This window comes from Streptomyces sp. NPDC001781 (assembly GCF_053596035.1).
In genome coordinates this window covers 1-110490 of sequence record NZ_JBSFFI010000021.1, presented here as the reverse complement: position 1 = coordinate 110490, position 110490 = coordinate 1, and the positions used below count along the sequence as shown (strand labels likewise).

Sequence of the window (110490 nt, the reverse complement as noted above, 5' to 3'; positions counted from 1 at the left end):
GTCCGGCACGGCACCTCGCCGCGTTGTCGCGTCGCCCGAGTACATCCAGTACGCGGGCGATGCTCCGCCTTGCGATGCACCGCACCGGACGCCGCCAGCTTTCCGGCGAACCTTTCCGGTCACAGCACTAGTGTGACCCGGACCACACCTGAAACGGTGTTCGGCAATCGGTGGAGCGGCGGATGCAGGACGGGAGGAATCCGTACGCTCCTACCCCACCCCCGCCGCCGCCCTCGCCCCCTCCCGTTCCCGGAACCCGTCCGCCTCCCACGTCCCCCACAGGCGGGGGGACAGCCAGGCCGGGGCCTGGTGGCGGAAGTCCGCCGGGGGAAGGGTCCCCGTGCCCTGGGGGAGAGCGCCGAGGAGGGGGGCTCCGGCGACCTCCGGGAGGTCGGTGACGTTGCAGCGGGTGGCGAGGTCGGGGGAGGCGGGCCAGGAGCCGATGACCACGCCGGTCAACTCCAGCTCGCGGCGCTTCAGTTCGCGGGCCGTCAGTTCCGCCGCGTTCAGGGTGCCCAGGCCCGCCGGGGCCACCAGGAGTACGGGGGCGTTCAGGAGGCTCGCGGCATCGGCGAGGGTGCCGCCCGCGGGGTCGAAGCGGACCAGGAGGCCGCCCGCGCCCTCGACCAGGACGAGGTCGTGATCGGTGGCGAGCTCGGCGGCGGCCTCGGCCACGTCCTGCGGGTGTACCGGGGGGATGCCGGAACGGCGGGCGGCCGTGGCGGGAGCCAACGGGTCCGGATAGCGCGCCAGTTCGCGGGCCGTGACCGGGCCCGCGAGGCGGGCCACCTCGTCGGCGTCACCGCGCTCGTCGGGACGCACGCCCGTCTGCGCGGGCTTCAGGACGGCCACCGAGCGGCCGGCCGCCAGGGCGGAGGCCGCCACGGCGGCCGTCACCATCGTCTTCCCGATCTCCGTGCCCGTGCCCGTGATCACCAGTACCGGCATGTCATCCCTCCCGCGCCGCGGCGCACACCGCGCGCGCGATCCGTGCCACGTCCGCGTCGTTAGCGACGTACGGCGGCATCGTGTAGACCAGATCGCGGAAGGGGCGCAGCCACACGCCCTCCCGCACGGCGGCCCGCGTCGCGGCCGCCATGTCCACCTCGTGATCGAGCTGGACCACCCCGATGGCACCCAGCACGCGCACGTCCCGGACACCGGGCAGCTCCGAGGCCTCGGCGAGCCCCTCCCGCAGACCGGCCTCGATCCGCCTGACCTCGCCCCGCCAGTCCTGCCCGAGCAGCAGCCCGAGGGAGGCGCACGCCACGTTCGCGGCCAGCGGATTGCCCATGAAGGTCGGCCCGTGCGCGAGCACCGGCACCTCGCCGCGCGAGATGCCGTCGGCCACCCGCGCGGTGCACAGGGTCGCCGCCAGCGTCAGATATCCGCCGGTCAGTGCCTTGCCCACGCACATCACGTCGGGCGAGACCGCCGCGTGCTCCGCCGCGAACAGCTCGCCCGTACGCCCGAAGCCGGTGGCGATCTCGTCGAACACCAGCAGCACGTCGTGCGCGTCGCACGCCTCGCGCAGCACCCGCAGATACGCGGGGGAGTGGAACCGCATCCCGCCCGCGCCCTGCACCACCGGCTCCACGATCACCGCGGCCAGCTCGTCCGCGTGCCGCTCGACCATGGACCGCAGATGCTCCGCGTACGCCTCCTCGTAACCGGCGGGCGGCGCGTCCGCGAAGACCTGCCGGGGCAGCGCGCCGGACCACAGTCCGTGCATGCCGCCCTCCGGGTCGCACACCGACATGGGGTGCCAGGTGTCGCCGTGGTAGCCGCCACGCCAGGTCAGCAGGCGCCGCTTGCCCGGGCGGCCGAGCGAACGCCAGTACTGGAGGCACATCTTGACGGCCACCTCGACGGACACCGAACCGGAGTCCGCGAGGAAGACGTGCTCCAGACCCTCGGGCGAGATGTCGGCAAGGAGCTTCGCCAGCCGTACGGCGGGCTCGTGGGTGAGCCCGCCGAACATCACATGGCTCATCCGCCCCAACTGCTCGCGCGCCGCCTCGTCCAGCACCGGGTGCCGGTACCCGTGGATCGCCGACCACCAGGACGACATCCCGTCGACCAGCTCCGCGCCGTCCGCCAGCCGGAGCCGGACCCCGCTCGCCGACTCCACGACGAGCGGTTCGCTCCGGCCCGGCATCGGACCGTACGGATGCCACACGTGCCGCCGGTCCAGTTCCAGCAGCTCGGCCGTGCCCGGGTCAGGCATTGGGCGCGAGGTCCGTCCCGGCACCCCGGCGGCGCACGGCGACCAGATCCGTACGCGGCTCGGCGGAGGCGGGCGCCTCGGCGACGGCCGGGGCCGTACCGCAGACACCACCCCCGGCGTGCGATCCGCACCCGGCCGGCTCCGCGTCCGGACCGCAGCCGCCCGCCCCCGCGTGTGACCCGCAGCCACCCCCGCCCGCCGCCCGGTGCGCGGGCAGCGTCACCTCGTCCGCGCCCTCGACCTCGAAGCCGGCGTCCGCGATCATCTCCAGGTCGGTCTTGCCCGCCTGGCCCTCGCTGGTCAGGTAGTCCCCGAGGAAGATCGAGTTGGCCAGGTGCAGCGCGAGCGGCTGGAGCGAGCGCAGGTGCACCTCCCGGCCGCCCGCGATCCGCACCTCCACGTCCGGGCAGACGAAGCGGACCATCGCCAGGATGCGCAGACACCGCTGGGGGGTGAGGTTCCACTCCTTGGCCAGCGGGGTGCCCTCGAAGGGGATCAGGAAGTTCACCGGAACGGAGTCCGGGTCCAGCTCGCGCAGCGCGAACACCACGTCCACCAGGTCCTCGTCGCGCTCACCCATGCCCGCGATCAGCCCCGAGCAGGCGGACAGGCCGGCCGCGTGCGCCTTGTGCACCGTGTCCACCCGGTCGGCGTACGTGTGGGTGGTGGTGATGTCGCCGTAGGTCGCCTCGGAGGTGTTGAGGTTGTGGTTGTAGGCGTCGGCGCCCGCCGCCCGCAGCCGTTCCGCCTGGCCGTCGGAGAGCAGGCCCAGGCAGGCGCACACCTCGACGTCCTCGTGCCGTTCCTTGATGGCCTTGATGGTGTCGGAGACCCGGTCCACGTCCCGGTCGGTGGGTCCGCGCCCGGACGCCACCAGGCACACCCGCTTGGCGCCCCCGGCGAGCCCGGCAGCCGCCGCCTCGGACGCCTGGTCCGGCCCCAGCCAGGTGTACTTGAGGATGCCCGCCGTGGAGCCCAGCCGCTGCGAGCAGTAGGAGCAGTCCTCCGGGCACAGGCCCGACTTGAGATTGACCAGGTAGTTGAGTTTCACCCTGCGGCCGAACCAGTGCCGCCGCACCTTGCCGGCCGCGGCCACCACATCGAGCAGGTCGTCGTCGGAGGTGGCGAGCACCGCGAGCGCTTCCTCGCGGGTCGGCGTCTCGCGCCGCAGTCCCTTGTCCACCAGCGTGTTCAGCAGGTCCATGAGGCCTGATCCTGTCCTACCCGACCGCTCGGGGCCAAGGAGACTTCGCACAACGACCGCGGTTCACCATGTGGGTATGGCCACATCATGGGCGGCTCTCCGCGCCGCTAGTGTCTGTCTGTTGTCTACAAAAGCGTCCACCAGAGCAACGACGGAGGAGCCATGGCGTTCGGCTGGATCGACGAGCAGGCCGAGGCGCGCCGCCGCGCCGGACTCCTGCGGACCCTGCGTCCCCGCCCAGCCGACTCGCCCCTGCTGGACCTGGCGAGCAACGACTACCTGGGCCTGGCCCGCCACCCCGAGGTCGTCGGGGGTGCGGCCGGGGCGGCCCGGACCTGGGGCGGCGGAGCAACCGGCTCCCGGCTGGTCACCGGCACCACCGAACTGCACGCCCGCCTGGAGGCCGAACTCGCCGCGTTCTGCGGCTTCGAGGCGGCCCTGGTGCTGTCCTCCGGCTACGCGGCGAACCTCGCCGCCGTCACCGCGCTCGCCCCGCACGGCTCGCTGATCGTCTCCGACGCGGGCAACCACGCCTCCCTTATCGACGGCTGCCGCCTGGCGCGCGGTACCACCCAGGTGGTCGGGCACGCCGATCCGGAGGCGGTGGCCAAGGCCCTGGCGGCCCATCAGGGGCAGGCCGTCGTCGTCTCCGACACGGTGTTCTCGGTCGACGGCGACGCGGCCCCCCTCGGCCTGCTGGCCGACGCCTGCCGGGAACACGGCGGCGGACTGGTGGTGGACGACGCCCACGGCCTCGGCGTCCTGGGGGACGGCGGCCGGGGTCCGGTCCACGCGGCGGGGCTCGCGGGCGCGGCCGACGTGGTGGCCACGGCCACGCTGTCCAAGTCCCTGGGCAGCCAGGGCGGGGTGGTGCTCGGCCCTGCGCGGGTGATCGGCCACCTGGTCAACACCGCGCGCACGTTCATCTTCGACACCGGCCTCGCCCCCGCGGCCGCGGGAGCCGCGCTCGCCGCGCTGCGCCTGCTCCGGCGCGAGCCTAAGCGCCCGGCGCGCGTCCGCGAGGTCGCCGCCGAACTGCACGCCCGGCTGACCGCCGAGGGCCTCGCGGCGGTACGCCCGGACGCGGCCGTGGTCTCCGTACGGGCGCCGTCCCCCGACGCCGCCGTGCGCTGGGCCGCCGACTGCCGTGCCGAGGGGCTGTCGGTGGGCTGCTTCCGGCCGCCCTCCGTCCCGGACGGTGTCTCGCGGCTGCGGCTGACCGCCCGCGCGGACCTGTCGGAGGCGGACATCGAACGGGCCGTCAGGGTCATCACCGCCGTTCGGCCCTGCTGAGGGGCGGGAAAAACCCCGTCAAATACGGTCTCGCGTCGCAGAGTTCACCCCGTTGAGCGACAGATGTCCGCGTATCTGGGGGGTTGGTTCACCGGACCGCTCCCGTGATGGCAGGCTGACGGGCAGGCACCAGAGCGGGACCGTGCCCGAAGCCTCCGCCCCGCGTCCTCGCGCGGCCCGCGGGAGGACGGCGGCCGCCCGTGGGAAAGGGACGACTTCGCCATGGCAGACCATCTGGAAGCATCCGTCACTCTGCCGAGCGATCCCGCCTCGGTCCGCACGGCCAGGTCCTACGTGGTGGGCACCCTGGCGAGCTGGGGGCTCCCCGCGGACGACGAGGTCACCGACACCGTCCGCCTCATCGTCTCCGAACTGGCCACCAATGCCGTCCAGCACACCCTGGGCCAGTCGCCCACCTTCACCGTGGACGTCGTACTGGCCCGGGACGAGGTGCTGCTCATCGGAGTGACGGACAGCCATCCGAGGATGCCGAAGAGACTGCCGGCCGCCGTCGCCCAGGACAACGGGCGGGGCATGGCCATCATCCGGTGCCTCACCGTCCAGTGCGGCGGCAAGCTGCGGGTCCGCCCGACCCGCGAGGGCGGCAAGACGGTCTTCGTCGAGCTGCCCTGGTGCGTGCCGAGCCGGTCGAGTCCCGCCGCTGCCCGCCCGGAGCCCTCTCCGGCCCGCTGAGCCCGGGAACGGCCCCGGAGGCGCGGACGCAGCCGTGACCGTTCCCCGCCGCCGGGGCCTGTCGTCAGGGTCACGCCGGGCTCACGGCGGCCGGCATGATCCAGACGAGAGAACCTAGTTGACCCGGCCGTACCAGACGCTCTTGGTCCAGATCTTCTGGAGCCGCACCACGTCCCCGCTCTTCGGCGCGTGCCAGATCCTGCCCTTACCGGCGTAGATGCCGACGTGGTAGACGCTGGAACCGGAGTGGAAGAACACCAGGTCACCGGCCTTGCGGTGATGCGAGGAGATGTGGTGGGTCTTGTTGTACTGCTGCGCGGCCGTGCGCGGCAGCTTCTTGCCCGCCTTCTTGAACGAGTACAGCGTCAGGCCCGAGCAGTCGAACCGGCCCGGCCCGGTGGCTCCGTAGCGGTAGGGGGCGCCCTTCTTGGACGCCGCGACCTTCAGTGCCTTCGACGCGGTGGTCGCGGCGGAGGCGTCGGTGGCGAGCCCCGGGACCATGATGGAGCCGCCCACGGCGGCGAGGGTGAGGGCCGAGGCGGTGCCGGCCCGGGCCATCAGCGACGGGACACGATTGAGCGCAGTCATGCGCAACCCTTCGTCAGCCGCCTGTGAAGGATGACCTGTCGGATTCGGGCTGGCGAAGTTGCCCGGCCGTGTCACCACGGCTTCACCCCAAGGGTTGCTCGGCACGATCGTCCGCGTCTCGCGGACATCCGCCCCGGCGACCCGGCTTGCTCGGGTCCTCCACTCCTGCCGATGCACTTCTGTCGACCGGTCATCCGGGTGGCGGCAGGACTCGGCGTCCGCCCGGATGCGCCCCGCCGTTGTGGCGGGGTCTTGTCGTCAGTCAGGGATCTTGGCCCACTCCTGTCCGAAAATCCCAATGGAACCGAGGGTTTGTGGTGTTACTCACCACTCGCCCGTTCGGGTGGACAGGGGTGTGTCCGAGTTGCCGTCAACTCCCCTGCACAGCTTCGGACCTGGGCTTCGATCGCCGTACGGAGGCCCGCCGGGCGCGTCGCGCGCAACTCGGCGGGCCCGGAAACGGGTCCGGAGATACACCGGTCGGCGGTAGCACGTTCGGCCCGTTTCGGCGCGGCGGACGGCACGCCGGGCCCCGTCCGGCCGACGGCGGTGTCCAGTTCAGCCCACGGCATCGGACGGGAGCGCGACGCGCGCGGTGCGGCGTTCACCGTCCAGCACCCGCAGAGCGCGGGCCAGCGTGCCCCCGTACAGCTCCGGTTCGCCGCGTGCGTGCATCACCGCGAGGGCGTCGCGGAGCGCGGTCGTCGTGCGCACCAGCGCCTGCGCCGCCCTCAGCGCCCGGTAGGTGTCCCCGTGCCGTGCCGGGTTGATCCGGCCCAGCAGGTCGGCGGCCTCCAGGTAACGGTCGATCAGCTCGCCCTCGGCCCGGGTCAGCGCGGGCAGTGGTGGCAGCTCCTCCGGCAGCACGGGCGGCTCACCGCGCCCCGGGGACGTTCTTGCGGGCGCCCACGATCCCGTCGACCAGGCCGTACTCCAGGGCGCCGGCGGCGTCCAGCACCCGCTCCCGCTCGAGCCCTGCATGGACGGTGGCGGCGTCCCGGCCGGTGTGCCGGACGAGCAGCTCCTCCATCAGCTCACGCGCCCGGACCAGTTCTGCCGCCTTGATCGCCAGGTCGCTGGGCTGCCCCCGCACCGGCTCGGCCAGCTCTGGCTGGCGCAGCACCACCCGCGAGCCGGGCAGGGCGAACCGCTTGCCGGGCGCCCCGGCGGCGAGCAGCACGGCGGCCACCGTGACGGCCTGGCCCAGGCAGTACGTCGCCACGTCGCACCCGACGTAGCGCATGGTGTCGTACACCGCCGTCATGGCGTGGAAGTCACCTCCCGGGCAGTTCAGGTACAGCGTGATGTCCCGGTCCGGGGCGGCGTGTTCGAGCTGCATGAGCTGGGCGATCACATCCGTGGCCGACGTGTCGTCAAGGGGCGCGCCCAGCAGCACGATCCGGTGCTCGAACAGCTTGGCGTACGGGTCGAGCGTGCGGTGGACGCCGCCGGCGCGTTCGGTGAACTCGGGCAGGACATGTCGGGCGTTCGATCGGGTCATGGCACACCCCTCCTGAGCGGCGGGACCACCGACGGCCCCGCTTCTGTAAAAAATGTACAGGACGTACGTGACGTTAGAATGGGGTCATGGCCTACGAGATTCCGGTGACGCAAGCCAGGGCTGAGCTCGCCGACCTGATCAACCGGGTGGTCTACGGCGGTGAGCGCGTTGTGGTGACCCGGCACGGCAGAGCACTCGTCGCGCTGGTCTCGGCCGCCGACCTGGAGCGGCTCGAAGCGCTGGACGCGCAGGAGGCTGAGCGGGACGAGCAGGTGATCAGCTCCGTCTCCGGCGTCCGCGAGGTCTCCGCCTCCCCGCAGGAGCGCCAGCGCTTCGGCATCGCCGCCGAGCACCGCAGGCCCGGCACGAGCTGAAGGCGCGCCGCGAGCCCGCCGGTTAACGTCTCCGAAACGCCGGCGCACTAGCCTTCGTTCCCACGCCACCAGGGGTTTCACTTCACGAGCCGGCCCCGGGCCGTGGCTGCGGCAACCGGGCCCCGCGCGGTCCGGAGCGAGGACTGTGAGGTGGGACGTGCAACTGACCCCGCACGAGCAAGAGCGACTGCTGATCCATGTGGCGGCCGACGTGGCCGAGCGGCGCCGGGCCCGCGGTGTGAAGCTCAACCACCCGGAGGCGGTCGCGCTCATCACGTCGCACGTCCTGGAGGGTGCACGCGACGGCCGGACCGTGGCCGAGCTGATGTCCTCCGGCCGCGAGGTGCTCACCCGCGACGACGTGATGGAGGGCATCCCCGAGATGATCCACGACGTCCAGGTGGAGGCCACCTTCCCGGACGGCACCAAGCTGGTCACCGTCCACGACCCGATCGTGTGAGGGGGACCGCGATGATTCCCGGAGAGGTGCTGTTCGCGGACGGCCCGGTCGTCTGCAACCAGGGGCGTGCGTCCGTCCGGCTCACCGTCCTCAACGCCGCCGACCGGCCTGTCCAGGTCGGCTCGCACTACCACTTCGCCGAGGCCAACCCCGGCCTGGAATTCGACCGGACCGCCGCGCACGGCAGGCGGCTGAACATCGCCGCCGGTACGGCCGTCCGTTTCGAGCCCGGCATCCCCGTCGAGGTCGAACTCGTCCCCCTCGGCGGCGCCCGGATCGTGCCCGGACTGCGCGGCGAGACCGGAGGCGCGCTCGATGCCTGAGATCTCCCGCGCCGCCTACGCGGACCTGTTCGGGCCCACCACCGGCGACCGCATCCGGCTCGCCGACACCGACCTGCTTGTCGAGATCGAGGAGGACCGCTCCGGCGGCCCCGGCGTCTGCGGTGACGAGGCGGTGTTCGGCGGCGGCAAGGTCATCCGCGAGTCCATGGGCCAGTCCCGCGCCACCCGCGCCGAGGGCACCCCGGACACCGTGATCACCGGTGCGGTCGTCGTGGACCACTGGGGCGTGATCAAGGCCGACGTCGGCATCCGCGACGGCCGGATCACCGGTATCGGCAAGGCAGGCAACCCCGACACCATGGACGGCGTCCACCCCGACCTCGTCATCGGCCCCGAGACCGAGGTCATCGCGGGCAACGGCCGCATCCTCACGGCGGGGGCGGTCGACGCCCATGTGCACTTCATCTGCCCGCAGATCGCCGAGGAGGCGCTGTCCTCGGGGGTCACCACCCTGGTCGGCGGCGGCACCGGCCCGGCCGAGGGCTCCAAGGCCACCACCGTCACGCCGGGTCCCTGGCATCTCGCCCGGATGCTGGAGGCCATGGAGGCGTACCCGGTCAACGTCGGTTTCCTCGGCAAGGGCAACACCGTCTCCGAGGACGCGATGCTGTCCCAGATCAGGGGCGGCGCCGTCGGGCTGAAGCTGCACGAGGACTGGGGATCCACGCCGGCCGTCATCGACGCGGCCCTGACCGTCGCCGACCGCACCGGCATCCAGGTCGCCATCCACACCGACACGCTCAACGAGGCCGGTTTCGTCGGCGACACCCTGGCCGCCATCGCCGGGCGGGGCATCCACTCGTACCACACCGAGGGTGCCGGGGGCGGGCACGCGCCTGACATCATGACGGTCGTCTCGCAGCCCAACGTGCTGCCCAGCTCGACCAATCCGACCCGGCCGTTCACCGTCAACACCGCCGAGGAACACCTCGACATGCTGATGGTCTGCCACCACCTGAACCCGGCCGTCCCCGAGGACCTCGCCTTCGCGGAGTCGCGCATCCGGCCGTCCACCATCGGCGCTGAGGACATCCTCCACGACCTCGGCGCGATCTCGATCATCTCCTCCGACTCCCAGGCCATGGGCCGCGTCGGCGAGGTCGTCCTGCGCACCTGGCAGACCGCCCACGTGATGAAGGGCCGTCGCGGCGCCCTCCCGGGAGACGGGCGCGCCGACAACCACCGGGTACGTCGCTATGTCGCCAAGTACACGATCAACCCCGCGATCGCCCAGGGCCTCGCCGCCGAGATCGGCTCGGTGGAGACCGGCAAGCTGGCCGACCTGGTGCTCTGGGAGCCCGCGTTCTTCGGCGTGAAGCCGCTGCTCGTGCTCAAGGGCGGCCAGATCGCCTACGCGCAGATGGGCGACGCCAACGCCTCCATCCCCACTCCGCAACCTGTCCTGCCCCGCCCGATGTTCGGCGCGATCGGCCGGGCGCCGGCCGCCAACTCGTACAACTTCGTCTCCCCGTTGGCGATCGAGGACGGTCTGCCCGAACGGCTGGGTCTGGGCAAGAAGTTCGTCGCGATCCAGTCCACCCGCGCGGTCACCAAGGCCGATCTGCGGGAGAACGACGCCATGCCGGACGTACGGATCGACCCGGACAGCTTCGCCGTGCGCATCGACGGCAGTCTGGTCGAGGCGGTACCGGCGGCGGAACTGCCCATGGCCCAGCGCTACTTCCTCTTCTGAGCCGCTGATGTCAAGAGCCGCCCTGCTCGTCCTGGCCGACGGCCGCCTCCCCGCCGGAGGGCACGCCCACTCCGGCGGGGCGGAGGCCGCCGTCAAGGCGGGCCGCGTCACCGACGCCGCGACCCTGGAGCACTTCTGCCGGGGCCGCCTGCACACCAGCGGCCTGGTCGCCGCCTCCCTCGCGGCCGCGGCCGTACTGGGCATCCCCGCGCGGGAGCTGGATGCGGCCGCCGACGCCCGCACCCCGTCCCCCGCCCTGCGCACCGCAGCCCGGCGGCTGGGCCGGCAGCTGGTACGGGCTGCCCGCGCCGCCTGGCCGTCGCCCGAACTGGAGTCACTGACAAGGGAGTTCCCCAAGGGCGCCCACCAGCCCGTCGTGCTGGGCCTCACCGCCCGCGCGGCCGGCCTCGAACCCCTGGACGCCGCGTACTGCGCGCTGTACGAGAGCGTGAGCGCCCCCGCGACCGCCACCGTACGGCTGCTCAGCCTCGACCCGTTCGACGCCACCGGCGTCCTCGCCCGGCTGGCACCCGAGCTGGACCGGGTGGCGGACCGTGCCGTGGAAGCCGCCCGGCGTGCGCTGACCGAGGGCGCGGACGCGCTGCCCGCCGCGTCCGCACCCCTGCTGGAGATCGGCGCACAGGCGCACGCTGCCTGGCCGGTGCGCCTCTTCGCCTCCTAGTGCTGTGACCGGCAAGGTTCACCGGCTCGCGGCGTCCGGCACGGCACCTCGCCGCGTTGTCGCATCGCCCGCGTACATCCCGTACGCGGACGATCCTCCGCCTCGCGATGCACCGCACCGGACGCCGCGAGCTTTGCGGCAGACCTTTCCGGTCACAGCACTAGAGACCCCTTAAGACCCGCACTTGGAGCTTCCCATGCATCTCGACCACACCCACACCGGCCCGGAGGCCGTGAGCGCCGACGCGCACCGCCCCGACGGCGACCGGCGGGCCCTGCGCATCGGGCTCGGCGGTCCGGTCGGCTCGGGAAAGACCGCGACCGTCGCCGCGCTGTGCCGGGCGCTGCGCGACGAACTCTCCCTCGCCGTCGTCACCAACGACATCTACACCCGTGAGGACGCCGAGTTCCTGCTGCGCGAAGCCGTGCTGCCACCTGAGCGGATCACGGCCGTGGAGACCGGTGCCTGCCCGCACACCGCGATCCGTGACGACATCTCCGCCAACCTCGAAGCCGTGGAGGACCTGGAGGACGCCGTCGGGCCGCTCGACCTGATCCTCGTGGAGTCCGGTGGCGACAACCTCACCGCGACGTTCTCCAGGGGCCTGGTGGACGCCCAGATCTTCGTGATCGACGTGGCCGGCGGCGACGACATCCCCCGCAAGGGCGGACCCGGCGTCACCACGGCCGACCTGCTGGTGGTCAACAAGACCGACCTCGCCCCCTACGTCGGCTCCGACCTCGCCCGGATGGCCGCCGACGCCGAGGCGCAGCGGGCCGGGCTCCCCGTCGTCCTCCAGACGCTGCGCGTCGAGAACGGGGTCGGCGAGGTGGCGGCCTGGGTGCGCGGGCGACTCGCCGCGTGGACGGCGTGAGCGCGACCGGCGTCCGCGCCCGCGCCCGGATCGAGGCCCGGGCGGACGGCCGTGGCGGCACCGCGCTCCCGGTGCTGGAGGGTGACGGCCCGCTGGCCCCGCGCCGCACCCGCGCCCACGGCACCGAGGCCCGCGTGCTGCTGGTCGGCGCGATGAGCGGCCCGCTCGGCGGCGACCGCTTCTCCGTCGAGGCCCGGGTGGGGGAGCGTGCCCGGCTGCACCTCGGCTCGGCCGCGGCCACCCTCGCACTGCCCGGCCAGGCCAAGGGCGAGGCACGCTACGAGGTACGGCTCGACGTGGCCGCCGGGGGTGAGCTGCACTGGCTGCCCGAGCAGCTCATCTCGGCCCGGGGCAGCGACCTGCACGTCACCACCCGTGCCGACGTGGCGCCGGGAGGCCGGCTGCTGCTGCGTGAGGAGCAGGTGCTCGGGCGGGCCGGCGAGGAGCCGGGGCGGCTCACCAGCAGGATCACGGTCCGCTTCGCGGGTGCCACCCTGCTCGGCCAGGAGCTGGCGTGCGGCCCCGGAGCGCCGGGCGGCTGGGACGGTCCGGCCGTGCTCGGAGGGCAGCGGGCGGTCGGGCAACTGGTGCTCGTCGCATCCGAGCTGTCGGCCCACCCGGCCGAGGCCCGGATGCTGGGGGAGGGTACCGCCCTGATGCCGCTCGCCGGGCCGGGGGTCCTCGTCAGTGCGGTGGCGCCCGACGCGCTCGTCCTGCGGCGCCGTCTGGACGAGGCGTTGGCACTCCTGACCGCCGGTCGGAACTGACCATCCGTTTATCGGATTGGTAAAGAAGGTCGACCACCCCTGTTCCCGGACGGCTCACAGCCGAGAGGATTCCCCGCCTGACAACTCATAGTGAAGTCACGGGGAGGGGACCCCTTGAGGGAGAACAAGCCGAAGAGCCGTCTGCTGGCACTGGGTTCGGCCGGCGCGCTCGTCACCGCCACGCTGATAGCCGGCGCGGTGTCCGCGCCCGCGGCCAGCGCCGACAGCCGTCACGGCCAGGACCGCGAGGCCCTGGGTGCCGCCATGGCCGCCGCCCGCGCCGCCAAGGCCGGCATCGACTGGCAAGACTGCCCCGCCGACTGGGGGATCGAGAAGCCCATCCAGTGCGGCTGGGTCTCCGTGCCGCTGGACTACGCCAAGCCGAACGGCAAGAAGATCAAGCTCGCCGTCGACCGGATCGGCAACACCGGCACCAAGCAGGAGCGCCAGGGCGCCCTCATCTACAACCCCGGCGGCCCCGGTGGCTCCGGCCTGCGCTTCCCGCGCCGGGTCACCACCAAGAGCGCGCTGTGGACCAACACCGCCAAGGCGTACGACTTCGTGGGCTTCGACCCGCGCGGCGTCGGCCACTCCGCCCCCATCTCCTGCATCGACCCGCAGGAGTTCGTCAAGGCGCCCAAGGCCGACCCGGTACCCCGCGACGAGGCCGACAAGCGAGCCCAGCGCAAGCTCGCCCGCGAGTACGCCGAGGGCTGCGCCGAGCGCAGCGGCGCCATGCTGCCGCACATGACCACGCCGAACACCGCCCGCGACCTGGACGTCATCCGGGCCGCGCTCGGCGAGAAGAAGCTCAACTACCTGGGCGTCTCATACGGCACCTACCTCGGCGCCGTCTACGGCACGCTCTTCCCGGGCCACATCCGCCGGATGATCGTGGACAGCGTCGTCGACCCGGCGCGCGAGAACATCTGGTACGAGGCCAACCTGAACCAGGACATCGCCTTCGAGCGCCGCTGGAAGGACTGGCAGTACTGGGTCGCCGCCAACGACGCCGCCTTCCACCTCGGCACCACCCGTGCCGCCGTGCAGGAGCAGTGGCTCAAGCTGCGCGCCACCGCCGCGAAGAGCCCGCTCGGCGGAGTGGTCGGCCCGGCCGAGCTGATCTCCTTCTTCCAGAGCGCCCCGTACTACGACTCCTCGTGGGTGCCGGTCGCCACGGTGTTCAGCAAGTACGTCGCCGGTGACACCCAGGCCCTCGTCGACGCCGCCGCGCCCGACCTGTCGGACACGGCGGGCAACATCTCCTCGGAGAACAGCAACGCGGTCTACACCGCCGTCGAGTGCGCCGACGCCAAGTGGCCCACGAGCTGGCAGAAGTGGGACCGGGACAACACCCGGCTCAACAAGGACTACCCGTTCATGACATGGGCGAACGCCTGGATGAACCTGCCGTGTGCCACCTGGCCCGCCAAGCAGCAGAACCCGGTCGAGGTCGGCACCCACAAGGGCCTGCCGCCCGTGCTGATCGTGCAGTCCACCCGCGACGCGGCCACCCCCTACGAGGGCGCCGTCTCGCTGCACCAGCGGTTCAAGGGCTCGCGTCTGATCACCGAGGAGGGCGCCGGCTCCCACGGCGTGACCGGCCTGGTCAACCCGTGCGTCAACGAGCGGGTCGACGCCTACCTGCTCACCGGCGAGCTGGACGGCTCCGACGTCACCTGCGCACCGCACGCCACGCCCAGGCCGTAACGGCCCGGAGCAGGAGGCACGACAAGGAAGGGGCGGCCGGAGATCTCCGGCCGCCCCTTCCCGCGTGTCCGCGTCAGTGCCGCCGGACGAACCGGCGGGTCCTGGCCTCCTCCGCCTCCGCCTTCACCTCGGCGGCGTAGCGGTCCACGTACTCCTGGCCCGACAGAGCCAGCACGGCGTACATGATCTCGTCGGTGACGGCCCGCAGGACCGCCTTCTCGTCCTCCATCCCCGCGTAGCGGGAGAACTCCAGCGGCTCACCGAAGCGGATCGTGATCGGGCGCAGCCTCGGGATCCTGCGGCCGGGCGGCTGGGCCTCGAAGGTGCCGATCATGGCGCAGGGCACGACCGGCACCCCGGCCTTCAGCGCCATCACCGCGACCCCGACCTTCCCCTTGTACAGCCGACCGTCGTGCGAGCGCGTGCCCTCGGGGTAGATCCCCAGCAGCTCGCCCCGGTCCAGCACCCTCAGACCCTCGCGGACGGCCGCCTGCCCTGCCTCCTTGCCCGAGCGGTCCACCGGGATCTGGCCCGCGCTGCGGAAGAAGAACGCCGTCAGCCTGCCCTTGAGCCCCGGCCCGGTGAAGTACTCCGCCTTGGCGAGGAAGGTGATCCGCCGCTTCAGGATGGCGGGCATCAGGAAGTGGTCGGAGAATGAGAGGTGATTACCGGCGATGATCGCCGCGCCCGACTCCGGCACATGGTCCAGGCCCTCGATGCGGGGGCGGAAGACCAGTCTGAGCACCGGGCCCAGCAGCACGTACTTCAGCAAGTGGTAGAACAACGGCTCCCCCTCGCTAGCAGCGGACTGTGCAGACACCTGTTACCGCCGGACACCCGGCTCATGCCCGCCGGGCGGCGAATTCGCGGAAGCGGCCCTGTCCGGCGGCTCTTTCCACCGGCGGGAACGCGCTGCATCCGCGGCCGTCACATCGGGCGAAATAGTGGCAAACCAGTCCGAGGGCGGCTGAACCTGCGAAGAGGAGGGCCCGTCCATGCTGACGGTCGACCTGGCCAGGTATCCCATGCTCCTGGCCGCCGCGGCGGAGCCGGACCAGCTCCTGCCCGCCAGAGAACAGATGGCCTTCACCCTGGGCTTCCACATCATCCTGGTGCCCTTCGGCGTGGCGCTGACCTCCCTGATGCTCGTCGCCAACCACCGAGGGCTGCGCAGGGGCGACGAGGCCGCGCTGATGCTCGCCCGGCGCTGGTCGAAGGTGGCCGCCGTGCTCTTCGCGGTCGGCGCCATCACCGGAACGGTCCTGTCCTTCGAACTGGGCCTGCTGTGGCCGGGTCTGATGGGGACCTACGGCGCCGCGTTCGGCTTCCCCTTCGCCATCGAGGGCCTGTTCTTCTTCCTCGAGGCCATCTTCGTGGCCATCTACATCTACGGCTGGGACCGGATGCGCCCCTGGGCGCACTTCTGGTCGGGTGTGCCGGTGGCGCTGGCCAGCATCGGGGGAGCGGGCGCCGTCATCGCCGCCAACAGCTGGATGAACCAGCCCGGCGGCATCACCATGCGCGACGGCAAGGTCGTCGGCGTCCGGCCGGGAGAGGTCTTCTTCAACAACGCCTTCTGGCTCCAGTTCTGGCACATGCTGCTCGCCGCCTACATCGTGGCCGGGTTCGTGGTGGCCAGCGTCTACGCGGTCGGCATGATCCGGGGCCGGCGTGGCCACTACCAGAAGCTCGGCTTCCTGATCAGCTTCGTCACCGCAGCCGTCGCCCTGCCGGTGCAGATCCTCGTCGGGGACACCATCGCCCGCCAGGTCTTCGACAGCGAGCCCGCCAAGTTCGCCGCCATCGAGCTGCTGCCCACCACCGGCACCCACGTCCCGGAGAACCTGGGCGGCGTACTCGTCGACGGCGAGGTGCGCTACGGCATCCCGTTGCCCTCGGTGGCCTCCATCCTGGCCGGATTCAGACCCTCGACCCGTATCCAGGGGCTCGACGCCGTCCCAGCCGACATCAGACCCACCACCGCACAGGTCAACATCGTGCACTGGGCGTTCGACATCATGGTCGGCACCTCCATGCTGATGCTGGCCGTCGCCGCCTGGTTCGTGTGGCTGTGGTGGAAGCGCCGGAACACCCTCCAGACCAACCGCTGGTTCCTGGGCGCCGCCTCGCTGTGCGGCGTCGTCTCGATCCTCAGCCTGGAGAGCGGCTGGGTGGTCACCGAGGTCGGGCGGCAGCCGTGGATCGTCGTCGGGCTCCTGCGCACCAGGGACGCGGTGACCACCCAGGGCAACCTCTGGCCCACCTTCGCCGGGATCCTGGTGCTCTACGCGGCGGTCGGCACCGGTGCCATCTGGGTCCTGCTGTCGATGAAGCGACGCTGGCAGAAACAGGGCGACGAGAACGTCCAGGTGCCCTACGGTCCCGACTCCACCTCCGGGTCCCGGCCGGAGCGTTCCGAGGGAAAGGTGCGGTAGATGGCCGGTCTGGCCGCGGCATTCCTCTTCATCGGCGTCGTCGCCTACGCGGTGCTCGGCGGTGCGGACTTCGGTGCGGGCTTCTGGGACCTGATCGCGGGCGGCGCCAGACGCGGCCGCGAGGCACGCCACCTGATCGACGTCTCCCTCGCCCCCGTCTGGGAGGCCAACCACACCTGGCTCATCTACTGCCTCGTCGTGCTGTGGACCAGCTTCCCCTCCGCCTTCGCCGCCATCACGACCACCCTCTACATCCCACTGGTCCTCGCCCTGTTCGGCATCGTGCTGCGCGGCGCCGGATTCGCCTTCCGCAAGGCCACCGTCCGCACCGAGGAGCAGCGCCTGTACGGCGCCGCCTTCGCGCTGTCCTCGGTTCTGACGCCCTACTGCTTCGGCGCCATCGCGGGCGGCCTGGCCTCGGGCCGCGTGCCCACGGCGGGCGACGGCGACGCGGTGTCGAGCTGGGTCAACCCCTCCAGCGTCCTCGGCGGCGTCCTCGCCGTCCTGGCCTGCTCCTACCTCGCGGCCACCTATCTGACCGTGGAGGCGCTGCACCGCGACGACCGGAAGCTCTACCGTTACTACCGCGACCGGGCGATGGCCGCCGGCGCGGTCACCGGCGCGGTCAGCATCGCCGGCATCTTCGTCCTCCGGGCCGACTCACCCCGCCTCTTCGACCGCCTGAGCGGCCCGGCGCTGCCCCTGGTGGTCCTCGCGGCCGTCGGCGGACTGGTCGGGCTGGCGCTGCTGTGGGCCAGACGGACCATCGGGACCCGGGTGGCGGCGGCGGGCGCGGTCGCGCTCGTCATCGTCGGCTGGGGCGTGGCCCAGACGCCGTACCTCCTGGGCACCCACCTGTCCATCACCGAGGCCGCGGCGCCGAACGCCACCCTGGCCGTCGTCGTCGGAGTCGCCGTCGTCGCCGGGCTGCTGATCGTGCCCTCCCTGGTGCTGCTGTTCCGGCTCAGCAGCCGGGGCGACGTGGGCGTGGGCGACCGGCCCTTTCGGGGCGGCGTGACTGCGGGGGACCGGGGTAACGGGGAGGGCATGACCGAGGGTGAGAGCAACACCGAGAGCAGGGCCGACCGGGGTGACGCGGCGGGTTCGGCCAAGGGGGCCCGGGACGGAACCGAGGCCGACCGTACCGCCGTGCCGCTCGACCCCACCGCCGTCCAGGGCCGTACCCGCCACCGCTGGCTGCCCTACGCCCTGTGCGCCGGAGCCGTCACGGCGACCGCGGTCGCGGGCGCGCGGGCCACCCGGCCGGACGACCGCTGGTACAGCCAGCTGAACACCCCCGACTGGCAGCCGCCGCCCTGGGCGTTCGGGGCGGTCTGGACCCCGCTGTACGCCTCCATCGCCGTGGCGGGCGGCCGGGCCCTGAACGCGGCTCGCGGTCCCCAGCGAAAGGCGCTGGCCGGTGAGTTCGCCGCCAACCTGGCCCTGAACGCCGGGTGGAGCAACCTCTTCTTCCGGCTCCGCAGTCCCCTCGCCGGCCTCGCGGGCACCCTGCTGCTGGACGCGAGCAACATCCGCCTCCTCACCCGCGTCGCCCGCACGGACCGCAAGGCCGCCGCCACCCTGCTGCCGTACGCCGTCTGGTGCGTGTACGCCACCTGCCTGAACGCCTCGATCGTCGCGCGCAACCACGAACCCCGGCACCGCGGGCCCGCCAGGAGCTGAAGGGCGAGTCGCGCCGCGGCGGGCGCGGGAGGCGCTCGTAGGATGACCGGCATGCCCGGCACCGCGCACCGCCCCTCGCGACCGCCCCGGCGGCGCTCGCCCGGGCCGCTCGTGCTCGCGGTGCTGATCGGGCTGCTCGGCATGCACGCCCTGGCGCCGATCGGCGGCACGGGGCGCCCGGCGCACACCCACGCGGGCTCCGTCGTCGACGCACCCGGTGACTGCCCCGACGGCCACTGCGGCGGCCACCAGCTCCACCACGCCGACCCGGCCTGCTCCTCCGGAGCCGTCAGCGACGGGCCACGGCTGCCGAATCCCCTCGCCGGCCCGGTGCGCGAACCCGAACCGTGCGGCGACCCCCGCGGTTACGCCGCCACCGCCCCGGACGGCGCCCGCGCACCGCCCTCCCTGGCCGAACTCCAGCTCCTGCGGATCTAGAGGCACCCCGACCGCGCGCCCTTGTCGCGGCCGCTCCAGATGTGCCCACATTCCCCTTCGTTCCCAGGAGTTCCAGCATGACCACCTCCCACACGATCCGCCGTGCCGCGCTCGGGGCCGCCACCGTCTCCGCCGTCGTCCTCCTCGCCGCGTGCGGCGGGGAGAAGCAGGGCGGACCCCACGGCGCCCCGGCGGCACCGGCCACGACCGGTGCCCACAACGCCCAGGACGTCGCCTTCGCCCAGGGCATGATCCCGCACCACCAGCAGGCCGTGGAGATGGCCCGGCTCGCCCCCGGCCATGCCGCCTCCGCAGAGGTGAAGGCGCTGGCCGCCCGGATCGAGAAGGCCCAGGACCCCGAGATCCGCACCATGACCGGATGGCTGAGGTCCTGGGGCGAGGAGCCCCCGATGGCCGGCATGGACCACTCGCGCCACGGCGGTACGGCGGACATGTCCGGGATGATGAGCGCCGGCGACATGACCGCGCTGGAGAACAGCACCGGCGCCGACTTCGACAAGCGGTTCCTGACCCTGATGGTCGTCCACCACCAGGGCGCCGTGCGGATGGCGCACACCGAGAAGGCCGAGGGCCGGGACGGCCGGGCCACGAGGACGGCGGACGACGTGATCGCCGCGCAGAGCGCCGAGATCAAGGAGATGAAGGGCCTGCTCGCCGGAAAGTGACGAAACGGGCGGGGCCGGTGTGCTCACCGGCCCCGCCCCCGCCTGCTCAGCCCGCCTGCCCCAGCACCTTCTCCAGCGTGCCCAGCGCGGAGCGCAGCTCGTCCGCCGTCACCGTCAGCGGGGGAGCGAGCCTGATCGTGGAGCCGTGGGTGTCCTTGACCAGGATTCCCTCACGCATCAGCCGCTCGCTGATCTCCCGGCCCGTGCCCAGCGCCGGGTCCACGTCCACACCGGCCCACAGACCCCGCGCCCGGAAGCCGGTCACGCCGTGCCCGCGCAGCGATTCGAGCCCCTCCCGCAGGACCGGACCCAGCTCGTCCGCCCGGCGCTGGAACTCACCCGTCTCCAGCAGCCCGACCACCGCCGTGCCGACCGCGGCCGCCAGCGGGTTGCCGCCGAAGGTGGAGCCGTGCTCGCCCGGACCCAGTACGCCCATCACCTCGCGCCGGGCCACCACCGCCGACACCGGCACGATCCCGCCGCCCAGCGCCTTGCCCAGCAGCAGCACGTCCGGCACGACCGACTCGTGCTCCACCGCCAGGGTGCGCCCGGTGCGGCCCAGCCCGGACTGGATCTCGTCCGCGACGAACAGACACCCCTTGCGCCGGGTCAGCTCCCGGACGCCGGTCAGATAGCCCGCGTCCGGGATGATCACGCCGGCCTCGCCCTGGATCGGCTCGATCAGCACCGCGGCCGTGGTCTCGTCGACCGCCTCCTCCAACGCGGCCAGGTCGTTGTACGGCACGATCCTGAAGCCGGGCGTGAAGGGGCCGAAGCCCGCCCGTGCCGACTCGTCCGTGGAGAAGCCGACGATGGTCGTCGTACGGCCGTGGAAGTTGTCCGCCGCGACCACGATCGTGGCCTGCCCGTCGGGCACGCCCTTGACGTCGTACGCCCACTTGCGGGCCACCTTGATGCCGCTCTCCACCGCCTCCGCGCCGGTGTTCATGGGCAGCACCATGTCCAGACCGGTCAGCGCCGCGAGCCGCTCGGCGAACTCCGCCAGCCGGTCGTTGTGGAAGGCGCGGGAGGTCAGGGTCAGCCGGTCGAGCTGGTCGTGCGCGGCCCGGACGAGCGCCGGATGGCGGTGGCCGAAGTTGAGGGCCGAGTAGCCGGCCAGCATGTCGAGGTACCGGCGGCCCTCGACGTCCTCGACCCAGGCGCCCTCGGCCCGTGCGACGACGACGGGCAGCGGGTGGTAGTTGTGCGCGAGCACCGGCTCCTCCGCCCGGATCAGGCCGGCGGATGTGCGCGCGTGCGCGGGTGCGGTCATCAGCGGATCTCCTGAGTGCAGCACTTGATGCCGCCGCCTGCCTTGTGCAGCTCCGACAGATCGACGGGCACGGGGTCGTAGCCATGCGTGGCCAGGCGCTCGGCGAGCACCTCGGCCTGGGGGGCGATGAAGACGTGCCGGCCGTCGGAGACGGAGTTCAGGCCGAAGGCCATGGCGTCGTCACGGGTGGCGAGCACCGCGTCCGGGTACAGCCGCTGGAGCACCTCGCGGCTGCCCGCCGAGAAGGCTTCCGGGTAGTAGGCGATGTTGTCGTCGTCCAGCACGAACAGCGCCGTGTCCAGGTGGTAGAAGTACGGGTCCACCAGGGTCAGCGTGATCACGGGATGGCCGAAGAACTCCTGCGCCTCCCGGTGGGCGTCGCGGGTGGTGCGGAACCCGGTGCCGGCCAGCACGTACCGGCCGGTCCACACGAGGTCGCCCTCGCCCTCGGTCACCGCCAGCGGGCGGTACACGTCGTACCCCGCCGTCCTGAACCAGGAGTCGTAGTGGAGGGACTCCGGGCGGCGCTCCGGGGCGTGGAACAGCGAGCCGAAGACACGGCCGCCGACCACGAAGGCGGCGTTGGCCGCGAAGACCATGTCGGGCAGACCCGGCACCGGGTCGACGGCGTCCACCGTGTGCCCGTGGGCGCGGTAGGCGTCGATCAGCGCCTGCCACTGGGACCGGGCGCGGTCGATGTCCACGGGGGTGTCCGGACGCATCCAGGGGTTGATCGCGTACTGCACGGTGAAGTGCCTGGGTTCGCAGACCAGGAAGCGCCTGGGGCGCTGCACACGGGTGTCGGCCACAGAGGGTTTCCTCCGCTCTCCAGTGTGTTACTCACGAGGGTGACACCACGGTAGGAACTCCGGTCCAGGCACGACAAGCGACGAAAGCTGCGTGATCGCGCAGGATCGCTGCGCATCCACCGCCGTGGACGCACGAGATCTGCGCGCTCGACAGGTTTGGCCGGCCGTCACTCGGGAGCGGGCTGCGTCGCGCCCGCCTCCGGGCTCTCCGGGAGGAGATGGGACAGCACCATCACGCTGATCGTCTTCCGGATGAACGGCTCGGCGCGGATGCGCTCCAGCACCTCCTCGAAGTGCTCCACGTCCCGCGCCCGTACGTGCAGCAGGGCGTCCGCACCCCCGGTCACCGTCATCGCGGCGGTGATCTCCGGATGGTTGCTGACCACCTCCGCGAGCCGCCGGGGCGGGGCGGCGCCCTCGCAGTAGACCTCGACGTACGCCTCCGTGCGCCAGCCGAGCGCGGAGGGCCGCACGGTCGCCGTGAACCCGGTGATCACTCCGGTCTCCCGCAGCCGGTCGACGCGCCGCTTGACCGCCGTGGCCGAGAGCCCGACGGCAGCGCCGATCTCGGCGAAGCTGCTGCGGGCGTTCGCCATCAGCGCGGTGATGATCTTACGGTCGAGGTCGTCGAAGGACGCGGCCCTGCTGTTCACCCGGCCACTGTAATCACGACTGCGTGACCGCCAGCGCGACTGTCAGCAGCCCCAGCACCACCCAGCCGAACCACAGCCAGCCGTTGCCACCGAGCGCGACCGTGTACGCCGTGACGACGACCAGGCCGCCCACGGTCAGCGCCCCCATCGCCCTGGTGGAACCATCCGCCTTGCTGGAACCTCGCATGGAACCCGGCATCGCGGCACCCTCCTCGTGGTCCGTCCACCACCATCGTGCCCCGGTTCCGCCGCCACCGGCACTCGGACGGCCGAGCGGTTCCGTGCTGAATCAGCCCTCGCGCGTGCTCAGCGAGGCCAGGTAGGCGTTGTACGCCTCCAACTCCTGGTCGCCGTCCCGGTCCGCCGCCCGGTCCTTGCGGCGGGCCTGCCGCTGCTCGGAGCCGTACCACTGGAACAGCAGGGCGATCAGCACCAGCACCGACGGGATCTCGCTGAAGGCCCACGCGATACCGCCGGCCGCGCCCTGGTCGGAGAGGGCGTCGATGCCGAGCGAGGCGGGCGGGTTCTGGAAGGTCTCCACCATCGGCTCGGACGCCATCATCAGCGCGATGCCGAAGAAGGCGTGGAAGGGCATGCCCGCGAACAGCTCCAGCATCCGCATCAGGTGGTTCGGCCGGTGCGGGCCCGGGTCGACCCCGATGATCGGCCAGAAGAACACCACACCCACCGCCAGGAAGTGCACCATCATGGCGATGTGCCCGGCCCTGGACCCCATCAGGAAGTCGAACAGGGGCGAGAAGTACAGCGCGTACAGGCTGGCGATGAACAGCGGGATGGTGAACGCGGCATGCGTGATGAACCGCATGTACCGGCTGTGCAGCACCGCCAGCAGCAGTTCGCGCGGACCGGTCCGGCCCCGCCCCGCCGTGGGCATCGCCCTGAGCGCCAGCGTCACCGGCGCGCCCAGCAGGATCAGGATCGGCGACAGCATGCTGATCACCATGTGCTGGACCATGTGCACGCTGAACATGACCATGCCGTAGTCGTTCAGCCGGGTGCACATCACCAGTGCGACGGTCAGCACACCGACGACGTACGACAGGGTGCGGGAGACCGGCCATGCGTCACCGCGCCGCCGCAGCCGCAGCACGCCCCAGCCGTACAGGGCGAGCCCGGCCAGGCAGGCGGTCAGGAAGAAGGGGTCCGCCGACCACTCGAGCCCCCGTCCCAGCGTGAACGGCGGCAGATCCGGCATCATGCCGTGCCCGCTGTGGTCCATCCGGCGGCTCCTGGTTCGTGTGGGTTGAGCGGTTTCTGTCCGCACTCAGGGTACGGGCGCCTCCGCGCCCACCCGTGAGCGGGGTCCGCCCGGCCCCGAGAGCCGCTACAGGACGCACTCCGCCTCGGCGTACCGCTCCGGCGGCACCGTCTTCAGGGTGCTGACCGCCTCGGCCAGCGGAACCGTCACGATGTCCGTGCCGTGCAGCGCCGTCATCCGGCCGAACTCCTCCCGGTGCACCGCCTCCACCGCGTGCCAGCCGAAGCGGGTGGCCAGCACCCTGTCGTACGCCGTCGGGGTGCCGCCGCGCTGCACATGCCCGAGGATCACCGGCCGGGCCTCCTTGCCGAGCCGCTGCTCCAGCTCGGTGGAGAGCTGGCGGGCGATCCCGGCGAAGCGCTCGTGGCCGTAGATGTCCCTACCGCCCTCGTCGAACTCCATGGAACCGGCGCGCGGCTTGGCGCCCTCGGCGGCCACCACGATGGCGAACCGCTTCCCGGCCTCGAACCGGGCACCGACGCGACGGGTCAACTCTTCGATGTCGAAGGGTCGTTCCGGCACCACGATGGCGTGCGCACCGGCCGCCGTGCCCGAGTTCAGCGCTATCCAGCCGGTGTGGCGGCCCATGACCTCCACGATCAGCACCCGCTGGTGGGACTCGGCGGTCGTCTTCAGCCGGTCCAGCGCCTCGGTGGCGACGCCCACTGCCGTGTCGAAGCCGAAAGTGACGTCTGTCGCCGCGATGTCGTTGTCGATGGTCTTGGGCACGCCCACGATGGGCAGCCCGCTGTCCGACAGCAGCCGGGCCGCCTTCAGCGTGCCCTCACCGCCGATCGGGATGATCGCGTCCAGTCCGAGTTCCTCGACATGGCCCCTGACCCGCTCCACCCCGCCGCGCAGGTGCTCCGGACGGACACGGGAGGAGCCGAGGATCGTGCCGCCGCGGGCCAGGATGCCGCTGACGGCGTCCAGGTCGAGCTTCAAGTAGTCGCACTCCAGCAGGCCCTTCCAGCCGTCGCGGAAGCCGATGACCTCGTCGCCGTGGTCGACGACGGCTCGGTGCACGACCGACCGGATGACGGCGTTCAGGCCGGGGCAGTCGCCGCCGGAGGTGAGGACACCAATGCGCATAGCCCGAATTACCTTCTCGACGTGGGCCGGGAGGCCGGACCACGTTGTCCGGCGGGTTCGCGGCCAGACTACCGGCGGCAGGGGCCCCTCACCCAGCGGGCGTCCGCCTGCTGGACGCACCCGCACAGGTGAGCGGACGACGCGTCAGGCGGGCCCGCGAAAGCTCACGGGCCCGCCTGACGGGTGTACTGATATGCGGTGGTGCGTGTCGGTTACGCCGGCTGCTGCGCCGCCGCGATGCGCTCGTCGCGCAGCGCCTCGTACCAGCGGTCGTCGATCGGCGGCAGCGCGTTCACGTCCAGCGCCAGCTTCAGCAGCAGGTCCGCGATCAGCGGGTTGCGGGCCAGCACGGGACCGTGCATGTACGTGCCGAAAACCGTGCCGTTGTACGCGCCCTCGGTGCCGTCGCCGGTGCCGTTGCCGCGGCCCATGGTGACCTGGGCGAAGGCGCGGGCGCTCGGGCCCAGATGGGTGACGCCCTGGTGGTTCTCGAACCCGGTCAGCGGAGGCAGACCGAGGCGCGGGTCGATGTCACCGAGCACGTCGCCCACGCACCGCTCGCCCTCACCGCGCGTCGACATCACGTCGAGCAGACCGAGGCCCGGCTCGCGCTGGCCGAGGTCGTTGATGAACTCGTGGCCGAGGATCTGGTAGCCGGCGCACACGGAGAAGACGATCGCGCCGTTCTCCACCGCACGCTGGAGGTGCCCGTCGCGGCGCAGCCGCTCGGCCGCCAGCCGCTGCGGACGGTCCTCACCGCCGCCGATCAGGTAGATGTCGCCCGAGGTCGGGATCGGCTGGTCGCTGCGCACGTCGAGACGGGCCACGTCCAGGCCGCGCTGACGCGCCCGGCGCTCCACGACGAGGGCGTTGCCCTGGTCGCCGTAGGTGCTCAGCAGGTCGGGATAGATCCACACCAGCCGCAGTTGGTTGTCGCTCATGAGGAGGTGTTCGCCCTTCTGGCTCAGTTGCCGACGCGGCGGCGCAGGTCCTGGAACGCGGTGTAGTTGGCGATGACCTCGATACGGCCCGGCGGGGCCGCGGCGACGGCCTCGTCGAGGTTCTCGCACACCTGGAAGTGCTGGTTCGCCACTTCCAGACGGACGGCGAGGTCCAGCTTCCGGTCGCCGACGACGAAGATCGGGTGACCCGTGAGCCGGGTGTAGTCCACGTCCCACAGCCAGGAGGTGTCGGTTCCGTCCGCCCCGCGCGCGTTCACGGAGAGGATCACCGGGGTGGGCGGCGGGTCGATCAGGGAGAAGGTCTCCAGCCAGCCGGCCGGATTCTTCGCCAGCAGCAGACGCAGGTCGCGGTTCTGGAACTGGACCACGTCGTAGCGCCCGGCGACCGCCTGCACCTGGTACATGCGCTCCAGCGCCACCTGCGGCGGCACCCCGAACACGGCGGCGACGGCGGCCGAGCTGGCCGCGTTCGCCTTGTTGGCGCGGCCCGGCAGCTGGAGGTGGATCGGCCAGGCCGAGCCGTGCGGGTCGAGGACGTGGTCGCCGGAGAGCGCCCAGGTCGGCGTCGGACGGCGGAAGCCGCACTCGCCGCAGAACCAGTCGTCGCCGGGGCGCTGCATCACACCGCCGCAGGACGGGCAGGACCAGGCGTCGTCCTTCCACATCTGGCCGGCCGCGACCCAGACCACGTTGGGGGAGGACGAGGCCGCCCACACCACCAGCGGGTCGTCGCAGTTGGCGACGACGACGGCCTTGGAGCCGGACAGGCCCTCGCGCCAGTTCTCCGCGAGCATCCGGGTCTCGGCCGCGCGGTCCAACTGGTCGCGGGAGAGGTTCAGCAGCGCGATGCACTTGGGGCTGGTGTCACGTGCCACACCGGCCAGGTACTTCTCGTCGACCTCGATGACACCGAACTTGGCGTCCGAGCCGCCCGCGAGAGCGGAGGTGATACCGGCCGGCATGTTGGCGCCGAGCGCGTTGGACACCACCGGGCCGGCGGCGCGCAGGGCCTCCGCGATCAGCCGGGTGGTGGTGGTCTTGCCGTTGGTCGCCGACACCAGGACCACGTCCAGGTGGGTGGCCAGCCGGGCGAGCAGGTCGGGGTCGAGCCGCAGGGCGACCTTTCCGCCGATCACCGACCCGCTGCCGCGCCCCGCGGCGCGCGATGCCGCCGCGACCGCCTTGCCCGCGGTCACGGCCAGCTTGGCCCGCGGCGAGAGCGGGTCCGAGTTGCCTGCCATCAGTCCTCGATCCTCCTTGCGTACGCGCCGCGCCTGGGGCCATCCGGCAGCGTGGTGGGGGCCTCAGCCTATCGAGAACCGTTCGCACACCCGAATCCCGGTCCGCCCGGCCCGCCCTCGCGCGCTCGGCGCGGGCCGAACGAACCGTACCCTTGCCGCCATGCGACACCGCGCGATACCGGGCGCCCACGGGCGCGTCCGGCCCCTCACCCTCCTCGGCGACCCCGTCCTCCACGCACCCTGCGGGGACGTCACCGACTTCGGCCCGGAACTCGATGCGCTCGTGGAGGACTTGTTCGCCACCATGTACGCGCACGAGGGCGTGGGCCTGGCCGCCAACCAGATCGGCGTGAACCTGCGGGTGTTCGTGTACGACTGCCCGGACGACGACGAGGTCCGCCATCTCGGCCACGTGGTCAACCCCCGCCTGGTGACCGCCGACGGGCTTCGGTTCCCGGGCCCCGAGGGCTGTCTCTCGCTGCCGGGCCTGGAGGCGGGCACCGAGCGGTTCGACCACGCGGTGGTGGAGGGGGTCACGACGACGGGGGAGCCGGTCACCGTCGACGGCACCGGCTTCTTCGCCCGCTGCCTCCAGCACGAGTGCGACCACCTGGCCGGCACGGTCTACGCCGACCGCGTGACGGGCCGCCGCCGGCGCAGGCTCGACCGCCAGGTGCGAAAGGCCCCCTGGCACGGGTGAGCCGAGCGGGTCAGAAGCCGGGGCCGCCCACGCGGTCACCGGCGGCCGCGAGCCGTCCCCACAGCAAGTCGGCCAGCGAGCGGACCAGTTCGGCTCGTGAGCAGGGACGCTCGCCCAGCCACCAGTCCCCGGCGGCATGCATCATGCCGACGATCCCGTGTCCCCAGACGCGGGCCAGCTGCTGGCTGCCCGGACCGAGGTCCACCCGCTCCTCGATGACCCTTGCCAGTTCCTCCCCCATCCGGCGCAGCAGCGGGGCGCTGTGCTTGCCGACGTCGAAGCCGTGGTCGCCGCCCTGGCCGCCCTCGGAGGGGTGCATCAGGAACCGGTACACCTGCGGGCGGGCCTCGATGGCGGCGAGGTAGGTGTCGAGGGTGGACTCCACCCGCTCCCGGCGGTCGGCGGGCGCGTCCAGCGCCGCGCGCAGGGAGTCGAGCAGGGCGTCGGTGTGCCGCGTGGCGAGGGCCGCGTACAGGCCGCCCTTGTCACCGAAGTGCCGGTAGAGGATCGGCTTGGTGATGCCCGCCTCGGCGGCGATGGCGTTCATCGACGCCTGCGGGCCGTCGCGCAGCACCACCCGGTCGGCGGCCTCCAGCAGCTCCCGCCGTCGTCGGTCGGCGGACCTCTGCTGATCGGTCCGCTGCGTGGTGTCCATGTGGTCTCCCCACCCGTGCTGATTCGGTGACGCCTGCGCAAACTAACACTCGCCGCGGGTCCGCCATCGAACGGGATACCGGGCCGCCGTCCGCAGTTGACTTCACCTACCCGCCGGTAACATACTTCGGTTACCGCTAGTAACAACGTACGTGCCGCCGCTGGAGGGGACATGGCCGAGTTCACCATGGAGCTCAACGACGAACAGCAGGAGGTCCGGGACTGGCTGCACGGCTTCGCCGCCGATGTGATCCGGCCCGCGGCCGCCGAATGGGACGAGCGTGAGGAGACTCCCTGGCCGGTCATCCAGGAGGCCGCCAAGATCGGCGTCTACTCCCTCGACTTCTACGCCCAGCAGTACTTCGACCCCACCGGCCTCGGCGTACCGATGGTCATGGAGGAGCTGTTCTGGGGGGACGCGGGCATCGCCCTCTCCATCGTCGGCACCGGCCTCGCCGCCGTGGGCGTCCTCGCCAACGGCACCGAGGAGCAGATCGGCACCTGGATACCGCAGATGTACGGCGACGTGAACGACGTCAAGGTCGCCGCCTTCTGCTCCTCCGAGCCCGACGCCGGCTCCGACGTGGCCTCCATGCGCACGCGCGCCGTGTACGACGAGGCCAAGGACGAGTGGGTGCTCGACGGCACCAAGACCTGGGCCACCAACGGCGGCATCGCCAACGTCCATGTCGTCGTCGCCGTGGTCGACCCGGAGCTGGGCTCCAAGGGCCACGCCTCCTTCATCGTCCCGCCCGGCACGCCCGGTCTCAGCCAGGGCCAGAAGTTCAAGAAGCACGGCATCCGCGCCTCGCACACCGCCGAGGTCGTCCTGGAGAACGTGCGGGTGCCCGGGTCCTGCCTGCTCGGTGGCAAGGAGAAGCTGGACGAGCGGCTGGCGCGGGCGCGGGAGAAGGCCCGGGGCGGGGGCGAGCGGGTGAAGAACGCGGCGATGGCCACGTTCGAGGCGTCCCGGCCCGCCGTGGGGGCGATGGCCGTGGGTACCGCGCGCGCCGCCTACGAGGTCGCGCTCGAATACGCCACGACGCGTGAGCAGTTCGGGCGGCCCATCGTCGACAACCAGGGGGTCGCCTTCCAGCTCGCCGACATGCGGACGTCGATCGACGCGGCCCGGCTGCTGGTGTGGCGGGCGTCGTGGATGGCGGTCAACGGCAAGCGGTTCACCGCCGCCGAGGGGTCCATGTCCAAGCTGTTCGCCAGCGAGACGGCGAAGAAGGTCACGGGGCAGGCGATCCAGATCCTCGGGGGCAACGGGTACACGCGGGAGTATCCGGTGGAGCGGATGCACCGGGACGCGGCGATCTACACGATCTTCGAGGGGACCAGTGAGATCCAGCGGCTGGTGATCGCCCGCACGCTGGCCGGGGTGCCGATCCGGTAGCCGCCGCAGGGAGGCGCGGGTGATCCGCGGGCGACCGGCGCTCGTGGCCGGTCGCGGTACCCGCGCCCCCTTCGGGCCGACTCGCTCACCGGTGTCTCAGCGGGGTGAGCTGCTCTATGTCGTAGCGCTTTCGCAGTTCCTCGATCGCCTGGTGGTCCGGAGGACCCTTCGCGTCCAGGATCTCCAGGAGCTCCTCGAAGTAGCGCTCGTGGTCCGGCGGGGGAGAGGCCTGGAAGAACATGCGGGCCGGGCTGTCGGTGGGGTTGGCGAAGGCGTGGGGGCAGCCGGGCGGCACGACGATGACCGTGCCCGGTGTCGCCCGGACCACCCTGGTTCCCGAACTCGACTCCCACTTCTGCCAGTTGTCGGGCGTGCGGATGCGGGGCTCGAAGGCGAGGACGTCGAGTTCTCCGTCCAGGACGTAGAACAGCTCCTCGCTGCGCGTGTGCACATGGGCGCCCACGTCGAAACCCGGCGGGACCTCCACCTCGAAGGTGGAGGCCGTCCGCGAGTGGGTGCCGGTGACCTTGAACGTGACCCGCTGGGCGGCCGTCGCCACGACCCTGCCGTGTCCCGGCGGTACGAGCAGTCCCTCGGTCGTCGTCATGAGCGGCTCACCAGGTCACCGGCAGGGACTCGGGGCCCCTGATCAACGCGCCCTTGCGGAAGGGGACCTCCTGCGGCGGCACCGCGAGCTTCAGCCCCGGAACGTGGTCCAGCAGGACGTCCACCAGCAGCTCCGACTCCAGCCGGGCGAGCATGCCGCCCGGGCAGTAGTGCGGTCCGAAGCCGAACGCCACGTGCGGATTGGGGCTGCGCTCGACGTCGATGGTGTCCGGGTCGGGGAACACCTCGGGGTCGCGGTTGGCGGCCAGGTAGGAGTTGTAGACCGCGTCGCCCGCACGGATGCGGACGCCCCTGATCTCCACGTCCTCCAGCGCGATCCGGGACAGGCCGACCGCGTTGCGGTGCGGGATGTAGCGCAGCAGCTCGTCGATCGCCCTCGGCCGGATCGCCCGGTCCGAGCGCAGCCGCTCCATCAGCCCCGGCCGCGTCAGGAGCAGATAGAACATCTGCCCGCTGTTGTTGGTGACCGCCTCGCCGCCGATCTGGAGCAGCACCGCGAGGCCGACCGCCTCCACCAGCGTGATCTCGTCGCGGTCCACGGCCCCGCTCAGCAGCGAGCAGACCGACCCCTCGGGGCTGTGCCCGCCGTGCCCGATGAGGTCCGTGAAGTAGGCGCTCATCTCGCGCTTCGCCCGCTCGCTGACCTCCTTGCCGTGTGCGGAGGACAGGATGAGCTGGGTCCAGTCGTGCATGGAGTGCCGGTCGGCGGCCGGTACGCCCATCAGCTCGCAGATCACCGCGATGGGGAACGGGCTGAGCACCGCGCTGGTGAGGTCGGCCGGCGGCCCGCCCTGGAGGAGTTCGTCGACCAGTTCCTCCAGCATGGCCCGCGACCGCTCCCGGACCCGCTCCACACCCCTGGCGGTGAACGCGGCGGCCACCGAGCGGCGCAGCCTGGTGTGGTCGGGTGGATCGAGGAAGCCGACCGCGCCCGGGTCCGGGATGAAGTGCGGGGCGAGCCGGGTGACCTGGTTGTCCATCACGGCTTCCCGGCCGAAGCGCGGGTCGTTGGTCACCATGCGTACGTCGTCGTACCGGGTGACCAGCCACGCCCAGCCCTCGCCGTTGGGCAGTCGGATGCGGGTGACCGGGCCCTCGTTCATCAGCTCGGTCAGCACCGGGTCGAAGTCGGTGCCCGCCAGGTCGGTGGCAGGCCACTGCCGGATCGGGGGCAGGGTTCCGGTGAGCGTCTCGTCGGTCATGGCGCCCTCCTAGTCCCGGCCGACCCAGCGGCCGACGGTCATCTCGGCGGTGATGCCGGGCCCGAAGCCGGCCAGCAGTCCGCGCGCCCGGTGCTCGGCACCGCCGTCGTCGAACAGCCGGCGCAGCGCGTCCAGCACCACGGCGCTGGCGATGTTGCCGTACTCGGTGAGCGTGGCCCGGCTGAACCGGAACGCGTGCGGCTCGACCTCCAGGAACTTGCTGAGGTCGTCGAGTATTCGGGGACCGCCGGCGTGGATGATGTAGAAGTCCAGGTCGGAGGCGTTCCAGCCGTGGTTGCCCGCCAGTTCCTGCAGCGCCGGGGCCAGCGGCTCCATCGTGGTCGGCACCCGCTTGTCCAGCAGGAAGTGGAACCCGGTGTCCCGTACGTCGTACGAGATCCAGTCCTCGGTCTTCGGGATCAGGTACGAGCCGTTGCGCTCGAGCTCCACACCCGTGCCGCCACGGCCGCGCACCACGGCGGCCGCGATGCCGTCGCCGAACAGGCCGTTGGAGAGCAGGGACCCGACGCCGAGGTCGGTGGGCTGGTAGCACAGCGAGCAGAACTCGCAGGCCACGATGAGGGCGTTGGCCTCCGGGTAGGCCGAGCAGAAGTCGTGCGCCCGGTTGATGGCCGCACCGCCGGCCGCACAGCCCAGCTGGGCGATGGGGAGCTGCCGGGTGGTGCTGGAGAAGTCCATCTCGTTGATCAGCCACGCGGTGAGCGACGGCATCATGAAGCCGGTGCACGACACGTAGACGATGACATCGATGTCCGAGGTGAGGAGTTCGGCCGAGTCGAGAGCCTCCTGGATCACCGCGGGCACTCGGGCCTTGGCCTCGGACTCGTACAGCTTGTTGCGCTGCTCGAAGCCCGGGTGCTTCAGGGTCTCCTCGATGGGCTGCACGATGTGCCGGGTGCGCACTCCGGTGTTCTCGATCAGACGGAGGGCCAGCGGGAGCTGCGGGTTGTCCGCGTGGTGCAGGCGGGCCAGCTCCAGGGTCTCCTCCATGGTGATCACGTGTTCCGGCACGGACACCGAGGGTCTGCACAAAGTCGCCATGAGCGGTCCCTGCTTTCGCCGTCCGGCGGGCCTTCGCCCGCCGGTCAGAAGGTGGTCCACCCACACTCGCCCGCAAGGCCGACGATCTCGCGCCGAATTACTCCGAACCGGGGAGAACAGAGAGTGACGAAGCTGGATCTTCGCAGCTCAGCACTGCTACAAGAAGGGGCGTGGGGAACTGCGCGACAAGCCACGACGGCGCAGCACCCCACACACCCGGACCCCTACGGCGCCCCGCTGCTGTGAGCGATGCACGCCACATCGATCCGATCGGCCAGCTTGGCCAACTCGATCGTCAGCTCGGCAACGGTGTCCTCGTCCAGCCCCCGCTCCCCGGCCTCCACCAGATGCACCCACCGGGCGCCGACGCTGCGCAGCAATTTGCTCACGTCGCCCGCCGAAACCCGCAGCGCACCACGCTCGTCCACGATCAGAGGCAGAGTCACTTCGCCGTTCACAGACCGGATCGTATCCGTGCGATCCTCACGCGCCCTGCCAAACGGTGGTGATGTTGCAGAACTCCCGGATTCCCTGCGCCGACAGTTCACGTCCGTATCCGGAGCGCTTGATCCCGCCGAAGGGGAAGGCGGCGTGCGAGGCGGTCATCCCGTTGATGAAGACGCCCCCGGCCTCTAGGTCCCGCGCGCAGTGCGCCATCTCGTCCTCGTCACGGGTCCACACGCTCGAACTCAGCCCGAACGGCGAGTCGTTGGCGATCAGGATCGCGTCCTCCAGGTCCTCCGCCCGGTACACGGTCGCCACCGGCCCGAACGCCTCCTCGCGGTGGATGCGCATCTCGCGCTCGACGCCCGCGATCACGGTCGGCGGGTAGTACCAGCCCGCGCCGTCCGGCCGCTCGCCGCCGCATAGGATGTCGGCCCCGCTGCGGCGCGCGTCGTCCACGAGCTCCTCCACGTCGGCCCGGCCCTGCTCGGTGGCGAGCGGTCCGACGTCGGTGCGGTCGTCCATGGGGTCGCCGACGGTCAGGCCCCTCATCCCGGCGACGAACTTCTCCAGGAACGCGTCGTAGACGTCACCGTGCACAATGAACCGCTTGGCGGCGATGCAGGACTGCCCGTTGTTCTGCACCCGTGCCGTCACCGCGACCTCGGCCGCCCGGTCGATGTCGGCTGAGGGCATGACCAGGTAGGGGTCGCTGCCGCCCAGTTCCAGCACCGTCTTCTTGATCATCTCGCCGGAGGCGGAGGCGACCGCGCGCCCGGCCGGCTCACTTCCGGTGAGGGTGGCGGCCTTGACCCGGTCGTCCCGGAGGATCTCGTCGACGGCGGCCGAGCCGACCAGCAGCGTCTGGAAGCAGCCCACCGGGAAGCCGGCCCGCTGGAAGAGGTCCTCCAGGTAGAGGGCGGTCTGCGGCACGTTCGAGGCGTGCTTGAGCAGGCCCACGTTGCCCGCCATCAGCGCGGGCGCGGCGAACCGGACGACCTGCCAGAGCGGGAAGTTCCACGGCATCACCGCGAGCACCGGGCCCAGCGGCCGGTAGACCACGCGGACCCGCGAGGCGCCGGAGTCCCTCACGTCCGCCTCGTCGGGCACCTCGTCGGCGAGCAGCCCCTGCGCCCGCTCGGCGTACCAGCGCATCGCCTTCACGCACTTGGCGGCCTCCGCGCGGGCCTGCGCGAGGGGCTTGCCCATCTCGGTCGTCATGATCCGGGCGATCTCGTCGTTGTCCGACTCCAGCAGGTCGGCTGCCCGGTTCAGATGCCCGGCGCGCTCGGCGAACGACGTCGTCCGGTAGGTCCGGAAGGTGGCCTCGGCGAGCTGGAGCCTGCGCTCCACCTCGGCTTCGTCCATCGGCTCGTACGTCTTGACCGTCTCGCCGTTGGCCGGGTTCACCGTGGCGATGGGCATGGCTGACCTCCTGGTGCGGGGTGTGCGTCGACCTTGGCGCGCGGCACGCGGTGCCGCAACGCTTCGATCCCCTGTTCAGCCCGAGTGCTCCGCCAGACGGTCCAGAAACGTGCCCTGTCCGAGGACCATCAGCCCCCTGGCCTCCTCGGGGGTGAACCAGGCCACCCGGTCCAGCTCCGGGAACTCCTGGACGCGGCCCGAGTGGGGCGGCCACTCCATGGTGAAGGTGCCGGGGGCGACGGCCGACGGGTCCAGATCGGCCTCCACCGCCCAGGCGGTGACGATCTTGCCGTTGCGCTGCGCGATCTCGCCCAGCGGCAGCGCCGGGCCGTTTGGCGGTGCGATGCCGAGCTCCTCCTCGAACTCCCTGCGGGCGGCGTCCCAGGCGGACTCGTCCGCCTCGTACTCGCCCTTGGGCACGGACCACGCCCCCTCGTCCTTCGTGGCCCACAAGGGGCCGCCCATGTGGCCGAGCAGCACCTCGAGCCCTCGGCCGGTACGGCGGAACAACAGCAGTCCCGCACTGCGCTTCGTCGCACGCACTGTCATGCCTTGACCTCCGGGTGGGTCGCGAGCAGGGCCTCCACGGTATCGGCGTCCTCGGGCCGTTTGTCCTCGCGGTAGCGGACCACCCGCGCGAACCGCAGGGTCACCCCCGCCGGGTAGCGGCTGGAGCGCTGGAGCCCGTCGTACGCGATCTCCACGACGAGCTCCGGGCGTACGGTCACGCCCCAGCTCCTCTCCTCCACCACGAGTTCGCCCAGCCGTTCGGTCTGCCAGGCGAGCATCACGTCCGTCATGCCCTTGAAGGTCTTGCCGAGCATCGCGTAACCGCCGTCGGCCGTGCGAGCCGCCAGATGCAGGTTGGAGAGCCTGCCGGTGCGGCGGCCGTGGCCCCACTCGGCGGCCAGGACCACCAGATCGAGGGTGTGCACGGGCTTGACCTTCAGCCAGGAGGCGCCGCGCCGGCCCGCGCTGTACGGCGCGTCGAGCGCCTTGGCCACGATGCCCTCGTGCCCGCGCGCCAGGGTGGCGGCCGAGAACTCCTCCGCGGCCGGAGTGTCCCCCGGCCCGGCCACCAGTGCCCGGCGTACCCGCATCGGCTCCGGCACCAGCCGGGCCAGCTCCGTGTGCCGTTCGGTGAAGGGCAGGTCCAGCAGGTCCCGGCCCTCCACCGAGAGGGCGTCGAAGAACACCGGGGAGACCGGGACCTGGCCGGCCGCCCTCGCCACGTCCACCCGCGAACCGACCCGGCCCGCCGTCTCCTGGAAGGAGCGGGGCCGTCCGTCCGGGCCGAATGAGATCACCTCGCCGTCCAGCACGAACCGCTCGCCCGGCAGTTCCAGCGCCGCCGAGGTCACCTCCGGCAGCCGGTCGGTGATGTCGTCCAGCGTCCGGGTGAACACGCGCACCTCGGCACCGTCCCGGTGCACCTGTACGCGGATGCCGTCGAGCTTCTCCTCCACGGCGCACTCCCCGAGCTTCTCCACCGCCTCCGCGACCGAGGAGGCGCTGCGGGCAAGCATCGGCAGCACCGGCCGCCCCACCGTGAGCCGGAACCGCTCCAGCGCGCCGGGGCCCTGTGCGAGCAGGGCCTGGGCGACCGTCTGGAGGGAGCCGGCCAGCATCACCGCCCGGCGTACCGTAGCCGGGTCGGCCTCCGTGGCGCGGGCCAGCCCCTCCACCGCGAGCGCGTCCAGGGCGCCCTGGCGGACCTCGCCGGTCAGCAGGCCGCGCAGGAACCGCTGTTCGTCCCCGGTCGCCGCGCCCATCAGCTCGTCCACGATCCGCGCCCGCTCGGCCTGCGAACCGGCCCCGGACACCGCGGCCAGCTCGGTCAGCAGGGCGTCCACCCCGCGCACGGTGAGCGTGGGTCCGGGGGCGGGTGCCACCTCCCGGCCGAGGACCTTCCAGCCGACCCCGATCCGGCCCTGGGGCAGCCGTCCCGCGAGGTACGGGATGACCACGGGCACGTCGTCGGGCCCGGCGTCCCGGAAGAGTTCCGCGAGCAGATCCGTCTTGCGGGTCCGGGACGCCGTCGCGGCGACCTGACCCGACACCTCCGCGAGCCGGGTGAGCAGCATGCAGCATGAGTGCTCCGCGAAGCCCGGGCTCACACCTGCCGGATTGGCAAACCACCTTGCCGAACCTGCAGTGCGGGAATGAGCGGGACGAGTGACACGGGCGCGGAGAGCACCGACGAGGTGCCGGCCGCCGTGGGCCCGAGAGTGCGCCGCATCCGCAAGGAGCGGGACGTGACCCTGGCCGCGCTGTCGGAGGCGACCGGCATCTCGGTCAGCACCCTCTCCCGGCTGGAGTCGGGCCTGCGCCGCCCGAACCTGGAACTGCTGCTGCCCGTCGCGCAGGCCCGCCGGGTCCCGCTGGACGAGCTGGTCGGCGCCCCGCCGGTCGGCGACCCCAGGGTGCGGACCGAGCCGGTCGAGCGCGACGGACGCACCTTCCACCCCCTCACCCGGCGCCCCGGTGGCCTCCAGGCGTACAAGGTGCTCGAACCGCGCCGCGACCGGCAGCCGGACCCGCGCACCCACGAGGGGTACGAGTGGCTCTACGTCCTCTCCGGGCGCCTCCGGCTGGTCCTCGGGGACCACGACGTGGTGCCGGGACCGGGTGAGGCCGCGGAGTTCGACACCCGTGTGCCGCACTGGTTCGGTTCGACGTGGGACGGTCCGGTGGAGTTCCTGAGCCTGTTCGGTCCGCAGGGGGAGCGGATGCACCTGAGGGCGCGGACGGGGCGGCGGCCGAAGGGGGAGGGCTGACGGGTTCCGCCCGGCCGGCTGTTCCCTGATCGGCAAGCGACCGCTTAGTATGCCCAGGACCCCGGTTCAGACGACGCAGTCCCGTGGAGGCCCGGCATGCAGGCATGGCAAGTGCACGAGAACGGCGAGCCGAGCGAGGTGATGCGCCTGGCGGAGGTGGAGAACCCCACGCCCGGCGAAGGCCAGGTGCTGCTCCGCGTGCGTGCCGCCAACGTCAACTTCCCGGACGCCCTGCTCTGCCGGGGCCAGTACCAGATCCGGCCTCCGCTGCCGTTCACGCCGGGCGTGGAGATCTGCGGCGAGACCGCGGACGGCCGCCGTGTCATCGCCACCCCGGCGCTGCCCCACGGCGGTTTCGCCGAGTACGCGCTCGCCGACGCCCGCGCGCTGCTGCCCGCGCCCGAGGCGCTGGACGACGCCGAGGCCGCCGCCCTGCACATCGGCTACCAGACCGGCTGGTTCGGCCTGCACCGCCGGGCACGCCTGGAGGCGGGGGAGACCCTGCTGGTGCACGCCGCCGCGGGCGGTGTCGGCAGCGCCGCCGTCCAGCTCGGCAAGGCCGCCGGGGCGCGGGTCGTCGGTGTCGTCGGCGGCGCGGGCAAGGCCGCCGTCGCCCGCGAGCTGGGCTGCGACGTGGTCGTGGACCGCCACGCCGAGGACGTGATCGCCGCCGTCAAGGAGGCAACCGGCGGCAAGGGCGCCGACGTGATCTACGACCCCGTCGGCGGAGAGGCCTACGCCCAGTCCGCCAAGCTCGTCGCCTTCGAGGGCCGGATCGTGGTCGTCGGCTTCGCCGGCGGTTCGATCCCGAGCCCCGCGCTCAACCACGCCCTGGTGAAGAACTACTCGATCCTGGGCCTGCACTGGGGCCTGTACAACACCAGGAACCCCGGGCTGGTGCTGCGCTGCCACGAGGAGCTGACCGGACTGGCCGAGCGCGGCGCGATCAGGCCACTGGTCAGCGAACGCGTACCGCTCGCCGCGGCGTCCGGTGCCGTGCAGCGGGTCGCCGACGGTGTGACCACCGGCCGGATCACCGTCCTGCCGCAGAACGGAGCCACCGCATGACCGACGCCGCCGAACTGCGCCGCCGCACAGCCGAGCTGCTGGCCGCGCACCCGCCCGCCACCACCGACCGCCTGGACTTCCTCCGGGCCCGCTTCGACGCCGGACTCGCCTGGGTGCACTACCCGGAGGGCCTCGGCGGCCTCGGCGCCTCCCGCTCCCTCCAGGCCGTCGTGGACGAGGAGCTGGCCGCCGCCGGCGCCCCCGACAACGACCCGCGCCGCATCGGCATCGGCCTGGGCATGGCCGCCCCGACCGTGCTGCGCTACGGCACCGACGAACAGAAGACCCGCTTCCTGCGCCCGCTGTGGACCGGCGAGGAGGTGTGGTGCCAGTTGTTCAGCGAGCCCGGCGCCGGGTCCGACCTGGCCGCGCTCGGCACCCGAGCCGTGCGGGACGGCACGGACTGGGTGGTCGACGGGCAGAAGGTGTGGACCTCCAGCGCCCATCTGGCCCGCTGGGCCATCCTCATCGCGCGCACCGACCCGGACGCGCCCAAGCACGCGGGCATCACCTACTTCGTCTGCGACATGACCGACCCGGGCGTGGAGGTCCGGCCGCTGCGCCAGATCACCGGCGAGGCCGAGTTCAACGAGGTCTTCCTCACCGGCGTCCGCATCCCCGACCGCCACCGCCTCGGCGAGGTCGGCGACGGCTGGCGGGTCGCCCAGACCACACTGATGAACGAACGCGTCTCCATCGGCGGCATGCGCCTGCCCCGCGAGGGCGGCATGATCGGCCCGGTCGCCAGGACCTGGCGGGAACGCCCCGAACTGCGCACCCACGACCTCCATCAGCGGCTGCTGAGGCTCTGGGTCGAGGCCGAGGTGTCCCGCCTCACCGCCGAACGGCTCCGCCAGCAGCTCAACGCCGGGCAGCCGGGCTACGAGGGCTCCGGCATGAAGCTCGCCTTCGCCCGCCTCAACCAGGAGATCAGCGGCCTGGAGGTCGAACTCCGTGGCGAGGAGGGGCTGCTCTACGACGACTGGACCATGCGGCGCCCCGAACTGGTCGACTTCACCGGGCGCGACGCCGGCTACCGCTATCTGCGGTCCAAGGGCAACAGCATCGAGGGCGGGACCAGCGAGGTCCTGCTGAACATCGTCGCCGAGCGCGTCCTCGGCCTGCCCGCCGAACCGCGCACCGACAAGGACGTCCCCTGGAAGGACCTGGCCCGATGAGCACGCCGAACGCCGAGCCCGGCCTCCTCTACTCCGAGGAGGAGGAGGCGCTGCGCGCCGCCGTCCGCGACCTGCTCACCGACCACTGCGGGTCCGCCGCGGTGATCGCCCGCACCGAGTCGGACACCCCGCACGACCCCGCCCTGTGGAGGCAGCTCGCCGAGGGCATGGGCCTGGCGGGCCTGCTGATCCCGGAGGCCCGGGGCGGCCAGGGGGCCACGCATCGCGAAGCCGCGGTCGTGCTGGAGGAGCTGGGGCGGGCCGTGGCGCCCGTGCCTTACCTCACCAGCGCCGTCGTCGCCACCGAGGCGCTGCTCGCCTGCGACGACGCCGAACTGCTGGAGCGACTCGCCTCCGGCCGCACGGTGGGTGTCCTCGCCGTCTCCCCGACCACCGCCCCCGGTGCCGCCTACGCCACCGCACGGGTCCAGAACGGCACGCTGCACGGCGAGTTGACGTCCGTGGCCGACGCCGTCGCGGCCGACGTGCTGCTCGTTCCCGCCGACGACGGCGACCTGTACGCGGTGGCCGCCGACGAGGTCGCCCGCACCCCGCGGACCTCGCTCGACCTCACCCGCCCGCTCGCCACCGTCACCCTCGACGGTGCCCACGGCCGCTGTCTCGGCCGTGCCGAACCCGCCGTACGGCGTGCTCTGCGGGCCGGCGCGGGGCTGCTGGCCTCCGAGCAGCTGGGCGTCGCGGACTGGGCGCTGACCGAGACCGTGCGCTATCTCAAGGAGCGCAAGCAGTTCAACAGGCCGGTCGGCGGGTTCCAGTCGCTCAAGCACCGGCTCGCCCAGCTCTGGCTGGAGACGGTCAACCTCCGCGCGGCCGCCCGCGCGGCCGCCGACGCGCTGACCACGGGCCACGACGCCGACCTCACCGTCGCCGTCGCGCAGTCCTACGCCTCTCCCGTCGCCGTCCACGCCGCCGAGGAGGCTCTGCAGCTCCACGGGGGACTCGGCATGACCTGGGAACACCCCGTCCACCTGTACCTGAAGCGGGCCAAGGCGGACTCCCTCGCGTACGGCAGCGCGGGCGCCCACCGCGAGGCCCTCGCCCGACTGGTGGACCTCCCGGTTCCCCCGACGGGCTGACACCACCCTTACGGGGGACACGTCAGGGCACCGGAACAGCCCTCCGCTACGCCACACTTGCGGCCGAACGCCGCACACCGGGCGTGGCGGAGGAGGTTCCGATGGCCGTTTCCATCTCAGTGGTGCTGCTGCTCCTGATCCTGGCGGTGGTCTTCATGCGCAACGGCGCACTGAAGATCTCCCACGCCCTGGTCTGCATGCTGCTCGGCTTCTACCTGGCCAGCACCAGCATGGCCCCCACCATCAGCAGCGGCCTCACGGCGACCGCGGACCTGGTGAGCGGGCTGCGGCCGTGACCGTCAGGTGCCGATCACGCGGGACCGGATCAGGAAGCGGACGCCCTCCGGGGCCTCCAGGGAGAAGCCGCCGCCCCGGCCCGGGACCACGTCCACGATGAGACGGGTATGGCTCCAGAGGTCGTGCTGGGACCTCGACATCCAGAACCCCACCGGTTCCGGAACGCCGTCCAGGGCGAGTTCGGCCAGCAGCACGTCGGACGCGCCGGTGCGGAACTCGCCCTCGGGGTAGCACATGGGGGCGCTGCCGTCGCAGCAGCCGCCGGACTGGTGGAACATCAGCGGACCGTGCCGCTCGCGCAGCCTCCGCACCAGTGCGGCCGCCTCGGGCGTGAACTCGACGCGCTGACTCTCTTGCGTTTCCACGGTCACCGTCCAGGAAGAGCGGGGCGTCCGACAACCCCAGTCTGGGTGCTCACCCGGAGGCAGTCCAGCGTTCGGCGGCGACCCGTGCACGCGGCCGGGGCCGGACCTCGCCGGTCCGGCCCCGGCCGCGGTGTGTCAGTTCCCGGCCTTCGGCTCGGCCGGCTTCGGCGCACCGGCGGCCGCCGGGGGCTCCTTGACGTCCACGTCGCTCGCCCGCACGTAGGCGAGCCGGTGGTCGAGCTGGATCTCGTAGTACTCCTCCCGTCCCTTCACCACCGGCGCCGGTGTGTCGCCGAAGGTGGACCGGTCGACGTAGCTGCCGTGCACGACGGACTGGGTCACGTACCGCTGACCCTCCTGGATCGTGTACGGCAGCGGCGCCTCCTGCTGCTTGTTCACTCCGTCCGGGTACGCCGACTCCTCCGGGAGGGCCCGTCCGAAAACCGGGATCTCGTGGCGGCCCTGCTTCGGCGTGACGGTCCGGGCCCGCTCGCCCACCGCGGTCGGCTGGTCCGCCGGGTTCCTGAACCACGCCCTGTGGCCCTGGAACCAGATCGCCGTCCAGTCGCCCTGCCGCCCGGCCACCGCGAACGTCTGGCCCGCCGACACCCGCGACCCCAGGTCGTTGACGTCCGCCGTGGTGTCGTCGCCGTCCGGCTTGCGGCCCGGGTCCTGGATCAGCCCGGAGTCCTCGCTCGGCTCGGTGTGCAGCCGGACCGCGCTGGACCCGTGCGGCGCGCACTGCTCGCCGCTCTCCACACAGCCGGTGAACACCGGCCTGTGCCTGGCGTACTCCGGAAGGATCATCACCGTGTCGCTGTCCGGCCCCGCCGTCGCCTTCAGCGGCGCGCCCAGCAGGTCGAAGTAGTGCCGCCAGTCCCAGAACGGACCCGGGTCGTCGTGCATGTCCGGGATGCTCTCCCCGGTCGGCGCCGGCACGTTGTCGTGTCCGAAGACGTGCTGACGGTCCAGCGGGATGCCGTACTTCTTCGTCAGGTACTTCACCAGCCGGGCGGAGGAACGGTACATCTGCTCCGTGTACCAGGCGTCCGGCTGCCGCAGGAAGCCCTCGTGCTCGATGCCGATCGAGCGGCCGTTCACGAACTGGCTGCCCGAGTGCCAGGCCGCGTCCTTGGTCTTGATGTGCTGGGTGACACTGCCGTCGCTGGACCGGATCGAGTAGTGCCAGGACGCCTCCGTCGGGTCCTGGACGGTCAGCAGCATCGAGGCCAGCGGCGCCTCGGTGTCGTGGATGACGATGTACTCGATGCGCTGGTCCTTGGGCCGGTCGGCCAGGTCGTGGTTGCCGTACGCCTCGTCGTCGATCCGTACGTACGGCGCGCTCAGCCAGGCGCACGGCAGTTCCGCCGGGCACTCCACGTTCTTCGAGCGGGCGGCGCCGGCCGCCCCGGCCTTCGGACGGACCCGGGGGTTCGCGGCCAGGACGACGTGCTGACCGGCGTCCGTGACGCGGTCCGCGCCTTTGCGGATGATGTCGAAGACATCGTTGGCATAAGTCGCCGCCGAGCCCGCGTCACTGGAGCCCGGGAAGCGCGAGACCGCGTCCCACCAGTCGGCCGGGTCGCTGCTGAGCGGCTTGCCGAGCTTCTGCTGCGCCGCCGCGAGGAGGGCCGCGCCGCCGCGCACGTTCGCGGCGTCGTCGTTGCGCAGCCGCTCCACCGGGAGACCGAGCAGCTCGGCCGCCCGTCGCAGGTCGGCGGAGCGCTGTGCCTCCTGGGCCGCCCTCTGCGCCGGGGACGGGCTGGCCTTGTGCACCTTCGGACGGGGCGTCACGTGGTGTGGCGGGGTGGCGGCGGGTGGCCCGCCGGAGTCCACCAGGTGCATCGGCCCGTAGCCGCCGATGACACTGGGCGCGCCCTGGTGGGAGTCCCAACGGGACTGGAGGTAGGACACCCCCATCAGAACACTTCGGGGGACGCGGAACTCCTTCGCGGCGGCGGTGTAGTCGTCCTGGAGGCGTTGGTCGCCGGGACCGCCGGCGTCGTCCGAGCGGTCGATCAGTAAGGGCACCATAAGCGCCGCCGACGCGGCGGTCACGCAGACGATCCGCCGATGCCCGCGCATGGCGCTGGACAGGCGGGGGGCGACGCGTTTTCTCATACGGGTGGCTCCAACGAGGTTCGGCGCGGCCGGGACATGCGGCCAGGGCGCGAACCAGAGCGCGCCCCGCATGTCACCCCGACCACGTTTCCTTGCCCCGCACGCCGCGTCGCGCCGAGCGTCACTGGCGTGGACCATCCCCCGTGCCCAGGCCACCCGGTCGGCGGCAGCCGACCCCGCCGGGTGGGGGCACCCTTCACCTCTCCACGTCCTGCTCCTCCCCGACCGGGTCCACCCGCCAGTCCGGACGGCCCGGCATGGACGGGGTGTGCGCCCCGTACAGCCACGGGGTCAGAAAGCCCGTCAGGTCCTCACCGGCCACCCCGGAGGCCAGCCCGACGAAGTCCCGGGTGCCGGCCACCCGTCCCCGATACGTCGTCACCCAGGCTTTCTCGATCCGCTCGAAGGTGTCCTCGCCGACCTTCTCCCGCAGGGCGTACAGCACCAGCGCCGAGCCGTCGTAGCGCATCTGCCGGAACAGGCCCTCCTCGTGCGGCTCGGCCGGGGCACCGTCGTCGCGCCTCCACCTGTCGTGCTGCTCGTAGGCCGAACGCATCATGTCCTCCAGGCCCGGACCGCCCCGCGTGTCGGCGTACAGGAGTTCGTAGAACCGGGCGTGACCCTCACTCAGCCACAGGTCGGACCAGCGGCGGATCGCCACGCTGTCACCGGTCCAGTGGTGGGTCAGTTCGTGCACGAGGTTGCGCTCGGCGGCGACCTGGTCCCCCAGCAGGTCCGCGCTCGGAACGACCGAGAGGGACTGCGTCTCCAGCGCCACCGGCAGCTCGGTGTCGCCGACCAGCACCCCGTAGCGCCGGAACGGGTAGGGGCCGAGCCGCCGCTCCAGCCAGGAGAGGTGGCCCGGCGTCAGCGCCCGGTACGCCTTGGTCTTCGCCACCAGCTCCCTCGGCACCACGTCCCGCAGGGGCAGCCCGTGCGGGCCGGTGCCGTCGACCACGTCGAACGCGCCGATGGCCAGCTGGACCAGCTGCGGGGCGACCGGTTGCTCCGAGTCGTACGTCCAGCGGACCCGGCCGTCGGGCCGGCGCTCGCGGGTGACGAGCCGTCCGTTCGCCACCGCCGTCAGACCGGGCGGGGTGGTGATGTGGAAGGTGAACGGCGCGCGCAGACTCGGGTGGTCGTCCGCCGGGAAGACCATCCGAGCGCCGTTCGGCTGCGGGGACAGCACGGTGCCGTCGGCCGTGGGGACCCAGCCGTAGTCCTGGATCGCGTCGGTGCGGTGGCGGTGCTGGGCGGGATCGGCGGTGTAGGAGACCCTCACCGTGAAGGCGCGGCCCCGTGCCAGCGGCTTCGCCGGGGTGATCACCAGCTCGTCGCCCCGGCGCGCGGTCCGTGCCGGTACGCCGTCGACCGTCACCCCGCGCAGGGTGTTGCCCGCGAAGTCGAGGTCGAAGCGGGAGAGCGCCTGCGTCGCGGTGGCGGCGATCGTCGTGGCGGCGGCGAAGGGTGTTCTTGGTGCCTGCCAGTCGAAGTCCAGGGTGTAGCGGCGGACCGTGTAGCCGCCGTTGCCGTCCAGCGGCATGAGCGGGTCGCCGATGCCGGGGGCGCCCGGGGAGGCGACGTCCTGCGGGCCGTGGGCGGGGTGGCCGGGGAGAGCGGCGGGGGAGCGGGGTCCGTCCTCGGACACGTCCAGCGCGAGGACGACGCCGCCCGTGATCCCGAGGGCACAGGCCAGCGCGAGCACCGCGCGACGGCGTCCGCCGCCCCGCCGCGAGCCGTTCTTACGGGGCGTGGGGGTCATGGACGGCACTATGCCAGCGATGGAACGATATGCGGCTTATATGGCCACCGGTTCGGTGGGGCCGTAGAGCGCGGTCGGGTTGTTCGTCCGGAGGGCCCAGTAACGGTCGCCCCAGCTCCAGTGCCACCACTCCGTCGCGTAGTTGACCAGGCCCGCCTCGGACAGCACCGCGGTCAGGGTGTTCCGGTTCGCCATGGCCTCGGCGCCGATGTTCGTGGCCGAGGTGCAGCAGGCCCCCGCGCTCTGACCCTGGCCGGCGTTCACCCGGGTGCCCAGGTCCAGTTCGTTGCCGTCGGCGTCCACCAGGGTGAGGTCCACGGCGGCACCCGCGCTGTGCGGAGCCATCTCCGGCGGGGAGACGAACCGGCTGGCCTCGTCCCGGACATCTCCCCGGCGTACGCCCGGCTCCAGATCAACCGCGTCGCCGCCCGGAACCACCTGGCCGTACCCGAGGTCGCCGGTCTCGTGCGCGACCACACCGAGGGCCGCACGCTCGGCTTCCTGGGCGAGCCCCGCGTCAACGTGCTGGAGCTGAACACAGCCCTCAAGGGGATGGTGGCCCGGCACTGACCCGCCGCGGGGGCGTCCGGAACGAACGACAGGAGGGCGCGCGCCCATGACACGGGTGCTCGTGGCGGAGGACGCCCCGCAGCTCCCACTGACCCCCGTGATCCATCGCCAGGCCGTCGACGCGCCTCCGGACGGCGCCACCGCGCTCCGGCTCGCGACCGACCGCGGGCCGGACGCGGTCGTGCTGGACCTCGGGCCGCCCGACGTGGACGGCGCCGACGTCACACGGTCCCCGCGCGGCGGCCGGAGCCGGGTTCCGATCCTCGTCCTCTCCGCCCGCCGGGGCCTGCGAGGAGAATGCCGCCGCGCCGGACGCCGGCGCCGGCCCCCCGTCAACGAGCCGCGTCCAGCACGGACGAACTGCCGGCCCGGCTCCGCGCCGCCGTCCGCCCCGCCCCGACCGCGTGGCATCCGCTGGAGATTCTTGTCACCAGCCCCGGTCGCCTGGGCGGCGTGAAACACCTGCCGCGCGAGGTCCGGGGCGCCTCCCCGGGCGACCGGACAAACCACCTGCGGGTCCGCACGGCCCGGCTCCGCCGCACGCTGGAGGCGGGCCCCTCCCACCCCCGCCATCCCATCACCGGGCCGGGCAGGGACTGTCACTTCGCGGGCTGAAGCGGCACCGAGAGGTAACATGCCGTCGCGTTCGAGTCCGGATGGGTGAATGATGTCACCCGTACTGGTCACGCCCGGATCTTCGCACTGAGTATGCTCATCCAATGTTGTCGGTCGACAACTTCTGACGACGGGCGACGCGCGGGGCGGGAAGGGCGGGACCATGATGACGTCGCGGGCTGATGCCGATGAGCTGATGCCGGTGACCGTAGGCGCGATCGGTGCGGAGTGGGACGAGCGACAGCCGTCGGTGCTCCTGATCGAGGACGATCCCGGCGACGCGCTGCTCGTCGAGGAACTGGTCGCCGACAGCGCCCTGAAGATGCGGCTGCGCTGGGTGCGTTCCATGGCGGACGCCGTCGGGGTGCTCGCCACCGAGCGCCCGGACTGCGTGCTGCTCGACCTGCACCTGCCGGACGCGAGCGGTCTCGAAGCGGTATCCCTGGTCAAGGCGCACGCCGACCGGGTGGCCATCGTCGTCCTCACCGGCCTCGCCGAGGAGCAGACCGGGCTCGCCGCGGTCACCGCCGGAGCCCAGGACTACCTGGTCAAGGGCCGTGTCGAACCCGAGCTGTTCGGCCGCGCGGTGCGTTACGCGATCCAGCGCAAGCAGGCCGAGCAGGCGGCCGTGGCCCTCCAGGCCAGCCTGATGCAGGCCCAGGAGAACGCCCGTCTGGAACGCGGCCTGCTGCCTCGCCCGCTGCTGCGCGCCGACGGCGTCCAGGTCGTCGCCCGCTACCGCCCCGGCCGCGCGCAGGCTTTGCTCGGCGGTGACTTCTACGACATCGTGCAGAGCGCCGACGGCACCGTGCACGCCCTGGTCGGCGACGTCTCCGGGCACGGCCCGGACGAGGCGGCCCTCGGGGTCGCCCTGCGGATAGCCTGGCGCACACTGGTCCTCAGCGGCATCACCGGCGTCGAGCAGGTGGCCCGCCTGGAGGAGATCCTGGTCGCCGAGCGCGCCCGGGACGAGGTGTTCGCCACCCTGGTCAGCCTGTCCGCGGTACCCGGCGAGCACCGGGCCACCGTGGTGCGGGCCGGCCACCACGGCCTTCTGCGGCGCGGGCCGCGGGACGTGGACTGGGTCGAGGTGCCGGGCGGGCCCGCCCTGGGGCTGATCCCCGGCGGCGCCCGCTGGCCCACCGCGGAGCTCGAGGTGCCGCCGGGTGCCTCGGTCGTCCTCTTCACCGACGGGCTCTTCGAGGGACACGTCAGCCGGGGCCCGCGGCGCCTCGGCGAGGAGGGGCTGCTCCAACTCGCCCGCGAGGCGGCCGGACTCGGGCCCGACGAGTTCGTGGACCGCCTCATCGGCGAGGCCGAGGGGCTGGCCGAGGAACAGGGCGGGCTCGCGGACGACGTCGCCGTCGTCCACGTGAGCTGGAACTGAGAAACGCCGAGACGAGAGAAACGAGTGCAACACGTGAGTGACGAGTCGGTACGGAGCACAGGGTGAAGAACCTCCCGGGCAAGCCGTGGACCGGGCGCCGCCTGACCGTCCAGGGCTGGTTCTACCTCGTGCTGTCGCTCATGACCCTCCTGGTGCTGGTCGGCACCGTGGTGGGCGCCAGTCTCCTCGACCGCACGGCCGACGCGACCGACTCCCTGCTGAAGGGCGTGCAGCCCGCCCAGACCGAGGCGTACCGGCTCCAGTCCGCCATGGTCAACCAGGAGACCGGCATCCGGGGCTACGCCATCACCGCCGACAAGCGCTTCCTCAAGCCCTACACCGAGGGCAAGAAGAACGAGTCGGAGTCCGCGGCGCGGCTGCGCCGCCTGGTCGCGGACCAGCCCGAGCTGCGCGACGACCTCGCCGCGGTCGAGCGTCAGGCGGCCCGGTGGCGCGTCAACTACGCCGAGCCGCTCGTCGCCTCCGTCACCCCCGGCAAGCCGAAGGCCGTGGACCTGCGGACGGTGGAGAACGGCAAGCAGGACTTCGACAAGCTCCGGCTCAGCTGGGCCAGGCAGAACGCCCACATGACCCGTGTGGCGGCCGACGGAAGCGCCCACATCATCCAGGAGCGCAACCTGCGCAACTCGGTGCTCGCCGCCATGGTCGCCGCCTTCCTGCTGACCGGTGTCGCGCTCGCCGTCTTCGTCCGCCTGCTCGTCACCCGGCCCCTGGAGCGGCTGCGCACCGCGTCCCGCCGGGTCGCGGGCGGCGACTTCGAGCACGTCATCACCGGCGGCGGGCCTGCCGACCTGACCGCGGTCGCCGACGACGTGGAGGGCATGCGCAAGCGGATCGTGACCGAACTGGACGCCTCCCACGCCCAGCAGCGCATCCTCACCGCCCAGGCCGCCGACCTCGACGCCCAGGCGGTCGAACTGCGCCGCTCCAACGTGGAGCTGGAACAGTTCGCCTACGTCGCCTCCCACGACCTCCAGGAACCGCTGCGCAAGGTCGCCTCCTTCTGCCAGCTCCTGGAGAAGCGGTACTACGACAAGCTGGACGACCGCGGACGCCAGTACATCGACTTCGCGGTGGACGGCGCCAAGCGCATGCAGGTGCTCATCAACGACCTGCTGACCTTCTCCCGCGTCGGCCGCCTCACCGACGACCGCGTGCCCGTCGGCCTGGACAAGTCGCTGGAGAAGGCGATGGCGAACCTCGCCGCCGCCGTGGAGGAGTCCGGCGCCCGTGTCGAGCGCCCCGGGGAGATGCCCGAGGTGGTGGGCGACCCCACCCTGTTCGCCATGCTCTGGCAGAACCTGATCGGCAACGCCCTGAAGTTCCGCCACCCCGACCGCGCCCCCCAGGTGACCGTCACCTGCGAGCCCGCCCCGGACGAGCCCGGCAACCTGCTCCTGAGCGTCGCCGACAACGGCATCGGCATCCCCGGTGAGTTCGCCGACAAGGTCTTCGTCATCTTCCAGCGACTGCACAGCCGCGACGCCTACGGCGGTACCGGGATCGGCCTGGCACTCTGCAAGAAGATCGTGGAACATCACGGCGGCCGGATCTGGCTGGACACCGAGTACACCGGCGGCACCCGTTTCCGCTTCACCCTGCCCGTGGCCACCGCCCCGGACGAGATCAGCATCCCCGCCGAGGAAAAGGCCCTCACATGACGACTCCCGACGCCACCCCGATCGACGTCCTCCTGGTGGAGGACGACCCCGGTGACGAGCTGATGACCCGGGAGGCGTTCGAGGACAACAAGATCGGCAACACGCTGCACGTGGTCCGCGACGGCGAGGAGGCGCTCGACTTCCTCTACCGGCGCGGCGGCCACACCGGCGCCCCCCGGCCCGACCTGATCCTGCTCGACCTGAACCTGCCCAAGTACGACGGGCGTCAGGTCCTGGAACGCATCAAGTCCGACCAGGACCTCGCGGACATCCCGGTGGTCGTCCTCACCACCTCGGCCGCCGAGGAGGACATCCTCCGCAGCTACAAGCTGCACGCCAACGCGTACGTCACCAAGCCGGTCGACCTGGACCAGTTCATCGCCGCCGTCCGCCAGATCGACGACTTCTTCGTCCAGGTGGTCCGCCTGCCCCGGCGAAGGTGACTCCGTGACGCGAGACACCCCCCGACCGGCCCGGTCGGGGGGTGTCTCGCGTCACGCCCGGCTCAGCCGGCGGCCGGACGACGCCCGCCCCGGCGGTCGGAGCCGCCGGTGCCCGCAGCTCGCTCACCCGGTGCCCTGCGTGCGGTGCCGCGCGCGCCCGCCTTGGCCACAGCCGCACCCCCGGCACCACGGCGGCCGGAGGCGCCGTTGCCCTTGGCGCCCTCGGCGCTCGTACGGCGGCCACCGGACGTGCCGGTGCTCGCCGCGCCCGCCTTGGTCCGGCCCTCGGCCCCCCGGCCCTGGCCGCCCGTGCCCTCGCCGGCACCCGCCGGGCGGCGCCGGCGGCCGGAGTGGCCGGCGCCCTCGGCACCGGCACCGGACCTGCGGGCCGGGCGCGCCTTGGGCGGCGTGGGCTCCGGGGCCGCGATGACCACGGCCACGCCGGAGGGCTCGCGGGCGCCGGTGATGGCGGCCAGCTCCGGAGCGCCGGAGGTGACCCGGGCGGTCTTCGGGCGGATGCCGGCGGCCGACATGAGCTGGTTGACCTCCCGCTTCTGCTCGGGCAGCACCAGCGTGACCACGCTTCCGGAACCGCCCGCGCGGGCGGTGCGGCCGCCGCGGTGGAGGTAGTCCTTGTGATCGGTCGGCGGGTCGACGTTCACCACGAGGTCGAGGTCGTCGATGTGTATGCCGCGGGCCGCGACGTTCGTCGCCACCAGCGCGGTGATCTCGCCGGTCTTGAACTGCTCCAGGGCCCGGTTGCGCTGCGGCTGGGAGCGGCCGCCGTGCAGGGCGGCGGCGCGGACGCCGACCGAGAGCAGGCGCTTGGCGAGCCGGTCGGCGGAGCGCTTGGTGTCCAGGAACAGGATGACCCGGCCGTCACGGGCCGCGATGCGCGTGGTGACGGCCTTCTTGTCGGTCTCGTCCTGGAGGTGCAGCAGATGGTGCTCCATCGTGGTGACCGCACCGGCGGACGGGTCCACCGAGTGCACCACGGGATCGGTGAGGAACCGCTGCACCAGCTTGTCGATGTTCTTGTCCAGCGTGGCGGAGAACAGCATCCGCTGGCCGTCGGGGCGCACCTGCTGGATCAGCCTGGTGATCTGCGGCAGGAAGCCCATGTCGGTCATCTGGTCGGCCTCGTCCAGCACCGTGATGCCTACGTCGTGCAGCACGCAGTCGCCGCGCTCCACCAGGTCGTTGAGGCGGCCGGGGCTCGCCACCAGCACCTCCACGCCGCGCCTGAGCGTGGCGGCCTGCTTGGTGATCGACAGACCGCCGACCACGGTGGCCATCCGGAGGTTGACCGCCGTGGCGTACGGGGTCAGCGCGTCGGTCACCTGCTGGGCCAGCTCGCGGGTGGGCACCAGGATCAGGGAGAGGGGCGCCTTGGGCTCGGCGCGCCGGCCGGCGGTACGGGCGAGGAGGGCCAGGCCGAAGGCGAGGGTCTTGCCCGAGCCGGTGCGGCCCCGGCCGAGGAGGTCCCGGCCGGCCAGCGAGTTGGGCAGCGTGGCGGCCTGGATCGGGAAGGGGGCGGTCACCCCCTGCGCGGTGAGCGTCTTCAGCAGTGCCACGGGCATGTCGAGGTCGGCGAACTCGGCGACGGCGGGCAGTGCGGGCGTCGTGCTCTCCGGCAGGCGGAATTCCTGGGGAGCCTGGGGAGCGGACGAGGGCCGGGACGGCGACGAGCCGCGGTTCGGCTTCTGGTACCTGCGGGGCATGCGGTTACTGCCTTCCTCAACACAGCACAAACCGGGGTCCGCACCATGACGGTGCGGACCCCGGTGAGCGGAATACGCGTCCTGCGATCAGGCGGGAACGATGTTCTCGGCCTGGGGGCCCTTCTGGCCCTGCGTGACGTCGAAGCTGACCCGCTGGCCCTCCTGGAGCTCACGGAAGCCCTGGGTGGCGATGTTCGAGTAGTGGGCGAAGACGTCCGGACCGCCACCGTCCTGCTCGATGAAGCCGAAACCCTTTTCAGAGTTGAACCACTTGACGGTTCCCTGTGCCATGACTTTCTCCTTCTGATGGCAGAGGCCCCATCCGGAAGATGCCGGAAAACAAAATGCGCCCAAAGAGAAAACATTTCCCGTCAGGCGCACATAAAGTTCATGGGTACCACAACTGCAACGAGAAAAAGACTAGCACACGTGCCGCTCGGCGCCGGACCGGATCTCGCGCCCCGGCGTGTCGTGGTCGATCTCCCGACGGACCATCGACGCCGGTCGGCGGGGATGGAAGCATCGTCGGTACGAAGATCGGACGATCACCGACGTCGGGGAGGACCCATGACCGCCTACGCCGTAGCCCATCTCCGCGAGGCCGCGCCGCACCCCGAGATCGCGGAGTACATCGAGCGCATCACGGCCACCTTCGAGCCGTACGGCGGGCGTTTCCTGGTGCACGGCAACCGGCACGAGGTGAAGGAGGGGGAGTGGGCCGGGCACGTCGTGATCATCGGGTTCCCGGGGATCACCGAGGCGCGGGCCTGGTGGGACTCGCCCGCCTACCGGGAGATCGCCCCGCTGCGCTCCCGGCACATCGCGGGCGACATCATCCTGGTCGAGGGGGTCCCGGAGGGGTACGACCCGGGAACCACCGCGAAGGCGCTGCGCGAGGGACTGCCCGCGGAGTAGCCGGGCGGTCGTCCACAGCCGTGTGACCGGTTGTCGGTGCGGGTTGGTAGAACTTTCCGCGTACGCCGTGGACCGCACACGTTCGCGACCCTCGCACGTCAGGAGCAGCCCGTATGACCATCGGTCACCACCTGGAGGAGCTGTACGGCCTCCCCGCGTTCGCCTTTCCCGGACCCGGCGCTCAGGCCGGGCTGCCCGAGCCCGGCGCCGTCGCCTGGCGCATAGCCGGGGACGTGTACGACGCGGAGGAGGAGTGGGAGGACGCCTTCGCCCGCTTCCTCGCCACGGTGGACACCACGCGGGTGCGGGCGCTGATCGTCGGCGCCTGGACGGATGCGTACGAGAGGGACTCCTCCGCGGTCATGGCGGCGCTGCTCGCCGCCCGCGACCGGCTGCCCGCTCTGCGCGCGCTGTTCCTCGGCGACCTCGTCATGGAGGAGGCCGAGCTCTCCTGGATCCAGCAGACCGACGTCACCGGACTGCTCACCGGCTTCCCGGACCTGGCCGAGTTCGGCGTGCGCGGGGGCGCCGGGCTGGAGTTCCCGGCGCTGGAGCACGCCGCGCTGCGCAAGCTGGTCGTGGAGACCGGCGGCCTGCCCGCTGAGGTCGTGCGGGGCGTCGGGGCCAGCGGCCTGCCCGCCCTGGAGCACCTCGAACTGTGGCTCGGCGACTCGGAGTACGGCGCCGACACCGCGGTGTCCGACCTGGAGCCGATCCTCTCCGGCACCCGGCTGCCCGCGCTGCGTCACCTGGGGCTGCGCAACAGCGAGATCCAGGACGAGATCGCGGCCGCCGTCGCCTCCGCGCCGGTGGTGGCCCGTCTGGAGACGCTCGACCTCTCCATGGGCACCCTGGGCGACGAGGGCGCCGCCGCGCTGCTCGCCGGCCGGCCGCTGACCCACCTCACGTTCCTGGACCTGCACCACCACTACATCACCGAGCCCCTCCAGCAGCGCCTGCGGGACGCACTGGAACCGGCGGGCGTCCGGCTCGACCTGAACGAGGACGACGCGGACTCGTACGAGGACGAGGACGGCACCGTGCAGCGCTTCGTGGCCATCGGCGAGTGAGCGGCCGGCCATGAACCGGTGTTTCGCCGTGGTCGGCAACCCCGGGGGCCGCAGGGTGACCCTGTTCGCGGAGGCCGTCCGTGCCGCCGGGCTGCCCGCACCCCGCGTGGTGCCCTGGCTGGACGTACTGCGGGCGGGCGGCGCCGAGTTCGGGAAGGAGGAGATCGTCCGGGTGGACTCCCCCGGAGAGGACCCCGAGGTCGACCTCCTCCTGCGGGGCATGCCCGACCCGACCCGCGTGGAGGGCACGGCCCGCTGGTACGAGCGCTTCACGGCGGCCCTGGGCACGCTGCGCGGCGGCATCCGGCTGGACGGTTCCGAAGACGTGGCGGTCATGTTCGACAAACGGCGCTGCCACGCGGTCCTCGCGGCGGCGGGCGTACCGGTGCCCGCCTCGCCGACCTCCGGCGCGGCCGGTGCCCTGGTGGGCGGCTGGGACGACGTGCGGGCGCTGATGCGTGAGCACCGGATGCCCCGGCTGTTCGTCAAGCCCGCTCACGGCTCCTCGGCGTCCGGCGTGCTCGCCGTCGACTCGGCCGGAGGCGGCCGGATCAGGGCGGCCACCTCCGTCGAACTCGACTCCGCGGGGCGGCTGTTCAACTCCCTCAAGGTGCGCCGCTACCAACGGGAGAAGGACATCGCCGCCATCGTGGACGCGCTCGCCCCGGACGGCCTGCACCTGGAGCGCTGGGTGCCCAAGGCGTCCCAGGACGGCCGCGCCGCCGACCTCAGGGTGGTCGTGGTGGACGGCCGGGCCACCCACGCCGTGGTCCGCACCAGCGCCGGACCGCTCACCAACCTTCACCTCGGGGGCCGCCGGGGCGACCTGGCCGGGGCCCGGCGGGCGGCCGAGAGCGCGGGGCTGCGCTGGCCGGAGGTGCTCGGGATCTGCGAGCGGGCCGCTGCCTGCTTCCCGGACACCCTCTGCGTCGGCGTCGACCTGCTCCCGGCCGTCGGCTGGCGGCGCGCCTTCGTCGGCGAGGTCAACGCATTCGGAGATCTGCTGCCCCGCCTCACCGGCCTGCCCGGCGGCGGCGCCGAGGGCCTCGACACCTACGCGGCGCAGGTCGCCGCCGCCCTGCGCCGGGCGCCGCTCACCGGGCGGCCCGGCCCGCACCATCCGCACAGAACAGGAACCACCCATGTCAGCGCCTGACCCGGCCACCGCCCGACTGCCCGAAGTGGCCCCCGGCGTACCGGACATGAACCGGATCGTCGGCAGCCACGACATCCTGCTGGTCACCCTCGACACGCTCCGCCACGACGTGGCGACCGAACTCGCCGAGGCCGGCCGCATCCCGAACCTCGCCCGCCATCTCCCCGGTGGCCGCTGGGAGGAGCGGCACGCGCCGGGCAGCTTCACCTACGCCTCCCACCAGGCCATCTTCGCGGGCTTCCTGCCCACGCCGGCCCGGCCGGGCCGCCATCCGCGCCTGTTCGCCGCCGCCTTCGCGGGCAGCGAGACCACGGCCGACGGTACCTTCGTGTACGACACCCCCGACCTGGTCTCCGGCCTCGCCAGGGCGGGCTACCGCACCGCGTGCGTCGGGGGAGTGGGCTTCTTCAACAAGCAGGGCGCGCTCGGCTCGGTGCTGCCCGGACTCTTCGAGGAGTCGCACTGGGAACCGGAGTTCGGGGTCACCTCCCCGACCTCCTTCGAGTCCCAGGTGGCCCGGGCCGAGGAGATCGCCGCCCGCACGGCACCGGAACAGCCGCTGTTCCTCTTCGTCAACGTGTCCGCGCTGCACCAGCCCAACTGGTTCCATCTGCCCGGCGCGAGCGTGGAGGACGGCGACTCCCGCGCCACCCACGCCGCCGCGCTGGAGTACGTGGACCGGCACATCGGCCGCCTCTTCACCGCCATGAGCAGCCGTCGGCCCTGCCTCGCCGTGGTCTGCTCCGACCACGGCACCGCCTACGGCGACGACGGCTGGACCGGCCACCGCGTCGGCCACGAGTCGGTGTGGACCGTGCCCTACGCCCACTTCCTGCTCGGCCAGGGAGCCACCCGATGACCCCCGCGACCGCCCCCGCCCCGTACCAGAGCTACGTGTACGCCTACCCCCACAAGACCGCGTACCGGAAGCTTCCCGGCCGGCCGCGCCTGAGCGAGCTGTGGGCGGGTGAGCCCAAGGACGCGCTGTCGCTCTATCTGCACATCCCGTTCTGCGAGGTGCGCTGCGGGTTCTGCAACCTGTTCACCCGCATCGGCGCCCCTGACGGGCTCACCGCCGCCTATCTCGACGCCCTGGAGCGGCAGGCGGGCGCCGTGCGGGAGGCGCTGGGGGAGAGGGAGCCGGTCCGGTTCGCCACCGCCGCCTTCGGGGGCGGCACGCCGACCTTCCTCACCGCCGCCGAGCTGACCCGGCTGTGCGACATCGCCGAGCACCGGATGGGGGCCGACCTGACCGCCGTCCCGCTCTCCGTGGAGGCGTCCCCGGCCACCGCCACCGCCGACCGGCTCCACGTCCTCGCCGAACGCGGCGCCACCCGGCTCAGCCTCGGCGTGCAGAGCTTCGACGACACCGAGGCGCGGGCCGCCGTGCGGCCGCAGCGCCGGGCCGATGTGGAGGCGGCGCTCGGGCGGGTGCGGGAGGCGGGGATACCCGTGCTCAACATCGACCTGATCTACGGCATCGACGGGCAGACCGAGCGGACCTGGCTGCGCTCGCTGGACGCCGCGCTGGCCTGGCGGCCCGAGGAGCTGTACCTGTACCCGCTCTACGTGCGCCCGCTGACCGGTCTCGGGCGACGCGCCGACGCGGCGGACCCCGAGTGGGACGAGCGGCGGCTGCGGCTGTACCGCGCCGGACGTGACCATCTCCTCGCGCACGGCTACGAGCAGCGGTCGATGCGGATGTTCCGCCGCGCCGACGCCCCGGCGGAGGGCGCCGACGACTACGCCTGCCAGACCGACGGCATGATCGGTCTGGGCTGCGGGGCCCGCTCGTACACCGCCGGACTGCACTACTCCTTCGACTACGCCGTCGGCATGCACGAGATCCGGGCGATCATCGACGACTACACCGCCCGCCCCGCCGCCGACTTCGCGCACGCCGAGTACGGGCGCCGGATGACCGGGGACGAGGCGCGCCGCCGCCATCTGCTCCAGTCGCTGCTCCAGGCGGACGGGCTGCCGGTCGCCGACTACCGCGCCCGGTTCGGCGGCCGGGCCCCGGCCGAGGACTTCCCCGCCGAACTGGCGCGGTTCACGGACCTGGGCTGGCTGGAGTCCGGCCCGGTACTGCGGCTGACCCCGGAGGGGCTCGCCCACTCCGACGCGCTCGGCCCCGAGCTGTTCTCCCCGGCCGTACGGGCGGCGATGGCCGCCTACGAGCGCAAGTGAGCCGCCCGTCATGGACCTGACCCTGCTGTACCGGGGCCCGCTGGCCTCCTGCGACTACGACTGTCCCTACTGCCCGTTCGCCAAGCGCCGGGACAGCCGGGAACGGCTGCGGGCCGACCGGGCGAGCCTGGAGCGGTTCACCGGCTGGGCCGCCACCCGTACCGGGGACCGGCTCTCGGTGCTGTTCACGCCCTGGGGCGAGGGCCTGGTGCGTTCCTGGTACCGGCGCGCCCTGACCGACCTCTCCCACCTGCCGCACATCCGCCGTGTCGCCATCCAGACCAACCTGAGCTGCCGCACCGACTGGCTGGCCGACGCCGAGCGCGACACCCTCGCGCTGTGGTGCACGTACCACCCCGGCCAGACCCCGTACGACCGGTTCCTCGGAAAGTGCCGGGAGCTGGACCGGCTCGGCGTCCGGTACAGCGTCGGCATCGTCGGGCTGCCCGAGCACCTGGAGGCGGCGCGGCGGCTGCGGGCCGAACTGCCGGCGCGGGTGTACCTGTGGGTGAACGCGGCCGAGGGGCACACCTACGACGACACGGAGGCAGAGGTGTGGACCGGGCTCGACCCGCTCTTCCCCTACAGCCGGCACCCGCACGCCAGCGCCGGGCTGCCGTGCCGTACCGGTGAGTCCGTGATCTCGGTGGACGGCGACGGCACGGTCCGCCGCTGCCACTTCGTCCCCGCCGAACTCGGCAACCTCTACGACGGCTCCTACCGGGCCGCGCTCCGCCCCCGCCCCTGCCCGCTGACGAGCTGCGACTGCCACATCGGCTACGTCCACCTGGAGACCCTGCCGCTGTACGACGTGTTCGCGGGCGGAGTGCTGGAAAGGATTCCGGCCGCCGTCGAATGAACCGGGGCCAAAGGGGCAGCCGGTGCGGGTAAGACCGGTGCCGGACGCCGCCGAGCGCGACTGCCGCACCGGAAAGCAGGGGGAGACGGGAGGAGTACGAACCCATGGCTCTCGACGGCAAGAGCGTCCTCGTTCTCACGACGAACTACGGGACGGAGCAGGACGAACTGACGAAGCCGGTGGCCGCGCTGCGCGACGCGGGTGCCCGCGTGGTGATCGCGGCGCAGAAACCGGAGGTCATCGCCACCCTCGTCTCCGACAAGGACCCCGGCGGCAAGGTCGAACCGGACACCACGCTCGCCGAGGCGTCTTCGGACGGCTACGACGCCGTGGTGATCCCCGGCGGCACCCTCAACGCCGACCAGCTCCGCATCGACGAGGACGCGCAGCGCCTGGTCACCGCCTTCGCCCGGGAGGGCAAGCCGGTGGCGGCGATCTGCCACGGCCCCTGGCTGCTGGTGAACACCGAACTCACCGACGGCCGCGACATGACCTCCTACCCGTCCCTGCTGGACGACCTGGTCAACGCGGGCGCCAACTGGACGGACCAGGAGGTCGTGGTGGACACCGAGGGCGGACACACCCTGATCACCTCGCGCAACCCCGGTGATCTCGACGCCTTCTCCTCCGCGATCATCCGCAGCCTGGAGGGCTGAGCACCAGGGGCCCGCCCGGAGCGGGGCGGTCAGCGGTTTCCCACCGCGGCCGCCCCGCTTCCGCGTGTCAGGGACCGCTGCGCCAGGGACATCACGTCCGCGAAGGAGCGGCGGACGCCCAGCGCGGCCCGCGCCGCGTTGGCACCGGGAGCGCCGTGCACCCCGCCGCCCGGATGGGCGGAGGAGGAGGCCAGATACAGGCCCCGCACCGGTGTCTCCGGGCGGCCGGTGCCGGGGATCGGCCGGAACACCGCCTGCTGGTGCAGCGCGGTGGTGCCGCCGTTGAGGGCGCCCAGGCTGAGATTCGCGTCCTCGGACTGGAGGCCGAGCGGCGACAGCACGCGCCGGCTCATGATCCGGGCGCGGAATCCCGGCGCGAACCGCTCGATCCGCTGCTCCATCCGGTCCGCCATGATCTCCCGCTCGGCCGCGTCCCAGGAACCGGTGAGCCCGGCGTCCCCGGCGTCCCCTCGCACCTCGCGGGGCAGATGGGTGTAGGCCCAGGCGGACTCGGTGCCCGCGGGTGACCGGGTCGCGTCGGCGGTGGTCATCTGCCCCACCAGGAGGAACGGGCTGGCGGGGATCTGCCCCATGGCGATCTGAGCGGCGAACCTGGTGAGGTCGTCCACGCTGTCCGCGAGGTGCACGGTGCCCGCGCCGCTCGCCGTCCCGGCCCGCCAGGGGATGGCCGAGTCCAGCGCCCAGTCGACCTTGAAGGTGGCGAAGTCCCACTGGAAGCGCCGCATGTCCTCCAGGACCTGCGAGGGCAGGTGCTCGGGAGCGACCAGCCGGCCGTAGAGGACGGGTGCGGAGACGTCCGCGAGCACGGCACGCCGGGCCGGGACCGTGTCACCGCCGGCGGTTCGGACCGCGACGGCCCGGCCGCGCTCGACCACGACCCCGGTCACCGGCTCCGCGCAGCGGATCACGCCGCCCCGCCGCCGGAGCCGGCCGGCCAGCGCGTCCGTGAGGCCGGCCGCGCCGCCGACCGGCACGGGGAACCCGAACTGCTGGCCGAGCATCGACATGATCCAGCCGAAGCCGCCGCCGATCGCCGACTCCGGGCCCAGGTCCGCGTGCAGGGCGTTGCCCGCGAGCAGCAGCCTGGCCCCCTCGCCGCCGAACTCCTCCTCGCCCAGGCGGCGCACCGGCAGCAGCATGGAGCGGGCCAGGCGCAGGGCGCCGCCGCCGCGCAGCTTCCAGCCGAGTCCGGCGAGAGCCCGGACGGGGGGCATGGTGGTGAAAAGGGCCTGGAGGAGGTCGGAGCCGATCCGGTCCCAGGTCGCGTACTGGGCGCGCCAGGCTCCGCCGTCCCCGGGGCAGAGCTTCTCCAGGCACTCGGCGGTGACGTCCACGTCCCGGTCGATCACCGCGCAGCGGTCGCCGGCCAGGGGGTGTGCCAGGACGTGCGGCGCGTGCGTCCAGCGCAACCCGTGATCCTCCAGCCGGAGTCCGTCGATCACCGGGGAGGCGGCGGCCAGGGGGTAGAAGGAGCTGAAGACGTCGTTGACGAAGTCGGGGTGGACCCCGCGGTCGCTGTGCACCGCGCCGCCGGGCCGCTCCCGGGCCTCCAGCACCTCCACAGTCCAGCCCCGGTCCGCGAGCAGGTTGGCCGCGACCAGCCCGTTCGGCCCGGAGCCGATGACCACCGCGTCACTCATGGTCCGCCTTCTCGGCGCCGGGGGGCCGCGGACTGCCCCGCTCGACCAGCCTGGCCAGCCGGCTCAGCATGTCCCGGTGCCGGAGCTGGATCACGGCGTCGAGCACGACGTTGTGCAGCTTGCCGCCCAGCCCGCTCAGCGGGTGTTCGTCCACGATGACGAGGGAGTCGCCGCCCCAGTCGCGTACGTCGATGGCGATGCGCGCGTTGCCGAAGGGTGCCCTCGCCTCCAGCTCAAGACACCGCGGCGGTTCGTAGCGGCGCACCACGGTGTGACCGTCGACGCGGTACGGGCCGAGCTTGATGTTGTAGGCCAGGGACGAGCCCAGCTCGGGCCAGTCACCGTCGCGGGGCGCGCTCTGATGGGTGCCCACGACCCAGTCCGCGTAGCGGGAAGGCTGTTCGAGCACCTTCCAGACGGCGGCCGGCGGACGCCGGATGAGCTGGTAGCGGATGGCCACGGTTTCCTCCTTCGCACAGCACTTGCCGCGGACCGGGAGCGCCCGCGCACTGCCGCACGGGTAACCCGGTGACCACGGATCACGCGTCCCCCGTCCGAAGGGATGGTCCGGTGACCGCCGGGGCCACGCAGCTCGCCACACCGGAAAGAAGGCATGAGAGAAGGGCGAAGATTTCCGTGATCCGGCAGTAGAACGCCCAAGACGCTGTGTGAACATTCCGTCCAGCCGGGGACCGGCGGCGGGCCACCGCGTCCGGCGCGGGCGCGGCCTGCACAACGCCTGCGCCGGCTGCTGCTGCGCGACCAGACCATGTCCAGCTCCGTCACCCCCACGACCTCCACCGCGGGCCGGCCGGCTCGCGGTGGAGGGGACGTCACTGGCCGGATGCGTCGTCGGCGCAGTTCACCGGCTCAGGGTGCGGCGAAGTGAGTCAGTGGGCCGCGGCGCCGAACTCGGCGTGCTGGGTGTGCAGCGCGACCGCCGAATCCTCCTCGGGCGGCCGGCCGTACCGCAGCCGGCGCGCCTCACGCCGGGCCTCCCGCATCAGCTCGCGGAACTCCTCCTCCGTGCGTTGGCTCCGCGGGCGTGGCAGCTTCGCCTCCGCGGCCTCGCCGTCCTGTTCTTCCGGCATCTTCCGGTCCCCCTCACACCTGCCCACCGTGAACACTTCCTCTGAACTTGTGAACGACTATGTGCGGGTATCCGTCAGCTTCGTCCTGAAACACAAAGCATTCGATCGCATGCGCTGTTGTTGGCGACCACCCGCACGGTTCTGAGCGCGGGAATCGGCCGTGTCGAGGAGGTCCGTGCCCGCCCGGACGGACGCCGGTGACCGGATGCCGCGGCACGGGCCCGGTGAGCCGCTCGCCCGGCAGCACCGCCGGTATGCCCGGCGGGTACGGCGCGGCCGTCCCGGTGGCGGTGCGCCCCGCAGCCTGCTCCGCCGGAACGTGTGACCCCTGCCCCGGCGGCGCACCCCGAAGCGGCCCGCTCCCGCATCCGGCCGTCCCGGGCCCGCATGCTCCCGGAGCCACCGGGTACCCGCCACGGGCCGCCCGTCCGACGCGGCGAGCCCGGCCCCCGGCACGGACGAGGCGGGGGCCGGCCCGAGCGGCGCGCCGGAGTCCGCGGGGGTGCGCCCGGACCAGCCGGTACCCGACGAGCCCTCCGGCTGAACCCCCGGCGCCGCGCCGCGTCCCGGTTCTACCCGGAAGCCATGGCCGGGAGCGGCCGCCAGCTGACGGGGACGCCGCGCATCAGCAGAGCGCTGTCCAGCGTCGCGCTTCCCGGCGGGAAGCAGTCCGGGTCGTCGAAGAAGGACGACGAGGCGGAACGGATCCGGGAGGCCTCCACCTGCCAGGCGTCGGTCCGCAGTTCCATGCCGTCCAGTCGGTGGCCGGAGCCGGTGGCCGAGAACCCCTTGGCCCCGGCCTGGAAGAAGCGGGAAGCCTCGGCGAGGTCGGCGAAGAGCTCGCTGCCCCGCAGCTCGTCGGACAGCTCGACCGTGACATCCACGCGCGTGTCCCCGTCCCGGGTCGCCAGGGCGACGCGCGTCCGGTCGGGACCCTCCTGCACCTCGAAGTCGGCTCGGCCGTGCTCGCCGGGGAAGAGGCGGCCTCCGGCCCACGCGTTGACCCACGAAGCGGTGTCGCGTCGTGGGATGTAGACACCGGTCTCGACGCCGTCCGGTCCGTCCCACTCGACGGCGATCCGATGTGCGGCGTTCTCGCTGCGCAGACCGAACGCCCCGGGTACCCAGGACGGCCGGACGCTTCCCAGGCGCAGCAGGCAGATGCCGGCGACCGCGTGGCCGTGCACGAGTTGCGGGCGCAGCGGCCCGGGGAGCAGGCGGGCCGCCGCTTCCGGGGTGACTCGGTAGTTCACCAGAAGCCGCCGTTCGATGACGCTGGACAGTCGCGGCATCCTCATGACTCCTCGCTCCGCGCTCCTGCGCGCCACGCGGTGCGGCGGAGCACGATCTGCTCGGGGCAGACGGCGCTGAGGAACCGTCCGACGCTGGTGGCCAGACGATCCTGGGCCAGCGTGTAGAGAATCCGATTGCCTTCCCGCCGCTCGGTGACCAGTCCCGCCCCCTTGAGCACGCCGAGATGCCGTGAGATGGAGGGCGCGCTGATCGCGAACCTGGCTGCGATCTCACCGGCCGCCAGCTCGCCGCCTCTGAGGTCCTCGAGGATCTGGCGCCTCGTCGGGTCGGCGAGGGCGCGGAAGACTCCCGCCTCGTCCTGAGCTTCTGTCATGCTCGATATTTAGCACATTAGCCAAATAGCTAACAAGGGTTGTCGCAGCGGGTCGGGGCGGAGTGAGCGGCAGGGTGTCCGTGCCCGTGTGTTCCCTCAGAGGTCCGGCGGCCAGGCTGACGGAGCCGCTTCGGACACCCTTGTGCCGCCGGGCACGTTGATCTGTCAGGTCGTCACCGGCCGTGGAGGGGCCGGAGCCTCCACGTCAGGCGCACCACCGCGTGCGCGCCCCGGAAGGGGGACACGAGATCGTCGCCGTCCGGGTCCACGTCCGCCACCACCCAGGCCGTTCCCTGGGGACCCGGCGGGCCGCGGCGCTCACCGAAGCCACCTCGGGCCGCCCGCGCAGCGCCGCCACCACGCCCGTTCAGACGTTGCCGGCGGCGCCGGTCACAGACAGCCGCATCCCGGAGAGCGAGAGCCCCCGGGTGCGCGCGGCACGGCCCCTCGTGCGCCGGGTGAGGACCGGAGTGCCGGGTACCCGGCACGTGAGCGAGCCGCAGTACCCGAGGACACTGGAGGAGACATGCGCGCTCTCACCTGGCAGGGCAGGAGGGACGTCCGCGTCGGCACCGTCCCGGACCCGCAGATCCAGGACCCCACCGACGTCGTCGTCCGCGTGACGTCGAGCGGGATCTGCGGATCGGATCTGCATCTGTACGAAGTCCTCGGCCCGTTCCTCGACGCCGGCGACATCCTGGGCCACGAGCCCATGGGCATCGTGGAGGAGACCGGCTCCGAGGTGACCTCTCTCGCCCCCGGCGACCGCGTGGTGGTGCCCTTCAACGTCTCCTGCGGCCAGTGCCGCATGTGCGGCCAGGGGCTGCACTCCCAGTGCGAGACCACCCAGGTCCGCGACCACGGCAAGGGCGCCTCCCTGTTCGGCTACACCAAGCTGTACGGCCAGGTCCCCGGCGGGCAGGCGCAGTTCCTCCGGGTGCCGTTCGGCGACCAGCTCCCCGTGAAGGTCCCCGACGGCCCGCCCGACCAGCGCTTCCTCTACCTCTCCGACGTACTGCCCACCGCCTGGCAGGCCGTCGAGTACGCCGATGTGCGGCCCGGCGGCAGCCTGGTGGTGCTGGGTCTCGGCCCGATCGGTGAGATGGCGTGCCGCATCGCCCGCCACCACGGCGTCGAGAAGGTCATCGGCGTCGACCTCGTCCCCGAACGCCTCGCCCGTGCCCGCCGGCACGGCATCGACGTCTACGACCTGGGCGAGTACGGCGACGGCCTGGCCGACGCGATCCGCGACGTCACCGACGGCCGCGGCCCGGACGCCGTCATCGACGCCGTCGGCATGGAGGCGCACGGCGCGCCCTTCGCCAAGGCCGCGCAGTGGGCCGCCGGCCTGCTCCCCGACGCCGTCGCGCAGCGCGTCATGGAGAAGGCGGGTGTCGATCGGCTCGGCGCGCTGCACCTGGCCATCGACCTCGTCCGACGGGGCGGCACCATCTCGCTGTCCGGGGTGTACGGCGGCATGACCGACCCGATGCCGATGCTGACCCTGTTCGACAAGCAGATCCAGCTCCGCATGGGCCAGGCCAACGTGCACCGCTGGGTCGGCGACATCCTGCCGCTGCTCACCGACGACGACCCGCTGGGCGTGGACACCTTCGCCACCCACGTCCTCCCGCTGGAGCAGGGACCGCAGGCGTACGAGACGTTCCAGGCGAAGAAGGACGGCATGATCAAGGCGGTTCTGGAGCCCTGGTAGGCGCGCCCCCGACGGCCGTCCGGCGGCTGGAGAGCAAGGGCGGGGCATCGTGGCCCCGCCCGTTCTCCGCGTCCCGCCCAGGTGCGGCGGGCGCGTTCGCGCGCGAGTCGCGGCAGGACCGCGACCAGGTCCACGGCGGCGCACAGCGCGAGGACACCGCGGGCGACGGCAAGAACCGTGAACGGGGTGGCGTCCGGCACGTCCTGCTGCCGCAGCGTGTGCGCCCACACGGCGAAGAGCACCGTACCGAGCGCGAAGACCAGCAGCCCGGTCACGCCGAGCACCAGGCGCGGTCTCAGCGGGCCGCGTGCGGTGACCGGTTGGGCTCCGGTGCGTTTGCGCCGGCGGCCGGTCGTGACCCAACGCGCGCGGTACGCGTGCGGTGTCGTCGGCTGATGCCCTCATCCCCGTCCGGTTCGCGAGGAGTCGTCACGGACTTCGGGCAGGGAGGCGACCCGCCCCACGACGGACGTCGGGCTGCCCGGCGCCGCCTCCGCCCACCCGCCCCCGCGCACCGGCGACCACCCCGCCGCATGCCAGGCCGAGGCGGTGTGCGGGAACGTCGCCGGGGTACTCGGGCGGAGTAACCGGCAGGCCGTCGATCCGGCCCGCCCCTCCACCCAACTCACCCAGCGGGAGAGGCGATGTCCACCGCACAAACGCTGATCGCCATTCTGGTGGTCGTCCTGATCCTGATCGCCGCGGGAGTGTGGCTCGTGACGCGCCGCCGCCGGCGCCGCCTCCAGGAGAGGTTCGGCCCCGAGTACGACCGGGCCGTCCAGTCGGGCGCGAGCAGGCGGGAAGCCGAGCGCGAACTCCAGGCCCGCGAGAAGCGGCACCGCGATCTCGACCTCAAGGAGCTGTCCCCCGAGGAGCGGGACCGCTACGCCGGCGAGTGGAGGGACACGCAGGAGCGCTTCGTCGACCACCCGGCGCAGAGCGTCGACGACGCCGACCGCCTGGTCACCCAGCTCATGCGTGACCGCGGCTACCCCACCGAGGGCTTCGAGCAGCAGCTCCGTGACCTGTCCGTCGAGCACGCGCAGACGCTGGAGCACTACCGCGACGCCCACGACGTGAGCCTGCGCAACGAGAACGGCGAGGCGACCACCGAGGACCTGCGCGGCGCCATGGTGCGCTACCGCACCCTCTTCGACGACCTGCTGGGCAGCAGCCGTCCCCCGCACCACGAGAGCACCGGGCACGACGCGGCCTGACCCGGCGCGCACTTCCACCACGGCACCAGCGGAAACGAGGATGTCATGTCAGACCGGCACACCAACAGCGGCTCCGGCGAAGGTGAGTTGACCACGGAGGACCTGGCCCGCCCCGGCCGGGACAGCCGTTTCGACGCCCGCTCCGGCCCCCTGTCCGAGCCGCGTACGGACGCACCGTCCGACACCGGCCGCGACGCCACGCCGGACGCCCGCTCCGGCCCGCTGTCCGGCGCGCGCACCGGCCACACGGCCGACCGTGCCGACCGCGCGGCCGACCGCGCGGCCGGCCACACGGCCGACCGAGGGGCCGAGCGCTCGGCCGACGCGCCCCCGTCGGTTGCCACCGGCGAGACGCCGTCGCTCTCCGGCAAGGGGCGGCCCGTCACCGGCGGACGCGCCGCCACCGCCGAGCGGGACGACGAGCCGGAGCGGAGCGCCACGGGTGAGCCGGCCGGCACCCCGGACCGCGCGCCCCTCGCCGGGCGCGACGACCGCGACCGGCACCCGGACGGCGACCGGCACCAGCGCGGGGGCCGGCCGCACGCGGTGGACGAGGGCGCCGACCCGCTCATCGCCCACCAGGAGGCCGAGACCTTCCGCGAGCGCTGGTCCACGATCCAGGGCACCTTCGTCGACGACCCCAAGGACGCCGTCCGTTCGGCGGACGCGCTGGTGGCCGACGTCATCCAGTCGCTGGCCGCGACCTTCGCCGACCACAAGAAGGAACTCGAGGGCCAGTGGAGCCGCGGCGAACAGGTCGAGACCGAGGGACTGCGGGTGGCGCTCCAGCAGTACCGCACCTTCTTCAACCAGCTCCTGGACGCCTGAGCCCCGCTCACCTCGCATGACGGCGGCCCAGACCTCCTCGGTCCGGGCCGCTTGCCGTGTCCCCCAGCGGTCACGGCAGCGGGGTGCCGCCGGTCGCGTTGAGGATCTCCGCCGTGATGAAGCTCGCGTGCGACGAGGCCAGGAAGACGTAGGCCGGGGCCATCTCGGCCGGCTGGGCCGGGCGGCCCAGCGGCGACTGCTTGCCGAACTCGGCCGTGTCCGGCATGGTCGCCGGGATCAGCGGTGTCCACACGGGGCCCGGCGCCACGGCGTTGACCCGGACGCCGTCGTCCGCGACCATCTGCGCCAGTCCCTGGGTGAAGGTGACGATGGCGCCCTTGGTCATCGCGTAGTCCAGCAGGTGCGGGCTCGGCTTGTACGCCTGCACGGACGTGGTGTTGATGATGCAGCCGCCCGGCGGAATGTGCGGCAGCGCCATCTTGCTCAGCCAGAACATGCCGTACAGGTTGGTGCGCACCACCCGGTCGAACTGCTCGGTGCTGATCGACCCGATGCCGTCCGGCTGGGACATCTGGTAGGCGGCGTTGTTCACCAGGATGTCGACGCGACCGAACTCGTCCACCGCCCGCTCGATCAGCCGGCGGCACTGCTCCTCGTCCCGGATGTCACAGGGCACGGCCACCGCCTTGCGGCCGGCCTCCTCGACGAGCCGGCTCGTCCCGGCGGCGTCCTCGCCCTCCTCGGGCAGGTAGGTGAAGAGCACGTCGGCGCCCTCGCGCGCATAGGCGAGCGCCACGGCCCGGCCGATGCCGGAGTCGCCGCCGGTGATCACCGCCTTGCGGTCGGTCAGCAACCCGCTTCCCTCGTACGACTCCTCGCCGTGGTCCGGAGGGGGGTCCATCGGGCCGGTCCAGCCCGGATGGGCCTGATCCTGGTCCGGGAACTCGGGGCGGGGGTGCCGGTGGAGCGGGTTCCGGGTCACGGGCAGTTCCTTTCCTTGCCGCCCCGCGGCGATGTCCGCAGGGCGCTGTGCTGTTGCCGCCACGCCTTCAGCACCTGCGCGCCGAAGCGGTCCTCCAGCAGACCGGTGGCGTGCACGCCGAAGGCGATGTCGGCTTCGAGGTGCGGCTCGTCGGCGAGCAGCCCTCCGACCACGTCACGGCGGACCACCTGCTCGTGCACGGCGTCCGCTTCCACGTGCTCGTCGTAGAACCGCTGCGCGGCCTGTCCCGCGCCGGCACGGCGCATGGCCGCGGACATCCGGCGGGAGCCCGGCGACGAGGTCACCTCGACGGTGGCGAAGTGCCCCACCAGCGCGCCCCGCAGCGCGCGGTGCAGCCCGAAGAGGGACATCAGGTTGACCGTGGCCAGCGCCGTGGCCGGGGCCAGGTCGAGATAGCGGCCGTACGCGGTGTCCAGGCCGAGGTCGTTCATCAGGTCGGCGTAGAGCCGCGCGTGGATCTCCTCGGGGCGGCCGGCGCCGAACTCGTCGAACTCGACGGCCACCATGCCCGCCTTGGCCCGCCCGCGCAGCCTCGGGATGACCCAGGCGTGCGGGTCGGCCTCCTTGAGGTGATAGAGCGAACGCAGGGCCGCGTACTCGGTGAGCTGCCACAACTCGCCGTCGCGCTGGAGGTGGTGGCTGACGCTGCTGTCGTCGTGCCCGACCGGTTCGGCCAGCAGCGCGTCCAGCGCCTCCCCGGCGCTCGCACCGGGTGGCACGTCCCGGCGCAGGGCGGCGAGGAACGATCCCTCCAGCGAGCGGCGCAGCGCCAGCAGTCCGGGGTCCCATTCCAGCTCGTCGGGCACGCCCTCGAACCCCCGGTAGTGCGGCTCGTAGAGCGTGTAAAGGGCGAGCTGGAGGTCGTCGCCGTACGGGTCGGCGGTGGGCGGGAGCGTGCTGTCCACGGCGGTGTCACCGCTGCGCAGCGCGGCGACGACGGCGGCGGACAGGTCGCCGCGCGGCTCGGGGAGTGCGGGCGCGGTCACCGGGCATCCTTCGCGTTCCGCGTGCGGCGGCGGTGGCTGGTGTCGCACCACGGGTAGACGCGGCTGCGACGGCAGGTGCAGAGCGCCACCGTGAAGCGCCGCGAGGAGACGACCGTGCCGTCGGGGAGGGTCACCTCCACCGGGCCGGGCAGGAGCAGTGGGCCGTCCGGTGTGATCGTCACGCTCGTGGCGTTCTCGGCTTCTCGTCCCACGGCCGACCACCGTCCTCACCGCTCGGGTACTGGCTTCCGTCCCGCACGGGTACCCGCTGAAAGACACCGAAACGGGCCGTCCGGGTCAACGGCGCACGGCGCGGACCACCACCAGCTCCTCCTTGTCCTCGTGCCGGTCGCCCAGCATGCCCCGGCTGTGCAGCCAGGCGCGGCGCGCACGCAGGACCGGGCCGAAGGGCACGGTGGCCCGGTCCACCACGGCGGCGTCGAGCCCCGTGTCGGTGAGCCGGTCCAGGGTCGGCGCGGTGCCGCACAGCGCGGAGTGCACCAGGAGCAGGACTCCGCCCCGCTTCAGCACACCGGCGGTCGTGTCGCAGATCCGGTCCACGAACACCCGCCCGTCCGGCCCGGCGTCCCAGGCGCGGGCGGAACCCCGGCTCGGGGGGCTGAGGGCGGGCGCGGGGACGTAGGGAGGGTTGCTCACCACCAGGTCGTACCGGCGGCCCGGCACGGCCGAGACCAGGTCGCCGCGGCGCACCGTGATGGACCGCCCGGCCAGCAGCGCGTTGCACCAGGCGGTGGCCAGGGCCCGCCGGGAGATGTCGACCGCGGTGACCCGAGCTCCGCGGGCGGCGGCCCGCACGGCCAGTGCGCCACTGCCGGTGCACAGGTCGAGTACGAAGGAGCCGGCGTCCAGGTGCTCCTTCTCCATGACCCGGGCGATGAGACCGGTGTCGTGCTGCGGGGTGTAGACGCCCGGCGGTGTCGGCAGGGCTGCCAGTGGTCCCATGTCTGCCTCCAGGGCGATGGGCGTCCTCCGTGCGTGTCTGAGTGCCCTTGGTCGCGTCAGCCACACTTCGCGGGGCCGGCCCGTGGCCCGGCGTGCCGGCACGGACGCTCCCGGTGACGTACGGGCGCGCCACGGCCGGGGGTGGCCGTGGCGCGCCCGTGGGCGCCGCCCGGTCAGCAGTAGAGGTCGCCGCCGGGGCCGCGGAGGCGGCCGGCGCGGGCAGCAGCACCGGTGCCACGGCGAGGGCGAGCGCGGCCAGGGCGGCGGAGATGTGCCGTCTCGACACTGAATCAACTCCTCGATGGGACACGGCCGTTCCGGTGCGGGGCGGGAACGCGGGCGCGCTCGCCGAGGGCGTGCCGCAGACACCGGCCAAGGCGTGGGGGGCGGCCGTGACGGGGGATGGGAGGCCACACTCGAACGCATTGGTCTGTACCAGCCAAGAGGGCGTGCGCGGCAGGAGTGAACTTCGGTCAACTTCCTTTTCTGACGGGAGTCAGGTGCTCGGGCGGCGGCACGCGAAGGGGTGCGGAGGACGTCCTCGACGCCCTCCGCACACCTCGTGGCGGGTCTCAGCCGATGCTCACCTCCGGCGCGTACAGGTCCAGCCACGTCGCGAGGTCGAGCGTCCGCTCCAGACCCCGCCGGGCCGCCTGCGTGCCCGCCGGGGACTCGCTGGCCGCGACGCGCCGCACCTTCTCGCGGTCGAGGAGGTCGAAGACCCGGTGGGACGGCTTGGCCAGCAGGTCCTTGACCTGGGCCTGGAGGGCGCGGCCGTAACCAGGGTCCTGGGTGGAGGGGTAGGGGCTCTTGACCCGGTCGTACACCGAGCGGGGCAGGACGTCGGCCGTGGCCTCGCGCAGAAGGCTCTTCTCCCGGCCGTCGAACGACTTCAGCGCCCAGGGTGTGTTGTAGACGTACTCCACCAGCCGGTGGTCGCAGAACGGCACCCGTACCTCCAGCCCGACCGCCATGCTCATCCGGTCCTTCCGGTCGAGCAGGATGCGCACGAACCGGGTGAGGTGGAGGTTGGACATCCTCCGCATGCGGAACTCGAAGTCGCTCTCGCCGTCCAGCCGTTCGACCCCGGCGGCGGCCGTACGGAATCCGTCCGCGACGTATTCCGGCAGATCCAGCGCGTCCACCAGGTCGGGCCGCAGTACGCCCGTGTCGTCCCCGAAGTGGCGGCCGAAGCTCACCAGCCAGGGGAAGGTGTCCGCGTGCCGCGCCTCCTCGTCGAAGAACTGGAGGTAGCCGCCGAACACCTCGTCCGCCGACTCGCCCGACAGGGCCACCGTGGACTGGTCCCGGACGGCGCGGAAGAGCAGCAGGAGGGAGGCGTCCATGTCACCGAACCCGGCGGGCAGGTCACGGGCGCGGATCACCTTCTCGCGGGCGGCGGGGTCGGCGAGGGACTCCACGTCCAGGACGATGTCCTGGTGGTCGGTCCCGGCCAGCCGGGCGACATCGTGGACGTAGGGGGTGTCCGGGGTCCCGCGCAGCTCGTCCGCGACGAAGTTGTCGGCCTGCCCGGCGAAGTCGACCGCGAAGCTGCGCACCTTCTCACCCCGCTCCGCGAGCTGCTCCGCCGCCAGAGCGGTCATGGCGGAGGAGTCCAGGCCGCCGGAGAGCAGAGTGCAGCGCGGCACGTCCGCGACGAGCTGACGGCGCACGATGTCGTCCAGCAGCGTGCGGACGGTGGCGATCGTCGTGTCCCGGTCGTCGGTGTGCGGACGGGTCTCAAGCCGCCAGTACACGCGGGTGCGCAGGCCGGAGCGGTCGACGGTGACGACGGTGCCCGGCTCGACCTCGCGCATTCCGTCCCACACCGCGTGGCCGGGCGTCTTGACCATGGTGAACAGCTCCCGCAGCCCGTCCAGCGTGACGCGGGGGCGCACCAGCGGGTTGGCCAGGATCGCCTTGGGCTCGGAGCCGAAGAGGACCCCGTCGGCGGTGGGGTGGTAGTAGAACGGCTTGATGCCCATCCGGTCACGGATCATCACCAGCTTGTCGTGCCGGCCGTCCCACACGGCGAACGCGTACATGCCGTTCAGCCGCTCGGCCACCGTGTCACCCCACTCCAGGTAGCCGCGCAGTACGGCCTCGGTGTCGGAGTCCGTGGTGAACCGGTGTCCCCGGTCGGTGAGTTCGCGGCGCAGCTCGGTGAAGTTGTACGCCTCTCCCGAATAGACGAGGGCGACGTTGCCCTGAGGCGTGCGCACCGACATCGGCTGGCGTCCGCCGGGCAGGTCGATGATGGCGAGCCGGCGGTGACCGAGCGCGGCGGGCCCCTCCACCCAGACACCCCGGTCGTCCGGGCCCCGGCAGGCCATCGTCTCGGTCATCGCATCCAATACGGAGTCCTCGGCCCCGAGATCACGGTCGAAGGACACCCAGCCGGTGATGCCGCACATGCGCTGCCTCCTGTTGCCGGCGTACCGGCGGCCCGCCGCTGAACTGCGGTCTCCCGCGAGTACCGGGCCCGGCCGCCAAACCAGTTGTATCGAGCACCTATGTGACGAGCCTCCGCCCGGCAGCGGCGCCGGTCAACGGCTCCGTGACCTCCACGACACGGAGGACCGCGGGTTTCGGCCGTACTTTGCCGAAGCGAAAACCGGCGTATGCCGGGTGAGCAGCGGGGCGGCGCAGGGAACCGGCCACAGGCAAAAACTTCGCAATCCCCGGGTGGGTTGCAGTGCCCTGCGCGGAGGCGTTACCTGGAAGCAACGGCGGTGGAGCGAGGGCCACGGGCCCCGGCACGGCCGCGCCCGGCGCGCGTCCGGCACCGGCCCGACCCGTCACCGTCACCCGGCACGAGACGCGGAGGTGACACAGGTGAAAGCCGTTGTCTACGAAAGGCCCTTCAGCGTCACGGTGGCAGAGGTCGACGATCCGCGGATCCAGCACCCCAACGACGTGATCGTCCGCATCACCTCGTCCGCGATCTGCGGCTCCGACCTGCACATGTACGAGGGGCGCACGGCGGCCGAGCCGGGCATCGTGTTCGGCCACGAGAACCTGGGCGTGATCGAGGAGGTCGGAGAGGGTGTGACCTCGCTGTCCGTGGGGGACCGTGTCGTGATGCCGTTCAACGTGGCGTGCGGGTTCTGCAAGAACTGCCTCGCCGGCGAGACCGGATTCTGCCTGACGGTGAACCCCGGCTTCGCGGGCGGCGCGTACGGCTACGTGTCCATGGGCCCCTACACGGGCGGCCAGGCGGAGCGGCTGCGGGTGCCCTTCGCCGACTTCAACTGCCTGAAGCTGCCCGAGGGCGACGAGAACGAGACCGACTACATCCTGCTGGCCGACATCTTCCCGACCGGCTACCACGGCTGCGAACTCGCCCAGGTCTCACCCGGCGAGACGGTCGCGGTGTACGGGGCCGGACCGGTGGGCCTGATGGCCGCGTACTCGGCGCTGCTGCGCGGCGCGTCCAAGGTGTTCGTGGTCGACCGGGTACCCGAACGCCTCGCCAAGGCCGGGGAGATCGGAGCCATCCCGATCGACTTCACCAAGGGCGGACCGGCCGAGCAGATCACGGCGCAGACGGGCGGCGAGGGCACCGACAAGGGCATCGACGCCGTCGGCTACCAGGCCCAGAAGGGCGACGAGAGCGGCCACGAGGAGCCCGCGATCGTCCTCAACCAACTGGTGGAGACGGTCCGTCCCACCGGCCGGCTCGGCGTACCCGGCCTGTACGTGCCCTCCGACCCCGGCGGACCGGACGAGCACGCCAGGCACGGCCAACTCCTGGTCTCCATCGGCAAGATGTTCGAGAAGGGCCAGAAGATGGGCACCGGCCAGTGCAACGTCAAGAAGTACAACCGGCAGTTGCGCGACCTGATCGCCTCCGGCCGCGCCCGGCCCAGCTTCGTGGTCTCCCACGAACTCCCGCTGGACGACGCCCCGCAGGCGTACGACAAGTTCGACAAGCGGATCGAGGGCTACACCAAGGTGGTACTGCACCCCGGCCACGGCCTCGCGGCGTGAACCGGGGCTCCGGCCCGCCGGTCAGGCGTGCTGGGCGGCGATCTTCCGTCCCGGCGCCGCGTGCTGGGCCGGAGCCTCCTTGTGCGAGGCGCGCAGCCGCTGGAGCCAGAGCGTCGCCGTGACCAGCAGCCCGGAGAAGAGTACGAGGAGGAGCAAGGAGACCCACATCTGGCGGCTGCCGGGATGCATCCAGCCCGTCCAGAGCGCGGCGGTGAGCCACAGGGCGACGCCGGTCGCGTAGAAGGTACGCACCCGGCGCAACTGCCGTACGGCTCGCAGGATTCGGTGATCTGTCTTCGCTGCCATGCGGCCCCGGTACCCCCGATCCCGCCTCGCACGACACCTCGGTCGCAGACTCTTGGCATCCGGCGACTCGGCCCTGGTCAGAGGCTCAGGACGACCAGTGCGGTGTCGTCCGTCATGCCCTCGGCGGGAAGCATTTCGGACAGGACGGCGTCGGCCAGCGCCTCGGTCGACCCGATGTCCCGGTTGCCCACCAAGGACTCGACGAGCCGGTTCAGCCCGGTGTCGATGTCCTGGTGCCGCCGCTCGATGAGACCGTCGGTGTACAGCACCAGGACGTCGCCCTCGCTGAAAGTGACGGTGGCCTCCGGACGGGAGCGCGGCTCGAAGGCGGCGTCCAGCGGCGGATCGGTCGCCCCGTCCAGCAGGACCGCGCCCCCGGCGCCGCGTACGAGCACGGGTGGCGGATGCCCGGCGCTGGAGTAGGTGATGACATGCCGGCCCCAGTCGACGAACGCGGTCACCACGCTCGTGGACTGGGCGCCTTCCAGGGAATGCGCGTAGCGGCCGAGGACCTCCAGGGCCCGGGCGGGGCCACCGGCGACCAGGGAGGTGGCGGACAGCGCACTGCGGAGCTGACCCATCACCCCGGCGGCCTCCAGGCCGTGGCCGACGACATCGCCGACCGCGACGGCGATCCGGTCCCCGTCGGCCAGCCTGACCAGGTCGTACCAGTCCCCGCAGACGTTGAGCGATCCGACGGCGGGCCGGTACCGGACGGCGACCCGGTGCCGGCCGACCGGGTCGGGGACCGGGAGCATGGCGCGCTGGAGGGCCAGGGCCACCTCGCGTTCGCGGGCGTGCGCCTTGCGGAGCCGCTCGTTGACCTGGTGCAGCTCCCGCATCCGGCTGTACAGCTCTGCCTCCAGGTTGAGCTCACCGCCCGAACGCCCGGTGACCCGCAGCAGTTCGGTGACCTCCTCCACCCGGTGGATCAGTACGGCGACGTGCCCGTCCGGCGCGAACACCGGTGCGTTGACCGGGCTCCAGTACCGTTCCTCCCAGCGGCCCGGCCGGCCGGCGGACTCCACGTCGTAGCGCTGCAGCGCCATGGTGTCGGGCTCGCGGTTCAGCAGCACCCGGCGCAGGGACGCCTCCAGGTTGCGCGCGCCGGAGGCGCCGTGGTCCGCCGGATTGCAGGGGAAGGCGTCGAAGACGTGCCGGCCGACCACCTGATCGCGGCCGCGGCCCGCCTGCGCGAGAAACGCGAGGTTGGCATCGACGAAGACCAGGTCGGTGCTGAGCAGCGCGACCGCGCCCGGCAGGGCCTGGAACACCGCCGCGTAGTCGATCGGCATCGCTCCAGAGTAGTCGGAATCGCCTTTACAGGGATTATCGGCACATATTGGGGGGTGTGTTCCGGGCCCGCCACGGGTAGCCGGTTGGCCGTACCGTCCGGTGACGCCCGGCCGCCGCCACCCGCCCCCGCGGCCGTCCGGACCGGAGAACGAGAGGACGTCATGGAGCACTACCGAATCGTCAACCCCGCCACCGGCGAGACCGAGCGGGAGTACCCGACCGCGACCGACGCCGAACTGCGCGAGGCGCTGAAGTCGGCCGACACCGCTCAGCGCGAGTGGGCCGCCCGGCCGGCCGCGGAGCGCGCCGCCGTACTGCACCGGGTGGCCGACCTCTACGAGGAGCGCAAGGACCAGCTCGCCGCGATCATCACCCGCGAGATGGGCAAGCCGGTCAAGCAGGGGCTCGGCGAGATCGGCATCGTCGTCTCGATCTACCGCTACTACGCCGACCACGGCGAGGAGTTCCTGAAGGAGGAGGAGCTGGACGTGGCCTCCGGCGGCCGCGCCGTCATCCGCAAGGAGGCCGTCGGCACCCTGCTCGGGATCATGCCGTGGAACTTCCCGTACTACCAGGTCGCCCGGTTCGCGGCGCCCAACCTGATGCTGGGCAACACCATCCTGCTCAAGCACGCCCCGCAGTGTCCGGAGTCCGCGCTGGAGATGGAGCGGATCTTCCAGGACGCCGGGCTGCCGAAGGGCGCGTACGTCAACATCTTCGCCACCAACGAGCAGATCGAGGACGTGATCGCCGACGACCGTGTCCAGGGCGTCTCCCTCACCGGCTCCGAGCGGGCGGGCGCGGCCGTGGCCGAGATCGCGGGCCGTAACCTGAAGAAGGTCGTGCTGGAGCTGGGCGGCTCCGACCCGTATCTGATCCTGGGCGTCTCCGACATGTCCCGCGTCGTGAAGAACACCCTGCAGGGCCGCATGCTCAACGCGGGCCAGGCGTGCAACGCCTCCAAGCGGATCATCGCGCTGGACGAGCACTACGACGACTTCGCCGAGCAGTACACCGAGGCGATCCGCCGCATCGTCCCCGGCGACCCCACCGATCCCGCCACCTACATGGGCCCGCTCTCCTCGGAGAAGGCCGTGCAGACCCTGGACGAGCAGGTCCAGGACGCCGTCTCCAAGGGTGCGACCGTGCTGGCCGGCGGCCGCCGCATGGACCGGCCGGGCGCCTGGTACGAGCCGACGGTGCTCGCTGGCATCACGCCCGACATGCGGGCCTACAAGGAGGAGCTGTTCGGCCCGGTCGCGCTGCTGTTCAAGGTGGGCTCCGAGGACGAGGCGGTGGAGTTCGCCAACAACTCGCCGTACGGGCTGAGCGCCTCGGTGCAGACCGACGACGACGAGCAGGCCGAGCGGGTGGCCCGGCGCCTCGCCGCCGGCATGGTCTTCCTCGGCGGACCGGCGGGCACCGCGGCCGAGCTGCCCTTCGGCGGGGTCAAGCGGTCCGGCTTCGGCCGCGAGCTGGGCCGCTTCGGCATGGAGGAGTTCGCCAACCACAAACTGGTCCGCGTCACCCACTGACCGGGCCGGGCGAACGGGCATGAAAGCCGGCCGAAGGGACACGTTCCCGGCATGCGCAGTCATGACCTGATCGTCATCGGAGCCGGGACGGGCAACGCCCTCGTCGACGACCGCTTCGCCCATCTGGACGTGGCCGTCGTCGCCGAGGGACCCTTCGGCGGCACCTGCCTCAACGCTGGCTGCATCCCCAGCAAGATGCTCGCCGCCACCGCCGACGTGGCCGACACCGTCCGCGACGCCCACCGCCACGACGTGGAAGCCGAGCTGCGCGCGGTGCGCTGGACCGAGGCCCGCGAGCGGGTGTTCGGCCGCCTGGACGCCGCCGCCGAGGAGGGCGAGGAGGGGCGGCGGGCCGCGGAGAACGTCACCGTCTACCGGGGCCGGGCCCGCTTCACCGGCGAGCGCCGGCTCAGCGTGGAGACCGCGAGCGGCCCGGTGGAGCTGCGCGCCGACCGGATCGTGGTCGCGGCGGGCGGCCGGCCCGTCGTACCCCCGGTGGTCGCCGACTCCGGGCTGCCGTACGAGACCTCCGACACGGTCATGCGGCTTCAGGAGCCGCCCGAGAGACTGGTCGTGCTCGGCGGCGGCTACATCGCGGCCGAGCTCGCCCACGTCTTCCACTCGGCGGGCAGCCACGTCACCGTGGTCGAGCAGCAGGACCGGCTGCTCGCCCAGCAGGACGAAGGGGTCTCCGAGGCGTTCACCGACACCGTGCGCGACCAGTGGGACCTTCGTCTGGGCCGCGAGCTGACCGGGGTCGCGGGTCGGCCCGGCGACCTGCGGCTCACCCTGGACGACGGCACCGAACTGCGCGCCAACACACTGCTGGTGGCCGTCGGGCGTCGTCCCAATGGGGACCGTCTCGGCCTGGCCGCCGCCGGTATCGACGCCGAGGACGGCCGGATCACCGTGGACGGACACCTGCGCACCAGCGCCGAGGGGGTGTGGGCGCTCGGCGACGTGTCCACGGCCGTACCGCTCAAGCACGTCGCCAACCGCGAGGCCGAGGTGGTCGCGCACAACCTCCTCCACCCCGGTGACCTCCGCACCATGAGCTACGACACGGTGCCCGCCGCCGTGTTCACCCGCCCGCAGATCGCCCAGGTCGGCCTCACCGAACAGCAGGCGCGCGAGCAGGGCCTCGACTACGTCACCGCCACGCACCGGTACGAGGACGTGGCCTATGGCTGGGCCCTGGAGGAGAACCGGGGGTTCTGCAAGGTGCTCGTCGACCGGCGCACCGGCCGACTGCTCGGCGCCCATCTGCTGGGCCCGCAGGCGGCCACTCTCGTCCAGCCGCTGGTCGTGGCCCAGACCTTCGGCATCACCGCGCGTGACCTCGCCAGGAAGCCGCTGTGGATCCACCCGGCCCTGACGGAGGTCGTGGAGAACGCCCTGCGGGGGCTGGACTCCACGGCCTCCTGAGAATCATCCGGACGAAAGACCCTGGGGCAGCCGGAGCGGGGGGCCGAAGCGGACGGGGACGCCCGGTGCGTGGAGCACACTGACGGGGTCCCCGGCCGGGGCGGAAAGCCCGGCCGCGGCTATGGCGGTTTCGTCGTACGAGGTGAGCTCGCAGCGGGTGAACGTCCACCGGGGATGGGTGTTCGGCAAGTAGTAGGTCCGGCCCCGGAGTTGGGCGTGCAGCCCCCACCGGCAGGTGAGGAACTCCTCCAGGGTGGTCGCCTCGTACGGCTCGGGGGAGACCTCGGCCCGGACGTGCGCGCCCGCTCCGGAACCGTCGCGCCGGAGGCTGTCGTAGGAGATCCCGGCGCCGCTCCGGTGGGTGCGGATGCGGGCCCAGCGGTACGGCAGTCCGAACGCCGCCTGTGCCGTCAGGACGGGCAGCAGGCGGTCGCAGTCCAGCGAGCGGAACACCACTCCGCGCCGCCCGAGGGAGTCCCTGCTGTACAGGCGGACGTTCACCTCGCCGAAGCTGCCCAGGTAGGGCAGAGCCGGTCCCCTCCCGAGGGCCAGCTGGTCCATGCGGAAGAAGACGAGGCCGACGTAGGTGCGGCCCAGGTGGAGGTCGGGGGCCGTGCCCGGGGGCAGCAGGCGCGCGACCTCGTCGGGATCGGCGGCCCAGTGCAGGAAGACCAGCTCACGCCACCACTGCCGGAAGAGAACACGCGACAGGGGGCGTGGGGGCAGAGGCGTGACGTCCTCCACGTGCTCGGACGTGCCCGCCGTCACGACGCACCCCGCTTCGCCCCGGCGGGGTCCACGACCCGCACGCCCGTACGCATGCCCTCCACGACGGCGTCGACGGCCTCCGCCACCGTGATGCCCGATGGCAGGGCCGGAGCGGTGCCGGTCACCGCGCGACCGGCGAACCCGGACTCGACGTGGGGCAGGCAGATCTCCAGCACCTCCACTCTCGAGCGCCGCAGCTCCCGGCGGGCCGCCGCCAGCCAGGTGGCCAGCGCGGCCTTCGCCGCCGCGTAGTCCGCCATGCCGGCCGGTGCCGTGCGGGCGACGGTGCCCGTGACGGCCGCGAGCAGACCGCCCGGGGACACGTGGGTCGAGGCGGAGCGCAGGATCGCCATGGGCGCGAGCGCGTTCACCGACATCACGTGCTCCGCGACCGCCTCCCCGATCTCACCGACCGGCCCGAACGCGGCCACCCCCACGCAGACGACGACGGCATCGAGCCCCCCGAGTTCCCGCGCCGCCCACGCCGCCGTGCCTTCGGCGCCGTCCAGATCCCAGGCGTCGAAGGTCCGCGAGGGGCCGGGCCCGCACCGCTCGCGCACCCCGGCCAGCCGGCCCGGATCCCGTCCCGCCAGCGCGGTCACCGCTCCGAGCCCGGCCAGCCGCTCCGCCAGCGCCGAGCCGATGTCACCGGTCGCCCCGGCGACGAGAATGCGTGCACCCCGGATCTCCACTTGGTTCCTCCCGCCTCATGTCCACGGAACACTTCGCTCGCCGGCGGCCGGGCGGATGCGGCGGTGCGGACTCGCGTGTCGCCGCCCGGCGAAGACCGGCTCGACCGTGGTCCGCCTGCCCGGCCGGCGGGAGCCGATCCCGCGGAGGACCCCGGTCACCCGCCTCGGCCCCCGCGCACGGCGACCACCGGGGCAGCCCGCCGCCCTCTTCCTGGAGCGTCCCGCCAGGGCCTGTCGTTCGGATCATGCCGGGCTCGCGGCCTGATCCGAACGAAAGACCCTAGGCGTTGCTCCACCCGGTCGTCCCGGAGTAGAGATCCAGCAGATCCACCACGAACACGAGGGTCGAACCCGCCGGGATCAAGGGCGAGGGCGACTGCTTGCCGTAGCCGAGCCGCGGCGGAACGATGATCTCGCGCCGGCCGCCGACCCTCATCCCCCGCACCCCCCGGTCCCACCCCTTGATGACCTTGCCGCTGCCGAGGGCGAACTTGTAAGGCTCCCCCCGGTCCCAGGAGGCGTCGAACTCCTTCCCGGACGCGAAGGTCACCCCGACGTAGTGGACCCGAACCACCATGCCCGGCCTGACCTCCGCCCCGTGCCCGACGACCAGGTCCCGCACGGTCAGCTCGGTAGGGGCGTCACCCTCCGGAACCGCGACCTCGGGCTTCGTCAGCTCGCTCATTCCCGCCTCATCACTCTCCGCCGAAGGCCGTCCGGGGCGGACGCCCCGCCTCTCTGAGGCAACGCTACCGACGCCGCAGCCCGCGAGCTCGACCGGCGCCGGTCAGGCCGCCACCGCGACACCGGCGCCGATGGCGATGAAGTCCTCCCGGGTGGCCGAGCCCCCGCCGCGGACGAACTGCGTCAGGCTGCCGAGGAAAAGCGACGCGCCCTCGGGGCCGGGGACGTTCGTCAGCGACCCCTGAGCGACAGGAGCGTCACCGCGCGCCCCGCGTGGCGAACCGGCAGACGCCTGACACCCGCCTTCACCGAGCCGTGAAGCCGCGGAGACCTACGCGAGCCGCTCCACGGTCCGCAACTCCGTGTCGTAGCTCCGCGCCGCCGCGAACATCCCCTCCCAGGGCTCGAACAGCTCGGCGGGCAGAAGCTCCGCGGGCCATGAGCCGGATCCGGACCGGCTCCGGCCGAGTGTGACGTGGGGCACCCAGCGATCCGGCTCGAACAGCGGATTCCCGCCGCCGGGCAGCAACGCCCACACCTCCCGCTGAAGCGCGGCCAGCCCGGCGCCGGCCACGACACGCCAAGCCAGCACCGAGGTCCGGCCCTCGAAGCGAAGGGTCCCCTCCAGCCGCAACGGCAGGGGCAGCGCCGTGAGCGCGCCCGCCAGCGCGGACCGCGCCCCCCACGGCACTTCGGACGCGGTCGTCACGGTGAGGTGCGGCCGATTCGTGGGGTGCCGGTGGCCGGCCAGACTCGGCATCCCCGCCTCCGCCAGCCGCCGCCAGACCCGCCGCACCCGCGCCTCGGTCGTCTCATCGGGCAACAACTCCACTGTGCGCACGCCACCAGCGTAGGACGGGGGCCGGACGAAACCAGCGGGCTCCGCACGCGCGCGGGCCCGATGCCCCGGTGCACGTCGGATTCCCCCGCCGCAGGCAGGCCGGAGCAACCATGCGAAGGTGAAGCATGACGACGGACCGATTCGAAGTGACGCGCCAGCTGGCGGCGTCCCCCGCCACGATCTTCGAGGTACTGCGATCTCCGCAGGGCCACGTGGCCATCGACAGCTCAGGCATGCTGCAGTCCGCGGAGGGCGACCGGGTGAGTGCGGTGGGGGACCGGTTCCTGGTCCACATGGACCGGGAGGCGCTCGGAGACCTTCCCATGGGCCGCTACGACGTGACCGTGATCATTACCCGCTACGAACCCGACACCCTCCTGGAATGGACGATTTCGGGCGCCATCCAGCCGCCCATCCGCCACCTGTACGGCTACCGGCTCACCCCCAACGAGTCGGGCACGCTCGTCACTTCGTACTACGACTGGAGCCAGATCGACGACACGTACCGGAAGTCGGGCATCTTCCCCGTCATCCCCGAAGCCGGCCTGCGTGCCACGCTCGGAATCCTCGCCCGCACGGTCGTGCCGGACCAGGGCATCTCGGTCGGCTGATGCCGGGCTCGCGGGGGCGGGGACCTCATGGGCACGGTGCGACGTCCGGCTCCGCCGAAGGTCACACCGTGCACGTGCGGGTACCCACTCCACCCCTTCCGCGACCGTCTGCGCGGACGCGCCGGGGCTTCACGAGGACGAGGCGGTCGGGCCGATCTGCCCGCGCCTCTTCCGCCGGACGAGGAAGACGGCGCCGAAGGCGGCCGCAGCCGCGCCGAAGGGGCCCCAGATCACCGGTGACGACAGCGAGGCGGCGGCGGTACCCATCGCCACGCAGGCACCCGTGGCAGGGAGTGTGCCGAGCGCCGTGGCGACGGCGAACGGAAGCACGGGCAAGCGGCTGGAGCCCGCCGCCACACTCACCGCCGCGAACGGCATACCCGGTGTGACGCGCATCCAGAGCATGCTGACGAAGGGCCGCCGTACGAGACGTGCGCGCAGGGCTTCGACGCGACGGCTGCGAGCGCTCAGCAGGTGCAGCGCGTCGCTCCCCAGCAGCCGGGCGGCGACGTACCCGAGCAGGGCTCCGGCCGTGTTTCCCACGACGGCGACGAACAGTCCGACCGGCAGACCGAAGAGAATGCCGGCGACAGCGCTCAGGGCGGGCTTGGGGATGAAGACGCACGTGCCCAGGGCGTACACGCCGATGAAGGCGAGGGCCGTCGGGCCGGCCCCGGTCGTCCTGGCACCCGGGCTGAGCAGGCCGTCCGGTGCTGTCGAGATCAGCATGAACGCGGCGCCCGCCATCCCCACGGCCAGAAGTCCCAGCCTCACGCCTGCCATGGCCCAGGTGGTCCGGACGGCTCCCTCCCGCGCCGCGTTCAGCCGCATCTCAGGAGCGGTCGAGGCGTGTGACGCCGGCGACGGTCCTCTGTCCCACTTCGACAGCGGCTTCGACACCCTCGGGGAGGTAGATGTCGACGCGCGAGCCGAAGCGGATCAGGCCGATGCGGTCACCCTGCCCGACCTTGGTCCCACGAGGGACGTACGGCACGATGCGGCGCGCGACGGTGCCCGCGATCTGGACCAGCTCGATGTCGCCGAGCTCGGTGTCGAAGTGCCACACGACGCGCTCGTTGTTCTCGCTCTCCTTGTCGAACGCCGGAACGAAGCCGCCCGGGATGTGCTCGACCGAGGTCACGGTGCCCGCCAGCGGCGCGCGGTTGACGTGGACGTTGAGCGGGCTCATGAAGATGGCGACCCGGGTGCGGCCGTCCTTCCACGGCATGACGCTCTGCACCACGCCGTCGGCGGGGGATATGACGCGGCCCTGAGCGATCTCGCGCTCGGGATCGCGGAAGAACCACAGCATGCCCGCGGCGAGAGCGGTGGCCGGCACCGCGAGCGCCCGGGCGCGCTTCGACCGGGGAGCGCGGACCAGGCTGGCGACCGCCGTGGCGACGGTCGGCGCTAGCCAGGGCGAGGATCCGCGGGCGAGGCGAGCGAAGGAAGAAAGGGGCACGCGTACTCCAGACAACGGTTTCAAAGGCGTCCTCCCATGCTGGCAGGCACCTTCGGCCCGGCAGTGCCACCGCAGGGTGAAAGCTCAGCAGTCGTGAAGGACGACCGACAGGCGCCAGGTCATCCTTCAAGCTGACCACGGCGTACATCAGAGGCGGTACGAGTTCCGGGCCGCGACACGGCGTTTCGAAACGATCAGTGCCAGTCCCCTGACGGCGGGGAGGCTGGTGCGGACCTCAGAGTGTGACACCCGCGTCACGCGCCCGGAGCGCGGCCCGGGCACGGCGCGACCAGGTGGCAGCTTCCTCGGATACCCGCTCTCCGGAAGCCTCCGACCTGCATGAACCGGTCAAAGATCAAGAAGTGCCCCGCCCCCGAGACGTGCTGCGTCCCACAACGGCGGTTTGCGATCGTCGGAGGGCGGCGCGACCATTTTTGTACGCCCGCAAGTCGGGTCGCCTGACACAGGGTCTGAGCAGCGGCCCGCAGGGTGACCGAGTCGACGGTCGCCGCCACGGGGCGCGCGGCAGAGCGGAAGGAGCCTGCCCATGCGGATGGTCGTGGACCTGAATCGATGTCAGGGATACGCGCAGTGCGTGTATCTGGCGCACGAGGTCTTCCGGTTGAACGGTCAGGAGGCGCTCACCTATGAGCCGAACCCTGACGACGAGCGGCGCCTGCAGGTCGAGCGCGCTGCCGCGGCTTGCCCGGTGCAGGCGATCGCGATCGACCGCCTGGACGGCGAGGACGGGGACGAGACGTCATGACCCTGCGGGCAACGGTCGCGGAAGTTGTGCGCGAGTTCCGGGCCAGCGGCCGGATCGTCATCGTGGGTGCCTCCCTGGCCGGGCTGCGGGCCGCGGAAGCTCTGCGCGAGGAGGGCTTCACCGGTTCTCTCACCATCATCGGGGACGAACCCTACGAGCCCTACGACCGTCCCCCGCTGTCCAAGCAGGTACTCAAGGGCTGGGTGCCGGCCGACCACACGAAGCTGCCCCGTATGCGGGAGGTGGACGCGGACTGGCGCCTAGGGGTGGCCGCCACCGGCCTGGACCGGACCACGAAGCAGGTGCGCCTGGCGAACGGAGAGCAGGTCCCCTACGACCGGTTGCTGATCGCCACGGGCACTCGCGCGCGGCAGTGGCCGAACCCCGCCGAGGCCGCTCTGCAGGGGGTCCACACGATTCGCTCGCGTGATGACGCCGAGCAGTTGCAGAAGGCGCTGGCCGAGCCGCCGTCGCGGGTACTGGTGATCGGCGCCGGGTTCATCGGCTCCGAGGTGGCGTCGGTCTGCCGCGAGCTCGACATCCCGGTGACCGTCGTCGAGCGGGGTTCGGCGCCGCTGGTCGGTGCGCTCGGCGGGGTGATCGGGCAGATCGCCGCGCAGATGCAGCGCGATCACGGTGTGGACCTGCGCTGCGGTCTGGGCGTGTCGGCGCTGGAGGGCGACTCCGGCGGACATGTGCGGCGTGCGCGTCTGTCGGACGGCTCCACCGTCGACGCCGACGTGGTGGTGGCCTCGCTGGGATCGATCCGCAACGTGGAATGGCTGGAGGGCTCCGGACTGGCGGCCGGTTTCTGGGGCGTCGGGTGCGACGCCGGCGGTCGTGCCTTCGACATCAACGGTGTGGTCACCGACAGCGTCTTCGTGGCAGGGGACGTGGCGCGCGCGCCGCACGTGCTGTACGAGTACCAGTTCCTCGCGATGGAACACTGGGACAACGCCGTTTTCGGCGCCGAGGCCGCGGCCCACAACATGGTGAACCTCGAACCCCACTATCGTCCGCATCTGCTGCTGCCCGGCTTCTGGTCCGGCCAGTTCGGCGTGAACATCAAGTCCGTCGGGGTGCCGCCTTTCGGCGACGAGATCGTCTTCACCCAGGGGTCCGTCGAGGAGCGCCACTTCGCAGCCGCCTACGGTCACCGGGGCCGTATCGTCGCCGCGGTCGCCTTCGATCACGGCAAGTGGCTGGACTACTACGGCAGGCTGATCGAACAGTCCGGCCCCTTCCCGCCTCCGCCTCCCGGCTGGGACCGGCCGCCCGTCACGAGTCCGATGCCGGCCGAGTTCCCGGATCCGAGGGTCCCGACGGCGATCCCCGACGTCGTTCTGACCGGTCATGCCCCGAGCGAGCGGACGGCTGCGTTCCGGCCGCCCCATCGCTGACCCGCCCGTCGGCCGTGCGGGTCAGCGGACAGCATCGACAGGAAGAAGGAGGGGAGCCTCGTGGTCGAGGAAAGCCCCTGGCAGCAGGCCCTGCGTTACGCCAACCGCGCCAATCCGTACCCCTTCTACGAGGAACTGCGCAAAACCCCGGTGGCGCGGCAACCGGACGGCACCTACGTCGTCAGCACCTATCGGGAGATCGTCACGCTGCTCCACGACCCCCGGGTCAGTTCGGACCCACGAAAGCGCCCGGTACCGGGCGCTGCCCGTACCGAGGACTCGGGAGAGTCGGCGGCTGAGCCGATCAGAGAGGCGCTGACCGAGCCGAGCATCATCACCTGCGATCCGCCCGAGCACGACCGTGACCGCCGGACGATGATGCCGCACTTCGCCGGCCCGCCGCACACCCCTCACCTGATCTCCGACCTGGAACCCGAGATCCGCCGCATCGTCGGCGGCCTCCTGGACGGCATGAGGGGCAAGACCCGGATCGACGCCGTCGACGACTTCGCCTACCCCCTGCCGGTGACAGTGATCTGCAAGGTCCTCGGCGTGCCGCTGGAGGACGAGCCGCGCTTCCACCACTGGATCGAAACGGCCCTGGACGCGCTGGACTTCGGCCCCGAGGCCGCCTCCGAGGAGATCCAGGGCCGGCTGGCCGGGGCCCGGCAGGCCGTCCAGGACTTCGGACAGTTCGCAGCGGAACTGCTCGACCGCTACGCCGACCGGCCGGGCCCCGGCATGCTCTCCGCCCTGGTCAACGAGGACGGCCGGGAAGGACGGATGTCCAAGGGCGCGCTCGCGAGCAACACACTGCTCCTGATCTTCGCGGGGCACGAGACCACGGTCAACCTCATAGCCCACAGCGTGCTCACCCTGCTGCGTCACCCCGACGCGCTGGAGACGCTGCGCCGCCGGCCCGAACTGATCGTGCCCGGCGTGGAGGAACTGCTGCGCTACGAGTCGTCGGTGCAGTTCTGGCACACCCGCTCCGCCCTGGAGGACATCGACATCGCCGGCACCACCATCCCGAAGGGGGCGCCGATCTTCCTGGCGTACGGTTCGGCGAACCGCGACCCGGAACGGTTCACCGACCCCGACGAACTCGACCTCGAACGCCGCGACAACCAGCACCTCGGATTCAGCCAGGGCATCCACTTCTGCTTCGGCGCCCCGCTCGCCCGACTCGAGGTCCAGGCCGCGGTCGGCGAGTTCGTCCGCCGGGTGGAGAACCCCCGGCTCGTCGAGGACCCGCCGCCGTACCGGCACAACCAGATCTTCCGGGGACCGCGGCACGTTCTGGTCGACATCGACGGCATCCGCGACTGACCCGGCGTGCGTGAAGGAACCCCATGCGTGCTTTCCGACTCGTCGGGTGGAGACGACCGCCCGAGCTGCGCGAGGTGCCGGTGCCCGAGCCCGGACCGGGTCAGGTCCTGCTGAAGGTCGGGGGCGCCGGCGCCTGCCACTCCGATCTGCACATCATGGAGGCACCCGGCCCACCAGCGGGAGTCACCACCGAACCGCCCTTCACCCTCGGCCACGAGAACGCCGGATGGGTGGAGACCCCGGGACCGGGCGTCACCGGGTTCGCACCCGGCGACCCCGTGATCGTCTACGGTTCCTGGGGCTGTGGCATCTGCGTCAACTGCCGCCAGGGCAAGGAGAACTACTGCCAGAACCTCGGCGGTCAGGGCCCGGGCCTGGGAGGTGGCCACGACGGCGGAATGGCCGAGTACCTGCTCGTCCCCGCGCCGCGGTACCTGATTCCGCTGGGCACCCTCGACCCCCGTCAGGCAGCCCCGCTCAGCGACGCCGGACTGACCAGCTATCACGCCGTCAAGAGGTCGCTGCACCTGCTGGGAGCGGGCTCGACCGCGGTCGTGATCGGGGCAGGCGGGCTCGGGCAGATGACCATCCAGATCCTGCGCGCGCTCACCACGGCGACCACCGTCGTCGCAGTGGACACCGACGACCGCAAGCTGGAGACCGCCAGGCACATGGGAGCCGACGAAGCGCTTCTCCCGGGCGACGAGGCGGTCACCCGCATCAAGGACCTGACGGGGCAGCAGGGCGCCGAGCTCGTGCTGGACATGGTCGGCAACGACCCGACTCTCCGGATGGCCGCTCAGGTGGCCAGGGTGCTCGGCCACCTGACCGTCGTCGGCCTCGGCGGAGGAGCCCTGCCCGTCAACTTCACGAGCCCGCCGCACGAGTGCTCCGTCGCTTCGCCCTACTGGGGCACTCTGCCCGAACTGATGGAAGTGATCACTCTGGCCCAGCAGAAAAAGATCACGATGCCGGTCGAGCACTTCCCCTTGGACCGCGCCGACGAGGCGTACCAGCTCCTGCACCGCGGCAGCATCCGAGGACGTGCCGTCATCACCCCCCACGCCTGAGTGCCGGCGTCAACGGGCGGAACGCCTGTGAACCGCCGGAGTCCTGGCGGACGAGACCGAGGACCGCTCCCGGTCGTCGCGACAGAGCCACGCCGTGTCACCACTGGATCGTCCCCGGGACCGACGGCGGCGCCTCCCGTGCCGTGACCGTCTCGCGTGCCGCCGCGCGGACGTCGGGGTGCGCGTGCCGGCGCAGGGTACGCAGCCGGCCGCGCCACGGCTCCGTCCACCGAGAGCGGCTGCCGCCGGAGACAGTGAGCCTGAAAGCCAACAGGCCCTGGGCCAGGCCCGGTTCCCCACCCAGCGTGCGGGCGGTCTCCAGCCACGCGTCCGGCGCGGGGCCGCTGATCGCGCTGAGCCGCGAGCTGAGCCCTTCGGCGATGTCCTGGGCGAGCAGCGGACGTCCTTCGCAGTCGGCCGCCAATCGCCGCAGGCCCGACGAGAGCGCGGTGGCGTCCTTGTTCAGTTCGAGGGCGTACAGCCGGAGTTCGGCGACCGAGTGCGCGAAGTCCTCGCGCCCGGCGACGGTGTCGGCGGCGCGCAGGAGCACGTCCGCCGTCGGCCGGCCTCCGCCCCGGTGACGATGGTGGAGCAGGAGGTGGTGCAGCAGGCTCGCGGCCCGCTGCCGGGCAGGCCGGTCGCGTTCGGGTTCGGCATCGGGCTGGTCCGGGTCTCCGGTGGCTTCCAGCATCGCCCGCAGGGCCCGAAGGTACGGGCCGTCGTCGTCCGCTGCGAGCTCCACCAGCTCCTGCCCGGCCATCGCCCACACCGCCCGGTCGGCAAGGTCCGTGGTGGCGGCCACCAGCATCTCGGCGATCTCCGGCTGCCACGGTGCCCATGCCGCCAGTGCTGGGAACAGCGCCGCAGCCGTTTCCGGTTCGAGCGGCTCGCAGGCGTGCTGCAGCAGCCCCGCGTACCTGGCCCGATGCTCCTCGTCCACCTCGGCCACGACCGCCCGTGCCAGCGCCTGGCGGAGCTCCGTGCGTCCCTGCGCGGCCGACTCCAGCACGGTCCAGCTGGCCGGCTCCGCCAGCATGCCCCGGGCGAACGCGACGCACACCGACTGCACGTCGTGGTGCTGCCCGGGCAGCTCGAACGCCTCCCGGAGCAGAGGCGCCGCCTGCGCCGGGGGCAGCATCGTCGCCGCCAGGCGCACCGCCTCCTTGCGGCTGGTGACCTTCACCGTCCGCGGGTCCTTCGGGGTGAGCAGCCCGCGGAGCTCCGTGGCGAGCCGCGACGGCGCGACGTACCGCGCGGCCCGCGTCGCCGCGTAGACCGCGACCCGGGCGAGGTCGCCGCCCGCGTGCTCCAGCAGCAGCGGCAGCACCTCGTCGGGGCGGTCGGTCCACGGCAGTGCGCCGAGGGCCGCCTCCGCCAGCGGGACGTTCGACGATCCCGTGCAGCGGCAGACGACTTCCAGGCCCGCCTCCGGGATCACCGCCGCCGCTGAGAGGGCATGGAGGCGCACATGCACCGGCTGCCCCGCGTCGCCCGCCGTGCGCGCGAGCAACTGTGCCGCCGCCCGCTGCTGGCGCGGCACCCAGCGGTGGGACCGGCAGGTGGGTGGCGTCCAGTGGCTGCGAACGGTCAGGAAGCGGCCGTACGGTGGGGTGTCGGCCAGCAGCGGGTCGAGCAGGTCCGTACGGCGTCCCGTCAGGACGCTCAGAACGGACGGCAGGACGGCGGCGGACGGCTCCAGCCCCACGATCCGCTCCACCCGCTCGTCGCGCCCCTTCGGCTGCTCCAGCCAGAGGTCGACGGCGGTGCGGACGGACGCGTCGTTTCCGAACTGGACGGCCTGCCAGAGGTACTCCTGGAGTTCGGCCATCTCCCACGCGCGCCGCCCGAGCGCCCGCACGAGTGCGAAGACGAGCGAGTAGTCGGCCTTGTCGGTGGCGGCCGCCAGCCACGGCCGCAGCGCCGCCAGCACCTCGTACTCCTGGCCGCGCCGCAGCACGGTGTCGAGTCGGCCGACGTGCGCGCCGCCTGTGTGGCCGGAGAGCCGGGTGAGGGTGTCGAGGGCCCAGCCGATGAGCTGCGTGCCACCGGTGACGGCGCGCTCGCGCAGCAGGGCCAGGGCGAGCGTGCTGAGCGCGTGACGGGTGCTCCAGGAGGAGTCACGGGCTTCGACGGCGTCGACGGAGATTCGTCCGAGGTCCTCGGCGGCGTCCTCCGCGAACAGCGACGGGGGCACCTCTGCCAGTGCGGAGAGGGCGGCGCTGCGGACCGGGTCCTGTTCATTGCGCAGCCGCAGCAGCGCACGCAGCAACCGGCTCACCTCCCGTGGGTCGCGGGAGCGTGCTGCGTTGCGGACGAGCAGCGGGTAGGCCGTGGCGCGGTCGTCGGCGGCGGAGCGGCGGACGGCGGTGAGAAGGTCGTCACGGACCTCGTCCGGAGGCAGGTAGGCGGCTGCTGTCAGTATGCGCGCCCAGTGCGCGCCTCTGCCGCGGGCCAGTGTCGCCATCCGCCGGGCCTCGGCAGTGCGCCGCTCGTACGGCAGTACGTCGAGCAGGGCGGGGCTGAGGTCCGCGTGGGTGAGGTCCCTGCCCTCCATCGCCGCGTCGAACAGGACGCCGCGGCGGGAGGGCGGCAGGCAGGCCAGCAGCCGGGCGAGAGCGGCTTCGTTGTCGTTCCAGGCGCGGGCGAGGTCGTTGAGTTCCGCCGGGGCGTGGCGGACGATTCGGCGCAGCACGGCGGGTGCGAGGCGGCCGCTGTTCAGCCGGGACCGCAGCCTCGGGCGCAGCAGCAGCCGCACCGTGCGGCCGGGATCCGCCTCTGCCAGGACGTGCAGCTTGCGCTCCACAGGCATCGGCAGCGTCTCGTGACGCTCGAGCACGGCCAGCACACCGAGTGGATCCCGGTCGGCGAGGAGCGCGAGCGCGTCCGCGTGGGACGCCAGCCAGCCGTCCCGTACGACGGAGGGAAGGGTGTCGAGCTGCCGCTCCATCTCGGCGAGCAGCAGAGTGGGATGGCGGGCGGCGAGCAGCCGGTAGGAGCTCAGTCCGCGGAACAGGCGGGGCAGCAGCCGGGCGGCGGTCTCCGCCGTGCAGGAGGCGAGCAGTTCCGCGGCGGCCTCGGCGCCCCATCGCCGGTACGTCGGCTCGACCAGGGCCTCGGCGAGGCCCGTACGCCCCGCCACGGCGATGGCGTGCACGAGCTGCTGCCGCACGGCTGCGGGGGCGTCCTCGATGGCCTCGATCACGGCGGCGTCCGTGAGCCGCCCCCGCAGCAGCGCCCTGATCGCGGGGGCGCGGACGAGACGGTCGGAGTCCGCGAGGCTGCCCTCCAGATACGAGTCGTGGCGCACCATGTCCGCCACGGTGGCGGCGAGCCGCCGTCCGTGGACGCCGTGGGCGGCGAGCCCGGTCACCAGCTCGTCGACCGCCCCCGTCGCCGCGGCGCGCCGGGCAGCGGAGGCCAGCTCACGCATGCGGTCGGGGTAGGAGAGCAGGTCGACGGCTGTGAGCAGGTGTTCGGCACGCTGGGACATGACGGCGATTCTGCCTGACGGATGGTGCCTGCGGATTTCGGCGGGGCGGGGGTCGTCGTGCGGCAGGGCGTCGGTCGAGGTGACGGACCCCGAGGGCTGAACCGGGGGGTGTGGTCCGTGGCTGGTCTGGAGGCACGGGTCAGGCTGGGCACGGTCGTGGGAGGAGATGGGAGTCGGCACGCAGACCGAGCCCGTCCGAGAGCGGTTTGCGCGAAGGGCGCCTGACGGGTGGGAACCCAGTTCAGGCGCCTTGCGCAGGTGTTCGGAAGAAGCCCAGCCTCTTCGGCGAGCACGACACCAGAAGATCTTCGTCTGCTGGTGGTACGGCGGCAGCGCATCGTTGACCAGGGCGAACAGGGCTCATTGAGACTCCGGCACGGTCCCCGGCCCGGCCATGGACCGGATCGTGCGGATGTGGTTCCTCGGGAGCGGGCCTCTGTTCGATGGCGTGGACGCCGAGGTTGCCGTGCCGGGGCCGGTGCCGCGACCGTCGCCGGTCAGCCGACCGCGGCGCCGGCGGGAGCCGGCAGGAAGTCCGGTACCCGGGTGCCGAGGCCCAGGGAGGCGGCCCGGCGGCGGACGAGGTCGGCGAGGGCGAGGTCCAGGGTGCCCAGGCCGAACGGGGAGAACACGGTGACGCGGTCCTCGGCGCGTCGGAAGGGCTTTCCCGCGTTCAGCACGGCACCGATCGAGGTGGTGATGAAGCCGCGGTTGCCGCAGAGCTGTTCGGCCAGGTGCAGGGAGGTCGACTCGCGGCACACATGGTCCGCGTCGTCGACCACGTTGACGGCGGTCAGGATGCTTCCCGGTGTCAGGTCGCGCAGGGACACGTGCAGGACCAGGGTGCCGGGCCGGCAGGCGTCGGTGGTCAGGTGCGGGGCGGCGGCGGTGGTCGCCAGGCAGACCAGCCGGTGGGCGGAGAGCGCCTCCTCCGCGCTGACGGCCACCTCGGTCTTCAGGTCCGGCCAGCGAGCCTGGCAACGGGCGGCGAAGGACTCAGCCCGGGTGCTGTCGAGGTCGAACACGGTGACCGCGTCGAGGCCGGGCAGGACGGCCCGGAGGTAGGCGAGGATCTCGAAGCCGATCACGCCGCAGCCGATCAGGGAGACACCGGTCTCGGCGACGGACGAGCCCAGCGTCGCCGCCGCGAGGGCGGCGCTCGCCGCGGTGCGCCGCGCCGAGATCACCGAGCCCTCCAGCAGGGCCTCCGGCTGCCCGGTGGCCATGGAGTTGAGGATCACCGCGGCGGAGGCGCGTTCCAGGCCCCGCGCGGTGTTGCCGGGGAAGGAGGCGATCCACTTGATGCCCGCCACCGGCTCCTCCTCCTCGCCGAGGTAGGCGGGCAGTCCGATGATCCGGTTGCGCGGGTCGTCCGGAAAACGGAGGAAGACCGAGTGCGGCAGGGCCGTACGGCCCCGGTCGTGCAGCAGGTACGCGCGGCGCACTGCTGCGACGACCTCGGCCTCGGCGTCGTCGAGGACTTGGTGGACGTCTCCGGCTCCAAGGATCAGCATGATGCCCCCTTCATCGCCAACTTCGTCTCCTTCCACAGGTGGGACACGTCGCCGAAGTGGCGGGCGACCCATTCGTCGTCGTAGATCGTGTCGAGGTAGCGCTCCCCGCGGTCGGGCAGGACGACCGCGCAGCGCGCGCCAGCCGGGATGCGGTCGGCCATCTGGCCGACCGCCGCCACCAGGGCCCCGGAGGAGCCGCCCGCGAGGATGCCCTCCCGGGCGGCGAGCCGCCGGCACCCGACCACGCAGTCGAGGTCCGTCAGATGGACGACCTCGTCGGCGAGCCCGTCCTTGTAGAGCGCCGGCCGTACGGCCGCGCCGTGGCCCGGGATCAGCCGGGGTGCCGGAACGCCGCCGAAGATGGCGCTCCCTCTGGCGTCCACCGCGACCACGGTCACCGGCAGCTGCCGGTCGCGCACGTACTCCGCGCAGCCGCGCAGGGTGCCGCAGGAACCCGTCGCGCAGAACAGGTAGTCGACCCCGCCCGGCACCGCCTCCAGGATCTCGCGCATCGTCCGCCGGTGCGCCTGGGGGTTGAGCGGGTTGGCGTACTGGTTGGGCCAGTAGGCGCCGGGGATGCGGGCGACCAGCGCCTTGATGCGGCCGATCCGGACGGGCAGGTACTCGCCCGTAGCCGGGTCGCACTCGCTCACCACCTCGACCTCCGCACCGAGGGCCCGCATGACGGCGATGTTCTGCCGGTTGGTGCGGGGGTCCACCACACAGATGAACCGGAGCCCGTAGTAGGCGCAGACCTGGGCCAGTCCGATGCCCAGGTTGCCGGAGCTCGATTCGACGACCACCGAGCGGCCGGGCACCAGGGTGCCGCCCCGGATCAGCCCGCGCAGCATCTCCAGGGCCGAGCGGTCCTTCATGCTGCCGCCCGGATTGAAGGCCTCCAGCTTGGCGTAGGTGGTGAAGTGCCGCCCCGGAGCGAGCTTGGCGAGTTCGACCAGCGGCGTGCCGCCGATCGTGCCGAGAACGCCGGCGGGCCCGTCGTCAGATTCCGGCATGGCGGCCTCGCCCCGTCGGATCGGGACGGGCCCCGAGCATCGTGCGGAACACGCTAGTTCCTCCTGTCAGCACTGGATCGAGGGGTGGTGCGGCGGCCGCCGCCCGGACGGGTGCGGTGCGGGCGTGAGCCGAGGCAGGGCCGGGGCCCGGAGGGTCACCGCGCCGGCGCGCCGGGCGTGGCGCGCACGGAGCGGGCGAGGGACGCGGTGCCTGCGATCAGCACCATCCAGCCCGCCAGGGCCAGCGCGGCGGTCCGCGCGCCGGCCGAGTCGAGCAGCAGACCGCCGAGCAGCGAGCCGACCGGCAGCGCCCCGTTGGACAGCGTGGTCATCGCCGCGAGTACCCGGCCGCGCAACCGGTCCGGGGTGATGCCCAGTTGGTAGCTGCCGAGCGCCACGTTCCACAGCGGTCCGACGAACCACATCGCGGCGTAGGCGGCGGCGAGCGTGAACGGGTCGCGGCTGAAGGCGATCACGGCCATCAGCACCGCCCACGCCCAGTTCGCCCCGATCACCAGGGCGCCCAGTGGGACCCGGCGGGCGAACCACGGCGCCGCCAGCGAGCCGAGGACACCCCCGCCCCCCGCGACGCCGACCATCAGGCCCACCCCCGCCGAGGACGCGCCGACGTCGGTGGCCAGCACGATGGTGACCAGAAACAGCGCCCGGAACATCAGGTTGCTCCCCGCCACCAGCAGGGTGGTGGTGCGCAGGAAGGGCTGTCGCCACAGCCACCCCAGGCCCTCGCGGACCTGCTCGCCCATGCTGCCGGCGTGGGCCGACCGCTCGGCCTCGAACTCCTGGCGGATGAAGAGCAGTCCGGTCAGCGAGACCAGGTAGCTCAGCGCGTCCGCCAGGAACGGGACGGCCCGGCCGAGACCGAACAGCACACCGCCGAGCGGTGTCCCGAGCATCACGGCGGCCCGCCCCCGTGCCTCATTGCGGGACAGGGCCAGCGAGAGCTGGCTCCTGGGTACCACGTTGGGGACGGCGGCGTGCGCGGCGAGCCCGTGGAACACGGTGAGCGCGCCCTCGATGAAGCTCACGGCCAGCACCAGCGGCAGGCCCAGGACGTCGAGGGCGGCGGCGACCGCGACGGCCGCCGCGCCGAGCGCGCGCAGCGCGTCGCACCAGATCATCAGCCGCCGGCGCGGCCAGCGGTCCACCAGGGCGCCGGCCGGCAACGGGAGGAGCAGCGCGGGCAGCAGCGCCACGAATCCGGCCAGGCCGGCGGCGAACGGTGAGCCGGTGATGGCCAGGACCAGCAGCGGGTAGGCGATCGTGGTGGCCGTCGACCCGAGCAGGGAGACCGCCGACCCGCCCCACAGCAGCAGGAAGTCGCGGTTGCGGTGCAGCGGCACCACCGGGCCGGCGGTGGCCGCGTCCGGCGGGTCCGGCGGCCGTGGCTCCGCCTGCTCCCTCGTGTCGGGGCTCGTCATCTGTCACACTCCAAGTCCGGCCCGGGCCGGACGCCAGGGCCTGATCCGGCGGATCGTGTCCGAGACGCGGGGTCCGGCACGCCCTCCTCCGCCTCGCAGCCGAACGCACCGGACCCCACTCACCCGGGCTGCAAGGCACCGCTGTTCTCTCCGACCTGGTCCGCCGGTCAGGCGCTAGCCGCGCGCAGCCCCCTCCATCTGCCGCCGCAGACTGAGCGGTCGCATGTCGGTCCAGACGGTGCCGATGTGGGCCAGGCACTCGCTCCGGCTGCCCTCGGTGCCCTCGGCGTGCCAGCCGGGCGGCAGCTCGCGGTCGGCGAGCCAGACGGAGTACTGCTCCTCGTCGTTGCGGACGACGCGGTAGGTGCGCTCGTCGGTGTCTTCCTCGGCCACGGCGGGCCCTCCCTCGGGTGAACTGCCGCGTCACGAACCTCACGTGACCGTTGGCGGCGCCGCAGAGCCTGCCGCAACGGCGCCCTTCGACCCCAGAGAAGGAGGCGCAGTCACCGTGGCGCCGACGCTGCCGACGTGACTGCCGGTTGTTCTCTCGGAGCGGCGACGGCCCGGCAGCGACGCTGAGGCGCATGACTGCGAACCCCTCCATCCGGACCGCGCCGCCCGAGCGCGCCCAGGAGCGCGACGCGAGCTCCGCGCTGCCCCTGACGCTGTCCGCCGAGTCCCCCGGTACGCCCCTGTCCGCATACCTGTCGGCCGCCCGACCGCTCATCCGCGGCCGGCTGCTCGAACACGGCGCGGTGCTGCTGCGCGGCTTCGACGTCGGCGGCGTGGACGGCTTCGAGGCCGCGGTCCGGGCGGTGTCCGGCACGCCGCTGCCCTACGCGGAGCGGTCCTCGCCGCGGAGCACCATCAAGGGGCAGGTGTACACCTCGACCGACTATCCGCCGGACGAGGAGATCTTCCTCCACAACGAGAACTCCTACCAGGCGGACTGGCCGCTGAACCTCTTCTTCCACTGCGTGCAGCCGCCGGACACCCTGGGCGCGACCCCGCTCGCCGACACCCGCCGGGTGTACCAGGCGATCGACCCGTCCGTCCGGGAGGAGTTCGCCGCCCGGGACTGGATGGTGGTGCGCAACTTCTCCGACGGCTTCGGCGTGCCGTGGCAGCAGGCCTTCGGCACGGGCGACCGCGGCGAGGTCGAGGCGTACTGCGCCCGCAGCGGCGTCGAGACCGAGTGGACGGCGAACGGCCTGCGCACCCGTGCGCGCCGCCGGGCCGTGCACCGGCACCCGGTGACCGGCGAGACGGTCTGGTTCAACCACCTCACCTTCTTCCACGTGACCACGCTGGCCGAGGAGGTGTGCGGCGCGCTGCGGGAGATGTACGACGACGCGCAGCTGCCGACCAACACCTACTACGGCGACGGGCGGCCGATCCCGGACGAGGTCGTCGCACACCTGCGGGCCTGCTACCGCGCCGAACAGCGGCGCTTCGACTGGCAGCGGGACGACGTGCTCCTCGTGGACAACATGCTGTCGGCGCACGCCCGCGAGCCGTTCACCGGACAGCGCCGGATCGCCGTGGCGATGGCCGAACCCTTCTCGGCGGCCGTGCGGTCCGCCGCGTACCCGGAGGTGACCGATGTCCGCCGATGACAGCGGCCTGCCGCTCTCGTACGCCCAGGAACAGCTCTGGTTCCTCGACCAGCTCCGCTCCGGTGCCTCCACCGAGTACCTGATGTGCGAGGCGTTCCGCATCCGCGGCCCGCTCGACACGCGGGTGCTGGAGGCGGCGTTCACCGAGATCTCGGCACGGCACGAGGTGCTGCGCACCCGCTACGGCAGCGCGCAGGGCGCCGGCGCGCAGTTCGTGGCCGAGCCCGGTCCCGTGCGGCTCGTCCGGGTGGACCTGACGGGCACGGCGCCGGCGGACCGCGAGGCGCGCGTGCGTGAACTGCACGCGGTCGAGCTGCGCACGCCGATCGACCTCCGCACCGAGGCCCCCTGGCGGCTGACCCTGGTCCGGTTCGCCGATGAGGACGCCGCCCTGCTGGTGACGGTCCACCACATCGCCTTCGACGGATGGTCCTGGGGTGTTCTCGCCCGGGAACTGCACGAGCTGTGCGCCGCGTTCGCGGCCGGCCGGCCGTCACCGCTCGACCCGGTACCGGTGCAGTACGCGGACTTCGCGCAGTGGCAGCGCGACACCTGGGCGGCCGCACCCGCGCGGGCCGAGCAGCGGCGCGCCTACTGGCGGGAGCGGCTGGCGGGCCTGGAGCCGCTGGAGCTGCCCGCCGACCGCCGGCGCCCGGCGCAGTGGGAACCGGCCGGGGACAGCGTCCCGTTCACGGTGCCGGGGGAGCTGGCCGGGCGGCTGGCGATGCTCGGCCGGGACGCGGGCGCGACCCCGTTCATGGTGCACCTGGCCGCGTTCCAGCTGTTGCTCGCGCGCTGGTCCGGCCGCACCGACGTGGCGGTCGGGGTGTCCGTCTCGGACCGCGACGAGGTCGAACTGGAGCCGCTGGTCGGCCTGTTCCTCAACACCGTGGTGCTGCGCTCCGACCTGTCCGGCCACGGCTCCTTCCTCGACCTGCTGGCGCGGGTCCGGGAGACCACCCTGGACGCCTACGAGCACCAGGACGTGCCGTTCGGCTGGGTGGTGGCCGACCTCGCGCCCGAGCGGGACTTCTCCCGCAACCCGGTGTTCCAGGTCGGCTTCGCGCTGCACAACGCCGAGCGCCGCCCGCTGCGGCTGCCCGGACTCGACGTCGCCAAGGTCGAGCCGGCCACCGATCACTCCGCCTTCGACCTGTCGCTGCACCTGTCCGAACTCCCGGACGGCTCGATCGCGGGCCGGCTCGTCTTCCCCACCGCGCTGTTCGACCGCGCGCGGATCGAGCGGATGGCGGCGAGCCTGCTGCGGCTGCTCTCCGGCATCGCGGAGCACCCGGACGCCCCCGCAGACGCGTTGGAAACCGTCCCCGCCGAGCAACTGGCGGCCTTCGAGCGCTGGAACCGCACCGAGACCGAGCGGCCGCAGCAGTCGCTCGCCGAACTCTTCTTCGCCCAGGCCCTGGCCACCCCGGACGCGGTGGCCGTGGTGTCCGGCGAGCGGGAGACCCGCTACGCCGACCTCGCCGACCGGGTGCGGCGGCTGGCCGGACTGCTGCGCTCGCGCGGCGTCGGCCCGGAGAGCGCGGTGGGCGTCGCGCTGCACCGCGGCACCGACCTGGTCGCCACCGTCCTCGCCGTGCTCACCGCGGGCGGCGTGTACGTGCCGCTGGCCCCGGAACACCCGGCGGAGCGGCTGGCCCACGTGGTCGGCGACGCCGAAGTGACCCTGCTGGTCACCGAGGAGGCGCTGTCCGGGCTACTGCCGGCCCACCCGAACACCCTTGTCCTCGACGCCGTCCGGCCGCCGGAGTCCGAGCAGGCGCCGCCCCTCGAACCGGAGGGCGCGGTCGGCACCCGGGCCGCGTACGTGATGTACACCTCCGGCTCGACCGGCCGGCCCAAAGGGGTCGTCGTACCCGAAGCCGCGATCCGCAACCGCGTGCTCTGGTCGGTGGAGCGCTACGGCCTGGGCCCCGGCGACCGGGTGCTGCAGAAGACCACCATAGGTTTCGACGCCGCCCTGTGGGAGTTCCTCTCCCCGCTGGTGTGCGGGGCCGCGGTGGTGACGGGCCCCCAGGACGCCCACCGCGACCCGGCGGTGATGGCCCGTGCCGTGGCCGACCACCGGGTCACCGTGCTGCAAGGCGTGCCCTCGATGCTGCGCCTGCTGCTGGAGGAGCCGACCCTCGCCGACTGCGCCTCACTGCGCCTGCTGTGCTCGGCGGGCGAGCCGCTGCCCGCCGGCCTGGCCGACCGGCTGCGCCGCACCCTCGACGCCGAGGTCGTCAACACCTACGGCCCCACCGAGTGCGCCGTGGACTCCACCGCCTGGCACTTCGACCCGGACGAGCCCGGCGACCTGGTGCCCATCGGTCTGCCGCTGCCCAACGTGCGCACCTACGTGGTGGACACCGAGGGCCGTCAGGTACCCGTCGGGGTGACCGGCGAGCTGCACGTCGGCGGCCTCGGACTCGCCCGCGGGTACGCGGGCCGGGGCGACCTCACCGCGGACCGGTTCGTCCCCGACCCGGACGCGGCCGTGCCCGGCGCGCGCCGGTACCGCACCGGCGATCTGGTGCGGCGCCGCGCGGACGGCGCGCTGGAGTACGTGGGACGCGTCGACGACCAGGTCAAGATCGGCGGAGTGCGGATCGAGCCCGGCGAGATCGAGGTCCTGCTGTCGGCCCATCCGTCGGTGGCCGCCGCCGTCGTGGCCGTGCAGCGGTCCGACGCGGGCGACGCGCGGCTGACCGCGTACGCGGTGCCCGCCGCGGGGGAGCGGATCGATCCGGAGGCGCTGCGAGTCCACCTGGCCGCCACGCTGCCGGAGGCGATGCTGCCGTCCGCCGTCGTCGAACTCGCCGAGCTCCCCCTCACACCGAACGGAAAGGTGGACCGCCGCCGGCTGCCGGCCGCCGCCGAGCCCGGCCGGCCCGCCGCCAAGGACCGGCAGGCCCCGCGCACCCCCGCGGAGGAGGCCGTCGCCGCGCTGATGGCCGAGGTCCTCGGCGTCGAACGGGTCGCCGCCCAGGACGACTTCTTCCTGCTGGGCGGCCACTCCCTGCTCGCGATCAGGCTCGTGCTGCGGCTGCGGCGCGCCTTCGGTACCGAACTGACCGTCGGCGAGCTGTTCCAGGCGCGGACGGTGGCCGCGCTGGCCGCCCGGCTCACCGAGGCCGGCGCCGAGGCCGCCCCGGGCACCGTTCCGGACGCCGTCCGGCCCGCGGGCCGGGACCGCCCGCTGCCGCTCTCGTTCGGCCAGCAGCGGATGTGGTTCCTCGACCAGCTGGAGCCCGGGACCCACGAATACGTCGTCCCGCTGGCGCTGCGGCTGACCGGACCGCTCGACACCGTCGCGCTGCGCCACGCGCTGGACGCCCTGTCCGCACGGCACGAGATCCTGCGGACCAGGTACCGCTCCGAGGGCGGCGAGCCCGTCCAGGTCGTCGACCCCGCCGGGCCGGTGGACTTCACCCGGACCGACCTGACGGGCGCCCCCGACGCCGAGCCACGGGCCCGAGCCCTGGTGGACGAGCTGGCCCGCCGGCCGTTCGACCTCGAACACGGACACCCGCTGCGGGCGACCCTGATCCGCACCGCCCCCGAGGACCACCTCCTCGTGCTGACCCTGCACCACATCGCCTTCGACGCCTGGTCGACCAACGTCTACCTGCGCGACCTCGACCTCGCCTACCGGGCCTTCGCCGCGGGCGATCCGTCACCGCTCGCCCCGCAGCCGGTGCGCTACGCCGACTTCGCGGTGTGGCAGCGCGAGCAGCAGCGGGCCGGCCGGCTGGACCACCAACTCGCCTACTGGCGCGACCGCCTGGAAGGACTCACACCCCTCGAACTGCCCACCGACCGGGTCCGCTCGGCGGTCCGCGACGCCCGCGGCGACAACGTCGTCGTCGAGGTCGCGCCGGAGGTGGCCCGGGCCGTCACCGAACTGGCCGGCCGGTACGGCGCGACCCCGTTCATGGTGATGCTCGCCGCGTTCCAGGTGCTGATGCGGCGCTGGACCGGCCGCGACGACCTCGCGGTGGGGACCCCGGTCGCCGGCCGGACCCGCCAGGAGACGGAGGACCTGGTCGGGTTCTTCACCAACAACCTGGTGATCCGCAGCGACCTCGGCTGCAACCCGGCCTTCGGCGAGCTGCTGGAGCAGGTCCGCCGCACGGTGCTCGACGCCTTCGCCCACCAGGACGTACCGTTCGAGCACCTCGTCGACGCGCTGCAACCGGAGCGGGACCTCTCCCGCAACCCGCTGTTCCAGATCATGTTCGAGCACCAGCACCTGGCAGGCGTCCCCGACCGGCTCGGCGCGGTCGCCGTGGAACCGGTCCGGGCCGGACTGGAGACCGCCAAGTTCGACCTCACCGTGACCGTCAAGGAGCGCGACGGGCGCATGTACTGCTGGTTCGAGTACGCGACCGCGCTCTTCGACCGGGAGACCGTCGAACGGATGGCAGGCCACTACCTGACCCTGATCGGCAGTGCCACCGCCGCACCCGACGCGCGGATCGGCGACCTCCGCATGCTCACCGAGGACGAGCGGCGGCGCGCCCTCACCACCTGGGCCGACCCGGAGTCCGCACGGGTCGCCGTGCTCGACCCGGCCGACGAACGCGGGCTGTGCGTACCGGAGCTGTTCGCCCGGCAGGTCCGGCGGGCGCCGGACGCCATCGCCGTGGTCTTCGGTGACCAGCAGGTCAGCTACTCCGAACTCGACGCGCTCTCCGACCGGTTCGCCGCCCGCCTGCGCTCCCTCGGGGTCACCGCGGAGACGGTCGTCGGCTCCTGCCTGGAGCGCGGCGTCGAGGCGGTGGTGGTCCTGCTCGCCGTACTGAAGGCCGGCGGCGTCTACGTGCCGTTCGACCCCGGGCACCCCGCCGAGCGGCTGGAGCTCATGCTCGCCGACGCCGGCCCGGAACTCGTCGTCACCACCCGCGCGTTCGCCGGCCGCCTGACCGGAGCCCACCGGGTGGTCCTGGCCGACGCCGACGCCCGGAACGAACCCGGCCCGGACCTCGCGTACCCGGAGCCCGTCCCTGCCCTGCCGCGCAACCTCGCCTACGTCATCTACACCTCCGGCTCGACCGGCCGCCCCAAGGGCGTGATGATCGAGCACCGTGCGTACGCCCACCACTGCCGGGTGATCGCCGACGCGTACGGCATCGTCCCCGGCGAACGGGTGGCACTGCTGTCCGCCCTCACCTTCGACGTGGCGATGGACCAGATCGCGGCCACCCTGGTGGCCGGCGCCACCGTCGTCGTCGCCGACCCGGTGTTCTGGACCCCGGACGAACTGCCCGCCCGGCTCGCCGAACACGGCGTCACCGTCCTGGAGATCACCCCGTCCTACTACCGGGCCGTCCTGGAGTCGCCCGACCTGCACCTGCTGGACTCGCTGAAGCTGATGAACGTCGGCAGCGACGTGGTCACCGGCCTGGACGCGCGGCGCTGGTCCGAAACCGGCCTGCCCGCCCGCTTCCTGTGCAACTACGGGCCGACCGAGGCCACCGTCACCTGCCTGCTGCACCCCGTCCCCCAGGCGCCCGCGGAGGGCGACGCCGCCGGTGCCCTGCCGCTCGGCCGGCCCGTGCCCGGCACCCGGGCCCACATCCTGGACGCGGACCTGCGGCCCGTCCCCGTCGGTGTCCCCGGCGAGCTGTACCTCGGCGGCGTCCGGCTGGCCCGCGGCTACCACCGGCGGCCGGACCTCACCGCGGAGCGGTTCGTGCCCGACCCCTTCGCCACCGAGCCCGGCGGGCGGCTCTACCGCACCGGCGACCTGACCCGCCACCGCCCCGACGGCACCATCGAGTTCCTCGGCCGGATCGACCACCAGGTCAAGGTCCGCGGCCTGCGCATCGAACTCGGCGAGATCGAGACGGCACTCGCCCGGCACCCCGCCCTCCAGGAGGCGGTGGTCACCGCCCCGCAGACGGCTCCCGGTGAACGCCGGCTGGCCGCCTACCTGGTGGCGCGTCCCGGCAGCCCGATGCCCGACGTGGCCGAGCTGCGCGCACACCTGGGCGCGCTCCTGCCCGAGTACATGATCCCCTCCGTGTGGGTGCCGCTCGACGCGTTCCCGCTGACGGCCAGCAAGAAGATCGACCGCAAGGCCCTGCCGGACGCCTCGGCCGCCCTGACCGGCGGCGCCCGCGAGCACCTCGCCCCGCGCGACCCCGCCGAGGAGGCCGTCGCCGCGATCTGGTCCGAGGTTCTGGGCCAGGAACGGATCGGCGCCCACGACGACTTCTTCGCCCTGGGCGGGCACTCGCTGCTCGCCACCCGGGTGCTGGCCCGGCTCCGCGAGACGTTCGCCGTCGAGCTGCCCCTGCGCCTGCTGTTCGAGGCCACCACCATGGCCCGGCTCTCCCAGGCGGTGTCCGAGGCCGTGGAGGCCGACGTCGCCGCCCTCTCCGACCAAGAAGTGGCGGGTCTGCTCGCCGAGGAAGGCCTGCGATGACCGACACCAGGGACCGCGCGCGACTGAGGCAGGAACTGCTCCGCCTGCGCCTCGCCGGACGGGCCGCCCCCGTCCCGGCGGACGGCATCGCCCGCGCGACGCGCGGCGGCCCGCTCCCGCTCTCCTTCGCCCAGCGCCGCCTGTGGATCCTCGACCGGCTCCAGCCCGGCGGCACCGAGTACCTGATGACCGTGGCGCTCAGGCTGCGCGGCCCTCTCGACCGGGCCGCGCTGCGCACCGCGCTGGACGGGATCCTCCACCGGCACGAGGTGCTGCGGACCCGCTATCCGGTGGCCGACGGCGAACCCGTGCAGATCGTCGACGAGCCGGGGAGGGTCCCCCTCGTCGAGGAGGACCTCGGCGCACTCGACCGGGCGGCCGCGGACGCCCGGATCGCCGCCCTGGCCACCGGCGCGCGCCGGCCCGTCGACCTCGCCGAGGGCCCGGTGTTCTCCGCCGTGCTGGCCCGGACGGCGGAGCGGGAACACGTCCTCCTGCTCACCGTCCACCACATCGCCTGCGACGGGCGGTCCGAGGACGTCCTGGTCCGCGAACTCGCGGAACGCTACGCGGACGCGGTCGCCGGGCGCCCCACCAGCTCGCCCGAACCGCAGGTGCAGTACGCCGACTTCGCCCTCTGGCAGCGCGAACGGCTCTCCGGTGCGGAGCTGCGCCGCCCGCTGGACCACTGGCGCGAGCGGCTGGCCGGGCTGCCGCCCCTGGAACTGCCCACCGACCGTCCCCGTCGCGCCGTACGCGACTCGGCGGGCGGGCTCGCGCCGCTCGCCGTGCCGGCCGACACCGCCCGGCGGCTGACGGCGCTCGCGCGGGAGCACGGCGCCACCCCCTTCATGGCCCTGCTGGCCGCGCACGCCGTCCTGCTCGGCCGCTGGAGCGGCCGGCGCGACGTCGCCGTCGGCTTCCCGGTGGCAGGGCGCGACCGCGCGCAGCTCGAGGACGTGGTCGGCCTCTTCCTCAACACGCTGGTGCTGCGTGTCGACCTGACCGGGGCGCCGTCGTTCGCGGACCTGGTGCGACAGGTCCGCGAACGCGCCCTCGACGCCTACGCCCACCAGGAGTTGCCTTTCGAGCGGCTGGTCGAGGAGCTGGCACCGGAGCGGGACCCGTCCCGCACGCCGCTGTTCTCCTCCATGCTGCTGTGGCAGGACGCGGCCGGTTCGCCGGCGCCGACGCCGATGGGCCCGCTGACGGCCGAGCGGCTGCCGGTCGGCGAGAGCACCGCCAAGTTCGACCTCACCGTGGGGCTCGCCGAGCAGCCGGACGGCTCGCTGTCCGGCGGCGTCAACTACGCCTCGGCGCTGTTCGACCCGGCGACGGCCGAACGGTTCGCCGCGCAGTTCACCCGCCTACTGGAGAGCGCGGTCGCCTCGCCCGGCACCCCGGTGGAGGAACTGGAGATCCTGCCCGCGGCGGAGCGCGACCGCCAGCTCGTCGACTGGAACGCGACCGGTCGGCCCTACCCGGCCGCCACCCTCACAGAGTTGTTCGAGGACCAGGCCGCCCGCACCCCCGACGCCGAGGCGGTGCGCTTCGAGGGCGCCGGCCTCGACTACCGGGACCTGGACGAGCGGGCCGGTCTGCTCGCCCACCACCTGCGCACCCTCGGGGTCGGACCCGAGTCCGTGGTCGGCGTCTGCCTGCACCGGGGCACCGACCTCGTGGTGGCGCTGCTGGCGGTGCTCAAGGCCGGCGGCGCCTACCTGCCGCTCGACCCGGACTACCCGGCCGACCGGCTCGCCTTCATGCTGGAGGACTCCGGCGCCCGAGCCGTGATCACCGACCCCGGACTCGCCCCCCTGGTGCGCGACCGCGCGCCGCACCTGGTCGACATCACCGCGGACATCACCCGTGCCCGGGCCCATCACCCGGCCGTCGCGGCGGCACCCGAGCACCCGGCGTACCTGATCTACACGTCGGGCTCCACCGGCCGCCCCAAGGGCGTGCTGATCGAGCACCGGGCCATCGTCAACCGGCTGCACTGGATGCAGGAGACCTACGGTCTCGGCGCCGACGACCGGGTGCTGCAGAAGACGCCCCACAGTTTCGACGTCTCGGTGTGGGAGTTCTTCTGGCCGCTGATCACCGGCGCCACCCTGGTGCTCGCCCGCCCCGGCGGCCACCGCGACCCGGCCTACCTGGCCGATCTGATCGGCACCGAGGCCATCACCACCGTCCACTTCGTACCGTCGATGCTGCGGGCCTTCCTCGCCGGGCCGCCGCCGGCCCTGCCCTCGCTGCGCCGCATGGTGTGCAGCGGCGAGGCGCTCCCCGCCGACCTGGTCACCGCCGTGCACGAGCGGATCGGCTGCGAGCTGCACAACCTGTACGGACCGACCGAGGCCGCCGTGGACGTCACCGCGACCCGGTGCGAACCGGGCCTGCCCGTCACCATCGGCCGCCCCATCGCCAACACCCGCACCTACATCCTGGACGACGCCCTGCGGCCGGTGCCGATCGGCGTGCCGGGCGAACTCCTGCTCGGCGGCGTCCAGCTCGCCCGCGGCTACCTGAACCGTCCGGCGCTCACCGCCGACCGCTTCGTGCCCGACCCCTTCGCCACCGGACCCGGCGGCCGGCTGTACCGCACCGGCGACCTGGCCCGGTACCGCGCGGACGGCGCCATCGAGTACCTGGGCCGGCTCGACCACCAGGTGAAGATCCGCGGCCAGCGGGTCGAACTCGGCGAGATCGAGGCGGTGCTGGCCGAGGCACCCGGCGTCGCGGCCGCGGCCGTCGCCGTGCACGACGAGCAGCTCGTGGGATACCTGGTGCCGCCCTCGGCCGACGTCGAGGCGGCCCGCGAGCACCTGCGCGGGCGGCTGCCGGAACACATGCGGCCCGTGCACTGGACCCTGCTGGAGACGCTGCCCCTGACGCCCAGCGGCAAGACCGACCGCGCGGCGCTGCCCGCACCCGACCGGACACGCTCCGGCCTCGTCGGCGCGTTCACCGCCCCGAGCACGGCGATCGAGCGGACCCTCGCGGACGCCTTCGCCACCGCCCTGGGCGTCGACGAGGTCGGGGTGCACGACGGCTTCTTCCAGCTCGGCGGAGACTCCATGCGAGCCATCCGGGCCGTCGGAGCCCTGCGCGACCAGGGGCTCGCCCTCACCGTGCAGGACGTCTTCGCCCGGCAGACCGTCGCCGAACTGGCCCCGGTGGCGGCCGCCCGGCCGGCGGCCGAGCCGCAGGAGACCACCCTGACCGGCCGGTTCGAGCTGCTCACCCCGGGCGACCGGGACCGGCTCCCGGAGGGACTGGCCGACGCCTACCCCATGGGCCAGGTCCAGGTGGGCATGGTCTACGAGATGCTCGCCGACCCCGAGCGCAACACCTATCTCAACGTCAGCACCTTCCAGATCCTGGACGACGGCCCGTTCTCCGCCGAGGCGTTCACCGGCGCGGTCCGCCTGCTGATCGAGCGGCACGAGATCCTCCGTACCTCCTTCGACCTCACCGGGTACTCCGAACCGCTCCAGCTCGTGCACCCCGCCGACGGCCTGGAGGTGGCGACCGGTGTCACCGACCTGCGCGGTCTGCCGGCCGAGGAACAGCGGGCGCGGGTGCGGGACTTCCGCGCCGAGGCCCAGCGCACCCCCTTCGACACGGGCCGCGCCCCGCTGCTGCGGTACCACGCCCACCTGGTCGGCGACCGCGAGTGGCTGCTGACCCACGTCGAGTGCCACGCCATCCTGGACGGCTGGAGCCACCACTCGGTCATCGGCGAGCTGCGAACCCTCTACCGCGAGCTGTCGCGGGGCGCCGCCACCCCGCCCGCGGCCCCGCCGCGGGTCCGCTACGCCGACTTCGTCAAGCTGGAGAGGCGAGCCCTGGCCTCGCCGGCGGACCGGGAGTTCTGGCGGGAGCGGATCACCGGCCACGAGCGGCTCCGGCTGCCCGCCGACAGCGCCCTCGCCGAGGCGGACTCGCCGGCCCCCGAGGTACGGCTGCCCTGGGCGCACCTGGAGACACGGCTGCGCCGGCTCGCCGCCGACACCCAGACGTCCCTCAAGAGCGTCCTGTACACCGCCCACCTGAAGGTGCTCGGCCTGATCAGCGGCCAGCACCGGTTCTTCGCCGGCGCCGTCACCAACGGCCGGCCCGAACTGCCGGGCGGCGACCGGGTGCGCGGCATGTACCTCAACACGGTGCCGTTCGCCGTCGACCTGCGGGCGCCGAGCTGGCGCGAGCTGGTGCGGTCGGTGTTCGCCGAGGAACTGGCGCTGTGGCCGCACCGGCGCTACCCGTTGCCCGCGATGCAGCGCGAATGGGGCAGCGGCGAACCGCTCGTCGAGGTGGTCTTCGCGTACCTGGACTTCCACGTGCTCGACGAGCAGCGCGCGGACATCGGCACGGTCGACGACCACAGTCCGAACGAGTTCACCCTCGACGTGTGGACCTTCCCGGGCGAGCTGCGGATGACCTGCCGGCCCGGATGGGCCGGCGAAGAGCGGCTGGCCGCCATCGGCGACGCCTTCCTGGGCGTCCTCACCGCGATGGCCGACGACGCCGACGCGGACCCGCGCGGCTTCCGTGCTCCCGGCCTGGAGCAGACCGGCGGGACGCCGACCGGCAGCCGGCCACTGCCCGAGGTCTGCGTGCCCGAACTGCTCGCCGCCCGCGGCCGCCCCGACGCGACCGCGCTGGAGGACGGCCGGCGCCGGCTCACCTACCGGGAACTCGACGCCCGCTCCAACCAGCTGGCCCACCTGCTGCGCGGGCTCGGCATCGGCCCGGAGCAGCCGGTCGCACTCTGCCTGGACCGCGGCATCGAGGCGGTGGTCGCCATGCTGGCCGTCCTCAAGGCCGGCGGGTACTACGTACCGCTCGACCCCGGCTACCCGGACGCCCGCATCGGCTACGTCCTGGACGACGTCCGTGCCCGGGTGGTCCTGTGCCGCCCGCAGGACACCGCCCGCCTGGCCGGGTTCGCCGGCCTCAGCAGCGTTCCCCTGGACGCCGGGTCGGCCGTCCTCGACGGGCTGCCCACCACCCCCGTCGAGGCGGGCACGGTCCCCGACAACCTGGCCTACGTCACCTACACCTCGGGCTCCACCGGCCGGCCCAAGGGCGTACAGATCACGCACCGGGGCATCGTCCGGCTGGTGCACGACCCGAACTACGCCGACCTCGACCCGGACCAGGTGCTGCTGCTGCACGCGCCGCTCGCCTTCGACGCGTCCACGCTGGAGGTGTGGGGAGCGCTGGCCAACGGCGCCCGGCTCGCCGTCTGCCCGCCCGGGACGACCACGGCCGACGAGCTGGCCGAAGTGGTCCGCCGGCACGGCGTGACGCTGCTCTGGCTCACCGCCGGCCTGTTCCAGCACATGGTGGAGACCCGCCCGGAGCTGCTGGCCGAGGTACGGCAGGTGCTCGCCGGCGGCGACGCGCTCTCGCCCTCGCACGTACGCACCGCCCTGGCGCACGGAGTGGCGCTGACCAACGGCTACGGCCCCACGGAATGCACCACCTTCAGCACCGCGCTGCGCGGAGTGACCGAGGCCGACGCCGACCGGGGCGTGCCGATCGGCACACCGATCACCGACACCCGGGTGCTGGTGGTCGACGAGGACCTCGACCCGGTGCCGGTCGGGGTGCCCGGCGAACTGCTGGTCGGCGGCCCCGGACTCGCCCGTGGCTACCTGGGCCGCCCCGACCTGACCGCGGACCGCTTCGTGCCGGACCCCTCCGGGACCGTCCCCGGGGCGCGCCTGTACCGCACCGGGGACATCGCCCGTCGCGACGCCGACGGCACGCTGTCCTTCATCGGCCGGGGCGACGGCCAGGTGAAGATCCGCGGCCACCGGGTCGAGCTCGCCGAGGTGGAGGCCGTGATCGGCGGTCTCCCGTCCGTCAGGGCGGCGGCGGCCGCGGTGCATCCGGGACCGGACGGCCACAAGCGGCTGGCCGGCTATGTCGTCCTCGAACCCGGTCACGGTCCGCTGGACGCCGCGGCGCTGCGCGAGCAGCTGCGGCGGCGGGTGCCCGACTACCTGGTGCCCGGCGCCTGGGTGGAGCTGGCCGCCCTTCCGCTCACCGCCAACGGCAAGATCGACCGGGCCGCGCTGCCCGAACCCGCCGGGCCCGCACCGACATCGGCCCACACCGCCCCGCGCACACCCGCCGAGCGGGCCGTTGCCGAGGTCTGGAGCGAGGTGCTCGGTGTGCAGCGGGTCGGTGCCGACGACGACTTCCACGTCCTCGGCGGGCACTCTCTGGCGATCTTGCGGATCATCGCCCTGCTGCGCGAACGGCACGGCATCGAACTGACCGTCCGGTCGTTCCTGGAGCGCCCCACCGTGGCGGGGCTCGCCGCGGCCGCCGAGGCCGGCGCGCCGGCGGCCCGGTCACTGCTCTGGCTGCGGCGCGAGGGCAGCCGGCCGCCGCTGTTCTGCGTGCACCCAGGGGGCGGTAGCGCCCACTGGTACCGCCCGCTGGTCCCGTACCTCGACTCCGACCAGCCGGTCGCGGCCTTCGGCTGGCCCGGCCTGCAGGCCGAGCACGGCCCCGTCCCCTCGACGGAACAGATGGCGGAGCGCTACCTGGCCGAGTTGCGGGCGGAGGCACCGCACGGGCCGTACCGGTTGTTCGGCTGGTGCGGCGGCAGCGGCATCGCGAGTGAGATGGCGCACCGGCTCACGGCCGAGGGCGAGGAGGTCACCTTCATCCTGCTCGACCCGGGCCTGGACAACCACGAGCGGATCGAGCTGTGGCGGGAGTACTGGCTGATCGAGAGCTGTGTGGCGAAGCTGACCGAGCTGGCCGCCGCGCCGTCCGGGCAGGACACCTCGGCGCTGCGGGCGGAAGCCCTGGCGCTGCTCGAACACCTGGTGGACGACGTCGATCCGGAGGTGGGGATCACACTGCCGGAACACGGCGCCGGCGAGGTCTGGCTGCCCTCCGCGAAGATGTGGCGCGAGGTCATGGAGATGTGCCTGACCTACCGGCACCGCCCGTACCCGGGCCGGCTGCACCTGATCGCCAGCGACGAACTGGCGGACGGCGAGCACGAGGTGGCCTCCGGGCAGTCGTTTCCCGAGTACCTCGCCCGGTGGCGCGAGCTCACCGCGGGCGTGACGCTGCACCGGATTCCCGGTGACCACTTCGGCGTGCTGAAGCCGCCGCACCTCGGCCGGCTCGCCGAGGCCGTCACCGCCATCCTCGGCGGCGGAGGCACGGAGGACGCGGGCTGACGCGGGCGGGCGGGACGGCCGGGAGGGCGGGGGCGCGCTGGGCGCCCCCCCCCCCCCCGGCCGGGACCGGCCCGCTCGCGGCCGGGCCCCGGGGGGGGGGGGCCGCCCCCCCACGGCCCGGCCGGGGGGGCCCGCGCCAGTGCCG

Annotated in this window: 97 protein-coding genes, 4 pseudogenes and 1 riboswitch; of the genes and pseudogenes, 47 read left to right on the top strand and 54 right to left on the bottom strand. The window is 72.7% G+C overall.

Annotated elements, in window-relative coordinates; translation table 11 throughout:
• Positions 1-210 precede the first annotated feature (210 nt).
• Genes bioD through bioB form a run of 3 tightly spaced genes read right to left on the bottom strand, consistent with a single transcriptional unit; the run spans position 211 to position 3431 of the window.
• A complete protein-coding gene (gene bioD / locus ACWCV3_RS20290) occupies positions 211-948 on the bottom strand; it encodes a dethiobiotin synthase (protein ID WP_451225787.1) in 738 nt (245 codons plus the stop codon).
• A gap of 1 nt (position 949) precedes the next feature.
• Entirely contained in the window at positions 950-2227 is a 1278-nt protein-coding gene (locus tag ACWCV3_RS20285) for an adenosylmethionine--8-amino-7-oxononanoate transaminase (RefSeq protein WP_451225784.1), read from the bottom strand.
• Positions 2220-3431: a biotin synthase BioB gene (bioB, locus tag ACWCV3_RS20280; RefSeq protein WP_451225781.1), complete on the bottom strand. Its 1212-nt coding sequence runs from the start codon at positions 3429-3431 to the stop codon at positions 2220-2222. The genes ACWCV3_RS20285 and bioB overlap by 8 nt, the downstream gene beginning before the upstream one ends.
• A gap of 162 nt (positions 3432-3593) precedes the next feature.
• Between bioB and ACWCV3_RS20275 the strand changes: the two genes are divergently transcribed.
• Complete coding sequence (locus ACWCV3_RS20275; RefSeq protein ID WP_451225779.1) at positions 3594-4724, top strand: 8-amino-7-oxononanoate synthase; 1131 nt, start codon at positions 3594-3596, stop codon at positions 4722-4724.
• A 222-nt stretch (positions 4725-4946) separates the two neighbouring features.
• Positions 4947-5417: an ATP-binding protein gene (locus tag ACWCV3_RS20270; protein ID WP_451225776.1), complete on the top strand. Its 471-nt coding sequence runs from the start codon at positions 4947-4949 to the stop codon at positions 5415-5417.
• Between the two features lie 114 nt (positions 5418-5531).
• Here the strand turns inward: ACWCV3_RS20270 and ACWCV3_RS20265 are convergent, their stop codons facing one another.
• The 3 genes from ACWCV3_RS20265 to ACWCV3_RS20255 all read right to left on the bottom strand — a co-directional run bounded on the left by ACWCV3_RS20265 (position 5532) and on the right by ACWCV3_RS20255 (position 7506).
• Positions 5532-6005: a C40 family peptidase gene (locus ACWCV3_RS20265; RefSeq protein WP_451225773.1), complete on the bottom strand. Its 474-nt coding sequence runs from the start codon at positions 6003-6005 to the stop codon at positions 5532-5534.
• Positions 6006-6008: 3 nt separating this feature from the next.
• A riboswitch (cyclic di-AMP (ydaO/yuaA leader) is annotated at positions 6009-6191 on the bottom strand.
• Between the two features lie 372 nt (positions 6192-6563).
• A complete protein-coding gene (locus tag ACWCV3_RS20260; RefSeq protein WP_451225770.1) occupies positions 6564-6872 on the bottom strand; it encodes a hypothetical protein in 309 nt (102 codons plus the stop codon).
• A gap of 7 nt (positions 6873-6879) precedes the next feature.
• Positions 6880-7506, bottom strand: a complete 627-nt coding sequence (locus ACWCV3_RS20255; RefSeq protein WP_451225767.1) for an ATP-dependent Clp protease proteolytic subunit — start codon at positions 7504-7506, stop codon at positions 6880-6882.
• A gap of 86 nt (positions 7507-7592) precedes the next feature.
• Between ACWCV3_RS20255 and ACWCV3_RS20250 the strand changes: the two genes are divergently transcribed.
• The 8 genes from ACWCV3_RS20250 (at position 7593) to ACWCV3_RS20215 (ending at position 14410) form a co-directional block, all read left to right on the top strand.
• Positions 7593-7880, top strand: coding sequence for a type II toxin-antitoxin system Phd/YefM family antitoxin (locus ACWCV3_RS20250; RefSeq protein ID WP_451225764.1), 288 nt, complete (start codon positions 7593-7595; stop codon positions 7878-7880).
• A gap of 157 nt (positions 7881-8037) precedes the next feature.
• Complete coding sequence (locus ACWCV3_RS20245) at positions 8038-8340, top strand: urease subunit gamma (RefSeq protein ID WP_451225796.1); 303 nt, start codon at positions 8038-8040, stop codon at positions 8338-8340.
• Positions 8341-8351: 11 nt separating this feature from the next.
• Complete coding sequence (locus ACWCV3_RS20240) at positions 8352-8663, top strand: urease subunit beta (protein ID WP_451225762.1); 312 nt, start codon at positions 8352-8354, stop codon at positions 8661-8663.
• Positions 8656-10377 (top strand): urease subunit alpha, encoded by a 1722-nt coding sequence (locus ACWCV3_RS20235; protein ID WP_451225759.1) that lies wholly within the window; start codon positions 8656-8658, stop codon positions 10375-10377. The genes ACWCV3_RS20240 and ACWCV3_RS20235 overlap by 8 nt, the downstream gene beginning before the upstream one ends.
• Positions 10378-10384: 7 nt before the next feature.
• Positions 10385-11059 carry an urease accessory protein UreF gene (locus tag ACWCV3_RS20230; protein ID WP_451225756.1) on the top strand — a complete coding sequence of 225 codons (675 nt, stop codon included), beginning with the start codon at positions 10385-10387 and terminating at the stop codon, positions 11057-11059.
• A gap of 196 nt (positions 11060-11255) precedes the next feature.
• Entirely contained in the window at positions 11256-11933 is a 678-nt protein-coding gene (gene ureG / locus ACWCV3_RS20225) for an urease accessory protein UreG (RefSeq protein WP_451225753.1), read from the top strand.
• On the top strand, positions 11930-12700 hold the full coding sequence (locus ACWCV3_RS20220; protein WP_451225751.1) for an urease accessory protein UreD: 771 nt from the start codon (positions 11930-11932) through the stop codon (positions 12698-12700). Before ureG ends, ACWCV3_RS20220 begins: the two co-directional genes overlap by 4 nt.
• A 114-nt stretch (positions 12701-12814) precedes the next feature.
• Positions 12815-14410: an alpha/beta hydrolase gene (locus ACWCV3_RS20215; protein WP_451225748.1), complete on the top strand. Its 1596-nt coding sequence runs from the start codon at positions 12815-12817 to the stop codon at positions 14408-14410.
• A 73-nt stretch (positions 14411-14483) separates the two neighbouring features.
• Here ACWCV3_RS20215 and ACWCV3_RS20210 read toward each other — a convergent pair whose 3' ends face one another.
• The gene (locus ACWCV3_RS20210; RefSeq protein WP_451225745.1) at positions 14484-15194 is read right to left on the bottom strand and encodes a lysophospholipid acyltransferase family protein; all 711 of its coding nucleotides are present in this window, start codon (positions 15192-15194) and stop codon (positions 14484-14486) included.
• Between the two features lie 211 nt (positions 15195-15405).
• Between ACWCV3_RS20210 and ACWCV3_RS20205 the strand changes: the two genes are divergently transcribed.
• The 4 genes from ACWCV3_RS20205 (at position 15406) to ACWCV3_RS20190 (ending at position 19652) form a co-directional block, all read left to right on the top strand.
• Positions 15406-16845, top strand: a complete 1440-nt coding sequence (locus tag ACWCV3_RS20205) for a cytochrome ubiquinol oxidase subunit I (protein ID WP_451225742.1) — start codon at positions 15406-15408, stop codon at positions 16843-16845.
• The gene (locus tag ACWCV3_RS20200; protein WP_451225739.1) at positions 16846-18528 is read left to right on the top strand and encodes a cytochrome d ubiquinol oxidase subunit II; all 1683 of its coding nucleotides are present in this window, start codon (positions 16846-16848) and stop codon (positions 18526-18528) included.
• 51 nt (positions 18529-18579) lie between these two features.
• A complete protein-coding gene (locus tag ACWCV3_RS20195; RefSeq protein WP_451225736.1) occupies positions 18580-18966 on the top strand; it encodes a DUF6153 family protein in 387 nt (128 codons plus the stop codon).
• Between the two features lie 77 nt (positions 18967-19043).
• On the top strand, positions 19044-19652 hold the full coding sequence (locus ACWCV3_RS20190; protein WP_451225733.1) for a DUF305 domain-containing protein: 609 nt from the start codon (positions 19044-19046) through the stop codon (positions 19650-19652).
• Positions 19653-19698: 46 nt separating this feature from the next.
• On the opposite strand, the gene rocD is transcribed toward ACWCV3_RS20190, so the two are convergent.
• The 8 genes from rocD to ACWCV3_RS20150 form a co-directional block, all read right to left on the bottom strand.
• Complete coding sequence (gene rocD / locus ACWCV3_RS20185; RefSeq protein ID WP_451225730.1) at positions 19699-20925, bottom strand: ornithine--oxo-acid transaminase; 1227 nt, start codon at positions 20923-20925, stop codon at positions 19699-19701.
• On the bottom strand, positions 20925-21734 hold the full coding sequence (gene ddaH / locus ACWCV3_RS20180; RefSeq protein ID WP_451225727.1) for a dimethylargininase: 810 nt from the start codon (positions 21732-21734) through the stop codon (positions 20925-20927). Before ddaH ends, rocD begins: the two co-directional genes overlap by 1 nt.
• 167 nt (positions 21735-21901) lie before the next feature.
• Entirely contained in the window at positions 21902-22387 is a 486-nt protein-coding gene (locus ACWCV3_RS20175) for an Lrp/AsnC family transcriptional regulator (protein ID WP_451225724.1), read from the bottom strand.
• A gap of 13 nt (positions 22388-22400) precedes the next feature.
• Complete coding sequence (locus ACWCV3_RS20170; RefSeq protein WP_030809057.1) at positions 22401-22586, bottom strand: hypothetical protein; 186 nt, start codon at positions 22584-22586, stop codon at positions 22401-22403.
• Positions 22587-22676: 90 nt separating this feature from the next.
• Positions 22677-23627, bottom strand: coding sequence for a cytochrome c oxidase assembly protein (locus ACWCV3_RS20165; protein WP_451225720.1), 951 nt, complete (start codon positions 23625-23627; stop codon positions 22677-22679).
• A gap of 105 nt (positions 23628-23732) precedes the next feature.
• The gene (locus ACWCV3_RS20160) at positions 23733-24758 is read right to left on the bottom strand and encodes a 6-phosphofructokinase (protein WP_451225717.1); all 1026 of its coding nucleotides are present in this window, start codon (positions 24756-24758) and stop codon (positions 23733-23735) included.
• 212 nt (positions 24759-24970) lie between these two features.
• Entirely contained in the window at positions 24971-25699 is a 729-nt protein-coding gene (locus tag ACWCV3_RS20155; protein ID WP_451225714.1) for a type 1 glutamine amidotransferase, read from the bottom strand.
• Positions 25700-25722: 23 nt separating this feature from the next.
• Complete coding sequence (locus tag ACWCV3_RS20150; RefSeq protein ID WP_135788428.1) at positions 25723-26961, bottom strand: MurT ligase domain-containing protein; 1239 nt, start codon at positions 26959-26961, stop codon at positions 25723-25725.
• Between the two features lie 160 nt (positions 26962-27121).
• On the opposite strand from ACWCV3_RS20150, the gene def reads away from it, so the two are divergent.
• Positions 27122-27661, top strand: coding sequence for a peptide deformylase (gene def / locus ACWCV3_RS20145; RefSeq protein ID WP_451225710.1), 540 nt, complete (start codon positions 27122-27124; stop codon positions 27659-27661).
• 10 nt (positions 27662-27671) lie between these two features.
• On the opposite strand, the gene ACWCV3_RS20140 is transcribed toward def, so the two are convergent.
• On the bottom strand, positions 27672-28316 hold the full coding sequence (locus tag ACWCV3_RS20140) for a TetR family transcriptional regulator (RefSeq protein ID WP_451225707.1): 645 nt from the start codon (positions 28314-28316) through the stop codon (positions 27672-27674).
• A 171-nt stretch (positions 28317-28487) separates the two neighbouring features.
• Between ACWCV3_RS20140 and ACWCV3_RS20135 the strand changes: the two genes are divergently transcribed.
• The gene (locus tag ACWCV3_RS20135; RefSeq protein ID WP_451225704.1) at positions 28488-29714 is read left to right on the top strand and encodes an acyl-CoA dehydrogenase family protein; all 1227 of its coding nucleotides are present in this window, start codon (positions 28488-28490) and stop codon (positions 29712-29714) included.
• Between the two features lie 85 nt (positions 29715-29799).
• On the opposite strand, the gene ACWCV3_RS20130 is transcribed toward ACWCV3_RS20135, so the two are convergent.
• The 7 genes from ACWCV3_RS20130 to ACWCV3_RS20100 all read right to left on the bottom strand — a co-directional run bounded on the left by ACWCV3_RS20130 (position 29800) and on the right by ACWCV3_RS20100 (position 36558).
• Positions 29800-30321, bottom strand: coding sequence for a cupin domain-containing protein (locus ACWCV3_RS20130; RefSeq protein WP_451225701.1), 522 nt, complete (start codon positions 30319-30321; stop codon positions 29800-29802).
• Positions 30322-30328: 7 nt separating this feature from the next.
• A complete protein-coding gene (locus ACWCV3_RS20125; RefSeq protein WP_451225698.1) occupies positions 30329-31543 on the bottom strand; it encodes a cytochrome P450 in 1215 nt (404 codons plus the stop codon).
• A gap of 9 nt (positions 31544-31552) precedes the next feature.
• Positions 31553-32605 carry a type III polyketide synthase gene (locus ACWCV3_RS20120; protein ID WP_451225695.1) on the bottom strand — a complete coding sequence of 351 codons (1053 nt, stop codon included), beginning with the start codon at positions 32603-32605 and terminating at the stop codon, positions 31553-31555.
• 224 nt (positions 32606-32829) lie between these two features.
• Entirely contained in the window at positions 32830-33063 is a 234-nt protein-coding gene (locus ACWCV3_RS20115) for a DUF6213 family protein (protein WP_031181873.1), read from the bottom strand.
• Between the two features lie 25 nt (positions 33064-33088).
• Positions 33089-34474: an NADP-dependent succinic semialdehyde dehydrogenase gene (locus tag ACWCV3_RS20110; RefSeq protein ID WP_451225691.1), complete on the bottom strand. Its 1386-nt coding sequence runs from the start codon at positions 34472-34474 to the stop codon at positions 33089-33091.
• 75 nt (positions 34475-34549) lie between these two features.
• Entirely contained in the window at positions 34550-35023 is a 474-nt protein-coding gene (locus ACWCV3_RS20105) for an NUDIX domain-containing protein (RefSeq protein ID WP_451225688.1), read from the bottom strand.
• Complete coding sequence (locus ACWCV3_RS20100; RefSeq protein ID WP_451225685.1) at positions 35020-36558, bottom strand: ATP-dependent DNA ligase; 1539 nt, start codon at positions 36556-36558, stop codon at positions 35020-35022. The genes ACWCV3_RS20105 and ACWCV3_RS20100 overlap by 4 nt, the downstream gene beginning before the upstream one ends.
• Before the next feature lie 78 nt (positions 36559-36636).
• On the opposite strand from ACWCV3_RS20100, the gene ACWCV3_RS20095 reads away from it, so the two are divergent.
• From ACWCV3_RS20095 to ACWCV3_RS20075, 5 genes are all read left to right on the top strand, one after another.
• On the top strand, positions 36637-37251 hold the full coding sequence (locus ACWCV3_RS20095; protein WP_451225682.1) for a helix-turn-helix domain-containing protein: 615 nt from the start codon (positions 36637-36639) through the stop codon (positions 37249-37251).
• A gap of 96 nt (positions 37252-37347) precedes the next feature.
• On the top strand, positions 37348-38319 hold the full coding sequence (locus ACWCV3_RS20090; RefSeq protein WP_451225679.1) for an NADPH:quinone oxidoreductase family protein: 972 nt from the start codon (positions 37348-37350) through the stop codon (positions 38317-38319).
• Positions 38316-39497, top strand: coding sequence for an acyl-CoA dehydrogenase family protein (locus tag ACWCV3_RS20085; RefSeq protein WP_451225676.1), 1182 nt, complete (start codon positions 38316-38318; stop codon positions 39495-39497). Before ACWCV3_RS20090 ends, ACWCV3_RS20085 begins: the two co-directional genes overlap by 4 nt.
• Positions 39494-40594 (top strand): acyl-CoA dehydrogenase family protein, encoded by a 1101-nt coding sequence (locus ACWCV3_RS20080; RefSeq protein WP_451225673.1) that lies wholly within the window; start codon positions 39494-39496, stop codon positions 40592-40594. Before ACWCV3_RS20085 ends, ACWCV3_RS20080 begins: the two co-directional genes overlap by 4 nt.
• 101 nt (positions 40595-40695) lie before the next feature.
• Positions 40696-40890 (top strand): hypothetical protein, encoded by a 195-nt coding sequence (locus tag ACWCV3_RS20075; protein ID WP_030809112.1) that lies wholly within the window; start codon positions 40696-40698, stop codon positions 40888-40890.
• Positions 40891-40893: 3 nt separating this feature from the next.
• Here the strand turns inward: ACWCV3_RS20075 and ACWCV3_RS20070 are convergent, their stop codons facing one another.
• The 4 genes and pseudogenes from ACWCV3_RS20070 to ACWCV3_RS20055 form a co-directional block, all read right to left on the bottom strand.
• A complete protein-coding gene (locus tag ACWCV3_RS20070; RefSeq protein WP_451225670.1) occupies positions 40894-41256 on the bottom strand; it encodes a DUF779 domain-containing protein in 363 nt (120 codons plus the stop codon).
• A gap of 135 nt (positions 41257-41391) precedes the next feature.
• Positions 41392-43377, bottom strand: coding sequence for an N-acetylmuramoyl-L-alanine amidase (locus ACWCV3_RS20065; RefSeq protein ID WP_451225667.1), 1986 nt, complete (start codon positions 43375-43377; stop codon positions 41392-41394).
• Between the two features lie 196 nt (positions 43378-43573).
• Positions 43574-45139 carry a M1 family metallopeptidase gene (locus ACWCV3_RS20060; RefSeq protein WP_451225664.1) on the bottom strand — a complete coding sequence of 522 codons (1566 nt, stop codon included), beginning with the start codon at positions 45137-45139 and terminating at the stop codon, positions 43574-43576.
• A 36-nt stretch (positions 45140-45175) separates the two neighbouring features.
• Positions 45176-45523 (bottom strand): annotated as a pseudogene (locus tag ACWCV3_RS20055) (M15 family metallopeptidase); the annotation flags it as partial.
• Between ACWCV3_RS20055 and ACWCV3_RS20050 the strand changes: the two are divergent.
• The 5 genes and pseudogenes from ACWCV3_RS20050 to ACWCV3_RS20030 all read left to right on the top strand — a co-directional run.
• Positions 45506-45709: pseudogene (locus tag ACWCV3_RS20050) on the top strand (potassium-transporting ATPase subunit C); the annotation flags it as partial. The pseudogenes ACWCV3_RS20055 and ACWCV3_RS20050 overlap by 18 nt on opposite strands.
• A 46-nt stretch (positions 45710-45755) precedes the next feature.
• Positions 45756-46324: pseudogene (locus tag ACWCV3_RS20045) on the top strand (response regulator transcription factor).
• Positions 46325-46520: 196 nt separating this feature from the next.
• On the top strand, positions 46521-47711 hold the full coding sequence (locus ACWCV3_RS20040) for a PP2C family protein-serine/threonine phosphatase (RefSeq protein ID WP_451225661.1): 1191 nt from the start codon (positions 46521-46523) through the stop codon (positions 47709-47711).
• A 140-nt stretch (positions 47712-47851) separates the two neighbouring features.
• Positions 47852-49393, top strand: a complete 1542-nt coding sequence (locus ACWCV3_RS20035) for a sensor histidine kinase (RefSeq protein WP_451225793.1) — start codon at positions 47852-47854, stop codon at positions 49391-49393.
• A complete protein-coding gene (locus ACWCV3_RS20030) occupies positions 49390-49836 on the top strand; it encodes a response regulator (protein WP_161150517.1) in 447 nt (148 codons plus the stop codon). The genes ACWCV3_RS20035 and ACWCV3_RS20030 overlap by 4 nt, the downstream gene beginning before the upstream one ends.
• Positions 49837-49898: 62 nt before the next feature.
• Here ACWCV3_RS20030 and ACWCV3_RS20025 read toward each other — a convergent pair whose 3' ends face one another.
• Both ACWCV3_RS20025 and ACWCV3_RS20020 read right to left on the bottom strand, forming a co-directional pair.
• Positions 49899-51557: a DEAD/DEAH box helicase gene (locus tag ACWCV3_RS20025; RefSeq protein WP_451225657.1), complete on the bottom strand. Its 1659-nt coding sequence runs from the start codon at positions 51555-51557 to the stop codon at positions 49899-49901.
• Between the two features lie 87 nt (positions 51558-51644).
• Positions 51645-51848, bottom strand: a complete 204-nt coding sequence (locus ACWCV3_RS20020; RefSeq protein WP_007502648.1) for a cold-shock protein — start codon at positions 51846-51848, stop codon at positions 51645-51647.
• Positions 51849-52124: 276 nt separating this feature from the next.
• Here ACWCV3_RS20020 and ACWCV3_RS20015 point away from each other — a divergent pair, with 276 nt between their 5' ends.
• From ACWCV3_RS20015 to ACWCV3_RS19985, 7 genes are all read left to right on the top strand, one after another.
• Complete coding sequence (locus ACWCV3_RS20015; RefSeq protein WP_451225654.1) at positions 52125-52472, top strand: DUF1330 domain-containing protein; 348 nt, start codon at positions 52125-52127, stop codon at positions 52470-52472.
• A 113-nt stretch (positions 52473-52585) separates the two neighbouring features.
• Positions 52586-53542 (top strand): STM4015 family protein, encoded by a 957-nt coding sequence (locus ACWCV3_RS20010; protein ID WP_451225652.1) that lies wholly within the window; start codon positions 52586-52588, stop codon positions 53540-53542.
• Positions 53543-53552: 10 nt separating this feature from the next.
• Positions 53553-54698 (top strand): STM4014 family protein, encoded by a 1146-nt coding sequence (locus ACWCV3_RS20005; RefSeq protein ID WP_451225649.1) that lies wholly within the window; start codon positions 53553-53555, stop codon positions 54696-54698.
• A 46-nt stretch (positions 54699-54744) separates the two neighbouring features.
• Positions 54745-55557, top strand: coding sequence for an STM4013/SEN3800 family hydrolase (locus ACWCV3_RS20000; protein WP_451225790.1), 813 nt, complete (start codon positions 54745-54747; stop codon positions 55555-55557).
• On the top strand, positions 55554-56888 hold the full coding sequence (locus ACWCV3_RS19995) for an STM4012 family radical SAM protein (protein WP_451225646.1): 1335 nt from the start codon (positions 55554-55556) through the stop codon (positions 56886-56888). Before ACWCV3_RS20000 ends, ACWCV3_RS19995 begins: the two co-directional genes overlap by 4 nt.
• A 10-nt stretch (positions 56889-56898) precedes the next feature.
• A complete protein-coding gene (locus tag ACWCV3_RS19990; protein WP_451225643.1) occupies positions 56899-57747 on the top strand; it encodes an STM4011 family radical SAM protein in 849 nt (282 codons plus the stop codon).
• Between the two features lie 104 nt (positions 57748-57851).
• On the top strand, positions 57852-58403 hold the full coding sequence (locus tag ACWCV3_RS19985; RefSeq protein WP_451225640.1) for a type 1 glutamine amidotransferase domain-containing protein: 552 nt from the start codon (positions 57852-57854) through the stop codon (positions 58401-58403).
• A 29-nt stretch (positions 58404-58432) separates the two neighbouring features.
• On the opposite strand, the gene ACWCV3_RS19980 is transcribed toward ACWCV3_RS19985, so the two are convergent.
• The 6 genes from ACWCV3_RS19980 to ACWCV3_RS19955 form a co-directional block, all read right to left on the bottom strand.
• Entirely contained in the window at positions 58433-60064 is a 1632-nt protein-coding gene (locus ACWCV3_RS19980; RefSeq protein WP_451225637.1) for a phytoene desaturase family protein, read from the bottom strand.
• Positions 60057-60524, bottom strand: coding sequence for an SRPBCC family protein (locus ACWCV3_RS19975; RefSeq protein ID WP_451225635.1), 468 nt, complete (start codon positions 60522-60524; stop codon positions 60057-60059). The genes ACWCV3_RS19980 and ACWCV3_RS19975 overlap by 8 nt, the downstream gene beginning before the upstream one ends.
• Positions 60525-60954: 430 nt before the next feature.
• A complete protein-coding gene (locus ACWCV3_RS19970; protein ID WP_451225632.1) occupies positions 60955-61155 on the bottom strand; it encodes a hypothetical protein in 201 nt (66 codons plus the stop codon).
• Positions 61156-61168: 13 nt separating this feature from the next.
• The gene (locus tag ACWCV3_RS19965; RefSeq protein WP_451225629.1) at positions 61169-61558 is read right to left on the bottom strand and encodes an Orn/Lys/Arg family decarboxylase; all 390 of its coding nucleotides are present in this window, start codon (positions 61556-61558) and stop codon (positions 61169-61171) included.
• A 169-nt stretch (positions 61559-61727) separates the two neighbouring features.
• Positions 61728-62453 (bottom strand): DUF2071 domain-containing protein, encoded by a 726-nt coding sequence (locus ACWCV3_RS19960; protein ID WP_451225626.1) that lies wholly within the window; start codon positions 62451-62453, stop codon positions 61728-61730.
• The gene (locus ACWCV3_RS19955; RefSeq protein WP_451225623.1) at positions 62450-62782 is read right to left on the bottom strand and encodes a metalloregulator ArsR/SmtB family transcription factor; all 333 of its coding nucleotides are present in this window, start codon (positions 62780-62782) and stop codon (positions 62450-62452) included. The genes ACWCV3_RS19960 and ACWCV3_RS19955 overlap by 4 nt, the downstream gene beginning before the upstream one ends.
• Before the next feature lie 526 nt (positions 62783-63308).
• On the opposite strand from ACWCV3_RS19955, the gene ACWCV3_RS19950 reads away from it, so the two are divergent.
• Positions 63309-64496: a zinc-dependent alcohol dehydrogenase gene (locus ACWCV3_RS19950; protein ID WP_451225620.1), complete on the top strand. Its 1188-nt coding sequence runs from the start codon at positions 63309-63311 to the stop codon at positions 64494-64496.
• A 116-nt stretch (positions 64497-64612) separates the two neighbouring features.
• On the opposite strand, the pseudogene ACWCV3_RS19945 reads toward ACWCV3_RS19950, so the two are convergent.
• Positions 64613-64822, bottom strand: a pseudogene (locus tag ACWCV3_RS19945) (DUF6343 family protein); the annotation flags it as partial.
• Between the two features lie 318 nt (positions 64823-65140).
• Here ACWCV3_RS19945 and ACWCV3_RS19940 point away from each other — a divergent pair.
• Positions 65141-65713: a hypothetical protein gene (locus ACWCV3_RS19940; protein WP_451225617.1), complete on the top strand. Its 573-nt coding sequence runs from the start codon at positions 65141-65143 to the stop codon at positions 65711-65713.
• A 45-nt stretch (positions 65714-65758) separates the two neighbouring features.
• The gene (locus ACWCV3_RS19935; RefSeq protein ID WP_451225615.1) at positions 65759-66541 is read left to right on the top strand and encodes a hypothetical protein; all 783 of its coding nucleotides are present in this window, start codon (positions 65759-65761) and stop codon (positions 66539-66541) included.
• Positions 66542-66611: 70 nt separating this feature from the next.
• Here ACWCV3_RS19935 and ACWCV3_RS19930 read toward each other — a convergent pair whose 3' ends face one another.
• The 5 genes from ACWCV3_RS19930 to asnB all read right to left on the bottom strand — a co-directional run bounded on the left by ACWCV3_RS19930 (position 66612) and on the right by asnB (position 71868).
• Entirely contained in the window at positions 66612-67484 is an 873-nt protein-coding gene (locus tag ACWCV3_RS19930) for an SDR family oxidoreductase (RefSeq protein ID WP_451225612.1), read from the bottom strand.
• Entirely contained in the window at positions 67481-68491 is a 1011-nt protein-coding gene (locus tag ACWCV3_RS19925) for an iron-containing redox enzyme family protein (RefSeq protein WP_451225609.1), read from the bottom strand. The genes ACWCV3_RS19930 and ACWCV3_RS19925 overlap by 4 nt, the downstream gene beginning before the upstream one ends.
• Positions 68488-68703 carry a CDGSH iron-sulfur domain-containing protein gene (locus ACWCV3_RS19920; protein ID WP_451225606.1) on the bottom strand — a complete coding sequence of 72 codons (216 nt, stop codon included), beginning with the start codon at positions 68701-68703 and terminating at the stop codon, positions 68488-68490. Before ACWCV3_RS19920 ends, ACWCV3_RS19925 begins: the two co-directional genes overlap by 4 nt.
• A gap of 85 nt (positions 68704-68788) precedes the next feature.
• Positions 68789-69454: a HemK2/MTQ2 family protein methyltransferase gene (locus tag ACWCV3_RS19915; RefSeq protein ID WP_451225604.1), complete on the bottom strand. Its 666-nt coding sequence runs from the start codon at positions 69452-69454 to the stop codon at positions 68789-68791.
• Positions 69455-70026: 572 nt separating this feature from the next.
• Positions 70027-71868, bottom strand: coding sequence for an asparagine synthase (glutamine-hydrolyzing) (asnB, locus tag ACWCV3_RS19910; protein WP_451225601.1), 1842 nt, complete (start codon positions 71866-71868; stop codon positions 70027-70029).
• Positions 71869-72289: 421 nt separating this feature from the next.
• Here asnB and ACWCV3_RS19905 point away from each other — a divergent pair, with 421 nt between their 5' ends.
• Positions 72290-73444, top strand: a complete 1155-nt coding sequence (locus tag ACWCV3_RS19905) for a glutathione-independent formaldehyde dehydrogenase (RefSeq protein ID WP_451225598.1) — start codon at positions 72290-72292, stop codon at positions 73442-73444.
• A gap of 21 nt (positions 73445-73465) precedes the next feature.
• On the opposite strand, the gene ACWCV3_RS19900 is transcribed toward ACWCV3_RS19905, so the two are convergent.
• Positions 73466-73750: a hypothetical protein gene (locus tag ACWCV3_RS19900; protein ID WP_451225595.1), complete on the bottom strand. Its 285-nt coding sequence runs from the start codon at positions 73748-73750 to the stop codon at positions 73466-73468.
• 77 nt (positions 73751-73827) lie between these two features.
• Positions 73828-75045, bottom strand: a complete 1218-nt coding sequence (locus ACWCV3_RS19895) for a PP2C family protein-serine/threonine phosphatase (protein WP_451225592.1) — start codon at positions 75043-75045, stop codon at positions 73828-73830.
• Positions 75046-75207: 162 nt separating this feature from the next.
• Here ACWCV3_RS19895 and ACWCV3_RS19890 point away from each other — a divergent pair, with 162 nt between their 5' ends.
• Positions 75208-76581 (top strand): NAD-dependent succinate-semialdehyde dehydrogenase, encoded by a 1374-nt coding sequence (locus tag ACWCV3_RS19890; protein ID WP_451225589.1) that lies wholly within the window; start codon positions 75208-75210, stop codon positions 76579-76581.
• Between the two features lie 51 nt (positions 76582-76632).
• Complete coding sequence (locus tag ACWCV3_RS19885) at positions 76633-78006, top strand: mycothione reductase (RefSeq protein WP_451225586.1); 1374 nt, start codon at positions 76633-76635, stop codon at positions 78004-78006.
• Between the two features lie 3 nt (positions 78007-78009).
• Here the strand turns inward: ACWCV3_RS19885 and ACWCV3_RS19880 are convergent, their stop codons facing one another.
• The 4 genes from ACWCV3_RS19880 to ACWCV3_RS19865 form a co-directional block, all read right to left on the bottom strand.
• Positions 78010-78774, bottom strand: a complete 765-nt coding sequence (locus tag ACWCV3_RS19880) for a YqjF family protein (protein WP_451225583.1) — start codon at positions 78772-78774, stop codon at positions 78010-78012.
• Positions 78771-79466: an SDR family NAD(P)-dependent oxidoreductase gene (locus tag ACWCV3_RS19875; protein WP_451225580.1), complete on the bottom strand. Its 696-nt coding sequence runs from the start codon at positions 79464-79466 to the stop codon at positions 78771-78773. The genes ACWCV3_RS19880 and ACWCV3_RS19875 overlap by 4 nt, the downstream gene beginning before the upstream one ends.
• Positions 79467-79746: 280 nt before the next feature.
• Positions 79747-80151, bottom strand: coding sequence for an FKBP-type peptidyl-prolyl cis-trans isomerase (locus ACWCV3_RS19870; RefSeq protein ID WP_451225577.1), 405 nt, complete (start codon positions 80149-80151; stop codon positions 79747-79749).
• Positions 80152-80481: 330 nt separating this feature from the next.
• A complete protein-coding gene (locus tag ACWCV3_RS19865) occupies positions 80482-80991 on the bottom strand; it encodes a 2'-5' RNA ligase family protein (RefSeq protein ID WP_451225575.1) in 510 nt (169 codons plus the stop codon).
• A 125-nt stretch (positions 80992-81116) separates the two neighbouring features.
• On the opposite strand from ACWCV3_RS19865, the gene ACWCV3_RS19860 reads away from it, so the two are divergent.
• Positions 81117-81602 carry an SRPBCC family protein gene (locus ACWCV3_RS19860; protein ID WP_451225572.1) on the top strand — a complete coding sequence of 162 codons (486 nt, stop codon included), beginning with the start codon at positions 81117-81119 and terminating at the stop codon, positions 81600-81602.
• 129 nt (positions 81603-81731) lie between these two features.
• Here the strand turns inward: ACWCV3_RS19860 and ACWCV3_RS19855 are convergent, their stop codons facing one another.
• Positions 81732-82385 carry a TVP38/TMEM64 family protein gene (locus ACWCV3_RS19855; protein ID WP_451225569.1) on the bottom strand — a complete coding sequence of 218 codons (654 nt, stop codon included), beginning with the start codon at positions 82383-82385 and terminating at the stop codon, positions 81732-81734.
• A 49-nt stretch (positions 82386-82434) separates the two neighbouring features.
• The gene (locus tag ACWCV3_RS19850; protein WP_451225566.1) at positions 82435-83064 is read right to left on the bottom strand and encodes a phosphatidylserine decarboxylase; all 630 of its coding nucleotides are present in this window, start codon (positions 83062-83064) and stop codon (positions 82435-82437) included.
• A gap of 547 nt (positions 83065-83611) precedes the next feature.
• On the opposite strand from ACWCV3_RS19850, the gene ACWCV3_RS19845 reads away from it, so the two are divergent.
• From ACWCV3_RS19845 to ACWCV3_RS19830, 4 genes are read left to right on the top strand one after another with little or no spacing between them, the layout of a single operon-like run.
• On the top strand, positions 83612-83830 hold the full coding sequence (locus tag ACWCV3_RS19845) for a ferredoxin (RefSeq protein WP_451225563.1): 219 nt from the start codon (positions 83612-83614) through the stop codon (positions 83828-83830).
• Complete coding sequence (locus tag ACWCV3_RS19840; protein WP_451225560.1) at positions 83827-85230, top strand: NAD(P)/FAD-dependent oxidoreductase; 1404 nt, start codon at positions 83827-83829, stop codon at positions 85228-85230. Before ACWCV3_RS19845 ends, ACWCV3_RS19840 begins: the two co-directional genes overlap by 4 nt.
• 60 nt (positions 85231-85290) lie before the next feature.
• Positions 85291-86559 carry a cytochrome P450 gene (locus tag ACWCV3_RS19835; protein WP_451225557.1) on the top strand — a complete coding sequence of 423 codons (1269 nt, stop codon included), beginning with the start codon at positions 85291-85293 and terminating at the stop codon, positions 86557-86559.
• Positions 86560-86582: 23 nt separating this feature from the next.
• A complete protein-coding gene (locus ACWCV3_RS19830; protein ID WP_451225554.1) occupies positions 86583-87629 on the top strand; it encodes an NAD(P)-dependent alcohol dehydrogenase in 1047 nt (348 codons plus the stop codon).
• Between the two features lie 97 nt (positions 87630-87726).
• Here the strand turns inward: ACWCV3_RS19830 and ACWCV3_RS19825 are convergent, their stop codons facing one another.
• From ACWCV3_RS19825 to ACWCV3_RS19805, 5 genes are all read right to left on the bottom strand, one after another.
• Entirely contained in the window at positions 87727-91119 is a 3393-nt protein-coding gene (locus ACWCV3_RS19825) for a hypothetical protein (RefSeq protein WP_451225551.1), read from the bottom strand.
• Positions 91120-91616: 497 nt separating this feature from the next.
• On the bottom strand, positions 91617-92633 hold the full coding sequence (sbnB, locus tag ACWCV3_RS19820) for a 2,3-diaminopropionate biosynthesis protein SbnB (protein WP_451225548.1): 1017 nt from the start codon (positions 92631-92633) through the stop codon (positions 91617-91619).
• Positions 92627-93646 (bottom strand): 2,3-diaminopropionate biosynthesis protein SbnA, encoded by a 1020-nt coding sequence (gene sbnA / locus ACWCV3_RS19815; RefSeq protein WP_451225545.1) that lies wholly within the window; start codon positions 93644-93646, stop codon positions 92627-92629. The genes sbnB and sbnA overlap by 7 nt, the downstream gene beginning before the upstream one ends.
• A gap of 155 nt (positions 93647-93801) precedes the next feature.
• A complete protein-coding gene (locus tag ACWCV3_RS19810; protein ID WP_451225542.1) occupies positions 93802-95085 on the bottom strand; it encodes an MFS transporter in 1284 nt (427 codons plus the stop codon).
• Positions 95086-95259: 174 nt separating this feature from the next.
• A complete protein-coding gene (locus ACWCV3_RS19805; protein ID WP_451225539.1) occupies positions 95260-95478 on the bottom strand; it encodes an MbtH family protein in 219 nt (72 codons plus the stop codon).
• Positions 95479-95669: 191 nt separating this feature from the next.
• On the opposite strand from ACWCV3_RS19805, the gene ACWCV3_RS19800 reads away from it, so the two are divergent.
• The 3 genes from ACWCV3_RS19800 to ACWCV3_RS19790 are packed head-to-tail and all read left to right on the top strand — an operon-like array spanning position 95670 to position 110345.
• Positions 95670-96701 carry a TauD/TfdA family dioxygenase gene (locus tag ACWCV3_RS19800; protein ID WP_451225536.1) on the top strand — a complete coding sequence of 344 codons (1032 nt, stop codon included), beginning with the start codon at positions 95670-95672 and terminating at the stop codon, positions 96699-96701.
• On the top strand, positions 96688-103131 hold the full coding sequence (locus tag ACWCV3_RS19795) for an amino acid adenylation domain-containing protein (protein WP_451225533.1): 6444 nt from the start codon (positions 96688-96690) through the stop codon (positions 103129-103131). Before ACWCV3_RS19800 ends, ACWCV3_RS19795 begins: the two co-directional genes overlap by 14 nt.
• Positions 103128-110345, top strand: coding sequence for an amino acid adenylation domain-containing protein (locus tag ACWCV3_RS19790; RefSeq protein ID WP_451225530.1), 7218 nt, complete (start codon positions 103128-103130; stop codon positions 110343-110345). Before ACWCV3_RS19795 ends, ACWCV3_RS19790 begins: the two co-directional genes overlap by 4 nt.
• The last annotated feature ends 145 nt before the right edge of the window (positions 110346-110490 follow it).

What these genes read in the sequence shown, in the direction of transcription:
- ACWCV3_RS20090 (WP_451225679.1), top strand. Translation starts at nt 37,348, where the DNA reads ATGCAGGCATGGCAAGTGCACGAGAACGGCGAGCCGAGCGAGGTGATG.
- ACWCV3_RS20230 (WP_451225756.1), top strand. Translation starts at nt 10,385, where the DNA reads ATGTCAAGAGCCGCCCTGCTCGTCCTGGCCGACGGCCGCCTCCCCGCC.
- ACWCV3_RS20130 (WP_451225701.1), bottom strand. Translation starts at nt 30,321, where the DNA reads ATGACGACGACCGAGGGACTGCTCGTACCGCCGGGACACGGCAGGGTC.
- ACWCV3_RS20120 (WP_451225695.1), bottom strand. Translation starts at nt 32,605, where the DNA reads ATGGCGACTTTGTGCAGACCCTCGGTGTCCGTGCCGGAACACGTGATC.
- ACWCV3_RS20240 (WP_451225762.1), top strand. Translation starts at nt 8,352, where the DNA reads ATGATTCCCGGAGAGGTGCTGTTCGCGGACGGCCCGGTCGTCTGCAAC.
- ACWCV3_RS20025 (WP_451225657.1), bottom strand. Translation starts at nt 51,557, where the DNA reads ATGCCCCGCAGGTACCAGAAGCCGAACCGCGGCTCGTCGCCGTCCCGG.
- ACWCV3_RS19795 (WP_451225533.1), top strand. Translation starts at nt 96,688, where the DNA reads ATGTCCGCCGATGACAGCGGCCTGCCGCTCTCGTACGCCCAGGAACAG.
- ACWCV3_RS20140 (WP_451225707.1), bottom strand. Translation starts at nt 28,316, where the DNA reads ATGGACACCACGCAGCGGACCGATCAGCAGAGGTCCGCCGACCGACGA.
- ACWCV3_RS19890 (WP_451225589.1), top strand. Translation starts at nt 75,208, where the DNA reads ATGGAGCACTACCGAATCGTCAACCCCGCCACCGGCGAGACCGAGCGG.
- ACWCV3_RS20250 (WP_451225764.1), top strand. Translation starts at nt 7,593, where the DNA reads ATGGCCTACGAGATTCCGGTGACGCAAGCCAGGGCTGAGCTCGCCGAC.
- ACWCV3_RS19935 (WP_451225615.1), top strand. Translation starts at nt 65,759, where the DNA reads ATGTCAGACCGGCACACCAACAGCGGCTCCGGCGAAGGTGAGTTGACC.
- ACWCV3_RS19955 (WP_451225623.1), bottom strand. Translation starts at nt 62,782, where the DNA reads ATGACAGAAGCTCAGGACGAGGCGGGAGTCTTCCGCGCCCTCGCCGAC.
- ACWCV3_RS20110 (WP_451225691.1), bottom strand. Translation starts at nt 34,474, where the DNA reads ATGCCCATCGCCACGGTGAACCCGGCCAACGGCGAGACGGTCAAGACG.
- ACWCV3_RS20085 (WP_451225676.1), top strand. Translation starts at nt 38,316, where the DNA reads ATGACCGACGCCGCCGAACTGCGCCGCCGCACAGCCGAGCTGCTGGCC.
- ACWCV3_RS20100 (WP_451225685.1), bottom strand. Translation starts at nt 36,558, where the DNA reads ATGCTGCTCACCCGGCTCGCGGAGGTGTCGGGTCAGGTCGCCGCGACG.
- ACWCV3_RS19940 (WP_451225617.1), top strand. Translation starts at nt 65,141, where the DNA reads ATGTCCACCGCACAAACGCTGATCGCCATTCTGGTGGTCGTCCTGATC.
- ACWCV3_RS19830 (WP_451225554.1), top strand. Translation starts at nt 86,583, where the DNA reads ATGCGTGCTTTCCGACTCGTCGGGTGGAGACGACCGCCCGAGCTGCGC.
- ACWCV3_RS19995 (WP_451225646.1), top strand. Translation starts at nt 55,554, where the DNA reads ATGACCCCCGCGACCGCCCCCGCCCCGTACCAGAGCTACGTGTACGCC.
- ACWCV3_RS19825 (WP_451225551.1), bottom strand. Translation starts at nt 91,119, where the DNA reads ATGTCCCAGCGTGCCGAACACCTGCTCACAGCCGTCGACCTGCTCTCC.
- ACWCV3_RS20160 (WP_451225717.1), bottom strand. Translation starts at nt 24,758, where the DNA reads ATGCGCATTGGTGTCCTCACCTCCGGCGGCGACTGCCCCGGCCTGAAC.
- ACWCV3_RS20200 (WP_451225739.1), top strand. Translation starts at nt 16,846, where the DNA reads ATGGCCGGTCTGGCCGCGGCATTCCTCTTCATCGGCGTCGTCGCCTAC.
- ACWCV3_RS20165 (WP_451225720.1), bottom strand. Translation starts at nt 23,627, where the DNA reads ATGGACCACAGCGGGCACGGCATGATGCCGGATCTGCCGCCGTTCACG.
- ACWCV3_RS19985 (WP_451225640.1), top strand. Translation starts at nt 57,852, where the DNA reads ATGGCTCTCGACGGCAAGAGCGTCCTCGTTCTCACGACGAACTACGGG.
- ACWCV3_RS20125 (WP_451225698.1), bottom strand. Translation starts at nt 31,543, where the DNA reads ATGACCGACGAGACGCTCACCGGAACCCTGCCCCCGATCCGGCAGTGG.
- ACWCV3_RS20040 (WP_451225661.1), top strand. Translation starts at nt 46,521, where the DNA reads ATGCCGGTGACCGTAGGCGCGATCGGTGCGGAGTGGGACGAGCGACAG.
- ACWCV3_RS19900 (WP_451225595.1), bottom strand. Translation starts at nt 73,750, where the DNA reads ATGGCAGCGAAGACAGATCACCGAATCCTGCGAGCCGTACGGCAGTTG.
- ACWCV3_RS20170 (WP_030809057.1), bottom strand. Translation starts at nt 22,586, where the DNA reads ATGCCGGGTTCCATGCGAGGTTCCAGCAAGGCGGATGGTTCCACCAGG.
- ACWCV3_RS19800 (WP_451225536.1), top strand. Translation starts at nt 95,670, where the DNA reads ATGACTGCGAACCCCTCCATCCGGACCGCGCCGCCCGAGCGCGCCCAG.
- ACWCV3_RS20255 (WP_451225767.1), bottom strand. Translation starts at nt 7,506, where the DNA reads ATGACCCGATCGAACGCCCGACATGTCCTGCCCGAGTTCACCGAACGC.
- ACWCV3_RS20005 (WP_451225649.1), top strand. Translation starts at nt 53,553, where the DNA reads ATGAACCGGTGTTTCGCCGTGGTCGGCAACCCCGGGGGCCGCAGGGTG.
- ACWCV3_RS20235 (WP_451225759.1), top strand. Translation starts at nt 8,656, where the DNA reads ATGCCTGAGATCTCCCGCGCCGCCTACGCGGACCTGTTCGGGCCCACC.
- ACWCV3_RS20155 (WP_451225714.1), bottom strand. Translation starts at nt 25,699, where the DNA reads ATGAGCGACAACCAACTGCGGCTGGTGTGGATCTATCCCGACCTGCTG.
- ACWCV3_RS20190 (WP_451225733.1), top strand. Translation starts at nt 19,044, where the DNA reads ATGACCACCTCCCACACGATCCGCCGTGCCGCGCTCGGGGCCGCCACC.
- ureG (WP_451225753.1), top strand. Translation starts at nt 11,256, where the DNA reads ATGCATCTCGACCACACCCACACCGGCCCGGAGGCCGTGAGCGCCGAC.
- sbnA (WP_451225545.1), bottom strand. Translation starts at nt 93,646, where the DNA reads ATGCCGGAATCTGACGACGGGCCCGCCGGCGTTCTCGGCACGATCGGC.
- ACWCV3_RS19895 (WP_451225592.1), bottom strand. Translation starts at nt 75,045, where the DNA reads ATGCCGATCGACTACGCGGCGGTGTTCCAGGCCCTGCCGGGCGCGGTC.
- def (WP_451225710.1), top strand. Translation starts at nt 27,122, where the DNA reads ATGCGACACCGCGCGATACCGGGCGCCCACGGGCGCGTCCGGCCCCTC.
- ACWCV3_RS19810 (WP_451225542.1), bottom strand. Translation starts at nt 95,085, where the DNA reads ATGACGAGCCCCGACACGAGGGAGCAGGCGGAGCCACGGCCGCCGGAC.
- ACWCV3_RS19990 (WP_451225643.1), top strand. Translation starts at nt 56,899, where the DNA reads ATGGACCTGACCCTGCTGTACCGGGGCCCGCTGGCCTCCTGCGACTAC.
- ACWCV3_RS20060 (WP_451225664.1), bottom strand. Translation starts at nt 45,139, where the DNA reads ATGACCCCCACGCCCCGTAAGAACGGCTCGCGGCGGGGCGGCGGACGC.
- ACWCV3_RS20000 (WP_451225790.1), top strand. Translation starts at nt 54,745, where the DNA reads ATGAACCGGATCGTCGGCAGCCACGACATCCTGCTGGTCACCCTCGAC.
- ACWCV3_RS20285 (WP_451225784.1), bottom strand. Translation starts at nt 2,227, where the DNA reads ATGCCTGACCCGGGCACGGCCGAGCTGCTGGAACTGGACCGGCGGCAC.
- ACWCV3_RS19790 (WP_451225530.1), top strand. Translation starts at nt 103,128, where the DNA reads ATGACCGACACCAGGGACCGCGCGCGACTGAGGCAGGAACTGCTCCGC.
- ACWCV3_RS20065 (WP_451225667.1), bottom strand. Translation starts at nt 43,377, where the DNA reads ATGAGAAAACGCGTCGCCCCCCGCCTGTCCAGCGCCATGCGCGGGCAT.
- ACWCV3_RS19960 (WP_451225626.1), bottom strand. Translation starts at nt 62,453, where the DNA reads ATGAGGATGCCGCGACTGTCCAGCGTCATCGAACGGCGGCTTCTGGTG.
- ACWCV3_RS20270 (WP_451225776.1), top strand. Translation starts at nt 4,947, where the DNA reads ATGGCAGACCATCTGGAAGCATCCGTCACTCTGCCGAGCGATCCCGCC.
- ACWCV3_RS19845 (WP_451225563.1), top strand. Translation starts at nt 83,612, where the DNA reads ATGCGGATGGTCGTGGACCTGAATCGATGTCAGGGATACGCGCAGTGC.
- ACWCV3_RS19840 (WP_451225560.1), top strand. Translation starts at nt 83,827, where the DNA reads ATGACCCTGCGGGCAACGGTCGCGGAAGTTGTGCGCGAGTTCCGGGCC.
- ACWCV3_RS19950 (WP_451225620.1), top strand. Translation starts at nt 63,309, where the DNA reads ATGCGCGCTCTCACCTGGCAGGGCAGGAGGGACGTCCGCGTCGGCACC.
- ACWCV3_RS20195 (WP_451225736.1), top strand. Translation starts at nt 18,580, where the DNA reads ATGCCCGGCACCGCGCACCGCCCCTCGCGACCGCCCCGGCGGCGCTCG.
- bioB (WP_451225781.1), bottom strand. Translation starts at nt 3,431, where the DNA reads ATGGACCTGCTGAACACGCTGGTGGACAAGGGACTGCGGCGCGAGACG.
- ACWCV3_RS20205 (WP_451225742.1), top strand. Translation starts at nt 15,406, where the DNA reads ATGCTGACGGTCGACCTGGCCAGGTATCCCATGCTCCTGGCCGCCGCG.
- bioD (WP_451225787.1), bottom strand. Translation starts at nt 948, where the DNA reads ATGCCGGTACTGGTGATCACGGGCACGGGCACGGAGATCGGGAAGACG.
- ACWCV3_RS20275 (WP_451225779.1), top strand. Translation starts at nt 3,594, where the DNA reads ATGGCGTTCGGCTGGATCGACGAGCAGGCCGAGGCGCGCCGCCGCGCC.
- ACWCV3_RS19855 (WP_451225569.1), bottom strand. Translation starts at nt 82,385, where the DNA reads ATGGCAGGCGTGAGGCTGGGACTTCTGGCCGTGGGGATGGCGGGCGCC.
- ACWCV3_RS19870 (WP_451225577.1), bottom strand. Translation starts at nt 80,151, where the DNA reads ATGAGCGAGCTGACGAAGCCCGAGGTCGCGGTTCCGGAGGGTGACGCC.
- ACWCV3_RS19915 (WP_451225604.1), bottom strand. Translation starts at nt 69,454, where the DNA reads ATGGGACCACTGGCAGCCCTGCCGACACCGCCGGGCGTCTACACCCCG.
- ACWCV3_RS19970 (WP_451225632.1), bottom strand. Translation starts at nt 61,155, where the DNA reads ATGCCGGAAGAACAGGACGGCGAGGCCGCGGAGGCGAAGCTGCCACGC.
- sbnB (WP_451225548.1), bottom strand. Translation starts at nt 92,633, where the DNA reads ATGCTGATCCTTGGAGCCGGAGACGTCCACCAAGTCCTCGACGACGCC.
- ACWCV3_RS20030 (WP_161150517.1), top strand. Translation starts at nt 49,390, where the DNA reads ATGACGACTCCCGACGCCACCCCGATCGACGTCCTCCTGGTGGAGGAC.
- ACWCV3_RS20105 (WP_451225688.1), bottom strand. Translation starts at nt 35,023, where the DNA reads ATGACAGTGCGTGCGACGAAGCGCAGTGCGGGACTGCTGTTGTTCCGC.
- ACWCV3_RS20135 (WP_451225704.1), top strand. Translation starts at nt 28,488, where the DNA reads ATGGCCGAGTTCACCATGGAGCTCAACGACGAACAGCAGGAGGTCCGG.
- ACWCV3_RS19860 (WP_451225572.1), top strand. Translation starts at nt 81,117, where the DNA reads ATGACGACGGACCGATTCGAAGTGACGCGCCAGCTGGCGGCGTCCCCC.
- rocD (WP_451225730.1), bottom strand. Translation starts at nt 20,925, where the DNA reads ATGACCGCACCCGCGCACGCGCGCACATCCGCCGGCCTGATCCGGGCG.
- ACWCV3_RS20020 (WP_007502648.1), bottom strand. Translation starts at nt 51,848, where the DNA reads ATGGCACAGGGAACCGTCAAGTGGTTCAACTCTGAAAAGGGTTTCGGC.
- ACWCV3_RS19980 (WP_451225637.1), bottom strand. Translation starts at nt 60,064, where the DNA reads ATGAGTGACGCGGTGGTCATCGGCTCCGGGCCGAACGGGCTGGTCGCG.
- ACWCV3_RS20095 (WP_451225682.1), top strand. Translation starts at nt 36,637, where the DNA reads ATGAGCGGGACGAGTGACACGGGCGCGGAGAGCACCGACGAGGTGCCG.
- ACWCV3_RS20035 (WP_451225793.1), top strand. Translation starts at nt 47,852, where the DNA reads ATGACCCTCCTGGTGCTGGTCGGCACCGTGGTGGGCGCCAGTCTCCTC.
- asnB (WP_451225601.1), bottom strand. Translation starts at nt 71,868, where the DNA reads ATGTGCGGCATCACCGGCTGGGTGTCCTTCGACCGTGATCTCGGGGCC.
- ACWCV3_RS19885 (WP_451225586.1), top strand. Translation starts at nt 76,633, where the DNA reads ATGCGCAGTCATGACCTGATCGTCATCGGAGCCGGGACGGGCAACGCC.
- ACWCV3_RS20080 (WP_451225673.1), top strand. Translation starts at nt 39,494, where the DNA reads ATGAGCACGCCGAACGCCGAGCCCGGCCTCCTCTACTCCGAGGAGGAG.
- ACWCV3_RS20010 (WP_451225652.1), top strand. Translation starts at nt 52,586, where the DNA reads ATGACCATCGGTCACCACCTGGAGGAGCTGTACGGCCTCCCCGCGTTC.
- ACWCV3_RS20075 (WP_030809112.1), top strand. Translation starts at nt 40,696, where the DNA reads ATGGCCGTTTCCATCTCAGTGGTGCTGCTGCTCCTGATCCTGGCGGTG.
- ACWCV3_RS20265 (WP_451225773.1), bottom strand. Translation starts at nt 6,005, where the DNA reads ATGACTGCGCTCAATCGTGTCCCGTCGCTGATGGCCCGGGCCGGCACC.
- ACWCV3_RS20015 (WP_451225654.1), top strand. Translation starts at nt 52,125, where the DNA reads ATGACCGCCTACGCCGTAGCCCATCTCCGCGAGGCCGCGCCGCACCCC.
- ACWCV3_RS20150 (WP_135788428.1), bottom strand. Translation starts at nt 26,961, where the DNA reads ATGGCAGGCAACTCGGACCCGCTCTCGCCGCGGGCCAAGCTGGCCGTG.